We start from the raw sequence: 106,189 nt of genomic DNA, 5'->3' as shown, positions 1-106,189 counted from the left end.
ACATGGCGAAAGCCACGGCCTCGGTTGATGAAGGCCTGGATGGCGGACAGCTTGAACTGCTTGGAATACGTGGTCATGCAAAACACCCCGGTGTTGGATGGGTGTCCAACTTCCGGGGCGCAGTTCAACGGCGGGGGTGTCCTGTAGGAGCGAGCTTGCTCGCGAGGCGATGCCAGATCAGTTCAACGCGTCAAGCAACGCCTGATTCTGCTCTTCAGTACCGATGGTGATACGCAGGAACTGGCTGATCCGCGGCAGCTTGAAGTGACGCACGATCACCCCTTGCTCACGCAGTTTGCCCGCCAGTTCACCGGCATCCTGCTGCGGATGGCGAGTGAAGATGAAGTTGGCCGCCGACGGCAGCACGTCGAAACCACGGACAGCCAGTTCGCCCACCAGCTTCTCGCGGCTGGCGATGACCTTGTTGCAGGTTTCTTCGAAATACTCGCGGTCGTCGAAGGCCGCCGCCGCGCCAACAATGGCCAGGCGGTCCAGCGGGTAGGAGTTGAAGCTGTTCTTGATCCGCTCCAGCGCCTCGATCAGGTCGGGATGGCCCACCGCCAGGCCAACCCGCAGTCCCGCCAGGGAACGCGACTTGGAGAGGGTCTGGGTCACCAGCAGGTTCGGGTAGCGATCTACCAGGCTGATGGCGGTCTCGCCACCGAAGTCGATGTAGGCCTCATCCACCACCACCACCGACTCGGTGTTGGCCTGAAGCAACTGTTCGATGGCGTCCAGCGCCAGCAGGCAGCCGGTCGGCGCATTGGGGTTGGGGAAGATGATCCCGGCATTGGGCTTGCGGTAGTCCGCGACGCGGATCTGGAACTGCTCGTCCAGCGCCACCGGCTCGAAGGGAATGCCGTACAGGCCGCAGTAGACCGGATAGAAGCTGTAGCTGATATCCGGGAACAGCAGCGGCGCGTCGTGCTGGAACAGGCCGTGGAAGATATGCGCCAGCACTTCGTCCGAGCCGTTACCGAGAAACACCTGGCTTGGCTGCACGTCGTAGTAACGGGCAACGGCCTGCTTGAGCAGGTCGCTGTTCGGGTCCGGGTACAGGCGCAGGTTGTCGTTCAGCTCGGCGCGCATGGCGTCGAGCGCCTTCGGCGACGGGCCATAGGGGTTCTCGTTGGTGTTGAGCTTGACCAGTTTGGTCAGCTTCGGCTGCTCACCCGGGACGTAAGGCACCAGGTCCTTGACGAAGGGGCTCCAGAATTTACTCATGTTCAGTTGCCCTCTTGGTCGGCAAGGATGCGGTATTCGGCACTGCGCGCGTGGGCGCTGAGGGATTCGCCGCGGGCCAGGACCGAAGCGGTCTTGCCCAACTCGGAAGCGCCCTGTTCGGAGCAGAAGATGATCGACGAGCGCTTCTGGAAGTCATACACCCCCAGCGGCGAGGAGAAACGCGCGGTGCCGGAGGTCGGCAGCACGTGGTTCGGCCCGGCGCAGTAGTCGCCCAGCGCTTCGCTGGTGTGGCGGCCCATGAAGATCGCACCGGCGTGGCGAATCTGCGGCAGCCAGGCTTGCGGATCGGCGACCGACAACTCCAGGTGTTCCGGAGCGATACGGTTGGCGACTTCGATCGCCTGCTCCATGTCACGGACATGGATCAGCGCGCCACGGCCGTTGATCGAGGTACGGATGATCTCGGCACGGTCCATGGTCGGCAGCAGCTTGTCGATGCTGGCAGCCACGCGGTCGAGGAACTCGGCGTCCGGGCTGACCAGGATCGACTGGGCGTCCTCGTCGTGCTCGGCCTGGGAGAACAGGTCCATGGCGATCCAGTCCGGATCGGTCTGGCCATCACAGACCACAAGGATTTCCGAAGGGCCGGCGATCATGTCGATACCCACCTGGCCAAATACATGGCGCTTGGCGGTGGCGACATAGATGTTGCCCGGGCCGACCACTTTGTCCACCTGCGGCACGCTCTCGGTGCCGTAAGCCAGGGCCGCCACCGCTTGGGCGCCGCCGATGGTGAAGACCCGGTCGACGCCGGCGATGCACGCCGCCGCCAGCACCAGCTCATTGATCTCGCCACGCGGAGTCGGCACCACCATCACCACTTCCTTGACGCCAGCGACCTTGGCCGGAATGGCGTTCATCAATACCGACGACGGGTACGATGCCTTGCCGCCCGGTACGTACAGGCCAGCGCGGTCCAGAGGGGTGACTTTCTGGCCGAGGACGGTGCCGTCGGCTTCGGTGTAGGTCCAGGAATCCTGCTTCTGCCGCTCGTGGTAGATACGCACGCGCTCGGCAGCCTTTTCCAGGGCCTGGCGCTGTTCCGGGGTAATCCGGGTCAGGGCCAGTTCCAGACGCTCGCGACCGAGAATCAGGTCATCGATGGATTTGGCGTCGACGCCGTCGAAACGCTGGGTGAACTCCACCAGCGCCGCATCGCCGCGCTCGCGCACGGCCTTGATGATGTCGAGGACCCGCTGGTTGACCGCGTCGTCGGACACGCTTTCCCAGCTCAGCAGATGATCCAGATGTCGGGCGAAATCCGGGTCAGCGGCATTGAGTCGGCGAATTGCAGTGGACGTGGTCATAGCTAAGGCCTCGGTAATTGGCGAATGCTCAGGCGCCCTTAAGCTACCAGTCCATACGCGCGGGCACCCGAGATAATTGGCTATGACGCGGATAGACGGGCGCGACCGAACGTCGCGCGCAGAGGTCAGTCGCGGTGTCGCGATTCCACCGCCTGACGCAGGGTGTCGATCAGGCTCTGGATGCGGGCGTGCTGCATCTTCATGGATGCTTTGTTGACCACCAGGCGGGAGCTGATGGTAGCGATGACTTCCTGGGGTTCCAGGCCGTTGGCGCGCAGGGTGTTGCCGGTGTCGACCACGTCGATGATCTTGTCGGCGAGGTTGACCAGCGGTGCCAGCTCCATCGAACCGTAGAGCTTGATGATATCGACCTGACGGCCCTGTTCGGCGTAGTAGCGCTTGGCAACGTTGACGAACTTGGTCGCCACGCGCAGGCGGCCCTTCGGCTCCGGCGCGCCGATGGCACCCGCAGTCATCAGCTTGCAGCAGGCGATCTTCAGGTCCAGCGGCTCATACATGCCCTGGCCGCCGTATTCCATCAGCACGTCCTTGCCGGCCACACCCAGATCGGCGGCACCATGCTCGACATAGGTCGGCACGTCGGTGGCCCGCACGATCAGCAGGCGTACATCGTCCTGGGTCGTGGGGATGATCAGTTTGCGGCTTTTATCCGGATTCTCGGTCGGGACGATGCCCGCTTCCGCCAGCAGCGGCAGGGTATCGTCGAGAATGCGGCCCTTGGACAGCGCGATGGTCAACATGGGAAACGTCGGTCCTTATGCGGCTTAAAGCCGCCGGCCCATGCAGGCAACCGGCGGCGTTCAATTCAATTCGTGGCGCGTCCTTGCGCCGCAGGTAGACTAGCCCGGTACGCGGCGGATCTTCGCGCCCAGCATCTGCAGTTTTTCCTCGATGCACTCGTAACCACGGTCTATGTGGTAGATGCGATCGATCAGGGTGTCGCCTTCGGCGACCAGCGCCGACAGCACCAGGCTGGCGGAAGCCCGCAGGTCGGTGGCCATTACTGGCGCGCCCTTGAGGGTCTTGGTCCCGGTGACGATGGCGGTGTTGCCCTCTACCTGGATCTGCGCGCCCATGCGGTGCATCTCGTAGACGTGCATGAAGCGGTTTTCGAAGATCGTCTCGATCACCGCGCCAGTGCCTTCGGCAATGGCGTTGAGCGAGATGAACTGCGCTTGCATGTCGGTCGGGAACGCCGGGTACGGAGCGGTACGCAGGTTGACGGCTTTCGGCCGCTTGCCGTGCATGTTCAGCTCGATCCAGTCTTCACCGGTGGTGATCTCGGCGCCGGCTTCCTTGAGTTTTTCAAGGACGGCTTCGAGGATGGTCGGATCGGTGTCCTTGACCTTGACGCGACCGCCAGTAACGGCAGCAGCAACCAGGTAGGTACCGGTCTCGATACGGTCGGGCATTACGCGGTAGGTCGCAGAACCCAGGCGCTCGACGCCATCGATGGTGATGGTGTCGGTGCCAGCGCCCTGGATCTTGGCGCCCATGGCGATCAGGAAGTTGGCCAGGTCGACCACTTCCGGCTCGCGCGCGGCGTTCTGCAGCACGCTGCGGCCTTTGGCCAGTGCAGCGGCCATCATGATGTTCTCGGTACCGGTCACGCTGACGGTATCGAAGAAGAAGTGCGCACCGCGCAGGCCACCTTCAGGCGCCTTGGCCTTGATGTAGCCGCCTTCGACCTCGATCTTCGCGCCCATGGCTTCCAGGCCGCGAATGTGCAGGTCAACCGGACGCGAGCCGATGGCGCAACCGCCAGGCAGGGCGACTTCGGCTTCGCCGAAACGGGCAACCATCGGGCCCAGCACCAGGATCGAGGCGCGCATGGTTTTCACCAGCTCGTACGGCGCGACCAGGGTCTTGATGGTGCGTGGATCGATTTCCACCGCCAGCTTCTCGTCGATCACAGGCTCGATGCCCATGCGACCGAACAGCTCGATCATGGTGGTGATGTCGTGCAGGTGCGGCAGGTTGCCCACGGTAACCGGGCCGTCGCACAGCAAGGTCCCGGCCAGAATCGGCAGGGCCGCGTTCTTGGCACCGGAGATGCGGATCTCGCCGTCAAGACGAGCGCCGCCAGTAATAATCAGTTTGTCCATTTGGATTCTCGCCGCCACAGGTGGCTCAGGTGCGCTCAGCCCAGGCTGCGCTGCTGAAAAATTTCATGGTGACCGCGTGGATGCTGCCATCGGTGATCCACGGGTTAAGGTGAGCATAGATCTGCTGCTGACGCTTGACCGGGCTCAATGCCGCCAGCTCGTCGCTGATTACGTTCAATTGGAAGTTGCAGCCTTCGCCTTCAACTTCGACCCGGGTGTCCGGCAACTTTTCTTCAAGGAAGTTCTTAACTTCTACGGCCTGCATGCTCAACCTCGATCGGCGCCCTGTGCGCGCGGGTCGGCCATCATACAAAAAAGCCCCTCGCCTGCGAACCCCGTAAGCGAGGACTCTGACAGAGGGGCCACGATTCGCGTGGTCGTCACTGCAGCGTCAGCAGCTCGTCCAGACCGTAGACTTCAGCGATTTCCCGCATGCCGTGGGGCATGCCGCGGACTTCAAACTGCTTTCCGGTCGCCTGGGCATCACGCATGAAGCCCAGCAACAACGACAGTCCGACACTGCTGGAGCGCTCGACACCGGTGCAATCGAGCACCAACTGGCTGGACGGGCTCGATGCAATCAGCGCCTTGCCCTGCTCGCGCAGGACCGGGCCGGACCGGTAATCGAGGGTGCCGGCCAGGCTCAATACGCCCGGCTCGGCCAATTGCACCGTGCCGCCACTCATTGCGCCTGCTTCTCCGCCGCGTCCGCAGTGGCTTCCTTGGCCTTGGCAACTTCGCCAGCCCAGCCGTCGATGGTCTTGTCCAGGTCGTTGCCATTGCGGCTCATGGCATCGGCGAACTGATCGCGGAACAGCTTGCCGATGTTGATGCCGTTGACGATGACGTTACGCACTTTCCATTCGCCGTTGAGCAGGGTCAGGGTGTAGGACACCGGATAGACGGCGCCATTGTTGCCCTTGACCGTCATATCGACGCTGGCGCGCCCGTCGCCGTCGTTTTTCTCGTTGCCGACGGTGATGCCCTGGTTGTTGTACTCCAGCAAGGCATTGCCATAGAACTGCATCAGGCTGCGCTTGAAGTTTTCCTGGAAGCGCTGCATCTGCTCCGGGGTCGCCTTGCGCGAGTACTTGACGGTCATGATGCTTTTCGAGATGCCGTCGGCATCCACCACCGGACCCAGGTTGGCATTCAGTGCCTCGTAGAACGCACCAGGATTGGTCTTGTACTGCTCCTTGTTGGCCTTGAGGTCGGACAACAATTGCGTGGTGGTGGTCTGGATCACTTCTTTGGGCGACTGGGTCGCCGCAACGGCCAGCAGTGGCATGGCCGCCAGCAACACCAGCAAGCCGCGTCGCAGGATGGAAATCATGGAAACTCCTTATTTAGCTTCTTTGCCTACGGTATTGAGCAGGAACTTGCCAATCAGATCTTCCAGTACCAGCGCCGACTGAGTGTCATGAATGACACCGCCGTCCTTGAGCACGGCTTCTTCCCCGCCGACGCTGATGCCAATGTACTTCTCGCCGAGCAGCCCGGCGGTCAGGATCGATGCAGTGGAGTCGGTAGGCAGGTTGTCTACGCTTTTTTCCAGTTGCAGGGTCACCCGACCGGTATAGGTATCGCGGTCCAGATCGATGGCCGTGACCTTGCCGATGGTCACACCGGCCATGGTCACTTTTGCTCTGACAGTCAAACCGGCGATATTGTCGAAATTTGCATAAAGTTTATACGTATCGCTGCTGGGGCTGGCGGACAGGCCGCTGACACGCAGGGCCAGCAGGAGCAGCGCCAGGATCCCGGCCAGGAGGAACAGGCCGACACCGATTTCCAGGGTGCGGTTTTGCATCAGAAATCTCCAAACATCAAGGCGGTCAGAATAAAGTCCAGTCCCAGGACTGCCAACGAGGCATAGACCACGGTTCTGGTGGTGGCTCGACTGATCCCCTCTGAAGTGGGCTCACAGTCATAGCCTTGGAATACGGCAATCCAGGTAACGACGAAGGCAAATACGACGCTCTTGATAACGCCATTGAGCACGTCGTCGGTGAAGGACACGCTGTTCTGCATATTCGACCAGAACGAGCCTTCATAAACGCCCAGCCAGTCCACCGCGACCCACGAACCGCCCCAGATCCCGACGACGCTGAAGATCATCGCCAGCAGCGGCAGGGAAATGAAACCGGCCCACAAGCGTGGCGCGACGATGTACTTGAGCGGGTCCACGCCGATCATTTCCAGGCTGGAAAGCTGCTCGGTGGACTTCATGTTGCCAATTTCGGCAGTCAGCGCCGAACCGGCACGTCCGGCAAACAGCAAGGCAGTCACCACCGGCCCGAGTTCACGCAGCAGCGTGAGGGCGACCATCTGCCCCACGGCCTGCTCCGAGCCGTACTTGGCCAGGATGCTGAAGCCTTGCAGCGACAGCACCATGCCAATGAACACACCGGAAACCACGATGATCGCCAGCGACATCACGCCAACGGAGTACAACTGGCGAACCAGCAACTGGAAACCACCGCCGATACCGCCGCGCCCCACGAGGGCGTGCAGCAGGAACAGACAGGAACGCCCCATGACCGCGACCACGTCGATGGCCGAACGGCCAAAACGGCGGATACGTTCGAGTAAGGATTTTCTGCGCATCTAACGCTTCCCCAGGAGATCGGCGCGGTAGTCTGGCGCAGGAAAATGGAAAGGCACCGGCCCGTCGGGGTCACCTTTCATGAATTGGCGAATGCGCGGGTTGTCCGAGTTCATCAGTTCCTCGGGCGTGCCCTGGCCAAGTACCTGACCATCACCCACGACATAAATGTAGTCGGCGATGCTCGCGGTTTCCGCCAGATCGTGGGAGACCACGATGCTGGTGATACCCAGGGCGTCGTTGAGCAGGCGGATCAGGCGCACCAGCACGCCCATGGCGATCGGGTCCTGACCGACGAATGGCTCGTCATACATGAGGATCTGCGGATCCAGCGCAATCGCCCGCGCCAGCGCGACACGGCGCTTCATGCCACCAGACAGCTCGTCCGGCATCAGCTCGATGGCGCCGCGCAGCCCCACAGCCTGAAGTTTCATCAGGACGATGTCGCGGATCATTTCCTCGGACAGCTTGGTATGCACGCGCAGCGGGAATGCGACGTTCTCGAACACGTCGAGGTCGGTGAACAGCGCGCCACTCTGGAACAGCACGCCCATGTGCTTGCGGGCGTCGAACAGGTCACTGCGCGACAGGGTCGGCAGGTTCTGCCCCGCGACCCAGACTTCGCCGCTGGCGGGCCGCAGTTGCGCGCCCATCAGACGCAGCAGCGTGGTCTTGCCACACCCCGAAGGCCCCATGATTCCGGTGACCTTGCCCTTGGGAATGCGTATGTCGACATTATTGAAGATGCTGCGCGAGCCGCGTTTGAAGGTCACACCCTTCAACTCGACCGCGTAGGCGTTATCAACGCTCATCTAGACTCCTTGCGATGCAGCCACGTCACTCAGACGCACGCCTCCTTCATGGAGGCACGCAAGTATCGAGCGGGCCGAACTGGTGGCGAACTATAGCATCGCTGGCAGGCCCTTCCCAAGGCCATCGCGATGCCTGTTCAGGCCCTGTACAGGCCATCACGCGCCATTCTGGTGTGGAACCTGCACGCGACAAATCGCTCAAACAGGCGTACGCCGGGTAATCCGCAGGTGAGGCTTTCGTGCATTCCCGCTATAATCCCGGCCTTTTCATCAGGCAACCCGATTTCCGACATGAGCCAATCCACCGACCTGATCCAATCCGCACAGCGCACCATCCGCTACGAAATCGAAGCGGTAGAAGGCCTGCTGGCCCATATCGACGCCGACTTCGTGAAGGCTTGCGAACTGATCCTGGGGAGCAAGGGCCGCGTTGTGGTGGTGGGCATGGGCAAATCCGGCCACATCGGCAACAAGATTGCCGCGACCCTGGCCAGTACCGGGACCACCGCATTTTTCGTCCACCCCGCCGAGGCGAGCCACGGCGACATGGGCATGATCACCCGGGACGACATCATCCTGGCGCTGTCCAATTCCGGCTCCACCGCCGAAATCGTTACCCTGTTGCCGTTGATCAAGCGCCTGGGCATCAAGCTCATCAGCCTCACCGGCAACCCTGAATCGCCATTGGCCAAGGCCGCCGAGGTCAACCTCGACGCCCGCGTCGCCCAGGAAGCCTGCCCACTCAACCTGGCGCCAACCTCCTCGACCACCGCGGCGCTGGTGCTGGGCGACGCCCTGGCCATCGCCCTGCTCGAGGCCCGCGGTTTCACCGCCGAAGACTTCGCCTTCTCCCATCCGGGTGGCGCGCTGGGTCGCCGCCTACTGCTCAAGGTCGAGAACGTGATGCACGCCGGCGACGAACTGCCTGAGGTTCAACGCGGCACGCTGCTCAAGGACGCGCTCCTTGAAATGTCCCGCAAAGGTTTGGGCATGACCGTCGTGACCGAAGCGGATGGCAGCCTGGCCGGAATCTTCACTGACGGCGACCTGCGCCGCAGCCTGGATCGCAATATAGACGTACACAAGACCCTGATCGAAGAGGTCATGACCGTCCACGGCAAGACCGCCCGCGCCGACATGCTCGCCGCCGAGGCCCTGAAGATCATGGAAGACCACAAGATCAGCGCGCTGGTAGTGGTCGACAAGGCCGACCGTCCGGTCGGAGCCCTGAACATGCACGACCTGCTGCGCGCCGGAGTGATGTGATGAATACCCTGTTGCAACGTGGCAAGGCCATCAAGCTGGCCGTTTTCGACGTGGACGGCGTACTGACTGATGGTCGCCTGTACTTCCTCGAGGACGGCAGCGAATTCAAGACCTTCAACACCCTCGACGGCCAAGGCATAAAGATGCTGATGAACTCGGGCGTGACCACCGCGATCATCAGCGGCCGCAAGACCCCGGTGGTCGAACGCCGCGCGAAGAACCTCGGCATCCCGCACCTGTATCAGGGCCGCGAGGACAAACTGGTGGTGCTGGACGAACTTCTCGGCCAGCTCGGCCTAAGCTATGAAGAGGTCGCCTACCTGGGCGACGACCTGCCCGACCTGCCGGTGATTCGCCGCGTCGGCCTGGGCATGGCGGTCGCCAATGCCGCCGCATTCGTGCGCGAACACGCCCACGGCGTTACCCAGGCCCGCGGCGGTGAAGGTGCGGCTCGCGAATTCTGCGAACTGATCCTGCAAGCCCAGGGCAACCTGGAAGCGGCAAACGCCCATTACCTGTAGAGCCAGCCATGTTCAGCAAGAAAATCCGCAATATCGCGCTGTTCAGCGTGATGGCCGCGCTGCTCGCAGCGGTCGGCTACTGGAATATCGGCCCGGAGAGCTTCCTCGACCAGCCCGTTGCCCAGGTCGACGAAAGCGCTATCGACTACTATGCGATCAACGCCCACAGCGTGCAGTACCTGCCTGACGGCAAGCTGCAATACGAAATGACCGCAGACAAGGTCGAGCACCTCAAGGCCAGCGAAGTCACGTTGCTGACTACGCCAGACCTGCAGATGTATCGCGGCACGGCCTACCCATGGCATGTGCAGAGTGCTCGTGGCGAGGTCAACCCGGACGGCACCGAAGTTGAATTGATCGACTCGGTCCGGGTTGCCCGCACCGACGACCAGAACCGCACAACCATCATTACCTCCAGCCGCATGACGGTATTCCCGCAGAAGCAATATGCGCAAACCGAGCAAGACGTTAGAATCGACGGCGCCGGTGGCGTGACTACGGGCAAGGGAATGAAAGCGTATTTGAAAGACGGCAGGATGGACCTGCTGTCCAACGTAAGAGGACAGTATGAGGCTCGTTAAAACCCTCCCCTTTTTGCTCAGCCTGAGCGCAGCACTGGGAAGCGCGAGTGTCTGGGCCCTGCCTAACGACCGCGATCAACCCATTCGCATCCAGGCCGACGACGCCCAACTGGACGACAAGCAAGGTATCGCCACCTACCGTGGTGACGTGATCATCACTCAAGGTTCGATGATGATCAAAGGCAACACCGTGACCCTGACTCGTGCGCCAAACGGCGACATCGATGTGGTGACGTCGGTGGGCACCCTGGCCTATTTCGAACAGCAGCAGGACGCCGCCAAGCCGGACAAGATGCAAGGCTACGCCAAGCAGATCCAGTACCAGGCACAAAAAGACCTGGTAGTGCTGACTGACCAGGCCAAGGTCGTCAACGCAGGCAACACGACCGAAGGCGAGAAGATCGTCTACAACACCAAGACCCAGGTCGCCACCGCCGGTCGCGGCGGCAAGGTTTCGACGCCACGTCCGCGTATCGACATGGTGATCCAGCCGAAGAAGAAGGCCGAGTAATGGCAACCCTTAAAGCCCAGCACCTGGCCAAGAGCTACAAGAGCCGACAAGTCGTGCGTGACGTCAGCCTGTCGATCGACAGCGGACAGATCGTCGGCCTGCTCGGCCCTAACGGCGCCGGCAAGACCACCTGTTTCTACATGATCGTCGGCCTGGTCCAGGCCGATCAGGGCCGCGTGCTGATCGACGATCTGGACGTCAGCCACCAGCCAATGCACGGCCGCGCACGCGCCGGCATCGGCTACCTGCCCCAGGAAGCCTCGATCTTCCGCAAGCTGTCGGTGGCCGACAACATCATGGCGATCCTGGAGACCCGCAAGGAACTGGATCGTGAAGGGCGCCGCAAGGAGCTGGAAAGCCTGCTGCAGGAATTCCACATCAGCCACATCCGCGACAACCTCGGCATGAGCCTGTCCGGCGGCGAGCGTCGTCGCGTGGAAATCGCCCGCGCCCTGGCTACCGCACCGAAGTTCATCCTGCTCGATGAACCCTTCGCCGGTGTCGACCCGATCTCGGTCGGCGACATCAAGCAGATCATCCACCACCTGAAAGCCAAGGGCATTGGCGTTCTGATCACTGACCACAACGTCCGTGAAACGCTGGATATCTGTGAAACCGCTTACATCGTCAACGATGGCCAACTGATCGCCGAAGGCGACTCGGAAACCATCCTGGCCAACCAGCTCGTCAAAGAGGTGTACCTGGGCCACGAGTTCCGTCTGTAGGCTCGCGTATCGGAGTGGTCCGAGCGCTGCGATTCAGCCACGATTGCGGCTTAATTGTTACAGCGCTCTAGGCAAACGCTACAGTTTCAGGCATATATCTTGCTTAGAATTGGCGCCCGCGCGCCCCTGTAGTTGATGGCGCATGCGCGCCGGCGAATAAGGTGTTAAGCCCCAGCCATGAAACCATCGCTCGTCCTAAGAATGGGCCAGCAACTGACGATGACCCCGCAGTTGCAACAGGCTATCCGTTTGCTCCAGCTCTCCACACTGGATCTGCAGCAGGAAATCCAGGAAGCCCTGGAGTCCAACCCGATGCTCGAGCGCCAGGAAGAAGGCGAAGACTTCGACAACAGCGACCCGATGGCCGACAACGCCGAGTCCAAGCCTGTTGCCGAGTCCCAGGAGAGCAGCTTCGAGCAATCCGCGCCGACTGTGGAAAACCTCGAAGAAGGCGAATGGAACGAGCGCATCCCCAACGAACTTCCGGTCGATACCGCCTGGGAAGACATCTACCAGACCAGCGCCAGCAGCCTACCCAGCAACGACGATGACGAGTGGGACTTCACCACCCGCACATCGGCCGGCGAGAGCCTGCAAAGCCACCTGCTCTGGCAGTTGAACCTGGCACCGATGTCGGACACCGACCGACTGATCGCTGTAACCCTGATCGACTGCATCAACAACCAGGGCTACCTCGACGAGACGCTGGAAGAAGTCTGCGAATCCTTCGACCCTGAACTGGATATCGAACTGGACGAGATCGAAGCCGTCCTGCACCGCATCCAGCAGTTCGAACCCGCCGGTATCGGCGCACGCAACCTGGGCGAATGCCTGTTGCTGCAATTGCGCCAACTGCCCGCCAACACACCGTGGATGGCCGAGGCCAAGCGGCTGGTCAGCGATTACATCGACCTGCTCGGCAGCCGCGACTACAGCCAGTTGATGCGCCGCATGAAGCTCAAGGAAGACGAGCTGCGCCAGGTGATCGAACTGGTCCAGAGCCTGAATCCACGCCCTGGCTCGCAGATCGAGTCGAGCGAACCCGAATACGTGGTTCCCGACGTGATCGTGCGCAAGGACAGCGATCGCTGGCTGGTGGAGCTGAACCAGGAAGCGGTACCGCGCCTGAGGGTCAACCCGCAATATGCCGGCTTCGTACGCCGCGCCGACACCAGCGCCGACAACACCTTCATGCGCAACCAGCTGCAAGAAGCCCGCTGGTTCATCAAAAGCCTGCAAAGCCGCAACGAGACGCTGATGAAGGTGGCGACCCAGATCGTCGAACACCAGCGCGGCTTCCTCGACCATGGCGACGAGGCGATGAAACCGCTGGTACTGCACGACATCGCTGAAGCAGTGGGCATGCACGAATCGACGATTTCCCGGGTCACCACGCAGAAATACATGCACACGCCCCGCGGAATCTATGAGCTGAAGTACTTTTTCTCCAGCCACGTAAGCACCTCCGAAGGCGGTGAATGCTCGTCCACAGCGATCCGCGCAATCATCAAAAAACTGGTTGCCGCGGAAAATCAGAAAAAGCCATTGAGTGACAGCAAGATCGCTGGTTTACTGGAGGCACAAGGCATCCAGGTAGCACGTCGCACCGTCGCCAAGTACCGCGAATCCCTCGGCATCGCACCGTCGAGTGAGCGCAAGCGATTGATGTGACCTTCCCTGAGGTGTGCCATCGCAATTCAGTGGCAGGCGCAACACCTGCCTCTTTATGCACGGCAACAAAGGAGAAGCAGTATGCAAGTCAACATCAGTGGACATCATGTAGAAGTCACTCCGCCGCTGCGCGACTATGTCGAGCAGAAGCTCAAGCGTGTAGCAAGTCATTTCGACAAGATCACCAATGTGCAGGTGATCATGAAGGTCGAGAAACTCCAGCAGAAAGTGGAGGCCACCCTGCAGATTCCCGGTGGTGAAGTGGTAGCAAACGCCGAAGATGCAGACATGTATGCCGCGATCGACTCCTTGGCCGACAAGCTCGACCGTCAACTGAAAAAACACAAGGAAAAACAGCAAAGCCTGCTGCAAGGTACGGCTGCACGCTGATCCCCCTCATCCATGATCCGACTTGAATCCATCCTGACCCCCGGCCGTTCCCTCGTGAACGTGCCGGGTGGCAGTAAAAAGCGCGCACTTGAACAGATCGGCAACCTGATCGGGAAAGAAGTTCCTGATCTGGACGGCCAGACCGTTTATGAAGCCCTGATTGCCCGAGAAAAACTCGGGTCGACAGGATTTGGCAATGGCATCGCCATTCCCCATTGCCGCCTCAAGGGCTGTGCAAGCCCTGTCAGCGCATTGCTTCACCTGGATGCCCCCATAGATTTCGACGCCATCGATGGCGCCCCGGTAGACCTGCTGTTCGTTCTGCTGGTGCCCGAGGCTGCCACCGACGCCCACCTTGAACTGTTGCGCCAGATTGCCAGCATGCTCGATCGCAAGGATGTCCGCGACCGGCTTCGTGCGGCCAACAGCAGTACCGCCCTGTACCAGGTCGTCCTGGACGTGCAGAACGAGCCCTGAGCATGCGCCTCGTCATCGTCAGCGGCCGATCCGGCTCGGGCAAGAGCACCGCCCTCGACGTTCTTGAGGACAACGGCTTCTACTGCATCGACAACCTCCCCGCCGGCCTGCTCCCGCAGTTGGCGGAAAGCGCCCTGATCAATACCGAATTGCTGCAGCCGCGGGTCGCGGTGTCCATCGACGCGCGCAACCTGCCGAGCCACCTGACACGCTTTCCGGAACTGCTGGACGACGCGCGTGCGCGCCATATCCAGTGCGATGTGCTGTATCTCGACGCCGATGAAGAAACCCTGCTCAAGCGTTTTTCGGAGACCCGTCGACGCCACCCGCTGACCAACCAGGACCGCTCGCTGGCCGAGGCAATCCGGGTCGAAAGCGAGTTGCTGAGCCCGATTGCCGATCTCGCCGACCTGAAGATCGACACCACCAGCCTCAACCTCTATCAACTGCGTGACTCGATCAAGCTTCGCCTGCTCAACCAACCTGAGCCGGGCACCGCGTTCCTGATCGAGTCCTTTGGCTTCAAGCGCGGCATGCCGGTCGATGCCGACGTGGTGTTCGACGTTCGCTGCCTGCCGAACCCTTATTGGAAACCCGAACTGCGCGAGCACTCCGGGCAGGATCAGCCGGTCATCGACTATCTGGCTGCGCAGCCGGATGTGGAGGAAATGTTCCAGGACATCTCCTCCTACCTGCTCAAATGGCTGCCCCGCTTCGCCGCCAGCAATCGCGCCTATGTCACCATTGCCATTGGCTGCACTGGCGGCCACCATCGCTCGGTCTACCTGACCGAACGACTGGGGCAGTTGCTGCAACCCATATTGAAGAACGTTCAGGTCCGCCACCGCGACCTCTAGTCCACAGGATCCCTCCCGCGATGCCCGCAACCGAAATCGAGATCATCAACAAGCTGGGGCTGCATGCCCGTGCAGCAGCCAAGTTCGTTGGCGTGGCGGGCAAGTATTCCTCAACCGTGAAGATTGGGCGCGCCCCCGACAAGCTGGTCGATGGCAAGAGCATCATGGCGGTCATGATGCTGGCGGCGGGCAAAGGCACCAAGGTGCATTTGCTCACCGAAGGGGAAGATGGCGAAACGGCGCTAGGCGCGCTGATCGAGTTGATCAACAACCGGTTCGACGAAGGCGAGTAAACCGCGCTGTCAGGACAGCGCGGTATCCATCACCATCATCAGGCAGAAGCCGATACACAACCCCAGACTGGCCAGGCGATGATGCCCGTTGGCCCGTGACTCGGGAATGATCTCCTGGGTCACTACCAACAACATGGCCCCGGCCGCAAAGGCCAGGCCCAGCGGTAGCAGCAGTTCAGCCACTTTCACCAGCCAGGCGCACAACAGTGCCGCCGCCGGCTCCACCAGCCCGGATGCCGCACCGATCAGGAACGCCTTGAATCGCGCCATCCCGGCTCCCGCCAGCACCAACGCAATCACCAGGCCTTCCGGCACGTCCTGCAGGGCAATGCCCATCGCCAGGCTGTCCGCATCCGGCATGCCGCCGCCAGCAGAAACGCCGATGGCCATGCCTTCCGGAATGTTGTGGGCAATGATCGCGATCACGAACACCCAGATCCGCGCAGGCACCACCGGCTGAGTACTCGACGCTACCAGCGCATCAGGCGAGACCCCGGAAACCTTGAGATCAACGAGGTACAGGCACAACGCGCCGAACAGCAGCCCGAAACTGATCAGACCACCCGCGCCCCACTTGCCGAAGCCTACCGCCTGAGCAGCGTCGAGCCCCGGAATGATCAGCGAGAACGCTGTGGCAGCCAGCATGACGCCAGCACCGAACCCCAGAAGGGTATCGGCCAGCGCCACGGGCATATTGCGAATCACCAGCACCGGTACCGCGCCAAGCGCCGTGCCCAATGCACACAGCGCTCCGCCTTCCAGTGCCCGCAACATGCGCGGCTCCAGATCGAGCCAGGCAATGCCTTTGACGACCAGCAACGCCGTGCCGACCAACAGCAGCAAGGTACCCAGTGCCAGACGGAACAAGCGCACACTGCCTATGGACAAGACATCCGAACGCATCCGTCTGTCACTCACGCCAGGGCAGCAACGTAACGCCGCTCTACTTCGGCCCAGTCGACCACGTTGTAGAAGGCGTTGATGTATTCCGGACGACGGTTCTGGTACAGCAGGTAGTAGGCGTGCTCCCAGACGTCCAGGCCGAGGATCGGCGTATTGCCGTTCATCAGCGGGCTGTCCTGGTTGCCGCTGCTTTCCACGACCAGTTTCTTCTCGGGGGTCACGCTCAACCACGCCCAGCCGCTGCCGAAGCGGGTCAGCGCCGCCTTGGTGAACGCATCCTTGAAGGCATCAAAACCACCTAGCTGCTCATCGATGGCCTTGGCCACGCTGTCTTGTGGCACGCCGCCACCGGTCGGCGACATCACGGTCCAGAACAGCGAATGGTTGGCATGCCCGCCACCCTGGTTGATGACCGCCGCCTGCAGGTTTTGCGGCAGTTGCTTGACCGCAGCCACCAGTTTTTCCACCGGCCACTCAGCCCACTCCGTGCCATCAACCGCGGCGTTGAGGTTGTTGATGTAGGTCTGATGGTGCTTGGTGTGGTGGATCTGCATGGTCTGGGTGTCGATGTGCGGTTCCAGCGCATCGTAGGCGTAAGGCAATGCAGGCAAGGTGTAAGGCATTTAGTGAATTCCTTGTTGGAAGGCTCGTGGGGTCACGGGGTCCTGACCAGCCAGCACGCCGGGCTGCGGTTCCTGCCGATAAAGCAGGCGCTCGGTGCGCGGATACTGGCCGTATTCGCTGATGAAACTCAGCAGTTCGGTGTAGGTCTTTCCGCTCTGGCGCAGGGCAGCTTCGCGCAGGCTCTGCGACAGGCGCATGTCCTGGCTGGCGCCCAGCAGCCGCTGATGGATCGCACAGAGATACTCGGCGCTTTCCTGCGGCTGTTTCAGACGCAGATGAAGGTCTGCCAGGTTGTGATGCGAGATCACACAGGCGGCCACTGCTTCGTCGGCGTCATGCCAGCGTTCGAAGAGCACCTGGGCCAGGGCCAGGGCCTGCAAGTACAGCTCGCGGGCATCGACCAGATCGCCCTGATTGAACAGGCGGTTGGCGATTTCCGTGGTGCGTTTCCAATGCTGCATGGCAAACCTCCAAAGCAGTGAACGGCGTCAGATGCCGCCGGCGGTGAGCTTTTCCGGATCCAGCAGGACTTCCAGCTGGGTACGCGACAGCTCGGTATGTTCCAGCGCGACGTCAATGACCGGACGCCCTTGTTTGTAAGCGGTCTTGGCGATTTCGGCGGCCTTCTGGTAGCCGATGATCGGGTTCAGCGCGGTGACCAGGATCGGGTTGCGCGACAGCGCTTCCTTGAGCTTGGGCTCGTTGACCTTGAAGGTGGCGATCGCCTTGTCAGCCAGCAGGCGGCTGGCATTGGCCATCAGCTCGATGCTGCTGAGCAGGTTCAGGGCAATGACCGGCAGCATCACGTTCAGCTCGAAGTTGCCGGACTGACCGGCAACAGCGATGGTGGCGTCGTTGCCGATGACCTGGGCGGCGACCATCGCCGTGGCTTCCGGAATCACCGGATTGACCTTGCCCGGCATGATCGAAGAGCCCGGCTGCAGACCTTCCAGCTCGATCTCGCCGAGGCCGGCCAGCGGACCGGAGTTCATCCAGCGCAGGTCGTTGGCGATCTTCATCAGCGCCACGGCAGTGACCTTGAGCTGACCGGACGCCGCCACCGCGGTGTCCTGGGAGCCGATCAGGGCGAACAGGTTTTCACCTGGCACGAACTCGACCTGGGTCAAGCCGCTCAGTTGCTTGGCGAACAGGCCGGAGAACTCGGGGTGCGCGTTGATCCCGGTGCCGACAGCCGTACCGCCTTGCGCCAGGGCCTGCAGGCTCGGCAAAACATCCTGCAGATGGTCGATGCTGGCCTTGATCTGCTGCGCCCAGCCGCCGAGCACCTGGCTCATGCGCACCGGCATGGCGTCCATCAGGTGAGTACGGCCGGTCTTGACGAACGGATGAACCTGCTCGGCCTTGGCCTCGATTACCTTGACCAAATGGTTCAGCGCCGGCAGCAGTTGCTCGTGCAACGCCAGCGCGGCACTGACGTGGATGGTGGTCGGGATGATGTCGTTGCTGCTCTGGCCGCAGTTGACGTGATCGTTCGGGTTGACCGTGTCGCCCAGCACGCGGCTGGCGATGGTCGCGATCACTTCGTTGGCGTTCATGTTGGAGCTGGTGCCGGAACCGGTCTGGAACACATCCACCGGGAAGTGCTGCATGAAGTCGCCGGCGAGCAGTTGCTCGACCGCCGCGACGATCGCCTCGCCCTGCTCCCGGCTCACTTGCTCGAGCTGGATGTTGGCCTTGGCTGCCGCGGCCTTGGCCAGCAGCAGTGCGCGAATGAACTGCGCCGGCATGCGTTGCTGGCTGATCGGGAAGTTGTTGACCGCGCGCTGGGTCTGGGCGCCGTACAGGGCCTCGGCCGGCACCTGCAGTTCACCCATGCTGTCACGCTCGATACGGGTATTACTCATCATCAAGTCCTTGCATCAGTTCAGCGGAAGAAATCGAAGGCAACAGCGTGCAATTCGCCAGTTGCAGGGCCAGCGGCTGCCAACGCTGGCCGTGCTCGCCGCCATCGAGCTTGCGCAGTTGCAGCAACGGTCGCCAGGCCTGGTCGAGACACAGGCAGCGCCAATGCCACGGCAACATGCGGTCGCAGGCGGTATCGAGCAGAAGACGGAAAGAAGTGAGGGCCACGGTCCAGGCCGAGGTATCGGTACAACAGACCAGATAGCGACCTTCAGCCAGATAGTGTTCGATCACGCGCGGCTCGTCGGGCTCGAGCGCACAGCGGATACGCCGGCTCAGCCAGCGCCAGTTTTCGAGGTAGGGCAATTCGTGGAGGACGGATTTCATGAATATCATCACCATCGTAATGATATTCATTATTAATTGATAAATAGAATCAGTTCAAGCGCGTTTCTGCAGAAACAAAAAACCCGGCGCAGAGGCCGGGCTTTCAGAATCACCGTTGGTGAACAGAGCGTGTGAGTAAAATCAGCTTCCCGCGACGGTCATGCGCTCGATCAGAATCGAGCCGGTGTGGATGTTGCTACGGGTTTCAAGATCACTGCCGATGGCGACAATCTGCTGGAACATGTCTTTCATATTGCCGGCGATCGTCACTTCTTGAACGGCGAACTGAATCTCGCCGTTTTCCACCCAGTAACCCGCTGCACCACGGGAATAATCACCGGTCACCATGTTCAGGCCATGCCCCATCAACTCGGTTACCAGCAACCCGCGACCCATGCGGCGGATCAGGGCGGCCTGGTCCTCGACGCCGTGGGTGACGAACAGGTTGTGCACGCCGCCCGCGTTGGCGGTGCTGGGCAGGCCCAGTTTGCGACCTGAGTAGGTGCCGAGCACGTAGGACACCAACTGGCCATTTTCGACGAACGGCTTGGCGTAGGTCGCCAGACCGTCACCGTCGAACGCGGCGCTGCCCAGTGCGCGAGGCAGGTGCGGACGCTCGTCGAGGGTCAACCAGCTCGGGAACAACTGCTGGCCGAGGGTACCTTCGAGGAACGATGACTTGCGGTAAAGGTTGCCGCCAGAAATCGCCGAGAGGAAGCTGCCGAACAGACCACCGGCCAGTTCTGCGGAGAACAGCACCGGCACCTCGCAAGTCGGTACCGGTCGCGCACCCAGGCGGCTGGCCGCGCGCTGGGCCGCACGCTGACCGATGCTGCGTGGATCGGCGAGCAATTCGCCCTGGCGATTGACGTCGTACCAGTAGTCACGCTGCATCTGCCCGTCGCCTTCGGCGATCATCACGCAACTCAGGCTGTGGCGGGTCGAGGCGTAACCGCCGATGAAACCGTGGCTGTTGCCGTAGACCCGGCAACCCTGATGGGTATTGAGGGTGGTGCCATCAGCGTTCTTGATTCGCGCATCGGCGTCGAAGGCGGCGGCCTCGCAGGCCAGCGCCTTTTCGATGGCCTGCTCGGGGGTGATATCCCAGGCGTGATAGAGGTCGAAGTCCTGGAGATCGCGGGCCATCAGCGCCGGATCGGCCAGCCCAGAGCAATCATCTTCAGAAGTGTGTTTGGCGATGGCCAAGGCTGCGGCGACCGTCTCGCGAATCGCCTCGCTGCCGCTGGCCGAGGTGCTGGCCGAGCCTTTGCGCTGGCCGACGTAGAGGGTGATGCCGAAACCCTGGTCACGGTTGAATTCCACCGTTTCCACTTCACGCTGACGTACCGAGGTCGATAGCCCCTGCTCCAGCGATACCGCCACCTCACAGGCACTGGCGCCCTGGCGCTTCGCTTCGGCGATGATCTGCTCGACCTGCTCCTGCAAGGCCGGCAGGGCTTGCGGACCTACGCTCTGGACTGCACTCATGGTTTTCTCCACTCAAATACGGCGTTCGGCGAGGGTCATCGAGCGACCGGGCCGGACAAGCGGCCCCCGACTGGTTATCATGGCGGCGTTTCTCAGCGGACTGCCCCCCATGGTTGATTCTTACGATGCCTTCGACGAAGGCGAAAAAAGCAAAACCCAGATCAAGCGCGAGATGCAGGCGCTGGTCGATATGGGCGAGCGCCTCACCACGCTCAAGCCCGACACCCTGGCCAAACTGCCTCTGACCGATGAATTGCGCAGGGCTCTCGAAGAGCACAAGAAGCACACGGCAAACGAGGCCAAGAGGCGCCACCGGTCGTTCATCGGCAAGCTGATGCGTGACCAGGACATCGATGCCATCAACGCACTGCTTGAGCAGCTCGACGCCTCCACCCGCCAGTACAACGAGCGCTTCCACAACCTCGAGCGCTGGCGTGACCGGCTGATCGAGGGCACCGACGAGGTCCTGGAAAAATTCGTCCAGGAGTTCCCGGAAGCCGATCGCCAGCAACTGCGTTCGTTCATCCGCCAGGCCCAGCACGAGCAGAAGACGAACAAGGCGCCATCCGCCTCGCGCAAGATCTTCAAGTACATTCGCGAACTCGACGAAGTTCAGCGCGGCCTGCGCTGAGTTCCGCCACCGGGCAGGCGCCCTGCCCGCCCGGTTTCATCTTTATGCCCCCGTGCCACCCACGGTGATCGCATCGATCTTCAGGGTCGGCTGGCCCACGCCAACCGGCACCGACTGACCATCTTTCCCACACGTTCCTACGCCACTGTCCAACGACAGGTCGGTGCCGACCATCGACACCCGGCTCATCGCTTCCGGCCCGTTGCCGATCAGCGTCGCGCCCTTGACCGGCGTGGTGATCTTGCCGTCTTCGATCAGGTAGGCCTCGCTGGTGGAGAACACGAACTTGCCACTGGTGATATCCACCTGGCCACCGCCGAGGTTGGCGCAGTACAGGCCGCGCTTGACCGAAGCGATGATCTCCGCCGGGTCACTCTCGCCGGCGCGCATGTAGGTGTTGGTCATGCGCGGCATCGGCAGATGGGCGTAGGATTCGCGCCGGCCGTTGCCGGTCACTGCCATGCCCATCAGACGGGCGTTGAGCTTGTCCTGCATGTAGCCGACCAGCTTGCCGTTCTCGATCAGCGTGGTGCATTCGGTCGGAACGCCTTCGTCATCGACGCTCAGCGAACCGCGGCGCCCTTCCAGGGTGCCGTCGTCGACGATGGTGCACAGGCTCGACGCAACCATCTCGCCCAGCCGGCCGCTATAGGCCGAACTGCCCTTGCGGTTGAAGTCGCCTTCCAGGCCATGGCCGACCGCTTCGTGCAGCAGCACGCCGGACCAGCCCGAGCCCAGCACCACAGGCAAGGTGCCTGCTGGCGCCGGGACGGCTTCCAGATTGACCAGCGCCTGGCGCAGCGCTTCGCGGGCGAAGCCCATGACCCGATCGTCGGTGAAATAGCGGTAATCGGTGCGACCGCCACCACCGTGGCCACCGCGCTCGCGACGACCATTCTGTTCGACGATGACGCTGACGTTGAAACGCACCAACGGGCGAATGTCCGCAGCGAGGCTGCCATCGGCGGCGGCGATCAGGATGCGCTCCCAGACCCCGGCCATACTCACGCTGACCTGTTGAATACGCGGGTCCAGCGCACGCGTGGCGGCGTCGACGCGCTTGAGCAGCTCGACTTTCTCTGCCCGGCTCAGTACTTCGAGCGGATTGTCCGGCGCATAGAGCGCGGTGACGTCTTGGCTCTTGAAGGCCTGGACCGTGCCATTCTGCCCGGCGCGGGAAATCGAGCGAGCGGCGCGGGCGGCGGAGGTCAGGGCTTCGAGATTGATTGCGTTGCTGTAGGCAAAACCGGTTTTCTCCCCGGACTGAGCACGTACGCCCACACCCTGGTCGAGGTTGAAGCTGCCTTCCTTGACGATGCCGTCTTCCAGCGCCCAGGACTCCGAAATCTGGCCCTGGAAGTACAGGTCGGCGGCGTCGATACCCGGCCCGGCCAACTCGCCCAGCACCGATTGCAGGCTGTCGAGGGTCAGGTCGCCGGGGGCCAGCAGTTGCTCGCTGACGCGTGTTAACAACTCGCTCATAGTCACTCCGAGAGGTACGCGGGCCGCACTGCGTCCCGCGAGAAAAAGCGCCGGTGCGAGGCCACCGGCATCCGCGCCCTGATGGACGCTTGTTCAATACTGTCGCGTGTCGCCAGCAGCACCGCTTCACCGCGGGCCTGTTCGGCGAGGATTCGCCCCCAAGGATCGACGATCGCCGCCTGTCCGTGGGTTTCACGCGGGCCTGGATGGACGCCTCCCTGGGCGGCGGCCAGCACATAACACTGGGTTTCGATCGCTCGCGCCCGGATCAGCACTTCCCAGTGCGCCGCGCCGGTCACCGCGGTGAACGCCGCCGGCGCAGTAATCAGTTCCGCACCCGCCTCGCGCAGCGCGCTGTAAAGCTCGGGAAAACGCAGGTCGTAACAAACGCTCAGGCCCACTTTGCCGACCGGCGTATCTGCCACCACCACGTGCGCGCCATGGGCGTAGTCGTCCGACTCACGATAGCGGCCACGGTTGTCAGCCACATCCACATCGAACAGATGAAGCTTGTCGTAGCGGGCAACCAGCTCGCCGTGCTCGTCCACCAGCAGGGAGCAGGCATGGGCTTTGGCCTCGGGCTGGTCGACGGGCGGCAGCGGCAAGGTGCCCGCCACAATCCATAACCTGAGGTCGCGGGCGGTCTGTTTCAACCACGGCAGGATCGGTCCTTCGCCCCTCGCTTCGGCCCGGCCGATCGCCGCGCTGTCGCGGCGGCCCATGGCGGCGAAGTTTTCCGGCAGCACCGCGAGCCGCGCACCACCGGCAGCGGCCTGTTCCAACAGAGCGCGAGCGCGGGCCAGGTTGGCGGCGATATCGTCCTGACTGATCATCTGAATGACGGCGAAGGTCATGTCCGGGCCTTAATTGGATTTTTCAAAGGGTTTGACGAAGGTCATTTTAGGCTCTTTCACCGGACCTTCGACCCGATAGTGGACGCTGGCATAACGCGCGACCCGGTCACCCAGCAACCGGTCCACCAGAAACAGCGCGCCACCAATGGCCGGCGCCCCGACGATCAACGCGGCCAGCGGCAGATTGTTGGTCACCGGCAGGGTCACCATGAGGTTGGCATCAATGCGGTCGCGAACCATATCCAGCGTGCCCTCCAGCTCGAAGTTGCTGGACGGGCCGGTCATGGCAATGGGGCTGCGGGTGACGTACACGCCTTCGCTGGCCACCAGCACACCCTTGACCCGGTCATAGCTCAGCCCCTTGCCGAGCAGGTCGGAGAAGTCCAGGCGCAAACGCCGGCCGATCGAGTTGAAGTTGAGCAAACCAAACACCCGCAGCGCCTGGGCACTGGCATCGACTTCGACGAACTGGCCGTTACGCAGGCTCGCATCCATGCTGCCGGAGAACCGCTTGAGGCTGACCCAGGCCGGCGAACCTTGCCAGCGCCCGTCGACATCCATATGGAAGTCGCGGCTGGTGACCGTTGGGGCAAAGTCCCAGGCCTTGAGCACATCGCCCAGGTCGGCACCTTCCAGGCGGCCTTTGTACCAACTGCTGCTGGCGCCCGGGACGCCTTCCCAGCCCGCAGAACCATCGACCATCAGGCCCTTGAGGTTCAGATCGAGATCGTTGATTGCCACGCCTTTGCTGGTGGGGCGCAGCTTGAGCGACCAACTGCCCAGCAGATCGTCACCCCGGAACAGCTTGGCGATGCTCAGATCCAGGGCCGGGATCTTGCGCGGGTCCACTGTTGCCAGCGGGTCCGGGGCATCCGGCGCGGTCTCTTCGGCCGGGTCGGCGGCAGGCAAGTGCAGGGTTTGCAGGTTGACGGCGATCGGCGCGGCCTTGGCATCGGGAACCCGCGCATTGCCGATGACTTCCTTGCTGTCCAGGCGCAGCGCCCAGTTGTCGCTGTTGCGGTCCAGGCGCACCACGGCCTGGTTGAGATCGAAGCTATAGACCTTGAGCTTGCCGATGCTCAGGTCCACACCCCGCAGAAACTGCCGCGCACTGGTGCCCGGATCATCGCCGGCCAGGCTGGCCAGTTGCTTTTGCCAGGCCTCGACATCCACTTCACTGACCGTGCCTTTGATCCGCAGTCCCTGAGCAGTCGGCAACTGGCTGTTACCGGCCCCCAGCGCCAACTCGCCGCGCCCCTGGTCCAGTTTCCCGGCAGGCGCCGCGTAGACCATGTTGGCCAGATCGGTGTAGGTCGCATCAAAGCGCTGCTCCGGGCCTTGCAGGGTCATGCGGAACTGGCTGTCACGCGTGTCGTTGGCGGCCTTGCCGAACGGCGCGGGCAGGTCGATGGTCAGGCCCTTGAGGTTCGAATCGACGCTCAACAGGTTATCGCGACTGCCCAGCGACACCTGCAACTGATAGGGCAACTCACCGGAAAGCGGCAGAGGCTGGCTGAACTTCAGCCAGTCGGTCAGCGACTTCAGGGCAATCTGCCCCTTGGCGGTGATACGGGTCTGCAGTTGCCCGGGCTTGCCCTCGGCGAAAATCTGCGCGGTGATCGGCTTGTCGAACGCCTTGGCGGTGATGTTCTTGCCGCTCAAGCCGGCGTCCAGGTCGAAGCGGAAATCACCCTTGAGCTGGGTCAGTTCAAGGGCTGGCTCGGCAAGTTTCAGGCGGGCTTTATCGGTGCGGAAGTCCACGACCACCTTCGGCGCCACATCGTGGGTCAGCGGAATGTCGAGTTTGACGGAGCCTTTCAGGTCACCCTCGCCTTCCCAGCCGGCGAACGTCGCGCCGGTGCCGATAGGCGCCTCCTGGAGAATCTTCACGCCATCGCCCAGGCCGCCGTCGAAATCGCCATCCAGGTACAGGTGGCTGTGTTCACCCTCCGCCACATGGGGGATGTCGACCACGACATTGCTCACCCGGGTGTCGAGCAGTTGTCCGGCGCTGGCCTTGATCCGCACACCGTGGTCATCGATGAACACATCACCGTCCACCTTGCTGACCTGCGGCCAGCCGGGCTGGAAGTCCAGGGTGGCGTCGCGCACCTTGAAGAACAGGCTGATATTGCGAGAATGGTCAGGCGCACCGTGGCTCAACGAGCCTTGGTACTGGAAATAGCCTTCGTCCACGGCGCCCTTGAGGATCGCCGTGCGCAGCCAGTGGTCCACCGACGGGCTGAGGACTTCCGGCAGGTATTTGGGCGTGTAGCGACCGTCGCCATCGACCAGACCGACCCGCAAGTCCATGTAGTCTTCACTGGCTTCTTCGAAAAACAGCCGAATCAGGAAATCGCCAGCAATCTTGCCTTCTTCGCCGAGCACCTTGAGATAGGGCGCGATCAGGGTGAAGCTTTCCTTGTCGAGCTTCCAGGTCAGCAGGGCATTGGCTTTGAGGTAGTGCCAGGGGTCGGCGAAGATCGGCACCAGATGCAGCATGAATTTATCGGTATCCAGGCGCAGTTCGCCGTGGCCGAGGTCACCACTGATGCTGCCGCTGACATTCCCCGCCGCCGGCGCGCCGTGGTAGGCGTCGAAGCCGACGCGGTCGAGGTTTGCGGCGAAGCTGAAGCGGCGATCGCCCTCGGCTTCAGGGCGGACTTCCAGGCGAACATTGCGCAGGCCACCCGTCACTTTCAGCCCGTCGACCACCGCCATGCCGGCGGTCGGCAACGGGCCGAGGGCCTGAATCACTGGCGTGAGTGGAGTGAGGTCAAGACGGTCGGCCTGGATTTCCCACAACTCACCGTCCGCACCCGCGGCGGTCTGGTTGATTTGCAGATGGGATTCCCAACGCGTCTTGCCGAGGTTCATGGCCAGGGAATCGACGGTCACCTTCACGCCTTGTTCGCTGCGGCGCAGCCAGGCATTGAGTGCCAGGTTTTCCAGGGTGACCGGCTTGCGTTCTGCGTAAGCCGCGCGCACTTGAGGGGCGTTCAGGCGCAGCGTTGCGCTCTGCAACTGCCCTTTGCCCCAGCCGATCCACAGCTCACCACCGGCACGCACTTCGGGCGCCTGCCACTGGCCGAGCAGGCGGGCCGGCAACCACTTGGCCCAGTCGCTCTGCGGCAGGCTCAGGTAGGCATCGACTTCACCTTCGCGCCATTTCGCCGGACGGACGCGGCTATCCAGACGCAGCGCCATCGGCTGACCATCCGGCAAGGTCATGCGGGCATCAAGACGTTGGCGCACACTGCCGGTCTGCAGGCTGAGGCCGACATAGGTCAGGGTCATGGGGTCGTGATCGATGGGTTCCAGCGTTACCTGGCTGTCGAGCACCGAGATTTTCGAGACCATCTGCATGCGCTGCAGCAGTTGCTCGACGTCGAGCGGCGCGTCGTCCTGGACCGGCAGGCCCTTGAGCGACCAGCGACCGTCTTCGTTTTCATGCAGGTTCAGTTGCAGGCCGCCGAGTTCGACACGGGCAAGGCGCAACTCACGCCGGGTCAGGCTGGACCACAGGTCGGGCACCACCTTCACTGCATCCAGACGCAGGGCCGAGTTGCCCTCACCCACTTGGACGTCATGCACCACCAGAATCGGCGCCAGACCACTCCAGCGCCCTTCCAGCGCGCCAATGTGCACGGGCATGCCGAGGGCGGCCTCGGCCTTGCCCTCGGCTTCACTGCGGTATTCGGCAACCAGCGGAATCAGCTCGCGGCCGAGGCTGACATAGAGTGCAACCAGCACCGCCAGCAACGCACAGGCACCCAGGCCCCAGCGGGTCAGTGCAGCAAGAACGCGGATCAGACGCTCCATGCCAGTGGCCCCCCGAGTCGTCCCATAACTATGGCCCGACGTACCGGGTTTGCCAGCACAAAAGAAACCAGCGTGAAATCAGAGCGAGTCAGAGCAGCACCACATCGTATTGTTCCTGGGAATACATGGACTCCACCTGGAAACGAATGGTTCGCCCAATAAAGGCTTCGAGTTCGGCGACATTCCCCGATTCTTCGTCCAGCAGGCGGTCCACCACCTTTTGGTTGGCGAGCACTCTATAGCCTTCGGCCTGGTAGGCCCGCGCCTCGCGAAGAATTTCCCGGAAAATCTCGTAACAGATAGTCTCCGGCGTCTTGAGCTTGCCGCGGCCCTGGCAACTGCTGCACGGCTCGCACAGCACCTGTTCGAGACTTTCACGGGTGCGTTTGCGGGTCATCTGCACCAGGCCCAGCTCGGTGAGGCCGATGATGTTGGTTTTCGCATGGTCGCGTTCGAGCTGCTTTTCCAGGGTGCGTAGCACCTGGCGCTGATGCTCTTCGTCTTCCATGTCGATGAAGTCGATGATGATGATCCCGCCTATATTGCGCAGGCGCAGTTGCCGGGCGATGGCGGTGGCAGCTTCGAGGTTGGTCTTGAAGATGGTTTCTTCGAGATTGCGATGGCCGACGAAGGCGCCGGTGTTCACATCGATGGTGGTCATGGCCTCGGCCGGGTCGATCACCAGATAGCCGCCGGACTTGAGCGGCACCTTGCGCTCAAGGGCGCGCTGGATTTCATCTTCGACGCCGTACAGGTCGAAAATCGGCCGCTCCCCAGGGTAATGCTCCAGACGATCAGCGATTTCCGGCATCAATTCGCCGACGAACTGCGTGGTTTTCTGGAAGGTTTCCCGGGAATCGATGCGGATCTTCTCGATCTTCGGATTCACCAGGTCGCGCAGGGTGCGCAGCGCCAGCCCCAGGTCTTCGTAGATTTCGGTAGGCGCGCCCACGGTCTTGATCTGCGCGCCAATCTGATCCCACAGGCGCCGCAGGTAGCGGATGTCCATGAGAATCTCGTCTGCCCCGGCGCCTTCCGCCGCAGTGCGCAGGATGAAGCCGCCGGAGTCCTGGATGTTTTCCTGGGCGACACAGTCGCTGACCACCTTCTTCAGGCGGTCGCGCTCAGCTTCGTCTTCGATCTTCAGGGAAATGCCGACGTGCTTGGTGCGCGGCATGTAGACCAGATAGCGGGAAGGAATCGATAACTGGGTAGTCAGGCGGGCGCCCTTTGACCCGATGGGGTCCTTGGTCACCTGCACCACCAGGCTTTGCCCCTCATGCACCAGGGCGCTGATGCTTTCGACTGTGGTGCCTTCGCGCAGGGAGATTTCCGAGGCATGGATAAAGGCCGCGCGGTCCAGACCGATATCGACGAAGGCCGCCTGCATGCCCGGCAGCACCCGTACCACCTTGCCCTTGTAGATATTGCCAACGATGCCGCGGCGCTGGGTGCGCTCGACATGCACCTCTTGGAGAACGCCGTTTTCCACCACCGCCACGCGTGATTCCATCGGTGTGATGTTGATCAGAATCTCTTCACTCATGGCAGGCTCTCGTCAAAGTTCTTTGAGGTAATGATGGATTGCCCGACGGAGACTGGCGAGCAATAAACGGTCTCAGTGCTTCCTCATTCTGCTGTCGGCAGGCCCTGCCAGCAGGGAATGCCGAAACGGGCGAGCAATTCGGCGGTTTCGGCGACTGGAAGCCCGACCACACCCGAGTAGCTGCCCTGAAGGTTCTGCACGAATACCGCGCCGAGGCCCTGGATCGCGTAGGCGCCGGCCTTGTCCCGCGGCTCGCCGCTGCTCCAGTAGGCATGCGCCTGCTCTGCGCTGATCGGCCCGAAGGTAACGCGACTGGTGACGCACAGGCTTTCGCTGCGCTGACCATCGCTCACCGCGACGGCAGTCAGCACCTGATGTTCACGTCCGGAAAGCGAGGCCAGGATGGCCAGGGCATCTTCGCGGTCGACGGGCTTGCCAAGAATCCTGCCGTCGAGAACCACCGCGGTATCGGCACCGAGTACGGCCAGAGGCTCGCGGGTGCCGCTGGCGGTCAGCAGGGCCAGGCCGGCAGCCGCCTTGCCGAGGGCCAGGCGCTCGACATAAGCGCTTGCCGACTCATCGGGCAGCGGGGTTTCGTCAATCGAGGCACTGACGACGGTGAAGGGAATGCCGATCTGGGTCAGCAGCTCACGGCGGCGCGGCGAACCGGAGGCCAGGTACAGCGGGGTCATCGTGACGTCTCCCTGTCAGCGTCGAAAAGCAGGATGCTTCAGTAGATGCTCAATCGGCTGCGCAGACCGCGCAGGCCGAAGCTGATCCATGGCCAGAGCAAGGCACTGGTCACTGCCGGCCAGACCAGCGCCAGCGTGGGCTGACGATTGCCGGTCAGGGCGCTGAGCCACAATTGCACTAGCTGGGCGACGCCGAAGATCACCAGGATGGTCAGGCTCTGCTGCCACATGGGGAACATGCGCAAGCGCTGTTGCAGGCTGAGTACCAGGAAGGTGATCAGGGTCAGGACCAGGGCGTTCTGCCCCAGCAGCGTGCCGTACAGCACGTCCTCCGCCAGACCGAGCAAAAACGCGGTGGTCATGCCGACCTTGGTGGGCAGGTTCAACGTCCAGAAGGCCAGCAGCAGGGCCAGCCACAGCGGACGGAAGATATCCATGAACGGCGGCATCGGCCACACGCTGAGCAGCAGGCCAACCAGGAAGGTCAACCAGACCACCCAGCCATTCTTGCTGTGTGTACTGACCATCAATGTCTCTCCCGGGAGGGGGTCGTTGGCGTGCCATGGCTTGCGGGCGCAGCAGCGGCAGCCGGCGTTGGCGCGGCCGCAGGTGTGGCCGCCGGGGCATGGGGCGCAGCCGGGGTCGTGGTGGCGGGTGCGGCAGGTGTTGCAGGCGTGGTGGCCGGCGCAGCATGTGCCGCGTCAGTCGCTGTGTGACCGGCGGCGTCCTGGGCCTGCGCCTGGGCTGCGTCGTTGGCTCGCTCTTCGGGGGTACGGCTGTCGCTGAACACCAGCAGCAGGTAACGGCTGCGGTTCAGGGCGGCGGTCGGCACCGCGCGAACAATGGCGAAGGGTTGCCCAGAGTCGTGGATCACTTCCTTCACCGTCGCCACCGGATAACCGGCCGGGAAACGCTGACCCAGGCCGGAACTCACCAGCAAGTCACCTTCCTTGATGTCGGCGGTATCGGCGACATGACGCAGTTCAAGGCGTTCCGGGTTGCCGGTGCCGCTGGCAATCGCGCGCAGGCCGTTGCGGTTGACCTGCACCGGGATGCTGTGGGTGGTGTCGGTCAGCAGCAGCACCCGCGAGGTGTACGGCATCAACTCGACCACCTGGCCCATGAGGCCGCGGGCGTCGAGCACCGGCTGGCCGAGCACAACACCGTCGCGCTCGCCTTTGTTGATCAGAATTCGATGGGTGAACGGGTTCGGGTCCATGCCGATCAGTTCGGCGACCTCGACCTTTTCATTGAAGAGCGCCGAGGAGTTGAGCAACTCGCGCAGACGCACGTTCTGCTCGGTCAGGGCAGCCAGCTTTTGCAGGCGACCTTGCAGGAGCAGGGCTTCGGTCTTGAGTTTTTCGTTCTCGGCGATCAGTTCGGTGCGGCTGCCAAACTGGCTGGCCACGCCTTGCCACAGACGCTGCGGCAGATCGGTGATGGTGTAGGACTGCATCAGCACCAGCGACATTTGACTGCGCACGGGCTTGAGCACGGGGAAGCGGGCATCGACCACCATCAAGGCGATCGACAGCACGACCAGCACGAGCAGGCGTACGCCCAGCGACGGGCCTTTGGCGAAAAGCGGTTTAATAAGCCGCTCCTCGTTGACGACGGTTCAGGAGGTCATTCATACGGCAACGCACCGGCCTGGATTGCGGATGGATGGAAGCGACGTCCAGACGGACGCCAGCCGGCAATACAGGTAGCACTGCAAGCGCTACCTGTAAACCGGTCGACAGGGTTGCAATCCGGCGAATCACTCGCTGGAGAGCAGGTCCATGGTGTGTTTGTCCATCATTTCCAGGGCGCGACCGCCGCCACGGGCGACACAGGTCAGCGGGTCCTCGGCAACGATCACCGGCAGGCCGGTTTCCTGGGCCAGCAGCTTGTCCAGGTCGCGAAGCAGAGCGCCACCACCGGTCAGCACCAGGCCACGCTCGGCGATGTCGGACGCCAGTTCCGGAGGCGATTGCTCCAGGGCGCTCTTCACGGCCTGAACGATAGTCGCCAGGGATTCCTGCAGCGCTTCGAGCACTTCGTTGGAATTCAGGGTGAAGGCACGTGGTACGCCTTCGGCCAGGTTACGGCCGCGGACGTCGACTTCGCGCACTTCGCCGCCCGGATAGGCGGTACCGATTTCCTGCTTGATACGCTCGGCGGTGGATTCGCCGATCAGGCTGCCGTAGTTGCGGCGCACGTAAGTCACGATGGCTTCGTCGAAGCGGTCGCCACCAACGCGAACGGATTCGGCGTAAACCACACCGTTCAGGGAGATCAGTGCGATTTCAGTGGTACCACCGCCGATATCGACGACCATCGAGCCACGGGCTTCTTCGACCGGCAGGCCGGCACCGATGGCAGCGGCCATTGGCTCTTCGATCAGGAATACTTCACGGGCACCGGCACCGAGGGCCGATTCGCGGATGGCGCGACGCTCGACCTGGGTCGATTTGCACGGCACGCAGATCAACACGCGAGGGCTGGGTTGCAGGAAGCTGTTTTCGTGAACCTTGTTGATGAAGTACTGCAGCATCTTTTCGCAGACGCTGAAGTCGGCGATCACGCCGTCCTTCATCGGACGAATGGCAGCAATGTTGCCGGGAGTACGACCCAGCATGCGCTTTGCTTCGGTGCCGACAGCGACGACACTTTTCTGGTTGCCGTGGGTACGAATGGCCACAACCGAGGGCTCATTCAGGACGATACCGCGCTCACGCACGTAAATAAGGGTGTTGGCAGTGCCCAGGTCGATGGAAAGATCGCTGGAAAACATGCCACGCAGTTTCTTGAACATGGGAAAGGGACCCTGGCAACGCGTGGGTAAAAAAGTGCGGCAAACTCTAACAACGGCGGGGATTTTGGGCAAGGCGCCAATATGTTAAATTGGCAGTTTTTCCGAGCAAGCCAGCACACGATCGGGCCTTATGACCACGTGTGCCCCTACATGTTCCTCATTGCGGACCCATTCCGTTTTCTTTCCCCAGGAGATCCCCATGGCGCTTGAACGCTGCGACGTGGAAAAGATCGCTCACCTGGCCCGACTGGGCCTGAACGAAGCCGATCTGCCACGCACTACCGATGCCCTGAACAGTATTCTGGGACTGGTCGACCAGATGCAGGCCGTCGACACCACCGGTATCGAGCCTTTGGCTCACCCTCTGGAAGCCAGCCAGCGCCTACGCGCCGACGTTGTAACAGAAAGCAACCAGCGAGACAGCTACCAGGCCATCGCCCCAGCGACGGACAGCGGCCTGTACCTGGTTCCGAAAGTCATCGAGTAAGGGAATAGAGCCTGCCATGCACCAACTCACCCTGGCCGAGATCGCTCGCGGACTCGCCGACAAAGCCTTTTCCTCCGAAGAGCTGACCCGCGCGCTGCTGGCCCGCATCCATCAGCTCGACCCACAGATCAACAGTTTCATCAGTGTCACCGACGACCTGGCCATCAGCCAGGCCCGTGCCGCCGACGCCCGTCGCGCCGCCGGCGAGAACGGTGCACTGCTGGGCGCGCCGATCGCCCATAAAGACCTGTTCTGCACCCAGGGCATCCGCACCAGTTGCGGCTCGAAGATGCTCGACTCGTTCAAGGCCCCCTACGACGCCACCGTGGTCAGCAAGCTGGCCGAGGCCGGCACCGTGACCCTGGGCAAGACCAACATGGACGAGTTCGCCATGGGTTCGGCCAACGAATCCAGCCACTACGGCGCGGTGAAGAACCCGTGGAGCCTGGAACACGTGCCTGGCGGTTCCTCCGGTGGTTCGGCCGCGGCCGTGGCTGCCCGCCTGCTGCCGGCCGCCACCGCCACCGACACCGGCGGTTCGATCCGTCAGCCCGCGGCCCTGACCAGCCTGACCGGCCTCAAGCCGACCTACGGCCGCGTCTCGCGCTGGGGCATGATCGCCTACGCGTCGAGCCTCGACCAAGGCGGCCCGCTGGCCCGCACCGCCGAAGACTGCGCCCTGCTGCTGCAAGGCATGGCGGGTTTCGATCCGAAAGACTCCACCAGCATCGATGAGCCGGTCCCGGACTACAGCGCCAGCCTGAACGCCTCGCTGCAGGGCCTGCGCATCGGCCTGCCGAAGGAATACTTCGGCGCCGGCCTCGACCCACGCATCGCCGAACTGGTCCAGGCCAGCGTCAAGGAGCTGGAGAAGCTCGGCGCGGTGGTCAAGGAAATCAGCCTGCCGAATATGCAGCACGCCATCCCGGCGTACTACGTGATCGCCCCGGCCGAGGCGTCCTCGAACCTGTCGCGCTTCGACGGCGTGCGTTTCGGCTACCGCTGCGAGAACCCGAAAGACCTCACCGACCTGTACAAGCGTTCCCGTGGCGAAGGCTTCGGCAGCGAAGTGCAGCGCCGGATCATGGTCGGCACCTACGCCCTGTCGGCCGGCTACTACGATGCCTACTACCTGAAGGCCCAGAAGATCCGTCGCCTGATCAAGAACGACTTCATGGCCGCCTTCGAAGGCGTCGACGTGATCCTCGGCCCGACCACGCCGAACCTGGCCTGGAAGATCGGCGCCAAGAACGCCGATCCGGTCGCCGCGTACCTGGAAGACGTCTACACCATCACCGCCAACCTGGCCGGCCTGCCGGGCCTGTCGATGCCGGCCGGTTTCGTCGACGGCCTGCCGGTGGGCGTGCAACTCCTGGCGCCGTACTTCCAGGAAGGCCGCCTGCTCAACGTCGCGCACCGCTATCAGCAAGTGACTGACTGGCACACTCGCGCACCTAACGGCTTCTGAGGGACAGACACATGCAATGGGAAGTTGTTATCGGGCTGGAGATTCACACCCAGCTCGCCACCCAGTCGAAGATTTTCTCCGGCAGCGCCACCACGTTCGGTTCCGAGCCGAACACCCAGGCCAGCCTGATCGACCTGGGCATGCCCGGCGTACTGCCGGTGCTGAACCAGGAAGCGGTGCGCATGGCCTGCATGTTCGGCCTCGCCATCGACGCCGAGATTGGCCAGCACAACGTGTTCGCGCGCAAGAACTACTTCTACCCTGACCTGCCCAAGGGCTACCAGATCAGCCAGATGGAGTTGCCGATCGTCGGCAAGGGCCACCTGGACATCGCTCTGGAAGACGGCACTGTCAAGCGCATCGGCATCACCCGCGCGCACCTGGAAGAAGACGCCGGCAAAAGCCTGCACGAAGACTTCGCCGGCTCCACCGGCATCGACCTGAACCGTGCCGGCACCCCGCTGCTGGAGATCGTTTCCGAGCCGGAAATGCGCAGCGCCAAGGAAGCCGTGGCCTACGTCAAGGCGATCCACGCGCTGGTGCGCTACCTGGGCATCTGCGACGGCAACATGGCCGAAGGCTCGCTGCGTTGTGACTGCAACGTCTCGATCCGTCCGAAAGGCCAGGTCGAGTTCGGCACCCGCTGCGAGATCAAGAACGTCAACTCGTTCCGCTTCATCGAGCGCGCGATCAACAGCGAAATCCAGCGCCAGATCGACCTGATCGAAGACGGCGGCAAGGTCATCCAGGAAACCCGCCTGTACGACCCGAACAAGGACGAAACCCGCTCCATGCGCAGCAAGGAGGAAGCCAACGACTACCGTTACTTCCCCGATCCGGACCTGCTGCCGGTGGTGATCGAGTCGGCCTTCCTCGAAGGCATTCGCGCCACCCTGCCAGAGCTGCCGCCGCAGAAAGTCGAGCGCTTCCAGAGCCAGTACGGTCTCTCGGCCTACGATGCCAACGTGCTGGCTTCCAGCCGTGAGCAAGCGGACTACTTCGAGAAGGTTGCGGCCATTGGTGGCGACGCCAAGCTGGCGGCCAACTGGGTCATGGTGGAGCTGGGCAGCCTGCTGAACAAGCTGGGTGTCGAGATCGACCAGGCGCCGGTCAGCGCCGAGCAACTGGGTGGCATGCTGCAGCGCATTCGCGACAACACCATCAGCGGCAAGATTGCCAAGACCGTGTTCGAAGCGATGGCCAACGGCGAAGGCGATGCCGACCAGATCATCGAAGCGCGCGGTCTGAAGCAAGTGACGGACAGCGGTGCGATCGAGAAGGTACTGGACGAAGTGCTGGCGGCCAACGCCGAGCAGGTCGAGCAGTACCGGGCGGCGGATGAAGCCAAGCGCGGCAAGATGTTCGGCTTCTTTGTCGGTCAGGCCATGAAGGCCTCGAAAGGCAAGGCAAACCCGCAACAGGTGAACGAATTGCTCAAGAGCAAGCTCGAAGGGTAATCGTCACCGAGCCTTGGTCTCGATATGGCTCGCTCCTCTGGACTCACAATGTCCTGTAGGAGCGAGCTTGCCTGGTCAGGGCCATTAGGGGACCGCTGCGTCCTTCGCGAGCAAGCTCGCTCCTACAGAGAACCACGGAGCACCGTAATACATGTGGCGTCTGCTGAGCGCCTTGGCGCTGTTCACCTTGCTCGCCGGCTGTGCCAGCCACGACATCGACCCGCGCGGCTACGATGAAACCGGCACCGCCTCCTATTATGGTTCTCGCCATCACGGCAAACGCACTGCCAGTGGTGAGCCCTTCGACCAGCACGGCCTGACCGCCGCGCACCGCAGCCTGCCCTTCGGCACCCGGGTGCGGGTCACCAACCTGAAAAACGAACGCTCTGTCGTGGTCCGCATCAATGACCGCGGCCCGCATACCCGTGGCCGACTGATCGATCTGTCCAAGGCCGCCGCGCAGAAGCTGGACATGCTCCGTAGCGGAACGGCGCGCGTCCGGGTACAAAGCCTCAGCGACTGATCCTGTTTTCGGAGCCCGACCATTTTCAACCTGGCCGCTTTACCCACCTTCAGCCTGCTGCAACTGTGCAGCGGCCTTATCCTGCTGGTGCTTGGCGCCGAGCTGCTGGTGCGCGGCGCCCTGCGCCTGGCCGCCAGCCTGCAAGTCCGCCCGCTGATCATCGGCCTGAGCCTGGTGGCGTTCGGTAGCAGCGCGCCGCAACTCACCGTCAGCCTGCAAGCCGCCTACACCGGCGCCCCCGATGTGGCGGTGGGCAGCGTGATCGGCAGCAACATCTTCAACATTCTCGTCACCCTCGGCCTGGCCGCGCTGATCATTCCGCTGCGCGTGTCGCGGCAACTGGTGCGCCTGGATATCCCGTTGATGATCGGCGCCAGCCTGCTGGTGTACCTGCTGGCGCTGAACGAAGCGCTCGATCACTGGGAAGGCGCACTGCTGTTGCTCGGGCTTGTGGCGTACCTGGCGATCCTGTGGCGCCAGTCACGCCACCACACCCGCATCCACCACGCGCCGGGGCATCAGCCGCAACGGGGCGCGGGCTTCTGGGCCGGCACCCTGTTGCTGATGGCCATCGGTCTTGGTCTGCTCAGTCTGGCCGGGCACCTGCTGCTGGAGGCGGCAGTGGAAGTCGCCACGGACCTTGGCCTGTCGGAACGCATCATCGGTCTGACCGTGGTTGCCGTGTGCACCTCGCTGCCGGAACTGGCGACTTCGCTCATCGCCGCCATTCGCGGTGAACGGGAAATCGCCGTGGGCAACGTGATCGGCAGCAACCTGTTCAACCTGCTGGGCGTGCTCGGCCTGACCGCCGTGCTGACCCCGGAACCGCTGTCGATCTCGCCCAATGCCCTGGCCTTCGACCTGCCCGTGATGCTCGGCGTCGCCGCCTTGAGCCTGCCGGTGTTCTATTCCGGGTACCGGGTCACGCGCGCCGAAGGCCTGGTGTTTCTCTGCCTGTATCTGGCCTATGGTCTGCACGTGGTGGCCTTCACCACCGGCATGCCGCTGGCCAACCGCCTGGAGCAACTGATGTTGTTCTATGTCCTGCCAGCGCTGGGGGCCGTGTTGCTCTACACCACCCTGCGCGCCTGGCGCCGCCAACACTAAGGAAAACAAGATGGGCGATACGAAGAAAACCGGCGAACAGGTTCGCCGCCAGGTCATGGGCGACGTCTTCGTTGACCGCGCACTGGGCAACGCCACCGAGTTCAACGCGCCGCTGCAAGAGTTCGTCAACGAACACGCCTGGGGTAGCGTCTGGAGCCGCGAAGGCCTGCCGCTGAAAACCCGCAGCCTGATCACCCTGGCCGCCCTCACTGCGCTCAAGTGCCCGCAGGAACTCAAGGGCCACGTGCGTGGTGCCCTGAACAATGGCTGTACGGTGGAAGAGATTCGCGAAGCATTGCTGCATTGCGCAGTCTATGCGGGTGTGCCGGCGGCGATCGACGCGTTCCGCGCGGCGCAGGAAGTGATCGACACCTGGCAACAGCCAGGCTGATCGACCACTTCCCGAAGACCGTCAGGCCTTGGCGGTCTTGCGGCCGCGGGTCAGCTTGTAAGCACCCCACAGCACCAGCAGCCAGACCGGGATCAACTCGACAGAGATGCGGATCCCTTCGGTCATCCACATCACCACCAGAATGAACGCCAGGAAGGCCAGACACAGGTAGTTGGTCAGTGGATAGCCGAGGCTCTTGTAGAAGGTTTCCTGACCCTGAGCCGCCTTGGCCTGGCGGAATTTCAGGTGGGTGATGCTGATGATCCCCCAGTTGATCACCAGCGACGACACCACCAGCGACATCAGCAGGCCGAAGGCCTCACGCGGGATGTAGTAGTTGATGAGCACACACAGGCCTGTAGCCAGCGCGGAAATGCCCAGCGCCGCCAGCGGAACACCCTTGGCATTGACCTTGAGCAGTTTCTTCGGCGCATCGCCCTGGGTCGCCAGGCCGAACAGCATGCGGCTGTTGCAGTACACGCAACTGTTGTAGACCGACAGCGCGGCGGTCAGCACCACCAGATTGAGCACGGTCGCCACCAGGTTGCTGTCCAGGTCGTGGAAGATCATCACGAACGGGCTGCCGCCACTGACCACTTTCTGCCACGGGTACAGCGCCAGCAGCACGGCCAGGGCGCCGATATAGAACAGCAGGATGCGGTAGATCACCTGATTGGTGGCGCGCGGAATGCTGTGGCGCGGGTTATCGGCCTCGGCAGCGGTGATACCCACCAGTTCCAGGCCGCCGAACGAGAACATGATCACGGCCATGGCCATCATCAGGCCCGTGGCACCGTTGGGGAAGAAGCCGCCGTGCTGCCAGAGGTTGGCGACGCTGGCATCCGGGCCGCCGGTACCGCTGAACAGCATGTAGCCACCAAAACCGATCATGCCGAGGATGGCCACGACCTTGATCAGGGCGAACCAGAACTCCATTTCACCGTAGACCTTCACCTGACTCACGTTCATCAGGTTGATGACGACGAAGAAGATCGCCGCCGTGGCCCAGGTCGGGAAGTCCGGCCACCAGTACTGGACATAGATGCCCACCGCCGTCAGTTCGGCCATGCCGACCAGCACATAGAGCACCCAGTAGTTCCAGCCCGACATGAAGCCGGCGAGCGGGCTCCAGTATTTGTGGGCGAAGTGGCTGAACGTGCCGGACACCGGCTCTTCCACGACCATTTCGCCAAGCTGGCGCATGATGAAGAAGGCGATGATGCCGGCGATCGCGTAACCCAGCAGCACCGACGGGCCGGCCATCTGGATGGTCTGGGCGATGCCGAGGAACAGGCCCGTACCGATCGCCCCGCCCAGGGCGATCAGTTGGATATGACGGTTTTTCAGCCCGCGGTGTAAACGCTCGGGCGTGATCTGGTCTTGCATGAAGTGTCCTCAGACGTAAGAGGCTGTGTTGGAATTGTTGTACCCGGAGAATCTAGATCCATCCTCCCCACTGCAAGAGGAAGATTCCGATATTGGTTGTAAGCGCAGCCGCCAGGGTGGTGATCACAATGATCGACGCCGCCAGCTCATGGTTGCCATTGGCCGCCCTGGCCATTACATAACTGGCCGCCGCGGTCGGGCTGCCAATATAGAGGAACAGGATGCCCAGTTCCGCCCCGCGAAAGCCGCATAGCCAGCCGCCAAAGGTGAATATCAGCGGCAGCCAGACCATTTTCACCAGGCTGGAACTGACCGCCATCCGGCCACTGGCCCGCAACGAGGCCAGCGACAGCGTCCCGCCGATGCAGATCAACGCCAGCGGCAAGGTCATCTGAGCCAGGTAATCCGCCGACGTCAGCAGCCAGTTGGGCAACGGCACCTTGGCATAGGCCATCGGCGTCGCCGCCAGCACACTGATGATCAACGGATTGCGCAGGATGCTCTTGAGGATGCTCCACGGATCGGACTTGACCGTCGGGCTGTACACCGCCAGCACCACCGACGACAGCGAGTTGTAGAGCAGGATCACCAGCCCGGCGAGAATCGCGCCGAGTGAGATGCCGTAGTCGCCATACATGCTGGCCGCCAGCGCCAACCCGACCACACCGTTGTTGCCGCGAAACGCACCCTGCGTGTAGATGCCGCGATCTTCCCGGGGACAGCGCCAGATGGCAATCAGCCAGGCCAAGGCGAAACTGCCTAAGGTGGCGGCGATGAAGTACAGCAGCAGGCCGGGTTTGACCGCGGCCTCGAGGTCGGCGTGGTAAATGCCGAGAAACAGCAGCGCCGGCATGCAGACGTTGAACACCAGGGCCGACGAGGTCTGGATGAAGCCGTCGTTGATCGCATTGATGCGGCGCAGCAGCACGCCCATGAACAGCATCGCGAACACCGGGGCGGTGATGTTCAGCGTCTGGATGAAAAGGGCGAGCATGCGGGAGAGTTCCGTGGCCTGTCGTTAGGTGGCTAATAATACGCCAGCACAGGCGTCAGGGACGGGGGTTTCCGGATGAATTGCAGGAAACAGGCAGATTTTTGGGGCCGCAGAGCAGCCCCAAAAAGGATCAGCGCCGAACCGGCCGCTTCTGCAGCTTGCGCTGCAAGGTGCGCCGATGCATGCCCAGGGCGCGGGCGGTGGCGGAGATATTGCCTTCGTGCTCGGCCAGCACGCGCTGGATGTGCTCCCACTGCAGGCGGTCCACCGACATCGGGTTTTCCGGCACCAGGCTGTCCAGATCAGCGTGCTCGGACAGCAGCGCCGCCAGCACGTCATCGGCGTCCGCCGGCTTGCACAGGTAATTGCAGGCGCCGCGCTTGATGGCCTCCACCGCAGTGGCGATGCTCGAATAACCCGTGAGGATCACCACGCGCATTTCCGGATCAAGCTCCAGCAGCTTGGGCAGCAGCACCAGGCCGGAGTCGCCTTCCATCTTGAGGTCCAGCGTGGCGTAGTCCGGTATGTCCTGCTGGGCCAGCACCAGTCCTTCCTCCGCAGAGCTGGCGGTGCTGACGCGGAAACCGCGGCGGCTCATGGCACGGGCCATCACCCGGGTAAAGGTCGCGTCGTCGTCGACCAGCAGCAGGTGCGGCAGTTCTTCACCTTCAACCTGGATTTCATCACTCATCACACATCTCCTCGCGCGTCACGCGGCAAGCGTAGCTCAGTGAGCGTACCGCCTTCTTCGTGACTATAGAGTTTTACCGAGCCGCCAGCACGGGTCACGCTGGCCTTGCTCAAGAACAGGCCCAGGCCAAAGCCCTTGCCCTTGGTGGTAAAGAAGGGTTTGCCGATCTGTTCGGCGATGGCCACCGGGACACCGGGGCCATGGTCGCGGATGCTGATGACGATGTCGGAAGCGTCCCAATCCAGGTGTACTTCCAGCCCATCGGGACAAGCATCGGCGGCGTTGTTCAGCAAATTCAGCAGGGCCTGGGTCAGGTCAGGTGGCGGCGCCAGGCGCGGCACCTCGCCCTGGCCGAGGCGCTGGAAGCGGTAACTGGCTTCGGGGCGCATCAGGTGCCAGCGGTTGAGCGATTCATCGAGCCAGAAGGTCACCGGCTGGTCTTCCACCACCATGCGCCGGTTGGCTTCGGCGGCGCGCACCAGTTGCTGCAAGGTGTACTTGCACTGCTTGACCTGTTCCTGGAGCACACCGAGGTCTTCCTGCAACAGCGGGTCGGTATGGTCCTGGCGCATCTCGCTGATCAGCACGCTCATGGTCGCCAGCGGCGTGCCCAGTTCGTGGGCGGCGCCCGCAGCCTGGGTGGCCACGGCCAGTAGCTGCTGGTCGCGCAGCCCTTCCTCGCGGCGTTGGGCCTGGAACTGCTGCTGACGGCGCAGTTCCTCGGCCATCTTCGCCGCGAAGAAGGTGATCACCGCTGCGGCCAGGGCGAAACTCAGCCACATGCCGTAGATCTGCATCTTCTCCCGCGCCATGGGGAAGGTTTCCAGCGGATAGAACTGCATCAGCAGCAGGGTGTAGGCCACCAGCGCGATGCCCGAGAGGATCAACGAATAGACCCACGGCAACGTCACCGCGGCAATCGCCAACGGCACCAGGTAATAGGAAACGAAAGGGTTGGTCGATCCGCCGGAGAAATACAGCAAGGCGCTGTGGATCAGCAGGTCGCAGGCCAGTTGCACCGCGTATTCCAGCTCGGTAACCGGCAGCGAGGCGCGCAGGCGCAGGGCGGTGACCAGGCACAGCACCATGGAAAACCCGAGGGTGACACTCAGGGCCAGCCAGGGCAGCGGAAGGAGTTCAGTCCAGTAGGCGACCCCGACCGAACCGGCCTGCGCGGCCAGTACCAGGGTGCGGACAAGCGTCAGACGCCAGAGATTCTGGCGGGTGGCGGACAGCATTTTTTCGGGGGCGAGCATGAGCTCTCCTGATGAGTGCTCCAGGTAAACCGCCGCGAGTATACCCAAGCGACGCCCTGGTCTGCAGCAATGCGGCAACTCGCCACACCGGGGATAAATGATGGCCTTCTGGAACCTTGCTGCTATTTTCAAGGTCAGACAGGGTCTGCGTGGCACAGGATCGTATCGGCCACGCCCATTTTTCAAGGAGTTATCCATGCATACCCCTAGCCGTAGCGCCAAGGTCCTGCTGGCCGCCAGCCTCCTGGCCAGCCTTCCCGTTCTGGCGGACGAGCCGCGTTACAACCAGGTATCGCTGCGCGCCGAAGCCAGCAAGGAAGTGACCCGCGACCTGATGGTCGTGACCCTGTACAGCGAAGCACAGAACACTGATCCGGCGAAACTCGCCGCCGAGATCACCACCACGCTGAACAAGGCGCTGGAAAAGGCCCGTCAGGCCAAGGACGTGAAGATCAGCCAGGGCAGCCGCAATGCCTACCCGATCTACGACGACAAAGGCCAGAAAATCACCGGCTGGCGTGAACGCGCCGAACTGCGCCTGGAAAGCGGCAATTTCCCGGCCCTCTCCGGCCTGACCGGCGAGCTGCTGCAAACCCTGAAAATGGGCGGCATGGACTTCGCCGTTGCGCCCGCAACACGCAAGACCAGCGAAGACGAACTGCTCAAGGACGCGGTCGACGCCTTCAAGGCCCGCGCGCAGATCGCCACCGAGGCGTTGGGCGGCAAGGGCTACAAAGTGGTCAGCCTGAACCTCAACAGCAGCGGCTACCCACAGCCGTACATGCGTGCGCCGATGATGATGAAGGCCAGCATGGATGCCGAAGCCGCGCCGTCGCCGCAGGTCGAAGCCGGCACTGCGCAGGTGAGCATCAGCGCGGATGGCACTATTGAAGTGCAGATGCCTTAAACGGGGTTTCTACGGCCACTGGGCGCATGTCGGGAGTTTTCCAGCGCCCTTGAGATCGAGCGCCGCCCGCGCGGCGCTCGATCTCAAGAGCGCTAAAAACAGTCGGCTAGCGCCTAGCCGCCACGACCCGGTCTCCTGCCTGCCCCCCCGCTTCACTTTCCCACCAAACAGCTATCCTCAATCGTTGGCATAAATATCCGCAGGTCGGCTCACAAGGCCGCCCGCTCAAAAAATGACAACAATGAGGCCACCATGCTGAAAACCGCAGTCATTCCGTTCCTGGTCGGCGCAGGTCTGCTCGCCGCCACTCCGGCCGCGCACGCCGCGAGCAATCTCGTCTACTGCTCCGAAGGCAGCCCCGCCGGCTTCGACCCCGCGCAGTACACCACCGGCACCGACTTCGACGCCTCCTCCGAAACCATGTTCAACCGCCTCGCCCAGTTCGAGCGCGGCGGCACCCAGGTCATTCCCGGCCTGGCAACCCGCTGGGACGTCGCCGATGACGGCCTGAGCTACACCTTCCACCTGCGCGAAGGGGTCAAGTTCCACACCACCGACTACTTCAAGCCGACCCGCGCATTCAACGCCGACGACGTGCTGTTCACCTTCAACCGCATGCTCGACAAGGACATGCCGTTCCGCAAGGCGTACCCCACCGAGTTCCCGTACTTCACCGACATGGGCATGGACGCGAACATCAAGCAGGTGGAGAAGGTCGACGAGCACACCGTGAAGTTCACCCTCGCCGCCGTCGACGCCGCGTTCATCCAGAACATCGCCATGAGCTTCGCCTCGATCCAGTCCGCCGAATACGCCGAGCAGTTGCTCAAGCAGGGCAAGGCCGCGGACATCAACCAGAAGCCCATCGGCACCGGTCCGTTCGTGTTCAGCAAGTACCAGAAAGACGCGCAGATCCGCTTCAAGGGCAACAAGGACTACTGGAGCCCGGACGAGGTGAAGATCGACAACCTGATCTTCGCCATCACCACCGACGCCTCGGTGCGCATGCAGAAGCTGAAGAAAAACGAGTGCCAGGTCACCCTGTTCCCGCGCCCCGCTGACCTCGAGGCCCTGAAGGCCGATCCGAACCTGCAGATGCCGTCCCAGGCCGGCTTCAACCTCGGCTACATCGCCTACAACGTGATGGACAAGATCAAGGGCAGCAACGAGCCCAACCCGATGGCCCAGCTCAAGGTGCGCCAGGCGCTGGACATGGCGGTGAACAAGCAGCAGATCATCGATTCGGTGTACCAGGGCGCGGGGCAATTGGCGGTCAACGCCATGCCGCCGACCCAGTGGTCTTACGACGACACCATCAAGGGCACCGAATACAACCCCGAAAAAGCCCGGCAACTGCTCAAGGAAGCCGGCGTCAAGGAAGGCACCGAGATCACCCTGTGGGCCATGCCGGTGCAGCGCCCTTACAACCCCAACGCCAAGCTGATGGCCGAGATGCTCCAGTCCGACTGGGCGAAGATCGGCATCAAGGCGCGCATCGTCAGCTACGAATGGGGCGAGTACATCAAACGCTCCAAGGACGGCGAGAACGGCGCCATGCTGATCGGCTGGAGCGGCGACAACGGCGACCCGGACAACTGGCTCGGCACCCTGTACGGCTGCGACGCGGTCAACGGCAACAACTTCTCCCACTGGTGCGACACCGGCTACGACAAGCTGGTCAAGGAAGCCAAGACCACCACTGACCAGAACAAGCGCATCGCGCTGTACAAACAGGCCCAGCACATCCTCAAGGACCAGGTGCCGATCACCCCGATCGCCCACTCCACGGTCTACCAGCCGATGCGCAAGACGGTGGAGGATTTCAAGATCAGTCCGTTTGCACTGAATGACTTCTACGGCGTCAGCGTGAAGCCATAAACGCGTTCCAAGGGCCGCCCTGCGGCCCATCGCGACTGTTCAGATGGATAGCCGCCGCGAAAACCACACTCGCCGTGGATAGCTCGCCACCACCCCGCTGAAATTTCGTCAAACCACTCAGAAACGTCTCACCTCAATTTGCCCCTTGTGTAACTCGTCGTCGCCCTCCCCCGCCCTTACCGTGGGACTGGCGCCGCAGCACGTGCGCGAAAGCTCGCCCTGTGCCGCGGAAAACTCCAACGACAACCACAAGACAAGGGGATACCCATGCGTATGACTTCCCTCTTCGCCGCCCTTCTCGGGGCCGGCGTGCTGGCTCATTCGCCCTTCGGAATGGCCGACGACAAGAAGGGCAATCTGGTGTTCTGTTCCGAAGGCAGCCCGTCCGGGTTCGACTCCGCGCAATACCAGAGCGGCACCGACAATGACGTCGCCGAACCGCTGTACAACCGCCTCGTGGAGTTCCAGCGCGGCGCCACCGGCGTGCTGCCCGCGCTCGCGACCGACTGGAGCATCTCTGACGACGGCCTGATCTACACCTTCAACCTGCGCCCCGGAGTGAAATTCCACAGCAACGCCGCCTTCAAACCGAGCCGTGACTTCAACGCCGAAGACGTGCTGTTCACCTTCAACCGCATGCTCAACACGACCCACCCGTTCCGCATGGCCTACGGCACCGAGTTCCCCTACTTCAGCGCCATGGGCCTGGACAAGACCATCGCCAAGGTGGAAAAGACCGGGCCGATGACCGTGGTCTTCACCCTCAACCAGGTCGATGCGTCGCTGATCCAGAATCTGGCGATGAGCTTCGCGTCGATCCTCTCGGCCGAGTACGCCGAACAGCTACTCAGCCGCGGCACGCCGGCGGACATCAGCCACAAACCGATCGGCACCGGGCCTTTCGTGTTCACCCGTTACCAGAAGGACGCGCAGATCCGCTACCGCGGCAACCCGGACTACTGGGCACCGGAGCAGGTGAGGCTCGACAACCTGATTTTCTCGATCAACACCGACCCGTCGGTACGCGTCCAGAAGCTGCGCAAAGGCGAGTGCCAGGTGACCATCCACCCCCGCCCCGCCGACCTCGAGGCCCTGCGCCGCGACGAGACCATCAACCTGATCGAGAAGCCCGCCTACAACCTCGGCTACATCGCCTACAACACCCAGAAAAAACCGTTCGACCAGCTCGAAGTGCGCCAGGCCCTGGACATGGCCGTGGACAAGGAAGCGATCATCAAGACTGTGTTCCAGGGCGCCGGCCAGGTCGCGGTGAACAGCATGCCGCCCACGCAGTGGTCCTATGACGAGAGCATTACCGACCCGCCCCAAGACATCGAAAAAGCGCGCCAGATGCTGCGCGACGCCGGGGTCGAGGAAGGCACCGAAATCACCCTCTGGGCCATGCCGGTTCAGCGCCCCTACAACCCCAACGCCAAGCTGATGGCGCAGATGCTCCAGGACGACTGGGGCAAGCTCGGGCTCAAGGTGAATATCGTCAGCTACGAATGGGGTGAATACCTCAAGCGCGCCAAGGACGGCGAGCACGACACCATCCTGATCGGCTGGACTGGCGACAACGGCGACCCGGACAACTGGCTCGGCACCCTCTATAGCTGCGACGCCATCGGCAGCCACAACCACTCCATGTGGTGCGACCCGCAATACGACGCCCTGGTGAAACAGGCCAAATCGGTCACCGACCGCGAGCAGCGCTCCGAGCTGTATCGCCAGGCCCAGCACTACATCAAGCAGCAAGTGCCCATCACCCCCGTCGCCCACTCCACGGTCAGCCAGCCGGTAAGCACGAAGGTGAAGGATTACCTGGTGAGCCCGTTCGGTCGCACCTCCTTCCTGGATGTTGGCATCGAGTGATGTCGGTCCTCGCCGGATCAAGGCTTACCCGCCCCAATCCCGTGCAATGACCTGTGGGTTCACAAGACCCGCCGGTGCTCTTACAAGAACAAAAGGAAGCATCGCCTTGAAAGCACTCTCTATATCCATCGCCGCACTGACCCTCTGCGGCCTGACCAATCAGGCCCGGGCCGAATCCCTCAGCCACGACTACCTGCCAATCAGCCTCAAGGAGAACAACGCCCAGGCCGAAGCCGGCGGATTCTTCGAAGGGCAGAGCCTGTCCGGCTCGACCCGCAACTGGTATTCACACGAACGCGCCACCAAAGGTCCGCAGTTCCGCTACTACAAGAGCGACGGCACCCGCCACAACAGCCACAGCCGCGATAACTGGGTGCAGGGCACCATCCTCGATTACAGCTCGGGCTTCAGCCAGGGCCCCGTGGGCTTCGGCGTCCAGGTTGCGGGCTACAACGCCATTGCCCTGGAACGAAGCCGCGCCGCGGTGGCCGGACCCAACAACCGCACCCTCACCCACAGTGACGGCGATGTCATCGGCCAGTGGAGCAAGATCGGCCTGGCCAACCTGAAGGCACGCGTCTCCCACACCACCCTGACGGCGGGCCGCCATACGGTGAACACGCCGGTGATCGCCGCCATCGGCAACCGCGCCTTGCCGTCGAGCTTCGACGGCGTCAGCCTGCACAGCGCGGAATTCCACACCCTGTCGTTCGACCTCGGCAGCTTCGAGCGCGTGTCGAGCCGTACCGAACAGGGCAAGAGCAAATTCACCACGGAATACTCGGCCATCGGTGCCCAGGCCGACCGGGTCAGCATGGCCGGCCTCACCTACCAACCGATGAGAAGCCTGACCACCAGCCTGTACTTCGCCAATGTCGAAGACATCTGGAACCAGTACTACCTCGCGGCGTCCCACGACCTCGGCGACACCGCCATGCTCGGCCTGACCACCGGCTTCAACTACTACGGCACCCGCGACCACGGCCGCGGCAAACAGGGGCCGATCGACAACGACACGTTCAGCCTGTCCTTCGCCCTGACGCACAAGGCCCATACCCTCGGCCTGTCGTGGCAGCAAGTGAACGGCAACGAGTACTTCGACTACCTGCACGACACCAACGGCATCTTCCTGGCCAACTCGCTGTACTCCGACTTCAACGGCCCCAACGAGAAATCCGTGCAGCTCAGCTATGTGCTCAACCTGACCCCCTACGGCGTGCCGGGGGTACGCCTGAACCTCTACAACGCCCGCGGCTGGGGCATCGACGGGACTCACTACCGCGGCAGCGGCTACGATGTACAAAAGCTCGATGGCGAGCACCACAAAGAATGGGGCATTGGCGTGAGCTATGCGGTGCAGGACGGCGCACTCAAGGACACCAGCATCCGTGCCACCTACAGCACGCACCGGGCGAGCCGGGCGCAGATTGATGGCAATGTGGACGAAATGCGCGTCGTGACCACCATCCCCTTCGACATTCTCTGAGCACTCCCGCGCCCCGGCCACGACGTTGGCCGGGGCGCAGACGGGAACCGAGAAAAGGAGCCTGCATGAATCCCTCTCCCCTTCAGGCCGCACTGGCGGCCCTGTTGCTGAGCACCTCGGCAAGCCTCTGCGCCAAGCCGCTGGTGGTCTGCACCGAGGCCAGCCCGGAAGGTTTCGACATGGCCCAGTACACCACCGCGGTCACCGGTGACGCCGTCGCCGAAACCCTGTTCAACCGCCTGGTGGATTTCACGCCCGGCACCACCGATATCCAGCCGGCCCTGGCCGAACGCTGGGACATCAGCGACGACGGCCTGACCTACACCTTCCACCTGCGCCGGGGCGTGAAATTCCACCACACCGACTGGTTCACCCCGACCCGCGCGATGAACGCCGACGACGTGCTCTGGAGCTTCCAGCGCCAGCTCGACCCGAACCACCCGTGGCACGACAAAACCAGCATCGGCTTCCCCTATTTCGAAAGCATGGGTTTTCGCGACCTGCTGAAACGCGTGGAAAAGACCGACGACCACACCGTGGTCTTCACCCTGACCCGCCCGGAAGCACCGTTTCTTCGCGACCTCGCCATGGCCTTCACCTCCATCTATTCCGCCGAATACGCCGACCAGTTGCTCAAGACCGGCAACACCGGCGACCTCAACAGCAAGCCGATCGGCACCGGCCCCTTCGTCTTCCAGCGTTACAACAAGGACGCGCAGATCCGCTACAAGGCCCACCCGGACTACTTCCGTGGCGCGCCACCGAGCGAGACGCTGGTGTTCGCCATCGCCAATGACAACAACGTGCGCGTGCAGAAACTGCGCGCCAACGAATGCCAGGTCGCGCTCTATCCGAAGCCCGACGACGTGCCCGCGCTCAAGGCCGACCCGATGCTCAAGGTCGCCGAGCTGGAGGCGCTGGTCACCGGCTATATCGCCCTCAACACCGAGCACCGTTACCTGAGCGATGTGCGGGTGCGCAACGCGATCAATATCGCCTTCGACCGCCAGACCCACATCGATCAACTGTTCGGCAAGGGCAACGCGCTGCTGGCGGTCAACCCGTACCCGCCGACCCTGCTGGGCTACAACCAAGACAACCACAACCCGCCCCGCGACCTCGACAAAGCCCGGGCCCTGCTCAAGGAAGCCGGGGTTCCGCAAGGCACGGCGCTGACCCTGTTCACCCGCAACGGCGGTGGACCGACCAATCCCAATCCGCGACTGAGCGCGGAAATGCTCCAGGACGACCTGGCGAAGATCGGCCTGAAGGTCGATATCCGGGTCATGGAATGGGCGGAAATGCTGCGCCGGGCGAAGAACGGCGAGCACGACATGGTGTCCACCGGTTGGGCCGGCGACAACGGCGATCCGGACAACTTCCTGACCCCGCTGCTCAGTTGCGAGGCAGCCAGAAATGGCGAGAACTATGCTCGGTGGTGCAACGAGAAATTTCAGGCGCTGATCACCCAGGCCCGCCAGGTGACCGATCCGCGACAGCGCGAGGCGCTCTATAAGCAGGCGCTGGCCGTGTACGATGAGGACCGGCCGTGGATAACCATGGCCCATCCGAAGATGTTCACGGCCATGCGCCGGAACGTCGAGGGCTACATCATCAGCCCCCTGACTAATAACAACTTCGCCACCACCTTGGTGAAGTAGAAAAATAATGCTGCCCACAGCCCCACCACGGCAAAGGCAGCCCGCCTGACCGGCTGACGAGGAACACCAGAAGATGTTTAGTTTCATTGCCCGGCGTCTGGGACTGCTGATCCCGACATTTTTCGGCATCACGCTACTGACTTTCGCGCTCATACGACTCATCCCGGGTGACCCGGTGGAAGTGATGATGGGCGAGCGCCGGGTCGACCCGCAAATGCACGCCCAGGCCATGGAGCGGCTGGGCCTGAACAAGCCGTTGCCGGAGCAATACCTGGATTACGTCGGCAAGCTGGCCCAGGGCGATCTGGGCGAATCGCTGCGCACCCGCGAGAGCGTCTGGCACGAGTTTCTCGCCCTGTTCCCCGCCACCCTCGAACTGGCCCTGGCCGCGTTGCTGTTCGCCGGCACCCTCGGCGTACTGGCCGGTGTCATCGCCGCGCTCAAGCGGGGTTCGATCTTCGACCACGGCGTGATGGGGCTATCGCTCACTGGTTATTCGATGCCGATTTTCTGGTGGGGCCTGATTCTCATCATGTTCTTCTCGGTCAACCTCGGCTGGACGCCGGTGTCCGGGCGCATCGACCTGCTTTACGACATCGAACCGAAGACCGGCTTCATGCTCATCGACACCCTGCTCAGCGAGGAAGAAGGCGCATTCAAGGACGCCCTGATGCACCTGATCCTGCCGGCCATCGTGCTGGGCACCATCCCGCTGGCGGTGATCGCGCGGATGACCCGCTCCTCGATGCTCGAAGTGCTGCGCGAAGACTACATTCGCACCGCCCGGGCCAAGGGCCTGTCGCCGGCGCGGGTGGTGTTCGTCCACGGCCTGCGCAACGCGCTGATCCCGGTGCTGACGGTGTTCGGCCTGCAGGTCGGCACGCTGCTGGCCGGCGCGGTCCTTACCGAAACCATCTTTTCCTGGCCGGGCATCGGCAAATGGCTGATCGAGGCCATCGGCGCCCGCGACTACCCCGTGGTGCAGAACGGCATCCTGTTGATCGCCTGCCTGGTCATCCTGGTCAACTTCGTCGTCGACATCCTCTACGGCCTGGTCAATCCACGCATCCGTCACCAGCGCTGAGGCCCTCATCATGAATACTCCCGCGCCAACCCCCGTCAACGCCTCCAGCCCCCTCGACCAGAGCCTGCTCTATCCGTCGCCGTACAAAGAGTTCTGGCACGCCTTCTCGCGCAACAAGGGCGCAGTGGCCGGCCTGCTGTTCATGTGCCTGATCGTCTTCTGTGCGTTGTTCGCGCCCTGGGTCGCGCCGCACAACCCCAGCGAGCAGTACCGCGAATTCCTGCTGACCCCGCCGGTGTGGCTCGAAGGCGGCAACTGGCAGTTCATCCTCGGCACCGACGAGCTCGGCCGCGACTTGCTGTCGCGACTGATCCAGGGCTCGCGGCTGTCGCTGCTGATCGGCCTGTCGTCGGTGGTCATTTCGTTGATCCCGGGGATCATCCTCGGCCTGCTCGCGGGCTTCTTTCCGAAGGCCCTCGGCGCCTCGATCATGCGCCTGATGGACGTGATGCTGGCCCTGCCGTCACTGCTGCTGGCGGTGGCGATCGTCGCCATCCTCGGCCCTGGCCTGGTCAACACGGTGATCGCCATTGCCATCGTCTCGCTGCCGTCCTATGTGCGCCTGACCCGCGCCGCGGTGATGGGCGAACTCAACCGCGACTACGTCACCGCCGCACGCCTGGCCGGCGCCAGCCTGCCGCGCCTGATGTTCATCACCGTGCTGCCCAACTGCATGGCGCCGCTGATCGTGCAGGCGACCCTGAGTTTCTCTTCGGCGATCCTCGATGCCGCCGCCCTCGGTTTCCTCGGCCTCGGCGTGCAACCGCCCACCCCCGAGTGGGGCACGATGCTGGCCTCGGCCCGCGACTACATCGAACGCGCCTGGTGGGTGGTGAGCCTGCCGGGACTGACCATTTTGCTCAGCGTGCTGGCAATCAACCTGATGGGCGACGGACTGCGCGATGCGCTGGACCCGAAACTCAAGAATGCCGCCTGAGGAGAAGCCCATGTCACTTCTGCAAATCCGCAATCTCAACGTGCGCTTCGGTGACGCCGGCGCCGTGCCAGTGGTCGACGGCCTTGACCTGAGCGTGGCCAAGGGCGAAGTCCTGGCCATCGTCGGCGAGTCCGGCTCCGGCAAGTCGGTGACCATGATGGCGCTGATGGGCCTGATCGACGCCCCCGGGCGGATCAGCGCCGACGCCCTCACCTTCGACGGCCACGACATGCTCAAGATCAATGGCCGGCAACGGCGCAAGGTCGTGGGCAAGGACATGGCGATGGTCTTCCAGGACCCGATGACCGCCCTCAACCCCAGCTACACCGTGGGTTTCCAGATCGAGGAAGTGCTGCGCCAGCACCTCGGCCTGCGCGGCAAGGCGGCGCGCCAGCGGGCGCTGGAGTTGCTGAAGAAAGTCGAGATCCCGGCTCCGGAAAGCCGTCTCGATGCTTATCCGCACCAACTCTCCGGCGGCATGAGCCAACGGGTGGCGATCGCCATGGCGATTGCCGGCGAACCCAAGCTGCTGATCGCCGACGAACCCACCACCGCCCTCGACGTGACGATCCAGGCGCAGATCATGGAACTGCTGCTGAACCTGCAGAAAGAGCAGGACATGGCGCTGATCCTGATCACCCACGACCTCGCCGTCGTCGCCGAAACCGCCCGCCGGGTCTGCGTGATGTACGCCGGGCAAGCGGTGGAAATCGGCCAGGTGCCGGAGCTGTTCGAAGTGCCCGCCCACCCTTACAGCGAAGCGCTGCTCAAGGCGATTCCCGAACACAGCCTCGGCGCCGAGCGCCTGGCCACCCTGCCCGGCATCGTCCCCGGCCGGTATGACCGGCCCAGTGGTTGCCTGCTGTCGCCGCGCTGTCCGTATGTGCGCGACAACTGCCGTCAGCAACGCCCCGACCTCGATCCCCAGGCCCACAGCCTGGCCCGCTGCTTCTACCCACTGAACCAGGAGGTAGCGTGATGAGCGAAGTCGTCCTCACTGCCCGTGACCTCACCCGTCACTACGAAGTCTCCCGTGGCCTGTTCAAGGGCTACGCCACGGTCCGCGCGCTGAATGGCGTGTCGTTCGAACTGGAAGCCGGCAAGACCCTGGCCGTGGTCGGCGAGTCCGGCTGCGGCAAGTCCACCCTGGCCCGCGCCCTGACGCTGATCGAAGAGCCGTCTTCCGGCTCGCTGAAAATCGCCGGCCAGGAAGTCACCGGCGCCGGAAAACGCGAGCGCAAGCAGTTGCGGCGCGACGTGCAGATGGTGTTCCAGAGCCCCTACGCCTCGCTCAACCCGCGGCAGAAGATCGGCGACCAATTGGCCGAACCGCTGCTGATCAACACCGCGCTGTCGCGCACCGAACGGCGCGAGAAAGTGCAGGCGATGATGTTGCAGGTGGGGCTGCGTCCCGAGCACTACCAGCGTTACCCGCACATGTTCTCCGGTGGCCAACGCCAGCGCATTGCCCTGGCGCGGGCGATGATGTTGCAACCGAAAGTGCTGGTGGCGGACGAACCGACCTCGGCGCTGGACGTATCGATCCAGGCCCAGGTGCTGAACCTGTTCATGGACCTGCAAAAGGAATTCAACACCGCCTACGTGTTCATCTCGCACAACCTCGCGGTGGTGCGGCATGTCGCTGATCAGGTGTTGGTGATGTACCTGGGGCGGCCGGCGGAGATGGGGCCTAAGGCGGATATCTACGAGAAGCCGCTGCATCCGTATACGCAGGCGTTGTTGTCGGCGACGCCGACGATTCATCCGGACCCGTTGAAGCCGAAGATCAAGATTGCCGGTGAGCTGCCCAACCCGCTGAATCCGCCGGATGGCTGTGCGTTCCATAAGCGCTGCCCGTATGCCACTGAGCGTTGCGGGCGGGAAGTGCCGGCGTTCCGTCAGGTGGGGACGCGGCAGGTGGCGTGTCATTACGCGGAGCAGTTTCTTTAAAGCCCAATCGCGAGCAAGCTCGCTCCTACAGGATTCGTTCGGCGTCATCCTGACGTTAAACCTACCTGTAGGAGCGAGCTTGCTCGCGAAGCGGTTTGAAATAATCAGTGCATAAACAGCGCAATCAGAATGATCACCGGAATCGGCACACCCAACATCCACAGCAGTAATGAACGCATGATTGTTCTCCTTCTAGTTCATTTCAATTAACGAATCGGGGCAGCAGGGTTGTGCGCTACATGCCGGTCGGCATAGCCCACGGTGTCACTTTCGAGCCAGCGCGCCTGATCACGCTGACGACCGCCGAACAGCGCCGCGAAGCTGGCGAAGAACGCGCCACACAGCAGGGCGACGAAGGTCCACAGCGCCGTCCATGCCGCTACCTTGGCCGCGGTGTCAGCCGCTTGTTTGGCCTCGACTTTCGCCTGTTGCACCTGACCGACCACCTGATCCACCCGCGCCTCGGCTTCCGCCTGGGTCAGGCGAGTGCGTTGTGCCACCAGTTGTGCCAGGTAGGCATGGTCTTCCGGCGCCAGGGCGCGGTCTTGGGTCACGGTGCGGGCCAGAATGCGCGCAGCCACGCCATTGGCGGCATCGTCGCTTACCGGCGCGGGGCCTTCGCCACGGAACAGGCTGTCAACGAAGTAGCCCATCGACGCATCGCTGTTGGCTGCCGCGACGGCACCCGCCTGAACACCGGCACCGGCCATGCTGCCGACCGTGCCGACGACCAGCACGGCCGCTACCAGCGTGGCGACTGCCCACGACAGGAAGCCATGCGCGGTGTCGCGGAAGTACACCTCATCGCCATGCAGGTTGGCCCATTTCACCCGCAGCCGACCGGCGAGGTAGCCACCCAGGCCGGACGCGAGGATCTGGGTCAACAGCAACCAGATGATGGTCGAAATCCCCAGCGCCTTGGCACTGGCCCCTTCGCTGGCCCAGGGCGAGGTCGCGGCGAAGCCGAGCCCGGCGCCCAAGACCACCAGAATCAGTGACAAGGCCGCCGCCGCCGCAGCGCCTGCGAATATGGCCGCCCAGGACACACCCGAGCGATTCGGGCCTGCATCGAGCGTGGGTGAGTAATCGTTAGTCGTGATCATGTGCGCCTCTCCGGTGAGCGAAATGTCCCTACGCTCAACAACGGTGCACCCGGCATGCCAAATGTTTCAAATGATGAACCCCAATGAATCCGGGGGTTTGCCGGCAGGTGGGCGTCTTAGGACCGTGCAAAATGCCGGATTGGCGAAGCGCTGGTGGGTTTTATGCAAGATGTTTCCGTTTCACCGCCACGGATCGACCATGAGTCCCCGGGACTTGCACAACACTCAGCCCCCTCGGCACTATTTCCGCCATGACCCAGACCTTCCCCGACGGCCCCGCCCAAACCCCGCTCACCGCCGACACCGTGCTGCGCTATCACCTGTGCTGGAAGCACCGTGACCTGGACGGGGTAATGGCGCTCTACCACCCGGATGTCGAGTACCACGACTTCTTCCAGAACCGCGTGCTCGGCTACCGTGAGCTGCGCGACTACGTGCGCGCCTGCCTGCCCCATGAGGCCGGCGAAGACATCATTCACAGCGACCGCATCCGCGTCGATGGCTGCACCGCCTTCATCCAGTACCAGGTGACGGTGCAGGGTGGCGAGGGCCTGGTCGCGTTCCAGTCCAGCGAAGCCATCACCGTCAGGGACGGGCTGATCTGGCGGGTCAACGAATACGCCACCCTGGTGCGCCGGGACGCCACACGCGCCAGCCGCACCGGCCCGCGCCCCGCCACCAGTCGCCTGGGCCTGTCGCCACGGCAGTTGAGCACCATGGCCCAGGACCTCGAGCACTACTTCCAGCGCCAGCGCCCCTATCTCGATCCTGAACTGGACCTGCAACGCGTCGCCAAAGAGAGCGGCTACAGCCGCAACCAGATTTCCTACCTGCTCAACCAGGTCCTCGGCCAGAGCTTCTACCGCTACGTCAACCAGGCCCGCCTGCACCATCTGCTGGCCGGCCTGGGCGAAGCCAGCGCCAGCGCGCCCGTCGACGAACTGGCTTTCGATGCCGGCTTCAATTCGCTGTCGGCGTTCTACAAGTGCTTCCGCGAGCACACCGGGCTGTCGCCCAAGGCCTATGTGAAGCAGATTTCCCTGCGTGCACGCACGTAAGACAGCACGTCCCGCCCGCCACTAGGATCGGCCCCACACCCTGATGATGTGGAGCGGAACCCGATGCAACCCTGGCGCACGATCAGCCTCTGGATGGACCAACTCGAAGAGCCGCTCTGCGCGCGCCCGGCCCTGCGCCAGGACCTCGACCTCGACGTCTGCATCATCGGCGCCGGCTACACCGGCCTGTGGACCGCCTATTACCTCAAGCGCCAGGCGCCCCACCTGAACATCGCCATCATCGAAGCCAATATCGCCGGCTTCGGCGCCTCCGGGCGCAACGGTGGCTGGCTGATGGGCAACCTGCTCGGCGAAGACCGCCTGCTCGCCACCCTCTCGCCGCAACAACGACGCGAGAGCATCGACCTGCTCCACGGCATCCCTGATGAAGTCCACAGCGTGTTGCAGCGCGAAGGCATCGATTGCGACTACCGCAAAGGCGGCGTGCTCTACTGCGCCGCCCGCTACCCGGAACAGGAACGCAGCCTGCGGGCCTGGCTCGACGACCTGTACCGCCAGGGCATGCGCGAAGACGACTACCGCTGGCTACGCCCCGAAGAACTGGAAGGGCAACTGCGGGTCAGCAACGCCTACGGCGCGATCTTCAGCCCGCACACCGCCACCATTCAGCCGGCGAAACTCGTTCGCGGCCTGGCCCGCGCCGTCGAAAACCTCGGCGTGACGATCTACGAAAACACCCCGGCCATCGACTGGAACCCCGGTCAGGTACGCACGCCACTGGCGTCGATCCGCTGCCAGTGGGCGGTGCCGGCGGTGGAAGGCTACGCGGCCAGCCTGCCGCCGCTGGGCAAGCATCAACTGCCAGTGCAAAGCCTGCTGGTGGCGACCGAGCCGCTGCCCGAATCCGCCTGGGAACAGATCGGCCTTGCCCAAGGCCAGGCGTTCAGCGAAAGCAGCCGTCAGGTCACCTACGGCCAGCGCACCCGCGATGACCGCCTAGTGTTCGGCGCCCGCGGCGGCTACCGCTTCGGCGGTCGCCTGCGTGAAGACTTCAGCCTGACCCACAACGAAATCGAACTGCGCCGCTACCTGTTCGGCGAGCTGTTCCCGCACCTGAAGAGCGCGCGCATCACCCATTCCTGGGGCGGCAACCTGGGCATGGCGCGACGCTTCCGCCCGCACATGCTCTGCGACCGCCAGCGCGGCATCGCCCTCGCCGGCGGTTACGGCGGCGAAGGGGTGGGCGCCACCAACCTCGGTGGGCGCACCCTCGCCGCGCTGATCCTCGACCAGCACAACGCACTCACCGCGCAGCCGTGGGTCCACGACAACCGTCCGCTGTCGAGCCTCGCCAGTTGGCCGCCGGAACCCTGCCGCTGGCTGGGCTACAACGCGATCATCCAGAGTTTCGTGTTCGAGGACCGCACCCTCGCCAGCCCCGCCAGCCCGCCGTGGCGCCGGCGCCTGGCCGGTGGCCTGGCTGATCTCATGCAAGGCTTCATGCACTGACTTTTCACCACAGAGGTTCACCGGCCATGAGCATCACCCAGTTCAAACACACCGAGACTGTCGCGCTTGACAGCTCCAACCCCGTCGCCGTGCCCCTCGGCGAGCCCGTCGCGGTGACGTCGGTCACCTGCGTCGAACGCAGCGACGGCGTCGAAACCGGCATCTGGGAATGCACGCCGGGGCGCTGGCGGCGGCAGATCGTGCAACAGGAGTTCTGCCACTTCGTCAAAGGCCGCTGCACCTTCACCCCCGACGGCGGCGAGCCGCTGTCCATAGAAGCCGGAGACGCACTGATGCTACCGGCCAACAGCACCGGCATCTGGGATATCCAGGAGACCGTGCGCAAAACCTACGTACTGATTTTTTGATCTTTTGATCCGCTGATCGCCTGCCTTCGATAACAACAGACAACGCAAGGTAACCCGGACATGCGCACCCTTCTTCTCGCACCTCTTCTTCTCGCACCCCTGATGCTGAACGCCGGCGTGGCCAACGCCGCCGACTCGGTGAAAATCTACAACTGGTCCAGCTACATCGCGCCCGACACGTTGAAGAACTTCCAGCAGGCCAGCGGCATCGTGCCCACCTACGACGTCTTCGACAGCAACGAAACCCTCGACGGCAAACTGATGACCGGCAACTCCGGTTACGACGTGGTGTTCCCGTCCAACCACTTCATGGCCCGGCAGATCCAGGGCAAGGCCCTGAAGAAACTGGACAAGAGCCAGTTGCCCAACTGGCAGAACCTCAACCCGGTGCTGATGAAGGCGCTGGAGGTGAACGACCCCGGCAACCAGTACGGCTTCCCTTACCTCTGGGGCAGCACCGGCATCGGCTACAACATCGACAAGGTCAAGGCGGTGCTCGGCGACAACGCCCCGGTGGATTCGTGGGACCTGATCTTCAAGCCCGAGTACATCAGCAAGCTGAAAAGCTGCGGCGTCGCGGTGCTGGATAACGGCCCCGAACTGCTGCCGATCGCCCTGCACTACCTCGGCCTGCCGCACCACAGCCAGGACCCGGCGGACTACGAGAAAGCCAAGGCGTTGCTGATGAAGGTGCGGCCGTACATCAGCTACTTCCACTCATCGAAGTACACCGGCGACCTGGCCAATGGCGACGTGTGCGTAGTGGTGGGCTTCTCCGGCGACGTCCTGCAAGCGAAGAACCGTGCGCTGGAAGCGAAGAATGGCGTGAAGGTGGGTTACTCGATTCCGAAGGAAGGGGCGCCGATGTGGTTCGACATGGTTGCCATGCCGGCGGACGCGCCTGACGAAAAAGCCGGTTACGCCTACATGAACTACCTGCTGCAGCCGGACGTGATGGCCAACATCAGCAACTTCGTGCAGTACGCCAACGGCAACCTCAAGGCGGACGGATTGGTAGACCCGCAGCTCAAGGCCAACAACATGATTTATCCGAGCGAAGACATGATGGGCAAGCTGTATGCCCTGGAGGCGATGCCGGCGAAGATCGACCGGATCAGGACGCGGATCTGGACTGGCATAAAGGCAGGTAACTGACCTTCGGCCAGGTGCAAGCTACAAGCTGCAAGCCTCAAGAAAAAGCGGGCCAGTGCATGGACCGCTTCTTCTTGTAGCTTGCAGCTTCAAGCTTGTCGCTGCATCAATGGTGCTCGCGGGTCGCGCGGAATTTCACGTCCGGCCAGCGCTCTTCCATCAGCGCCAGGTTGACCCGGGTCGGCGCCAGGTAGGTCAGGTGACCACCGCCGTCCACCGCCAGGTTTTCCACGGCCTTGACCTTGAATTCTTCGAGCTTCTTCTTGTCATCGCAGGCGATCCAGCGAGCCGACCAGACGGTGATCGGCTCGTAAGCGCATTCGACCTTGTATTCCTCTTTCAGGCGGCTGGCGACCACATCGAACTGCAGCACACCCACGGCGCCGAGGATGATGTCGTTGCTGCGCTCCGGGAAGAACACCTGGGTCGCGCCCTCTTCGGCCAACTGTTGCAGGCCCTGACGCAGTTGCTTGGATTTCAGCGGGTCCTTCAAGCGCACGCGGCGGAACAGTTCCGGGGCGAAGTGCGGGATACCGGTGAAGCCCAGGCTCTCGCCTTCGGTAAAGGTGTCGCCGATCTGGATGGTGCCGTGGTTGTGCAAACCGATGATGTCGCCCGCGAAGGCTTCTTCCAGTTGCTCACGCTCGGAGGAGAAGAAGGTCAACGCGTCGCCGATGCGCACGTCCTTGCCGGTGCGCACGTGGCGCATCTTCATGCCCTTCTCGTACTTGCCCGAGCAGATACGCATGAAGGCGATACGGTCGCGGTGCTTCGGGTCCATGTTCGCCTGGATCTTGAACACGAAGCCGCTGAACTTCTCTTCCACCGGCTCCACGGTGCGTTCGTGGGCAACCCGGGCCAGCGGGCGCGGCGCCCAGTCGACGACGGCGTCGAGCACGTGGTCGACACCGAAGTTGCCCAGCGCGGTACCGAAGAACACCGGGGTCAGTTGGCCGTTGATGAACTCGTCCTGGTTGAACTCGTGGCAGGCGCCCTGCACCAGTTCCAGTTGCTCGATGAAGCGATCGTACTCGTCGCCCAGGTGTGCGCGTGCTTCGTCGGAATCGAGCTTCTCGATGATCTTCACCTCGGTACGCTCGTGGCCGTGGCCCGGGGTGTAAACGATGATGTAGTCATCGGCGAGGTGATAGACGCCTTTGAAATCCTTGTAGCAACCGATCGGCCAGGTGATCGGCGCGGCCTTGATCTTCAGGACCGCCTCGATCTCGTCGAGCAGCTCGATCGGGTCGCGGATATCGCGGTCGAGTTTGTTGATGAAGCTGACGATCGGCGTATCGCGCAGGCGGCAGACATCCATCAGGGCGATGGTCCGCGGCTCGACGCCTTTACCGCCGTCGAGCACCATCAGCGCCGAGTCCACGGCGGTCAGGGTGCGGTAGGTATCTTCCGAGAAGTCTTCGTGGCCCGGGGTGTCGAGCAGGTTGATCATGTGCTCGCGATAGGGGAACTGCATCACCGAGGTGGTGATGGAAATACCACGCTGCTTCTCCATTTCCATCCAGTCGGAAGTGGCATGGCGGTCGGACTTGCGCGACTTCACCGTACCGGCGACAGCGATCGCCTTGCCCATCAGCAGGAGCTTCTCGGTGATGGTGGTCTTACCGGCGTCGGGGTGGGAAATGATTGCGAAAGTGCGGCGCTTCGCGACTTCGGCGGCCTGGTTGGTCATGGGAAATCGCCTGACTGGGGATTGAAAAATGGGGCGGTATCATACCTGAAGTCGGGCGGGGACCAAAATCTGGTCCCTGATTTTGTTATTCCCATACACAGGTTGAGGTGTCACTCAACCGTGCTGGATTTCTCGGTGAACCCCTCCAGCGTCACAGGTGGGCGGCCAGGCATGCGAGCAACCAGGTCCAATTTGCCGCCCATCGCCTCCAGGTAATTGCGCAGGGTGGAAATCAGCATATCGCTGCGGTTCTCAACCTTTGAAACATTGGCCTGCCGAATCGACATTCGCTCTGCGACATATTCCTGGGTGATTTCCAGTTCCTTGCGCAGCGCCTGTAATGTCATTTCCTCGCGAAGCAACTCACGGGTTCGCGACTGAACGCGCGCTCTGCTTTCCGGAGAAAGACTGCCTCGTATTTCATCAAGTGTTATCGACATCTAGACCTCTCCTGACAAGTACCTGCCAAAACGCTCATCCGCTTGAGCAATGAGTTTCTGATAAAAACGCCCCTGACCGACGCCGGCTTTGTCGCCTGCAACAAGCAAAACCGCACAGCGCGAAGGGTCAAAAGCAAAAGCTACGCGCCACACCCCCTCACCGAACCGAAACCGCAACTCCTTCATGTTGCAATACCGGGAGCCATTCAAGGTATCGACCCTCGGACGTCCCAACATTGGCCCCAGGGCTTCCAACACTTCCATCTGGGAAATCAATTCCTCCCTGAACCGTTCGTCGTAGGTTCGAAATTCGGCAGCAAACTCAGGGCACAACCTGACTGACCATTTCAAAAATACCTCCAAAGGAATATTCCCTCAAGCGACTATTTGCTAGAAGTACGGAGGTAAATACTCTCCCTCGCGACTAACGGCCCAACAGCAGGTACTTCAACGCCTCCACGTCAGAATCACGCTGCTTTCTCGTGCGAGATTTCGCACACCCCAGGGATAAACACTGGCCAAATGCCGCCTCAGATGGGAACCTTTAAAGCAATGGAGGCGTCCATTCCCCTGCAATGACCGTTGGTCGGGGTGGGTTTCACCGGCAACACAAGCCTGACGGGGCTTCGCTCATGGCGCGCATTTTTGCCCGCCGCTTTTCGCGCACAGACTGCCCGTCGCCTGGAATGGCGACACACGACGGCGTCTGCGCGCCGACTATAAAAAGGAGTCCGCCTATGGCTGTACGCTATGGCAAGGGGCTGATGGGATGGGCCGCCGCGCTCGTCATCCTGGCCCTGCTGATCCACTGGATCGGCATCGATACGATCGCGCACTACCGCGCCGATCTCTGGTTCTACCTGCAGGCGCACCTGATGCTGGTGTTGCTGTCGATGGTGGCGGCGCTGGCCGTGGGTATCCCCGCCGGCATTGCGCTGAGTCGACCGCACCGGGTCGACCGCGCCGAACGCTTCATGCAGATCTTCAACATTGGCAACACCGTTCCGCCCCTCGCCGTCCTCGCCATTGCCCTGAGTATCCTCGGCATCGGCGCCGGCCCCGCGATCTTCGCGCTGTTCCTCGCCTCGTTGCTGCCCATCGTGCGCAACACCTACGAAGGCCTGAAAAACGTTCCCGCCTCGCTCAAGGAAGCCGCCACCGGCATCGGCATGACCCCGCGTCAGTCGCTGTGGAAGGTCGAGCTGCCGAATGCCGTGCCGATCATCGTCGGCGGTGTGCGGGTGGCCCTGGCGATCAACGTCGGCACCGCACCGCTGTCGTTCCTGATCGGTGCCAATAGCCTGGGCAGCCTGATCTTCCCTGGCATCGCCCTGAACAATCAGCCGCAATTGCTACTCGGCGCGGCCTGTACCGCGGCCCTGGCATTGCTGCTCGACGCGCTGGTCAGCCAGTGCAGCCGCCGCTGGCTGGAACGCGGCCTGACTCACTGACCGAGGGACCCCGATGAAAAGAATCGCCTTGCTGCTGGGCGCGGTCCTGCTGTTCGCAGGATTTGCCCAGGCCGCCGAAAAACCCTTGATCCGCATCGGCGCGCGGGTCTTCACCGAGCAGACCGTGCTCGCCGAACTCACCGCCCGCTACCTGCGCCAGCACGGCTTCGACGTGCGCATCACCGGCGGACTGGGCAGCAATCTGGCGCGCAGTGCCCAGGAAAGCGGCCAACTGGACATGGTCTGGGAATACACCGGCGTGTCGCTGGTGTCGTACAACCACATCGACGAACGCATGCCGAACGCCGAGGCCACCTACGCCCGGGTCAAGGAGCTGGACGCGAAGAAGGGCCTGATCTGGCTCGCGCCGTCGCGCTTCAGCAACACCTACGCCCTGGCCCTGCCGCGCAACATTGCCGAGCAGTACCCGCAGGTGAACAGCATCAGCCAGTTGAACCAGGTGCTGCGCGATGAGCCGAAGCAGACCCACGTGCTGGCGCTCGACACCGAATTCGCCAACCGTCCCGACGGCCTCACCGGCCTGACCGAAACCTACGACCTGCAATTCACCCGCAAGGACATCCGCCAGATGGATGCCGGCCTGGTCTACACCGCCCTGCGCAACGGCCAGGTATTCACCGGCCTGGTCTACACCACCGACGGTCGCCTGAGCGCCTTCGACCTCAAGCTGCTGGAAGACGACCGCCACTACTTCCCCGACTACACCGCCGCGCCCGTGGTGCGCAAAGAACTGCTCGACGCCCACCCGCAACTGGCCGGACTGCTCAAGCCGCTGGCGGAACAACTGGACGACGAGACCATGCGCCAGCTCAACGCCAAGGTCGATGTCGAGCACCAGAGCCCGGGCAAGGTCGCTGACGAGTTCCTCAGCCAGCATCCACTGCAAGGAGGTGCGCAATGAGCCTGCTGGATACCTTCACTCACCTGGACTGGGCGCAAGTGCTGCAACTGACCGGCCAGCACATCACCCTCGTCGGCATCGCCGTCACCCTGGCGATTGTCGTGGGCGTGCCGCTGGGCATTCTGATGACCCGCTTCCCCGCCCTCGCCGGCCCGCTGCAGGCCAGCGCCACGGTGCTGCTGACCGTGCCGTCGATCGCCCTGTTCGGCCTGCTGCTGCCGTTCTACTCGAAGTTCGGCCAGGGCCTCGGCCCGCTGCCGGCGATCACCGCGGTGTTCCTTTATTCGCTGCTGCCCATCATGCGCAACACCTACCTGGCCCTGACCAGCGTCGAGCCGGGCATCCGTGAAGCCGCCCGCGGCATCGGCATGACCTTCGGCCAGCGCCTGCGCATGGTCGAGCTGCCGATCGCGGTGCCGGTGATCCTCGCCGGCGTGCGTACCGCCGTGGTGATGAACATCGGCGTCATGACCATCGCCGCGACCATCGGCGCCGGTGGCCTTGGCGTACTTATCCTGACCTCCATCAGCCGCAGCGACATGTCGATGCTGCTGGTCGGCGCCGTGCTGGTGAGCCTCCTGGCCATCGCCGCCGACCTGCTGCTGCAAGCCCTGCAACGCTCGCTGACTCCAGAAGGACTGCTCAAATGATCGAACTCCAGAACCTCTCGAAAACCTTCCAAAGCAACGGCAAGGAGGTCAAGGCGGTCGACTCGGTCAGCCTGACCGTCAACGAAGGCGAGATCTGCGTCTTCCTCGGCCCTTCCGGTTGCGGCAAGAGCACCACGCTGAAAATGATCAACCGCCTGATCGAGCCCACCTCGGGCAAGGTGCTGATCAACGGCGAAGACACCACCGGCCTCGACGAAGTGACCCTGCGCCGGCGCATCGGCTACGTGATCCAGCAGATCGGTCTGTTCCCCAACATGACCATCGAAGAGAACATCACCGTGGTCCCGCGCCTGCTCGGCTGGGACAAGCAGAAATGCCACGACCGCGCCCGCGAACTGATGAGCATGATCCGCCTGGAGCCCAAGCAGTATTTGCAGCGCTACCCGCGCGAACTGTCCGGCGGCCAGCAACAGCGCATCGGCGTGATCCGCGCGCTGGCGGCCGAGGCACCGCTGCTGCTGATGGACGAGCCGTTCGGCGCGGTCGACCCGATCAACCGCGAGATGATCCAGAACGAATTCTTCGAGATGCAGCGGGCGCTGAACAAGACCGTGATCATGGTCAGCCACGACATCGACGAAGCGATCAAGCTGGGTGACAAGATCGCGATCTTCCGCGCCGGCAAGCTAGTGCAACTGGACCACCCGGACACCCTGCTGGCGCACCCGGCGGACGAGTTCGTCAGCAACTTCGTCGGCCAGGACAGCACCCTCAAGCGCCTGCTGCTGGTGCGCGCCGAAGACGCGGCGGACAACGCCCCGTCGGCCAGCCCGGAAATGGTGGTCGCCGATGCGCTGGAACTGATGGACGAGCATGACCGCAAATATGTGGTGGTCACCGACCAGGAAAACCGTGCGCTGGGCTATGTGCGCCGGCGCGACCTGCATCGCCAGCAAGGAACGTGCGCCGACTTCCTGCGCCCGTTCAACGCCACGGCGGCGCATGACGAGCATTTGCGCATCCTGTTGTCGCGGATGTACGAGTTCAACCGGGCCTGGCTGCCGGTGCTGGATGCCGATCAGGTGTTTTTGGGGGAAGTGACCCAGGAATCGATTGCGGCGTACCTGAGTTCGGGGCGGTCGCGGGGTGGCAAGACCAGCATTGTGTCGCCGGCTGAAGCGGCGGTTTAACGCTTGAGCGCCTCATCGCTGGCAAGCCAGCGCCCACCGCTACTGTGTGGGAGTTGGCTCGCCAGCGATGAGGCCCTCTAGGACAACCTAAAAATCAGAACCCTACACTGGCCTGCACATAGAACGTGCGCGGCTCACCCAGGTAGATGCCTGAGTTGTTGTCGCTGGACCGGGTGTAGTACTGCTTGTCGAAGATGTTTTTCACCCCCGCCCCCAGTTTCAGGTTCGACAGTTCCTTGCCGAAGTCATACCCACCCCGCGCGCTCCAGGTCACGTAACCCGGAATGTTGCCGTACTGGCCATCGGCGCTCGGCTCGGTGATGTAGTTACCGTTGAAGCTGCCGTCGGCGTTCATCCCGGTGCCCGGTGCGCGCTGTTTCGATTGGGCGAAGGCGTCCAGGTTCCAGGTCCAGCGGTCCACCTGGTAACGCAGCCCGGCATTGACCACCTGACGCGAGTAGAACGGCAGGTCACGGCCCTTGAAGCCGGGAATCTCGCCTTCGTAAGTGGCGCGGGTGTAGGTGAACCCGGCATTGGCGCTCAGGCCATCCAGGCGTGGATCGAGCCCGGACAGGTCGTAGTGCATCGACGCCTCGATCCCCTGGTGCTTGGTGGCGCCGAGGTTGGTCCAGCCGATGTCGTTGCTGATGTACTGCAGCTCGTCGTCGAAGTCGATGTAGAACGCCGTCAGCTCACCGCCCCAGTCGCCATTGTCATAGCGGGTGCCGATCTCGTAGGTCTTGGCCTTTTCCGCTTCCAGGCCGTTGGCGGTCTGGTCGCCGTTGCCGCCCTGACCGAGCTGGAAGTACTGCAGGCTGCCGAACGAGGTTTCGTAGTTGGCGAACAGCTTCCAGGCATCGGACAGGTGATACATCACGCTCAGCGCCGGCAACGGTTCGTTGCTGGTCACGCTGCGACTCTTGGCCTGCACCGGCACCCCGTTGGTGCCACGCACGGCGCGGTCGTTCCAGTCGGTATTGATGTGCTCGAAGCGCACGCCCGGAGTGATGGTCCAGTTGCCGATATCGATCTTGTCGTCGATGTAGTAAGCGCTGGCCTCGGTGCCGCCAGTGCGGTCCTGGAACACGTGGCCGTCGGAGGTCGGCGTCACGGTCGGGACGTTGTTGATCAGCGCCAGGCGGCTCGACTGCTCATGCATCGCCTCTTTCAGGTAGCGATAGCCGACGCTGACTTCCTGGGTGGCCGGGCCGCTGAAGAAGATCCGCGAAACCCGTGGCTCGATGGCGAAGGTGCGGTAGCTGCGCGGGTAGGAACTGAGGGTTTTCTGGTCGCGGGCGGCGATGGTGCTGCCGCGGAAGCTGTCGGTGTAGTAGGTCAGCACTTCGAACTGGGTGACGTCGTCGATCTGCCGCAGGTACTTGAGCGAGACGTCTTTGCGCCGGCCGCTGAAGTTGTCGTAGTCGCGGTCGGACTGGTACGGGTCGGCGTCGAACTGGGCCTGAGTCAGGCCGCCAGGCATGTCGGCCTTGCCGTCGTAGTAGTGGAAGTTCAGCGACAGTTCGTCCTGATCGGTCAGGGCCCAGTGGGTCTTGAGCAGCACGTCGTCGATATCGTTGGCGTTGTTGCTGCTGCGGTAGCCATTGCCGTTGACCCCGGAATACAGCAGCGCCGCGCCCAGGCCGTTGTCGGCGGTGCCGCCGATGAACGCCGACTCGATGTGCTTCCAGCCGCCATGGCGGGAGGTTTCCAGGGTGGTGCCGATTTCGCCGGTGGCCTTCTCGGGAATCGCGCGGGTCACGAAGTTGATCACCCCGCCGACGTTCTGCGGCCCGTAGCGCACGGAACCGGCGCCGCGCACCACGTCGATGCTGTCGAGGTTGCCGGAGGAAATCGGCGCCATCGACAGTTGCGGTTGGCCATAGGGCGCGAACGCCGCCGGAATGCCGTCGATCAGCACCGTGGAGCGTGGCGACAGGCGCGAGGTCAGGCCACGCACGCCGACGTTGAGCGACAGGTCGCTGCCGCCGGTGCCGTTGGAGTCCTGCACTTGTACGCCGGGGATGCCCTTGAGCACGTCACGCACGTTCATCGCGCCCTGCTCGACCATCGCTTCGCGGCGCACCACGGTGCGCGCGCCGGGATGGTTCTGCACCACGCTTTCCTGCGCATCGCCGAGCCAGTCGCCGACCATGCTGATGTCGGTGGGCGCCAGTTCCAGCGTGCCGTTGGCGGCCTGGCTGTCACCCTGTGCCGAATGCAGCACCACGGTGCCCTGGGACATCTCGTAGGTCAGCCCGCTGCCTTGCAGCAAAGCTTGCAACGCCTGCTCCGGCGACAGATTGCCGGACACCGCCGGCGCCTGCTTGCCAGCCACCAGCGCGGGGCTGAAGAACAACTGCAGCGACGTCTGCTGGCCCAACTGGTTCAGCGCCGTGGCCAGCGACTGAGCCTGGATCTGGATGCTGGTGGGCGTCGAATCGGCGTAGCTGTTGCCGATACCGGCACTGACCGCCAACGCCAGGGCCAGAGGCAACCAGCGCGAACGGCTGGCGGAGCGCGGAGAAAGCTTGTGGTTGTTCACGTCTTCGAGAAGTCCTGAGGGAGGATCGGGATCGACCGCCGTTGCGAATGGAAATGCTTGGCAGTTACAAGTCGGGCAGGAAGACGAACAACTCGGAAAATACCTGAATCTATTTTGAAATTATTTCGTGGGAGCCATCGGCATGGGCCACCACGGTGACCGGCAGGATGCTCGGCAAGGCCCGTAGCAGAGCATCGGTGTCGTCAATTCGGAAGGTGCTGCTCAGGCGCAGGGCGGCAACTTTCGGTGCCACTTTCAGGGGCTGCTCGCGATAGCGCGAGACTTCTTCGGCCACCTGCGCCAGCGAGGCATCGGTGAACACCAGCTTGCCGGACCGCCAGGCAGTGAGTGCCGCGGCATCCACCTTATAAGGCGCGGCCACCGCGCCAGCGGCATCGATATGCGCGCCGAGCCCGGCGCTGAGCAGCGCCTTCGACTCGCCCTGGCCCTGCACGCGCACCGAGCCCTGCGCCACCGCAACGCGGGTTTGCCCGGGATCGCGGCGCACATCGAAGCGGGTCCCGGTGACGGTGACCGTGCCATTGCCGGCATCGACCACGAAGGGGCGGCCGCTGTCGTGGGCGACGCTGAACATCACCTCGCCCTGCTCCAGGCGGATGTCGCGCTGTCCGGCGCTGAAGCGCACGTCCAGGCGGGTGCGACCGTTGATCTCCAGGTGCGAGCCGTCCGGCAGTTCTACCTGGCGGCGCTCACCGAGACCGGTCTGCAAGTGTTCGTGGTAGTTGAGAGTGTGCTGCTGCCAACCGAACCAGCCGAGGCCCACCGCCGCCGCCAGCACACTGGCGGCCAGCGCCTGCTGGACGAAACGCCGCCGCGGCAAGGTGCTGACCCGATCTTCGACACACAGCGCTTCGAGGCGCGCACGCGGCAACAGGTCAGCCGCCTGCCAGAGCTGGCCGAGCTGGTCATATTCGTCGCGATGAAGGGGGTCCTGCGCCAGCCAGGCGTCGAAACAGGCCTGCTGCTCAGGAGGCAGCGGCGCGTCCTGGACGCGGGCGAACCATTCGGCCGCCTGCTCGCGGGCGGCCTCTTGTGGGCTGTGGCCCTGATTCATGAATACATTCGCCTGACTCATCTCTTCGACACATCCAAGTGCTCGCGCAGATGGCGAAGCGTGCGGATCATATACTTTTCGACCATGTTCTTGGTCAATCCCATGCGCTCGGCGATCTCCGCCTGGGTCAGCCCTTCGAGCTTCTGCCAGACGAAGACCTTGCGGCAGTTCAGCGGCAACTCCGCCAGGGCCCGCTCGACGCTGTCGGCCAGTTGCAGCGCATTCATATACGCCTCCGGGTCGTCCGTCAGCGGCGGGGTCAGGTCCAGAGCCTGCTGTTCGAGGGATTGGCGGCGGTCCTCGCGACGGTAACCGTCCACCGCGATATTGCGCGCCGTCTGGTGCAGATAGGCGCGCGGCTGCGCCACTGCATCCTGTTCGCTTTCCAGCACCCGCACAAATGCATCGTGCGCGAGGTCCTCGGCTTGCTGGCGACTGCGCAACTTGCGCGTCCAGGTGCCGATCAGCTCGTGGTAGTGGTCGAGGAAGCCTTTGTGTCGAGACACGATAGGAAGGTCGTCGTCAGGCAGTTGGAAAGGTGCGCGAATAGTAATGTTTCTTATTAAGGCCGGCAAATCCTGTGTAAGGGCTTCCGACCAAGCGTTTTTGGTCAGTGATTCAGGAATTTTTTTTGTCGGAAATACCCACGGTTCAGGTGGCCATAAATATGAACAGTGCGGCGCTGAATAAACACGATCGAAGCGACACGACAAACGGTCTTTTTTTCATTTAAAGGTGATTTCGAAGCGAAACTCGCCGATCGAAACGCCAGATGACGAAGTTACCGAGAAGTCAGCAAATCGCCACCTATTCCACAATTTTTTACGCAAGGACGATCCAGCGGAACATCTGGCTGTCACCTGAGTCGGTTATGAAGGAAACAAGTCGATAACGAGCGGCTGATCAGTACGAAAACGCGACATTTTTTGTTGATCTTGAACCCCTCAAGTCCTAAAGTTCGCGCCGAACGTCCATGCTGGAAACGATCCATCCGGCTCAAGTACTGACGACGAGACAGCAAGGTCACCCGCAGCAGCTTTCAATCGCGCGGATGACCTTTTTGCTTTCGGCGACATGCCTTGGGAAGTAGGCGAACCAAAGTGGGGATACGGAGGGCGTTCAGTTTGCAGCCACTTATTTTTTCAGTTTGCCCATGGAGTCCCCAAGCATGTCGATCCAAGTCGAAGACTACTTCGCGCGCGAAACCTTCCAGAAAATGAAGGCATTCGCCGACAAGCAAGAAACCCCGTTCGTACTCATCGACACCCAGATGATCAGCCAGGCCTACGACGACCTGCGCGCGGGCTTCGAATTCGCCAAGGTCTACTACGCGGTCAAGGCCAACCCGGCGGTCGAAATCATCGACCTGCTGAAAGAGAAAGGTTCGAGCTTCGACATCGCCTCGATCTACGAACTGGACAAAGTGATGGACCGCGGCGTCAGCGCCGACCGTATCAGCTACGGCAACACCATCAAGAAATCCAAGGACATCCGCTACTTCTACGAGAAGGGCGTGCGTCTGTATGCCACCGACTCCGAAGCCGACCTGCGCAACATCGCCAAGGCCGCGCCGGGCTCGAAAGTCTACGTGCGTATCCTCACCGAAGGCTCCACCACCGCTGACTGGCCGCTGTCGCGCAAATTCGGCTGCCAGACCGACATGGCCATGGACCTTCTGATCCTCGCCCGTGACCTGGGCCTTGTGCCTTACGGCGTGTCGTTCCACGTCGGTTCGCAGCAGCGCGACATCAGCGTCTGGGACGCGGCGATCGCCAAGGTCAAAGTGATCTTCGAGCGTCTGAAAGAAGAAGACGGCATCGAACTGAAACTGATCAACATGGGTGGCGGCTTCCCGGCCAACTACATCACCCGGACCAACAGCCTGGAAACCTACGCCGAGGAAATCATCCGCTTCCTCAAGGAAGACTTCGGCGACGACCTGCCGGAAATCATTCTGGAGCCGGGCCGCTCGCTGATCGCCAACGCCGGCATCCTGGTCAGTGAAGTGGTGCTGGTTGCGCGTAAATCGCGTACCGCCGTCGAGCGTTGGGTTTACACCGACGTGGGCAAATTCTCCGGCCTGATCGAAACCATGGACGAGTCCATCAAGTTCCCGATCTGGACCGAGAAGAAAGGCGAGATGGAAGAAGTGGTCATCGCCGGCCCGACCTGCGACAGCGCCGACATCATGTACGAGCACTACAAGTACGGCCTGCCGCTGAACCTGGCGATCGGTGACCGTCTGTATTGGCTGTCGACCGGTGCCTACACCACCAGCTACAGCGCCGTCGAATTCAACGGCTTCCCGCCGCTGAAAGCGTTCTACCTGTAATGCAAAAAGGGGGCTGAGTGATCAGCCCCCTTTTTTATCTCAAAGCCCTTACACCAGCTCAGCCAAGCGCGCCTTGTAAGCCCCCGCCATCGCCCGAATCTCCGCCTGCGCCGCCTGCTCCAACGCCGGCCCCGCTACCCGCAGGAAATTGGCATTGCCGCCTTCCAGCGCCCGCTGCAACCAGCCCAGCGCTTCATCGAGCAAGCCCTGCCCGGCCAGGATCGCCGCATGGCTGAACTGCCCGCGAAAATCCCCGCCCTCGGCCGAGCGCCGATACCACTCCCGCGCCGCCGACAGGTCCGCCTGACAATGCAGGCCCTCCTCCAGGTAACGCCCCAACAGGTTCATCGACTTGGCATGCCCCAGGTCCGCCGCCCGGCGATAACAGGCCAGCGCCACGCCATGGTCCAGCGCCACACCGCGCCCGGTCGCAAGCAGGTTGGCCAGGTTGTAAAGCCCCCAGTCCAGCCCGCCATTGGCCGCCTCGCGGTAATGTCGCGCGGCTTGCGCCACGTCCACCTCACCACCCCAGCCGTGTTCCAGGCAGCGCCCGAGCATGTTGTGCGCCATCACACTGCCCTGCTGCGCGGCGATGCCGAACCAGCGCCGGGCCAGGACCGCGTCCTGCTCGATGCCGCGCCCGTCCAGCAGGATCTGCCCGAGCAACGCCTGGGCTTCGACCACGCCCTCTGCCGACGCCATCAACAAGGCCTGGGCCGCCTTGGCCGGGCTCTGTTCGAGCATCTGCCCGAACTCGTCAGTGCCGACCACTTCCTCACGGCGCAACTGGAACGCCATGTCAGACCTCGGCCCAGCGGCGCAACAGGTTGTGGTAGGTGCCGGTGAGCTGGATCAGCGACGGGTGATCAGGCACGTCGGCGGTGAGCTGCTGGATGGCGTTGTCCATCTCGAACAACAGGGTCCGCTGGCTGTCCTCGCGAACCATGCTCTGGGTCCAGAAGAACGCCGCGTAACGGGCGCCGCGGGTGACCGGGTTGACCTTGTGCAGGCTGGTGCCGGGATACAAGACCATGTCCCCGGCCGCCAGCTTGACCTGCTGCAGACCGTAAGTGTCCTGGATCTCCAACTCGCCGCCGTCGTAGTCCTCGGGGTCGCTGAAGAACAGCGTCGAGGACAGGTCCGTCCGCACCCGCTCGATGCTGCCGCGGGGCTGGCGCACCGCGTTATCAATGTGGAAACCGAAATTGCCGCCTTCGCGGTAGCAGTTGACCAGCGGCGGAAACACCTTGTGCGGCAATGCGGCCGACATGAAACGCGGGTTTTTCCACAGGCGCTCGATCATCGCGGCGCCGATTTCCTTGGCCAGTGGATGGGACTCGGGCAACTGCAAATTGTGCTTGGCCTTGGCCGACTGATAGCCAGCGGTGATCTTGCCATCCGCCCAATCGGTGCTCTCCAGCGCCTCGCGAATACGCACGACTTCCTCACGGTTGAACAAGCCGGGAATGTGTAAAAGCATGGCGGTTGGCACCTGAGCGGAAAAAGTTGTCAATGGTATTGATTCTTATCTATCCGCCACAAGCCTCATCCGAGGGGCGGACATTGATCCTTGGCAAAATTTCGTGAAAAAGGTGTAAAGAATGTAAATGCCAACGTTTCTCAATTGTGAGTAGCAATCACTTGCTCTTATATTCCGCCCCCTCGAAACCTTGGGAGGGGGTCCACCTGATGTCGCGTCAATTCGTACCAACCGCTGTCAGCTCACCGCGCTTGCTCGCATCCGCCATTGGTGTAGCCATCACCGCAACGTCCGCCGCACACATGGCGTACGCCGACGAGCCGGCCCCTGCCCGCAAGGAAGGTTCGATCGCCCTGGATGCCACCAGCATCAACGCCGAAGGCAACCAGGCCAGCACCGACTACAAGGTGGAGAAAGCTTCTTCGCCGAAATACACCGCGCCGCTGATCGACACCCCGCGCTCGGTGACGGTGATTCCGCAACAAGTCCTCAAGGACACCAACGCCCTGACCATGCAGGACGCCCTGCGCACCGTTCCGGGGATTACCTTCGGCGCCGGTGAAGGCGGCAACCCGCAAGGCGACCGTCCGTTCATCCGCGGCTTCGACTCGCAGAGCGACACCTACCTCGACGGCGTGCGCGACACCGGCGCGCAGACCCGCGAAATCTTCGCCGTGGAATCCATCGAAGTCAGCAAGGGCCCGAACTCCGCCGTTGGCGGTCGTGGCGCGGCGGGCGGCAGCATCAACCTGGTGAGCAAAAAAGCGCACCTGGGCAATTCCTTCGACGGCGGCTTCACCTGGGGCTCCGACCAGACCCAGCGCTACACCCTCGACGGCAACTATCAGTTCAGCGACACCGTTGCCGGCCGCCTGAACCTGATGAGCCACGAAAGCAACGTCGCCGGCCGCGACAAAGTCGATTTCGACCGCTGGGGCATCGCCCCGTCCCTGGCCTTCGGCCTGGGCACCGACACCCGCGTCAACCTCGATTACTACCACATGGAAAGCGACGACCTGCCGGACTCGGGCGTTCCTTACACCTACAGCGGTGCCAACCGGACGTCGGCCAACCCGGACAAACCCTACGCCGGTGGTGACGACAGCAACTTCTACGGCCTGACCGACCGCGATTTCCGCAAGACCCGCACCGACATCGCGACCATCGCCGTCGAGCACGACCTGACCGAAGCGCTGACCATCAAGAACACCCTGCGCCACGGCAACTCGATGCAGGACTACATCCTGACCCAGCCGGACGACAGCAAGGGCAACGTCAACACCGGCAGCGTCTGGCGTCGGCCCAACAGCCGCGTAGGCAACACCGCCACCACCACCAACCAGACCGACCTGTTCGGCGACTTCTACGTGGCCGGCTTCAAGAACAGCTTCTCCACCGGTATCGAACTGAGCCGCGAAGAAAGCGACCGCACCAGCTACACCGTCAACAGCGACACCACCCCGGCGTCGCCGGGGGCGTCCAGCACCAACTGCACCCCGGCGATGATCGTCTCCAGCGGCTACAACTGCACCTCGCTGAGCAACCCGAACCCGGATGATCCGTGGAACGGTTCGATCACCCGCAACTACGCCGGCACCGACACCGAGAGCAAGACCCGCGCGATCTACGTGTTCGACACCCTTGAGCTGAGCCCGCAATGGCTGCTCAACATGGGCCTGCGCTACGACCACTTCGAGACCGACTACCGCACCTACAGCGCCGCGGGCGCCACCACCGCCAAGGGCAGCGACACCAGCGAATTCTTCACCGGCCAACTGGGCCTGGTGTGGAAGCCGGCCGAGAACGGCAGCGTCTACGTGTCCTACGCCACCTCGGCCACTCCACCGGGTGCGCAACTCGGCGAAGGTATGGAAGGCAACCCACTGCCGGGTTCGACCGACCGTAGCGGCAACCTGCTGACCAGCGACCTCGAACCTGAAGAAACCACCAACTACGAAATCGGCACCAAGTGGGACTTCCTCGACAGCCGCCTGTCGCTGACCGGTGCGATCTTCCGCACCGAGAAAGACAACGCCCGCGTCCAGGTCAACACCACCGCCTACGAAAACGTCGGCACCACCCGCGTCGACGGTATCGAGTTGGGCGCCAGCGGCAAGCTCACCGATAAATGGCAGGTCTTCGCCGGCTACACCTACATGGAAGGTCGCCAGATCGACGGCGGTCCGCTGGGCAAGGCCAACGACGGCAACCAGTTGCCGAACCTGCCGAACAACGCGGCCAGCCTGTGGACCACCTACCAGGTGACCCCGAAGCTGACCATCGGTGGCGGCGCGTTCTACACCGACGACGTCTTCGGCAGCGTGGCCAACACCACCATGGTCGACAGCTACGTGCGCTACGACGCCATGGCCGCCTACAAGCTGACCAAGAACGTCGACCTGCAACTGAACGTGCAGAACCTGACCAACGAGGTCTACTACGACAAGGCGTTCTCCACGCACTTCGCCAACCAGGCCGCCGGGCGTACCGCCCTGCTGAGCACCAGCGTCCACTTCTAAGGTCGCGGGTTGGCAAAGCCCCGTTCATTTCGATGAACGGGGCTTTTGTGTATCAAGGCATAATGCGCGAGTAATTCGCATTCCCGGCAAGACAAGGTGGTTGATGTGCTGAAAAAGACGCTGTTCCAACTGCACTGGTTCTTCGGCATCACCGCCGGCCTGGTGCTCGCGCTGATGGGCATCACCGGCGCGACGTATTCGTTCCAGGATGAAATCCTCCGGGTAATCAACCCCCAGGTGCTCAAGGTGAAGGTCCGCGAAGAAGGCGTGCTGGCGCCGGCCGAGCTGGTTCGCCGGGTCGAAGCGACCGAGGGCAAAAAAGTCGCCATGCTCTGGGTCGAAACCCATAGCGATGCCGCCGCCCGGGTGTTCTTCACCCCGCCGCCGGGCGAGCGCCGTGGCCAGTTGCGCTACGTCGATCCCTACACCGGAGCGTTCCAGGGCGACGTGGTCGGCCAGGACTTCTTCAACCTGATGCTCAACCTGCACCGCTTCCTCGCCATCGGCGACACCGGCCGGCAGATCACCGGCGCCTGCACCCTGATGCTGGTGTTTTTCTGTCTGTCCGGGCTGTACCTGCGCTGGCCGCGCAAGGCGCTGAACTGGCGTGCGTGGCTGACGCTGGACTGGGCGAAGAAGGGTCGCGCGTTCAACTGGGACCTGCACGCGGTGGCCGGCACCTGGTGCCTGCTGTTCTATTTGCTGTTTGCCCTGACCGGACTGTTCTGGTCCTACGAGTGGTACCGCGAAGGCCTGAACAAACTGCTGGCGGACCCGCCACCGGCCGGTCAGGAACAGAAACGCGGAGAAGGCCGCGGCAACCGCGGCGGTCATGGCGGCCCGCAACAGCCTGATGCCAACGCCCCCGCGCTGGTGGTCGACTACGACGCCATCTGGGCCAGCCTGCAAAAAGCCGCCGGCCCCGGCCTTGCCGCGTATAACCTGCGCCTGCCGCCAGTTGGCGGCCAGCCGGCCACGCTGTTCTACCTGCTCGACGACGCCGCCCATGAGCGCGCCTTCAACACCCTGACCATCGACCCGGCCAGCGGCCAGGTTCGGCGCCAGGAGGTGTACACCGACAAATCGTTCAAGGCGCAACTGCTGACCAGCGTCTACGCCCTGCACGTCGGCAGCTACTTCGGCCTGACCGGGCGCATCCTGGCGATGATCGCCAGCCTGACCATGCCGCTGTTCTTCGTCACCGGCTGGCTGTTGTACCTCGACCGCCGGCGCAAGAAACGCCAGGTCCGCGCCGCACGTAGCGGCCTGACCCCGGGCGACGACCAGAAGAACGGCTGGCTGGTGGGCTTCGCCAGCCAGAGCGGCTTCGCCGAACAACTGGCCTGGCAGAGCGCCGGGCAACTGCAGGCTGCCGGCCTGCCGGTGCGGGTGCAGCCGCTGGCGAGCATCAGCGAAGACGACCTGCGCCAGGCTCAGCGTGCGCTGTTCGTGGTCAGCACCTTCGGTGACGGTGAAGCGCCAGACAGCGCCCGCGGTTTCGAACGCAAGGTGCTTGGCCAGCCGTGGTCCCTTGGTGGCCTGAATTACGCCCTGCTCGCCCTCGGCGATCGCCAGTACCCGCACTTCTGCGGCTTCGCCCGCCGCCTGAATGCCTGGCTGGACGAGCGTGGTGCCAAGGCCCGCTTCGCCCCGGTGGAAGTCGACAGCGCCGACCCACTGGCGCTGCAACATTGGCAGCAGCAACTCGCGCAGATGAGCGGCAGCAGTACTGTTCCGGTCTGGCAGGCGCCGGAGTTCGCGCCTTGGACCCTGACTCAGCGCACGCTGCTCAATCCCGGCAGCCAGGGCTTGCCGGTATTCCTGCTGGGCTTGAACCCACCGGCACCCGCGCAATGGGACGCTGGCGACCTGGTGGAAATTCTGCCGCGCCTCGCCCCTGCCGCCATCGAGCGCTTCCTGCAAGGGCTCGGCCTGGACGCCAACACGCCCGTGCAGATCGACGGTTTGCAAGAGCCGCTGTCCGTGGCCCTCGCCAGCCGGCAACTGCCGGTGAGCCGCGAGCATCTGGTGGGCTTGCACGCGCAGGCACTGGTGGATGCGCTGATCCCCATCGACGCACGGGAATATTCCATCGCCTCCATCGCCAGCGACGGCGTGCTGGAACTGATCGTGCGCCAGGAGCGCCACGCGGACGGCAGCCTCGGTCTGGGTTCTGGCTGGCTGACCGAGCATATGGCCCTGGGCGACAGCGTCAGCCTGCGCCTGCGCCGCAACAGCGGCTTCCACCTGCCGGGCGCCCCGGCGCCGATGATCCTGATCGGCAACGGCACCGGCCTGGCCGGTTTGCGCAGCCTGCTCAAGGCGCGCATCGCCAGCGGCGAGCAACGCAACTGGCTGCTGTTCGGCGAACGCAACCGGGCGCACGACTTCCATTGCCGTGAAGAACTGCAGGGTTGGGTGGAAAGCGGCGACCTGACGCGACTTGACCTGGCCTTCTCCCGGGATCAGGCGGAAAAGATCTATGTGCAGGACCTGTTACTGCAGAGCGGTGAAGAGCTGAAGCGCTGGCTGGATGACGGCGCAGCGATCTATATCTGCGGCAGCCTGCACGGCATGGCTGGCGGAGTGGATGCGGCGTTGAACGGGTTGCTGGGTGAGTCGGCGGTGGAAGAGCTGATCGAACTGGGGCGGTATCGCCGGGACGTTTATTGAGGATGATTCTGGGGCCGCTTTGCGGCCCCAGAATTTTCAATGAAGCTCGAAGGTATCGGCATCCAGATTCGCCGGGAATCGTGTGCGGTACGCCGCCAAATCAGCCGCGCTCAACACCGCCGTAAACACCCCGTCCGCCTCGCCAGCGCTGAGCAGGCTCTCGCCCTGGAAGTCCAGCACCTGGCTGTCGCCGGTATAAGCGAAGCCCTTGCCATCCGTCCCAACCCGATTCACCGCGGCCACATAGCACAGGTTCTCGATCCCCCGCGCCGGCAGCAACCGGTTCCAATGCAGGCGTCGCGCCGCCGGCCAATTGGCGGTGTACAGCAGCAGGTCCGTGTCCTGAGCATCGCGGCTCCACACCGGGAAGCGCAGGTCGTAACAGATCAGCGGACGCACCCGCCAGCCCTTGAGTTCGAACTGCACCTGACGCTCGCCGGGGGTGTAGTGCTTGTGCTCGCCAGCCATGCGGAACAGATGGCGCTTGTCGTAGTGCAGGATCTCGCCGTCCGGCCGCGCCCAGAGCAAGCGGTTGCGGTGGCTGCCGTCGGCGGCCTGGATGATCACGCTGCCAGTGATCACCGCATCGATACGTGCTGCCTGGGCCTTGAGCCACTTGTAGGTCGGGCCGTTTTCCGGCTCGGCCAGGCGCTCGGATTCCATGGAGAAGCCGGTGGTGAACATTTCCGGCAGGATCACCAGATCAGCGCCACGGGCCTGATCCAGCAGGGTTTCGAAATGGGCGTAGTTTCCCTGGCGGTCCTGCCACAGCAGGCTGGTCTGGATCAGGGCAACGGTCAGGTTGGGCAGGCTGCTCAGATCGCGCATAGTTTTTCCGCTGCCTCGCGCAGCGTCTCCTCGCGTTTGGCGAAACACAGGCGCACAAGGCGCTGCTGCGCGATGGGCTGCTGGTAGAACACCGACACCGGAATGGTCGCCACACCGTGTTCACGGGTCAGCCACAGGGCCATGTCGACATCGTTGAGGTCGGGGCGAATCTGCGAGTAATCGACCAACTGGAAGTAGGTGCCCGCAGCACGTCGGAAGCTGAACCGCGACGGCGTCAGCAGGTCGCAGAACAGGTCGCGCTTGGCCTGGTAGAAGGCCGGCAGCTCGTCTACATGCTCCGGGTGCTCGGCCATGAAATCCGCCAGCGCCCACTGCAGCGGGGTCACGCCACAGAAATTGACGTACTGATGGACCTTGCGCAGTTCCGCGCTCAAGGCGGGAGGAGAGACCACATAGCCGGTCTTCCAGCCAGTAACGTGGTAGGTCTTGCCGAACGAACTGACCACGAACGCGCGCTGATACAGCGCTTCATGGGCCAGCACGCTGGCGTGGGCGACACCGTCGAACACCAGATGCTCGTACACCTCGTCGCTGATCAGGTAGATGTCGCGGTCAGCGATCAACGCCGCCAACTGGTCCAGGTCCGCCCGGGTAATCAGCGCGCCACTGGGGTTGTGCGGCGAGTTGATGATGACCATGCGCGTGCGCGGGCTCAGGGCATCGCTGAATTTCTGCCAGTCGATGGAGAAGTCCGTGGCGTCCAGTTGCACATGCACGCAGCGACCGCCGGCCAGTTCGACGGCGGGCTCGTAGCTGTCGTAGCTCGGGTCGAAGACGATGACTTCATCACCGGCGCGGATCACCGCATGAATGGCGCAGAAGATCCCTTCCGTGGCACCCGGAACGATGGTGATCTCGTGGTCGGCATCGACGTTGACGCCGTAGTGCCGTGCAACCTTGGCCGCCACCTGCTGGCGCAACGCGGGCAGGCCGGTCATCGGCGAATACTGGTTGTGTCCGGCACTGACATGCCGCCCGACGGCGTCGAGCAAGGCCTGCGGGCCATTGAAATCGGGGAAACCCTGGGACAGGTTCAACGCGCCGGTCTGCACGGCGAGCTGGGACATGGTGGTGAAGATGGTCGTGCCGACATTCGGCAGCTTGCTGCTGATCATGGAGCCCTCTTTCCTGCGGACCCGCCCCCGGGAGGCGCGGACAGGCCCCGAGCATAGCGGATTGGATGGTCAGGAAAAAGGTTGAAACAAACTCCCGGCGCGAGGCGCTGATCCGGGTCAAAAACGCGTGCGGCGCGCCGCGGGCGAATAGCCCTCGGTGCGCCGCAGCGGTTTTACTTGCGCTTGTCCTTGCGCTTCTTCTCGGCTTTCTTGTGGTGCGTCATCAGCCGGCGCTTCTTGTTGACCTGGCGGTCGGTGAGGGTGTTCTTGTTGCCCTCATAAGGGTTGTCGCTGCCCTTGTACTCGATGCGAATCGGCGTACCGACCAGCTTCAGCACGCGGCGATAGGTGTTTTCCAGGTAACGCGAGTACGAACGCGGGACCTTCTCCACCTGGTTGCCGTGGATCACGATGATCGGCGGGTTGGCGCCACCCAGGTGGGCATAACGCAGCTTGATCCGGCGGCTGTTGACCATCGGCGGCTGGTGCTCGCTGACCGCGTCTTCGAGGATCTGGGTCAGGCGGCTGGTCGGCCAGCGGGTGACCGCCGACTTGAACGAGTTCTGCACCGACTGGTACAGGTTGCCGACGCCAGTGCCATGCAGTGCCGAGATGAAGTGAATGTCGGCGAAGTCGACGAAGAACAGCCGGCGCTCCAGCTCGGTTTTCACGTAGTCGCGCTCGCCCGGCTGCATGCCATCCCACTTGTTCAGGGCGATGACGATGGCGCGGCCGGCTTCCAGGGCGAAGCCCAGCAGGTTCAGGTCATGGTCCACCACGCCTTCGCGGGCATCCATGACGAAGATCACCACGTTGGCGTCCTTGATCGCCTGCAGGGTCTTCACCACCGAGAACTTTTCAACTTCCTCGTGGATCTTGCCGCGCTTGCGCACACCGGCCGTGTCGATCAGGGTGTACTTCTCTTCGTTGCGCTCGAAGGGAATGTAGATACTGTCGCGGGTCGTGCCCGGCTCGTCGTAGACCACCACGCGCTCTTCGCCGAGCATGCGGTTGACCAGGGTCGACTTGCCGACGTTGGGACGACCGATGATGGCGATCTTGATGCCATCTTTCTCGCTCGGGCCGGGAATCCGTACGGCTTCCTGGCCTTCGGCGACGTCTTCAGCCAGTGCGTCTTCTTCTTCCTCGCGCGGCGTATCGCCCAGCACGAGTTCCATCAACGTATTGATGCCACGGCCCTGGGAGCCGGCGACCGGAATCGCGTTGCCCATGCCCATCGGCGCGAACTCGGCGACGGCGGTGTCAGGATCGATGTGGTCGATCTTGTTGGCCACCAGGTACGAGCGCTTGTTCCGCTTGCGCAGGTGCTCGGCGATCATCTGGTCGGCGGCGGTCATGCCGGCGCGGGCGTCGACCAGGAACAGCACGTGATCGGCTTCTTCGATGGCCATCAGCGATTGCTCGGCCATCTTTTCGTCCATGCCTGCTTCGTCGCCGGTAATACCACCGGTGTCGATCAGGATGTAGCTGCGTCCCTGCCAGCGCGCTTCGCCGTACTGGCGGTCGCGGGTCAGACCCGAGAGGTCGCCGACGATGGCGTCGCGGGTCTTGGTCAGGCGGTTGAACATGGTGGATTTGCCGACGTTCGGCCGACCTACCAGGGCGATTACGGGAACCATGCGGCTCTCCATTTGCGTAAATTCAAAAAATACAAAGGCCGCTGCGAGGCAGCGGCCGGAGTTTCGGGCAACGTCTCGCGACGTCGCGGCCCGGGGCACTCAGGCCCCAAGCATAGACTCAGCGTATGCTCAGCGCCTCAAGGGTGCCGCTGTTGCCATACACATAAATCGTGTCGCCCACCACCAGCGGACGTGCGCGCAGGCCGTCGCTGTCGATGCGCTCACGGCCGACGAAACGGCCGTCCACCTGGCTCAGCAGGTGCAGGTAACCTTCCAGGTCACCGACTGCCACGTAGCTGGAGAACACTTCCGGCGCCGACAGCTGGCGACGAGCCAGTTGGTCGTTGCTCCACAAGGCCGACGAAGAACGCTCGTCGATACCTTCGACAGTGCCCGACGCTTCGCTCACGTAAACGTTGCCGAAGCCCTGAGCCACACCGGTGTAGCTGGAAGCATCACGCTGCCAGAGCACACGGCCGGACTCCAGGTCCAGGCCCGCGACGCGGCCCTGATAGCTGGCGACGTACAGGGTGCCACCCGACAGCAGCAGGCCGCCGTCGATGTCCACCACGCGCTCCAGTTCCGACCGACCTTGCGGAACGGCGACCCGTTGTTCCCACACCGGCACGCCGTTGCGGGTATCCAGGGCAACAACCTTGCCACTGGACAGGCCGGCGACTGCCAGGCTGTTGGTAACGATCGGAGCACCGGTACCGCGCAGGGTCAGCACCGCTGGAGTACTTTCGTAGATCCAGCGACGATCACCCGTGTTGGCATCAAGGCCGATCACGCGGTCGTCCTGAGTCTGGACGACAACGATGTCACCGTTGTTCGCAGGCGGAGCCAGCACTTCGCTGGTCACCCGGGAACGCCACTTCTCTTCGCCGGTGCTGGAGTCCAGGGCAATCACTTCACCCTTGAGGGTACCGAGCGTGACCAGGCCATAACCAACGCCGACAGCGCCGGAGACCGGCAGGTCGAGGTCTTTCTTCCAGACCACGTCGCCGTTCAGACGGTCCAGGGCCATCACCACACCGGTGACGTCCGAGGCGTAGATGCGGTCATTCTCGATCGCCGGCACCAGCATGTTGAAGCTGTCGCCCTGGCCATCGCCGATCGAACGGCTCCACTGCTTCTTGAGTACCACCTCTTCGGTGAACTTGGTCAGTTCGGCCGGAGGCAATTCCTTCTTGCTGTTGCTGCTGCAACCCGCGGCCAGAATGGCCAGGCTCAGCACTGCTGCATGTTTCCAACCAATCACGTCAGGCATCCCCTTTGGCCAGGTCGTCGAGCTTGAGTTGCAGACCACCTACCGCATCGTCGTCAGACAGTGCGGCCTTGGCCTTTTCGTATGCAGCATGTGCGTCATCGCTACGGCCCAGTTGCACCAGCAGGTCGCCCTTGAGCTCTTCGCGGGTGGCAACGAACGCCTTGTCGGTGTCGCCGTCGAGCAGTTTCAGTGCCTCATCGGCCTTGTTCTGTGCAGCCAGCACGCGGGCCAGACGCTGACGGGCGATTTCACCCAGGGTCGCGTCGGCAGGCTTGTCGGTAACGCTTTTCAGCTCGGCGGCGGCGTCGTCCAGCTTGCCGCTTTCCACCGCAACCTTGGCGACGAACAGGCTGGCGTACTGGGCGTAGGCCGAACCCGGGAACTCGTTTTTGAGTTTCCCGGAAAGCTCCGCGACCTTGGCCTTGTCCGGCTCACCGGTCGGCGTCAGCGTGGTTTCCAGCAGGGCCTGATAGAGGTTCGAGGCGCCTTGCGACTGGTTGTTCTGGTACTTGTGCCAGGCTTGCCAGCCGAACACCACAACCAGTGCGAGCAGACCGCCAGTTACCAGTGGCTTGCCGTTGCGCTCCCACCAGTCCTTGAATGCGGCCAGTTGTTCATCATCGGTACTCGACACCCCAATACTCCTTTTCACCAAATCCGCTGATGGGCGCTTCACGCCTGCGCGAGGGAAGCTTCCAGGTGCTCAGCCAGAGCATCCCAGGCAATGTTTTGTTGTTCGCCCTGACCACGCAGGGGTTTGAAACCTACCACTTGTTGGGCCAGTTCGTCGTCCCCGAGGATCAGCGCATACAGCGCCGCGCTCTTGTCGGCCTTCTTGAACTGGCTCTTGAAGCTGCCGCCACCAGCGTTGACCTGCAGGCGCAGATTCGGCAGACGGTCACGCAGACGCTCGCTCAGTTGCAGGCCAGCCAGTTCGGCTTGCTCGCCGAAGGCGCAGAGGTAGACGTCGACCTGACGGGAAATCGACTCAGGCACCAGCTCCAGGGTTTCCAGCAGCAGGATCAGACGCTCGATGCCCATGGCGAAACCGACGCCCGGGGTCGGCTTGCCGCCCATCTGCTCGACCAGACCGTCGTAACGGCCGCCGGCACAGACGGTGCCCTGGGAACCGAGCTTGTCGGTGACCCACTCGAACACGGTCTTGCTGTAGTAGTCGAGACCACGCACCAGCTTGGTGTTGATCACGTAAGGAATGCCGGCGGCATCCAGGCGCGACTTCAGGCCTTCGAAGTGAATCCGCGACTCTTCGTCCAGATACTCTTCCAGCTTCGGTGCGCCGACCAGGGCCGCCTGGGTATTGGCGTCCTTGCTGTCGAGAATGCGCAGCGGGTTGGTCTTCAGGCGGCGCTGGCTGTCTTCGTCCAGTTGCTCGAGGCGGGCGGACAGGAATTCCACCAGCGCATCACGGTAGCGGGCACGCGCTTCGCTGGTGCCCAGGCTGTTGAGCTCCAGTTTCACCGCATCGCGCAGGCCCAGCAGGCCCCACAGGCGCCAGGTCAGGACAATCAGCTCGGCGTCGATGTCCGGGCCGTCGAGGTTGAAGACCTCGATACCGATCTGGTTGAACTGGCGATAACGGCCTTTCTGCGGACGCTCGTGACGGAACATCTGGCCGATGTACCAGAGTTTCTGCACCTGGCCGCCGCCGCTGATGCCGTGCTCCAGCACCGCACGCACGCAGGACGCGGTGCCTTCGGGGCGCAGGGTCAGGGAGTCACCGTTGCGGTCGTTGAAGGTGTACATCTCTTTTTCGACGATGTCGGTCACTTCACCGATGGAGCGCTTGAACAGCTCGGTGAACTCGACGATCGGCATGCGGATCTGGCGATAGCCGTAGGTATCCAGCAGACCTGCAACGGTGCTCTCGAAGTAGCGCCACAGCGGCGTCTGCTCGGGCAGGATGTCGTTCATGCCACGGATGGCTTGCAGCGATTTGCTCACGGAAAATCCTTAACGAAATCTGTAGCGGTCAACCGCGGGCAATCACTGCCGCGTCGGCCTCGGCCTTCTCGGCCGCTTTCTGGCGAATGAGCTTTTCAAGCTCCTCGACCAGGTTGTCATTGGTCAGCTTCTGCGCCGGCTTGCCGTCGATGTAGATCAGGTTCGGCGTGCCACCGGTCAGCCCGACATGGGCTTCCTTGGCTTCGCCGGGTCCGTTGACCACACAACCGATCACCGCGACGTCCATCGGCACCAGCAGGTCTTCCAGACGGCCTTCAAGCTCGTTCATGGTCTTGACCACATCGAAGTTCTGCCGCGAGCAGCTCGGGCAGGCGATGAAGTTGATGCCACGGGAACGCAGGTGCAGCGATTTGAGGATGTCGTAGCCGACTTTCACTTCTTCGACCGGGTCGGCCGCAAGCGAAATGCGAATAGTATCGCCAATCCCGTCGGCGAGCAGCATACCGAGGCCGACCGCCGATTTCACCGTGCCCGAACGCAGGCCACCGGCTTCGGTGATGCCCAGGTGCAGCGGCTGGACGATCTGCTTGGCCAGCAGACGGTAGGCTTCAACGGCCATGAACACGTCGGAAGCCTTCACGCTGACCTTGAAGTCCTGAAAATTCAGGCGATCGAGGTGCTCGACATGGCGCAACGCCGACTCGACCAGCGCGGCCGGGGTCGGCTCGCCGTACTTCTTCTGCAGGTCCTTTTCCAGGGAACCTGCGTTGACGCCGATGCGGATCGGGATGCCCCGGTCGCGAGCGGCATCGACCACGGCACGCACACGGTCTTCGCGACCGATGTTGCCCGGGTTGATACGCAGGCAGTCAACGCCCAGCTCGGCGACGCGCAGGGCAATGCGGTAATCGAAATGGATATCCGCGACCAGCGGCACGCTGACCAGTTGCTTGATGCGACCGAAGGCTTCGGCGGCATCCATGTCCGGGACGGAAACCCGGACGATGTCGACGCCGGCGTCTACCAGACGGTTGATCTGCGCCACGGTGGCAGCAACGTCGTTGGTGTCGGTGTTGGTCATGCTCTGGACAGCGATGGGAGCATCGCCGCCAACAGCCACGTTACCGACCCAGATCTTTCTGGATTCGCGACGTTTGATAGGAGATTCGCCGTGCATGACTTATTGCCCCAACTTCAGGCGAGCGGTTTCGCCACTGGTGAACGGAGCGACATCGACAGCCTGACCGTTGTAGGTGATCTGCGCGCCGCGGGCAAAGCCCAGGCGTACCGAGAAAGGTGGTTTGCCGGTCAGTTCCAGGGTATCGCCCTTGCGCTTGACCGCGCTGAACAGCACCTTGCCATTACCGTCGGTCACCGAGGTCCAGCAATCGGCAACGAACAGCATGTGCACTTGGCCACTGCCCGCGGAGACCGCGGCAGGCTGAGCGGCGGGCGCTGGCGTCGCGGCCGCGACAGCCGGGGCGCTGGCCACTGGTGCTGCGGGCACTGCCGGTGCAGGTGCAGCGGCAGCCGGAGCAGCCGGCGTCACTGGCGCAGCAGGATGTGTTGCCGCAGCAGCGGGAGCCTGGACCGGGGCCGGCGCTTCGGCGGTAGCCGCAGGGGCCTGCTCGGTGGCGGGCGGGGTGGCTTCCGGTTCCTGGCCAGCGGTCACGGCCTGATCTTCAGGTTCGTCCAGCTGATGAATCTGCGTGGTGCCGTCGGCGCTTTCGACTTCGACATGTTCCAGGGCAATGTTTGCCTGGTCCTTGCCGCGCAGGCTGCTCTGGTCTTGCCACCAGACGAAGCCGCCACCGACCACCAGGACCAGCAGCAGCAGGCTGACGATGCGCATGATGTTGTGCGAAAGACGAACCGGCTCTTCGATACGACCCAGCGCGTGTACGTCACTGCCCTGGGCATGCGTACCGGTGTAATGGTCGAAGGCCTGGACCAGTGCGGCCTGGTCCATCTCGAACAGCTTGGCGTAGGCGCGGATATAGCCGCGGGCGAAGGTGTGCCCCGGCAGCTTGTCGAACGCGCCGGATTCGAGGTTGTTCAGGGAACTCACGGTCAGGTTGAGCTTGCGGGCCACGTCGGCCTGCGACCAGTCCCGGCTCTCACGAGCCTGACGCAGAATCTCACCGGGATTTTCGCGAGTCGCTGGTGCTACTTCGGGATGCGCCGCTTTCATCATTGCTCCGACAGGTATTGCTGATATTCCGGCGTACCGGGATAAAGTCGTTGTAATTGCAGGCCCAGTTCGGCGGCCGCGGTCCGTTCTTCGAAGACGGTCGCCAGGCGGTTGCCCAGCAACAGGCTGCGTGCACTCGGTTCACTCAAGCGGCTGTGCCGGTCGTAGAACGCGCGAGCTGGCACATAATGCCTGTCTTCGTAAGACATCTCAGCCATTTCCAGCAAGGCCCGAGGCTGCTGCTGGTTAAGACGCAAAGCTTTTTCCAGGTATTCCCGCGCCTGGTCGCGCTGACCCAGCCTGATGGCCGTCAATCCGAGGTTCTCGAACACCCGGGACCGCTCAGGATACAGGGTATCGGCCGACGCTTGGCGAAACATCTGCTGCGCCTCGGCATATTGCCCCTGGCTGTAGAGAAAACCACCGTAGTTGTTGCGAATGCGTGGGTCATGGGGCTGGGCAGACAAGGCCTTCTGGAAGTGCATCCGGGCCAGTGCCGGCTCGTCCTCGCGCTGGAAAACCAGTGCCAGCGCCGCGTTGACCTCGGCATCATCGGCGCCGAGCGCCAGGGCCTTCTTCAAGGGAATCTTCGCCCTTTCGCTCTGGCCTTGTTGCAGATACCCCAGACCCAATTGCACATAAGCCTTGCGGGACTCGTCGCGCGCCTTGCCACCGGGCGTGGCGCAGCCGTAAAGCAGCGTCAGCAGGAGAAGCGGCAGCGCGACGCGCAAGGTCATGGCGGTCCTCGTCTCAGTTGCCCGCCGCGCCGCTGGAATCGGCGTCGGCGTTCAATTGCCGCACAGCGATATAGCGCTCACTGCGACGGGTACGGTCCATGACCTGGCCGACCAGTTGCCCGCACGCGGCATCGATGTCTTCACCACGCGTGGTGCGCACGGTGACGTTGTAACCGGCGTGGTGCAGGCAGTCCTGGAAACGGCGGATCGCGTTGTTGCTCGGACGCTCGTAGCCGGAGTGCGGGAACGGGTTGAACGGGATCAGGTTGATCTTGCACGGCACGTTCTTCAGCAGCTCGGCCATTTCCTGGGCGTGTTCGAGCTTGTCGTTGACGTCCTTGAGCAGGGTGTACTCGATGGTCAGTACGCGCTTCTCGCCCAGTTCGGACATGTAGCGCATGCAAGACTCGAGCAGAACCTTGAGCGGGTACTTCTTGTTGATCGGCACCAGTTCGTTGCGCAGCGCGTCGTTCGGCGCGTGCAGCGACAGGGCCAGGGAGACGTCGATGTGCTTGGCCAACTCATCGATCATCGGCACCACGCCGGAGGTGGACAGGGTCACCCGGCGCTTGGAAATGCCATAGCCGAGGTCGTCCATCATCAGGTGCATGGCGGCGACCACGTTGTCGAAGTTCAGCAGTGGCTCACCCATGCCCATCATCACCACGTTGGTGATGGCGCGGTCGATGGTGGCCGGCACGCTGCCGAACGACTTGTTGGCAATCCACACCTGGCCGATGACTTCGGCGGCGGTGAGGTTGCTGTTGAATCCTTGCTTGCCGGTGGAGCAGAAACTGCAGTCCAGAGCACAACCGGCCTGGGACGATACGCACAACGTACCGCGCTTGCCCTGGGGGATGTAGACGGTTTCGACGCAACTGCCAGAGGCCACGCGCACCACCCATTTACGGGTGCCGTCGCTGGAGATGTCCTCGCTGACCACTTCCGGGCCGCGAATCTCGGCGCACGATTTGAGCTTTTCGCGCAGCGCCTTGCCGACGTTGGTCATGGCGTCGAAATCATCGACGCCAAAGTGGTGAATCCATTTCATTACCTGACCGGCACGGAAGCGCTTCTCCCCTATCGAGTCGAAGAATTTTTCCATTTCCGGCTGGGTAAGTCCCAACAGGTTAGTTTTGCCAGTCGATGTAGTCATGGATTCACCCTCACTCGAAAGCCGTGGCTTAGCGAGTGGTTACCTCGGTAGCTGCGAAGAAGTAAGCGATTTCGCGAGCGGCAGCGGCTTCGGAGTCCGAACCGTGAACGGCGTTGGCGTCGATGGACTCGGCGAAGTCAGCACGGATGGTGCCGGCAGCAGCTTCTTTAGGGTTGGTAGCGCCCATCAGCTCACGGTTGCGAGCGATGGCGTTTTCGCCTTCCAGAACCTGAACGACAACTGGACCGGAGGTCATGAAGGCAACCAGGTCACCGAAGAAACCGCGCTCTGCGTGCTCGGCGTAGAAGCCTTCGGCTTCGGCCTTGGACAGTTGCTTGATTTTCGACGCAACGATTTTCAGGCCGGCGTCTTCGAAACGGGTGGTGATTTTGCCGATGACGTTCTTGGCAACGGCGTCAGGCTTGATGATGGAGAAAGTACGTTGAACAGCCATGGTGTAACTCCAGAAACAGTAAGTGATGCGAAAAATTAAACCCGCGAATTATACGCGGGTTCCGGGGGATTGCCTAACCTGCCGAGTGCGCTCAGTCGGCTTCTTCGATCCAGGCGCCCTGAATGGCTTCCAGGACCTTCTCGCCGCCGCGGGCCGGATCGTCGCTGAAGTCTGGCAATGCCAGCACCCAGCGATGCAGATCGACGAAATTCACGTAGCGAGGATCGACTTCCGGCTTGCTTTCGGCAAGCTGGATAGCAATTTCAAGTACATCAACCCATTTCAGGCTCATGTCGGCTCCAGGATCAATGCGGCGCTTCGGCGGCGTGGTTGAGCGAGTACTTCGGAATCTCGATGGTCAGGTCTTCTTCACCAACAACCACCTGGCACGCCAGACGAGACTGCGCTTCCAGGCCCCAGGCCTTGTCCAGCATGTCTTCTTCCAGCTCGTCCGCTTCCTCGACCGAGTCGAAACCCTGGCGGACGATGCAGTGACACGTGGTGCAGGCACACACGCCGCCACAGGCGCTTTCGATCTCGATGTGATGGTCATGGGCCAGTTCGAGAATGGAAGTCCCCGGTGCTGCCTCGACGGTCAAGCCGTCCGGACAGAACTTCTCGTGGGGCAGAAATGTAACCTGCGGCATCAGTTGTCCTCGATCTCATTCAGGTTGCGCCCGGCCAGTGCGGCTTTGACCGTCGAATCAAGGCGTCGGGCAGCAAAGGCATCGGTCACCTGCGACAGACGCTTGGTCTGCTGCTCGATGGCCGAGCCATCGGTGCCGCTCATCAAATCACGCAAATCTTGCATCTGTTGCTCGATCGCCAGGCGCTCTTCGGCGTCCAGCAGACGCTCGCCGTCGGCATCCAGCGCGCCCTGCACTGCTTCAAGCAGGCGCTCGGCGTCGACCTGGTGTTCGCGCAACTGGCGCGCCGCCTTGTCATTGCCGGCGTGCTCGAAGGAGTCCTTGAGCATGCGGGCGATTTCGCCGTCGGTCAGGCCGTAGGACGGCTTGACCTGAATGCTCGATTCGACGCCCGAACCCAGCTCCCGAGCGGAAACGCTGAGCAGGCCGTCAGCATCGACCTGGAAGGTCACGCGGATCTTCGCGGCGCCGGCCACCATGGCGGGAATGCCACGCAGCTCGAAACGGGCGAGGGAACGGCAATCGCTGATCAACTCGCGCTCACCCTGGAGCACGTGGATCATCATGGCCGTCTGGCCATCCTTGTAGGTGGTGAACTCCTGGGCTCGGGCGACCGGAATGGTAGTGTTGCGCGGAATCACCTTCTCCATCAGCCCGCCCATGGTCTCCAGCCCCAGGGACAGCGGAATCACGTCAAGCAGCAGCAATTCGCCACCTTCGCGGCGGTTGCCGGCCAGGGTATCGGCCTGGATCGCAGCACCAATGGCCACCACCTGATCCGGGTCGATATCGGTCAACGGCTGACGCCCGAACAACTCGCCCACGGCACTGCGCACGCGAGGAACACGGGTCGAGCCGCCGACCATGACCACCGCCTCGACTTCTTCCAGCTCGATACCGCTGTCACGCACGGCGCGACGGCAGGCTTTCAGGCTGCGGGCGATCATCGGTTCGATCAGCGCGTCGAAGGCGTCACGGGTCAGCTCGGCTTGCCAGCCGTCGTAGCGCACGGCCACGGAATCGGCGTCGGTCAGGGCTTCCTTGGCGGCGCAGGCAGTTTCCAGCAGGCGACGCTGCGCGCCGGGATCGAGGTCGGAAGACAAGCCGGCGGACTGTACGATCCAACTGGCAATGGCGTGGTCGAAATCATCGCCGCCCAGGGCGGTATCGCCACCGGTGGCCAGCACTTCGAAGACACCGCCGGTCAGGCGCAGGATGGAAATATCGAAGGTACCGCCGCCCAGGTCGTAGATAGCCACGACGCCTTCGGCGTTCTGGTCCAGGCCGTAGGCGACAGCCGCCGCGGTCGGCTCGTTGAGCAGGCGCAGCACGTTGAGGCCGGCCAGACGCGCGGCGTCCTTGGTGGCCTGGCGCTGAGCATCGTCGAAATAGGCCGGCACGGTGATCACCGCGCCAACCAGCTCGCCACCGAGGGTTTCTTCAGCGCGCTGGCGCAGCACCTTGAGGATATCGGCGGAAACTTCCACCGGACTCTTCGGCCCCTGGATCGTCTCGATGAACGGCATGTGCGACTCGCCGCCGACGAAGCGGTAAGGCAGTTGCTCCCCCAGTTGCTTGACGTCCGCGAGGCCACGCCCCATCAGGCGCTTGACCGAGAGGATGGTGTTCAGCGGATCGGCAGAGGCCGACTCGCGCGCAACGTGACCGACATCGATGTGGTCAGCGTGATAGCGCACCGCGGACGGCAGGATGACCCGGCCTTCGGCATCGGGCAACGGAGCGGAAAGACCACTGCGCAGGGCAGCGACCAGCGAATTGGTAGTACCCAGGTCGATACCCACGGCCAGTCGGCGCTGGTGGGGTTGAGGAGTCTGACCGGGTTCGGCGATCTGCAGTAGGGCCATGCTTATCTGAATACCAGGGGTGTCGCCAGGGGCGGCACCGGGTTAATCGTCGAGGCGCTCTTCCAGCTGGCGCACTTCGTAGGCGAGCTTGTCGAGGAACTGCATGCGGCGCATCAGGCGTTCGGCCTGTTCACGCTGCGCGGCGTCGTTCCAGCAAGCGGCGAACTCCTCGTTGAGGGCTTCGGAGGCGGCTTTCAGGCGGCGCTTGAACGCGGCCACGCCATCGAGGTCGGCACTGTCCTGAAGGTCTTCGAGCTCTTCGCGCCACTGCATCTGCTGGAAGAGAAACTCGGGATCGTGGACGGTGACTTCCTGCGGCACTTCATGGCCGCCGAGCGCCAACAGGTAACGCGCCCGACGGGGCGCGCTCTTGAGGGTCTGATAGGCATCGTTGAGACCAGCGGACCGTTCCAGCGCCAGGCGCTGTTCGCGCTCGGACGCATCGGCGAACCGGTCTGGATGCACGGCACGGGCCAGCTCGCGGTAGCGGGCGGCCAGTTGCTCGAGGTCCAGACGGAAGTCCGGCTGCAGTTCAAACAGGGCGAAATGACAAGGAGTACCCACGCGCAGCCTCAGACGTTGAAGCTTTCGCCGCAGCCACACTCACCGCGCACGTTGGGGTTGTTGAACTTGAAGCCTTCGTTCAACCCTTCCTTGACGAAGTCCAGCTCGGTACCGTCGAGGTACACCAGACTTTTCGGGTCGATGATCACTTTCACACCGTGACTTTCGAACACTTCGTCTTCGCCGTTCGGCTCGTCAACGAACTCCAGCACGTAGGCCAGACCGGAGCAGCCGGTAGTACGGACACCCAGGCGAACACCGTCACCCTTGCCACGTCCTTCGAGGGAGCGCCGCACGTGGTTGGCGGCGGCTTCTGTCATGCTGATAGCCATCGAGACTCCTTAAACCTGCTGAAGGTGGTTCAGATCAGACCTTTCTTCTGCTTGTAGTCGCGAACGGCCGCCTTGATGGCGTCTTCGGCGAGTACCGAGCAGTGGATCTTGACCGGCGGCAGGGCCAGTTCTTCGGCCAGCTGCGTGTTCTTGATGGTCTCGGCTTCGTCCAGGGTCTTGCCCTTCATCCACTCGGTGGCGAGGGAGCTGGAAGCGATGGCCGAACCACAGCCGTAGGTCTTGAACTTGGCGTCTTCGATGACGCCCTGCTCGTTGACCTTGATCTGCAGGCGCATCACGTCGCCGCACGCCGGAGCGCCGACCATGCCGGTGCCAACATCCGGGTCTTCGGCATTCATCTTGCCGACGTTGCGCGGGTTTTCGTAGTGGTCGATGACCTTTTCACTGTATGCCATGGTGCAATTCCTTCCTCATCAGAGAGCCGCTCTTGCTGGCGACTACTTAGTGCGCAGCCCACTCGATCTTGGAGATGTCGACGCCGTCTTTGTACATATCCCACAGCGGCGACAATTCGCGCAGCTTGGTAACGGCCTCGCAGACCTTCTGCGCGGCGTAGTCGATTTCTTCTTCGGTGGTGAAGCGGCCGAAGGTGAAGCGGATCGAGCTGTGCGCCAGTTCGTCGTTGCGGCCCAGGGCGCGCAGGACATAGGACGGCTCGAGGGATGCCGAAGTGCATGCAGAACCGGACGATACGGCCAGGTCCTTGAGCGCCATGATCAGCGACTCGCCTTCGACGTAGTTGAAGCTCAGGTTCAGGTTGTGCGGAATACGTGCGGTCAGGCTGCCGTTGACGTACAGCTCTTCCAGGCCTTCGACCTGTTTGAAGAAGCGATCGCTCAGGGCCTTGATACGCACGTTCTCGCTGGCCATCAGCTCTTTGGCGACGGCGAAGGCTTCGCCCATGCCGACGATCTGGTGGGTCGCCAGGGTGCCCGAACGCATGCCGCGTTCATGACCACCGCCGTGCATGGCAGCTTCCAGGCGAACCCGCGGCTTGCGGCTGACGTACAGCGCGCCAATGCCTTTCGGGCCGTAGGTTTTGTGAGCGGAGAAGGACATCAGGTCGACTTTCAGCTTCTGCAGGTCGATCTCGACCTTGCCAGTGGACTGAGCCGCATCGACGTGGAACATCACACCGCGGGAGCGGGTCAGTTCACCGATGGCGGCGATGTCGTTGATGGTGCCGATCTCGTTGTTCACATGCATGATCGACACGAGGATGGTGTCGTCGCGCAGGGCCGCTTCGATCATGGCCGGAGTGATCAGGCCGTCGCTGCCAGGCTCGAGGTAGGTGACTTCGAAGCCTTCGCGCTCGAGTTGGCGAGTGCTGTCCAGGACCGCTTTGTGCTCGATCTTGGAGGTGATGATGTGCTTGCCCTTGGTGCTGTAGAAGTGCGCGACACCTTTCAACGCCAGGTTGTCGGACTCGGTGGCACCGCTGGTCCAGACGATTTCGCGTGGGTCGGCATTGACCAGGTCAGCGACCTGGCGGCGGGCGTTTTCGACCGACTCTTCAGCTTTCCAGCCGAAGACGTGGGAGCGCGACGCCGGGTTACCGAAGTTCCCGTCGACCAGCAGGCATTCGCTCATCTTCTGGGCGACACGTGGGTCGACCGGAGTGGTCGCGGAGTAATCGAGGTAGATCGGCAACTTCATTGAATCTCTCCTATCAGGCAGGCGCGTCGCTCGTTCGAAACGGTCATTCGACGGCGGACGTTTCAATCTTGTCCAGATGCGGGGCTCGGCCGGCAATGCGGCGAAGGTCCTGGCGCTGGGCCACTTCCTGGACCTCTCGGCGGGTCACTAGGTCGGCCAGGCTGATTCCGCTGAGGAATTCGTGGATTCGTGCACTGAGGTCGCACCACAGGTGGTGGGTCAGGCAGGTGTCACCGGCATGGCAATCGCCGAGGCCTTGGCAACGGGTTGCGTCGACCGATTCATTGACCGCATCGATAACCTGGGCCACCTGGATGCTTTCCATGACTCGCGAGAGCTGATAGCCACCGCCTGGACCACGCACACTGGAAACCAGGTTGGCGCGGCGCAGTTTGGCGAACAACTGCTCCAGATAAGAGAGGGAAATGCCTTGGCGCTCAGAGATGTCGGCCAGGGACACCGGCCCATTTTGCGCGTGCAGTGCCAGGTCGAGCATGGCAGTCACGGCGTATCGGCCTTTAGTAGTCAGTCGCATGGCTATTTGATACCACGGGAGTTACAGGATGTGTGCGAGTATGCGATTCCCGAGCATTTAAGTCAACTATAAGACCTACTGCTTTAGTCGGGATTGCGCCTGAACGGCGGGCGCGATGATAGCAAGATCAGGGCGTGAGCACACGCCCCTTGTAACGAACGGCCTGTCAATGCGTCGGCGCGTCACTGCGAACCTCGCCTTTGACGCAGGCGAAATCTTCTTCATGCAAGGCCGGAAGCTCCTTGGCGCAGTAGTCGCTGCCGAGGTTTTTCAGCGCACCGCACATGTCTTCCAAGCGCCCGTCCACCGCTTGCAGGTGATCGAGCAACTGACCAATGGCGCGGGCCACCGGGTCGGGCATGTCTTCGCTGACGCCGTAGGCATCAAAGCCGATCTTCTCAGCCATGGCCTTGCGCCGGGCTTCCTGCTCGACATCGGACTTGACGATGATCCGCCCCGGAATTCCCACCGCCGTGGCGCCGGCCGGCACGGCCTTGGTGACCACTGCGTTGGAGCCGATCTTGGCACCGGCACCCACCGTGAACGGACCGAGCACCTTGGCCCCGGCGCCGACCACCACGCCATCTTCCAGGGTCGGATGGCGCTTGCCCTTGTTCCAGCTGGTGCCGCCGAGGGTCACGCCCTGGTACAGGGTGACATCGTCGCCGATCTCCGCAGTCTCACCGATCACGATGCCCATGCCATGGTCGATGAAGAAGCGCCGGCCCACCTTGGCACCCGGGTGGATCTCGATCCCGGTCATCCAGCGGCCGAAGTTCGACACCAGCCGGGCCAGCCACTTCCAGTCCTTCTTCCACAGACAATGCGCCGCGCGGTGCAGCCAGATCGCGTGCATACCCGGATAGCAGGTCAGCACCTCAAAGGCATTGCGTGCCGCCGGGTCACGGTGGAATACGCTTTGGATATCTTCACGCAGACGCTCGAACATTATTGATCCTTCCGCTTGTGTGCATCGCCCCGGGCCGCTTTCTGGGTTTCGGTGAGGATGCCGCGCAAAATACTCATTTCCGAACGATTCACCGCGCTGCGCCCGAACAGGCGACGCAAACGCGGCATCAGGTGCTTGGGCCGGGACGGATCGAGGAAACCGATCTGCACCAGCGTGTCTTCCAGGTGCCCGTAGAACCGCTCCATTTCGTCCATGGTGGCCAGCTCTTCGACCGGCTCATCCTTTTCCGTTTTTTCAGGCTGCGACGCCTGCGCCAGCCAGGCCGTGCGGACCTCGTAGCTCAGCACCTGCACCGCCGCCGCCAGGTTCAGCGAGCTGAAATCCGGATTGGACGGGATGTGCACGTGGTAATGGCAGCGCTGCAGCTCTTCATTGGTCAGGCCGGCGTGCTCACGACCAAAGACCAGGGCGACCTGCTCGCCCTGCGCCGCTCGCCCGGTAACTTCGGTGCCGCACTCGCGCGGCTCGAGCATCGGCCAGGGCAGGCTGCGACTGCGCGCGCTGGTGCCGATCACCAGAGTGCAGCCGACCAGCGCGTCTTCAAGGGTGGAAACCACCTGGGCACCCGCCAGCACATCGTCGGCGCCGGAAGCGCGCGCGCTGGCCTCTGGAGACGGGAAATCCGCAGGACTCACCAGCACCAGCCGCGACAGGCCCATGTTCTTCATGGCACGCGCAGCGCCTCCGATATTGCCGGGGTGGCTGGTACAAACCAGAACGACACGTATATTTTCCAGCACGGCAGGCGCTCTCAGACACTAAAAAGAGGGGAGCAAATCTTACAGAAGCGACCGCCATTAAGCTACGTAAGCAAATGTTGCCCTTCTGCCCGGAAAGTTTTCTGATAGAATGTGCGGCTTTCTTTAACACTCAGGTGAAACGTCCATGCAGCCCATGCTGAATATCGCGCTGCGCGCCGCCCGCAGCGCCAGCGAACTGATTTTCCGCTCAATCGAGCGCCTGGATACCATCAAGGTTGATGAGAAGGACGCCAAGGATTACGTGTCCGAAGTTGATCGCGCCGCCGAGAAAGTCATCATCGACGCGCTGCGCAAAGCCTACCCGACCCACGCCATCCAAGGCGAAGAGACCGGCCTGCACGCCGGCAGCGGTGAAGGCGAAGACTACCTGTGGATCATCGATCCGCTGGATGGCACTACCAACTTCCTGCGTGGCGTTCCTCACTTTGCTGTCAGCATCGCCTGCAAATACCGCGGCCGCCTCGAGCACGCCGTCGTACTGGACCCGGTTCGCCAAGAAGAATTCACCGCTAGCCGTGGCCGTGGCGCCCAGCTGAACGGCCGTCGCCTGCGCGTCAGCTCGCGCACCAGCCTGGAAGGCGCCCTGCTCGGCACCGGCTTCCCGTTCCGCGACAACCAGATGGAATATCTGGACAACTACCTGGGCATGTTCCGCGCCCTGGTCGGCCAGACCGCCGGCATCCGCCGCGCCGGTTCCGCCAGCCTGGACCTGGCCTACGTTGCCGCTGGTCGTTTCGACGCCTTCTGGGAGTCGGGCCTGTCCGAATGGGACATGGCCGCGGGCGCGCTGCTGATCCAGGAAGCGGGCGGCCTGGTGAGCGACTTCACCGGCGGTCACGACTTCCTTGAGAAAGGCCACGTCGTTGCCGGCAACATCAAGTGCTTCAAGGCTGTGCTGACGGCTATCCAGCCGCACCTGCCGCCTTCGGTAAAGCGCTGAGTTTTTAGCCGGGCATGAAAAAAGCACCTTTCGAGGTGCTTTTTTTTGGTCGAATTTCAGGGCCTCATTACTGAGCCGGCTGCGCCTGCCCCAAAACCAGATTGCCCTGCTTATCCAGCGGAATCTGCGACCCAGGATCACGGTCCATGCGCACCTGACCGACCTTCTCGCCGACCGAATACTTCACGTCATAGCCAATCACCTTCTCGCTTACGTCATTGACCGTGTTGCAACGGGTCTGTGTCGTGGAGTAGGTGTCGTTGTTCTGCATGTTTTCCTGAACCTTGTTGCCGGCATAACCGCCGCCGACCGCACCGGCCACCGTGGCGATCTTCTTGCCGGTGCCGCCACCGATCTGATTGCCGAGCAGCCCACCCGCCACCGCACCGAGCACGGTACCGGCGATCTGGTGCTGATCCTGCACGGGCTTCTGCCGCGTAACGGTCACATCCTTACAGACTTCCCGTGGCGTCTTCACAGTCTGCTTGACCGGCTGCACACCCAGCACCTGGGCGTATTCCGGCCCGCTGTTGACCAGGCTGTAGGTCGCGACAGCACCTCCGGCAGTCACACCGACAGCACCCAGTACCGCACCCACCAGCATCGACTTATTCACGTGAACCTCCTGATTTACCTGCGGGTTTGACCCGCGCTTCTCCCAGCCTTGGAGCAAAAAAAAAGGCGCGAGTTCAATACTCGCGCCTTCCTCTTCCGCCTGAGGCGTAGGAAAAAGCCTTATGGACGGTCGTCCACACCCTCGGTTTTAACCGGAGGAATCAGGTCTTCGCTGTTCAGGTTCAGCCAGATCAGCACCACGTTGGCGATGTAGATCGACGAGTAGGTACCCGCCAGAACACCCACCAGCAGCGCCAGGGAGAAGCCGTACAGGTTGTCGCCACCGAAGAACAGCAGCGCGGCGATGGCCAGCAAGGTCGACACCGAAGTCGCCACGGTACGCAGCAGGGTCTGGGTGGTCGAGATGTTGATGTTCTCGATCAGCGAGGCCTTGCGCAGTACGCGGAAGTTCTCGCGAACCCGGTCGAACACGACGATGGTGTCGTTGAGCGAGTAACCGATGATCGCCAGCACCGCCGCCAGCACCGTCAGGTCGAAGGTGATCTGGAAGAACGACAGGATACCCATGGTCACGACCACGTCGTGGATCAGCGAGATGATCGCGCCGACCGCGAACTTCCACTGAAAGCGGAAGGCCAGGTAGATCATGATCCCGCCCAGCGCCAGGAGCATGCCGAGGCCGCCCTGGTCACGCAGTTCTTCGCCGACCTGCGGACCGACGAACTCGACGCGCTTGACGGTCGCCGGGTTGTCGCCGCCAGCCTTCTGCAGCGCCTCGGAAACGCGGTTGCCCAGCAGCGGATCATCGCCCGGCATACGCACCAGCAGGTCGGTGGTCGCACCGAAGCTCTGCACCACGGCGTCGTGGAAGCCGGACTTGACCAGCTCTTCGCGGACCTGGGTCAGATCAGCCGGACGCTCGTAGGTCAGCTCGATGAGCGTACCGCCGGTGAAGTCCAGGCCGAAGTTCAGCCCTTTGTGGAACCAGCTGAACAACGCCAGAACGGTAAGGAGCATGGTGACGGCGAACGCAACATTGCGCACGCCCATGAAGTTGATCGTACGTAGCATGGCAGCCCCTTAAATCCACAGCTTCTTGAAGTCACGCCCGCCATAGATCCCGTTGACGATCGCACGGGTAACCATGATGGCAGTGAACATCGAGGTGAAGATACCCAGCGACATGGTGACCGCGAAGCCCTTGACCGGGCCGGTGCCCATTGCGAAAAGGATGCCGCCGACCAGCAGAGTCGTGAGGTTGGCGTCGAGAATCGCCGTGTAGGCACGGTCGAAACCTTCGTTGATGGCGCGCTGCACGGACATCCCGTTGGCCAGTTCCTCGCGGATACGCGAGAAGATCAGCACGTTGGCGTCCACCGCCATACCCATGGTCAACACGATACCGGCGATACCAGGCAGGGTCAGGGTCGCGCCAAGCACCGACATCAGTGCCAGCAGCAGGACCATGTTGCCCGCCAGGGCGACGGTGGCGATCAGACCGAAGAAGCGGTAGATGGCCATGATGAACAGCGAGACGAACAGCATGCCCCACAGCGACGCATCGATACCCTTGGTGATGTTGTCAGCACCCAGGCTCGGACCAATGGTGCGTTCTTCAGCGAAGTACATCGGCGCGGCCAGGCCACCGGCACGCAGCAGCAGGGCCAGCTCGGACGACTCACCCTGGCCGTTCAGGCCGGTGATGCGGAACTGACTGCCGAGCGGCGACTGGATGGTCGCCAGGCTGATGATCTTCTTCTCTTCCTTGAAGGTCTGGATCGCTACGTCTTTCTCGACGCCGTCGACCACCTGCTTCTCGTAGCGGGTCATCGGACGCTGCTCGATGAAGATCACCGCCATGCTGCGACCGACGTTGCTGCGGGTCGCGCGGCTCATCAGCTCGCCGCCATGGCCATCGAGACGGATGTTCACCTGCGGACGGCCGTGCTCGTCATAGCTGGCCTGGGCATCGGTGACCTGGTCACCGGTGATGATCAGACCACGCTCGACCGGCGCGGAACGACCGCCTTCACGGAACTCGAAGACCTCGGTCGTGGCTTTCGACGCACCAGGCTCGGCGCCCAGGCGGAATTCCAGGTTGGCGGTCTTGCCGAGGATACGCTTGGCTTCGGCGGTGTCCTGCACGCCCGGCAGCTCGACCACGATGCGGTTGGCACCCTGGCGCTGAACCAGCGGCTCGGCGACGCCCAGCTCGTTGACGCGGTTACGTACCGTGGTCAAGTTCTGCTTGATCGAGTATTCACGGATTTCCGTGACCTTCGCCGGCGTGATCGCCAGGCGCAGCACGAACAGGTCGTTACGCTCGTTGGTGGTCAGGTCGAAATCGTTGAAATTCTTGCGGATCAGGCTGCGAGCCTGTTCGCGGGAGGCATCGTCGGAGAAGCCCAACTGGATGCCACCATCCTGTTGCGGCAGGCTGCGGTAGCGCACACGCTCCTTGCGCAGCAGGCTCTTCACTTCACCTTCGTAGACTTTCAGGCGCGCTTGCATGGCCTTTTCCATGTCCACTTCGAGAAGGAAGTGCACACCACCGGAAAGGTCCAGGCCCAGTTTCATCGGATGAGCACCGACGCTGCGCAGCCATTTTGGCGTGGTCGGGGCCAGGTTCAGCGCCACCACGTAATCATCGCCCAGTGCCTTGCGCACGACATCCTTGGCGGGAAGTTGGTCTTCCTGTTTGGTCAGACGCAGCAGTGCGCCACGGCCACTTTCACCCAAACTTGCGCCCTTGACCGCGATCCCGGCATCGACCAGCGCCTTGCTGACACGGTCCAGATCGGCCTGATTGACCTGCAGCGCAGTGCTGGCGCCGCTGACTTGGATAGCCGGATCGTCAGGGTAGAGATTGGGAGCGGAATAAATAAAACCGATCACCAGTACCACCAGGATCAGTGCGCATTTCCATAGAGGAGTTTTGTTCAGCATCACGCCGCCCGTTCAAGACGCGGGGCGCCTTGCGCGCCCCGTCGATTGGTAAAAAACTTAACTTAGATCGCTTTGAGCGTACCCTTCGGCAGGGTTGCCGCTACAGCGCCTTTCTGGAACTTCAGTTCAACCGTGTCGGACACTTCCAGAACGATGAAGTCATCACTGACTTTGACGATCTTGCCGGCGATACCGCCGTTGGTGACAACTTCATCACCCTTTTGCAGATTGCCCAGCAGGTTCTTCTGCTCTTTTGCACGTTTGGCCTGTGGACGCCAGATCATCAGATAGAAGATGACCAGGAAACCGACCAGGAAAATCCATTCGAAACCGGTACCGGCCGGGCCGGCGACAGCAGGGGCTGCGGCGTCCGCGTAAGCGGCAGGAATCAGAAAGCTCATGAGGCACTCCAAGTTGCAAAATTGTATTTGTCAGGATCGACGGAACATCAGTCCAAGGGCGGCACAGGCAGCCCGCGCTTGGCGTAAAAGGCATCGACAAAGGCGGCCAATGTACCTTGTTGAATAGCCTCGCGCAAACCAGCCATCAGGCGCTGGTAATGACGCAAGTTATGGATCGTATTCAACATGCTGCCCAACATTTCGCCGCATTTATCCAAGTGATGCAGATAAGCGCGGGAGAAGTTCTGGCAGGTATAGCAATCGCAGGTCGGGTCCAGCGGCGAATCATCATGACGATGGAACGCGTTGCGGATTTTCAGGACGCCGGTATCGATGAACAGATGACCATTTCGCGCATTGCGGGTGGGCATCACGCAATCGAACATGTCGACACCGCGGCGCACACCCTCAACAAGATCTTCCGGCTTGCCAACCCCCATAAGGTAACGAGGTTTGTCAGCGGGCATCAGGCCCGGCAGATAGTCCAGCACCTTGATCATTTCGTGCTTCGGCTCGCCCACCGACAGGCCGCCGATGGCCAGGCCGTCGAAGCCGATCTTGTCCAGGCCTTCCAGCGAGCGCATGCGCAGGTTCTGGTGCATGCCGCCCTGGACGATGCCGAACAGCGCCGCGGTGTTGTCGCCGTGGGCGTTCTTCGAGCGCTGGGCCCAGCGCAGCGACAGCTCCATCGACACCCGCGCCACGTCTTCGTCGGCCGGGTACGGGGTGCATTCGTCGAAAATCATCACCACGTCAGAGCCCAGGTCGCGCTGGACCTGCATCGACTCTTCCGGGCCCATGAACACCTTGGAGCCGTCCACCGGCGAGGCGAAGGTCACGCCCTCCTCCTTGATCTTGCGCATCGCGCCCAGGCTGAACACCTGGAAACCACCGGAGTCGGTGAGGATCGGGCCTTTCCACTGCATGAAGTCGTGCAGGTCGCCGTGGGCCTTGATCACCTCGGTGCCCGGGCGCAACCACAGGTGGAAGGTGTTGCCGAGGATCATCTCGGCGCCGATGGCCTCGATGTCCCGCGGCAGCATGCCCTTGACCGTGCCATAGGTGCCCACCGGCATGAACGCCGGGGTTTCCACGGTGCCACGGGGGAAAGTCAGGCGGCCGCGACGGGCCTTGCCGTCGGTGGCCAGCAACTCGAAGGACATACGACAGGTGCGACTCATGCTTGATCCTCGGGCCCGCGTGGCGCCGGATTGCGGGTGATGAACATCGCATCACCGTAACTGAAGAAGCGGTAGCCGTTTTCCACCGCCGCCGCGTAGGCCGCCATGGTTTCCGGGTAACCGGCGAAGGCCGAAACCAGCATCAGCAGCGTGGACTCGGGCAAATGGAAGTTGGTGACCAGGGCGTCGACCACATGGAACGGCCGGCCCGGGAAGATAAAGATATCGGTGTCGCCACTGAACGGCTTGAGCACGCCATCGCGCGCCGCGCTTTCCAGCGACCGCACGCTGGTGGTGCCCACCGCCACCACCCGCCCACCGCGTGCGCGGCAGGCGGCCACGGCATCGACCACATCCTGGCCGACTTCCAGCCACTCTTTATGCATGTGGTGGTCTTCGATGCGCTCGACCCGCACCGGCTGGAAGGTGCCAGCGCCGACATGCAAAGTGACGAAGGCCGTGTCGACGCCCTTCTCGGCAATCTTCGCCAGCAGCTCTTCATCGAAATGCAGGCCCGCCGTCGGCGCGGCCACCGCACCGGCGCGTTCGGCGTAGACCGTCTGATAGCGCTCGCGGTCGGCGCCCTCGTCGGGGCGGTCTATATAAGGAGGCAACGGCATGTGCCCGACCCGGTCGAGCAGCGGCAGCACCTCCTCGGCGAAGCGCAGCTCGAACAGCGTATCGTGGCGCGCCACCATCTCGGCTTCGCCGCCGCCGTCCACCAGAATCTGCGTGCCCGGCTTGGGCGACTTGCTCGACCGCACGTGGGCCAGCACGCGGTGGCTGTCCAGCACCCGCTCCACCAGAATCTCCAGCTTGCCGCCGGACGCCTTCTGCCCGAACAGCCGCGCCGGGATCACCCGGGTGTTGTTGAACACCATCAGGTCGCCGGGGCGCAAATAATCGAGCAGATCGGTGAACTGCTTGTGCGCCAGCGCGCCGCTCGGCCCATCGAGGACCAGCAGCCGGCTACCGCGCCGTTCGGCCAGGGGATGGCGGGCGATCAGGGAATCGGGGAGTTCGAAGGAAAAATCGGCAACGCGCATGGCAGTGGGGGTACGGGATCGACAGGGCCGGGAAGTTTAGCCGAAAGCGGAAAAATTGACCATGAAACGTGATTGACCAACGGTAGGCCCATCTCTATACTTCGCCGCCACAAGCCCTGATGGCGGAATTGGTAGACGCGGCGGATTCAAAATCCGTTTTCGAAAGGAGTGGGAGTTCGAGTCTCCCTCGGGGCACCATCATTTTCCTTGTAAATCAAGGACTTAGAGAAGGGGTAGAAAGAAATTTCTACCCCTTTTTCTATCCAAAAAATCTACCCTTCTCAAACCCATTTCCCTCGGAAAATGCGGCTCCAAGCATCACACCACGCGAAACCAAGATCATACAACCCCAAAAAAGTCAATAGATTTTATGGGTACTCAAAAAACCTTCGCCTCTCCGGCAAGGTCGATTTTTGTGGTTGAACTTGTTCAAGCATGAAAATTGAGCATATATAAATCTTATATAAAAGCACCGACTAAGGTCTAACCCTAACTTTTAATTTTTGAAAGTTACTATCCAACCATAAATATATTTTCAACTTACTATTGACACGATATTTCGTTGAGTTTAAGCCATTATTTGACTGCCATTAAAATTAAAACATCAAAAAAATCAATGGAAAACTTAAAATAGCGTCGAACTCAATTTTCAACAAACTAACGCAACACCACAAAATACTAGACGTTTATATTAGTGGTATTACTATACACGAAATAAGTTTTAGGCTCTAAAAAGGGCTGTTTTGTGAGTGTTGTATTTTGGAAAAATTACTGGCCTTCTACGCCTTCCGCCTTATTGGCGAACTTGGTTCGCAATATCCAGATGGTTTTATACGTTCGCAAATAGGCATTTCAACGTGGGCATGGGATTTTAGGTCTATGACTATCAACCTTTAACACATCGCTTGAATTTGACCCATTTAAATTATCGCAGCAGAAAATTTGAAGGGGTTAGGTCATGCGTATGTGGGTGTGGGGGTGGGGGTGGGTGTGGGGGTGTACGTGTACGTGTACGTGTACGTGTACGTGTACGTGTACGTGTACGTGTCTTGAAAACCCTAAGGGGTTTCCGCTTTTAAAGCTTTACCAGCTAAGCTCTTTCAGGCATAGCTGGTCTTCCTTGTTTAAGAGTTAAAAACAAGTTTCGCTCGCCTGAAATTTTCAGGGTCTAAATCAGTAATACTCAGTTTAGACTTTGAACACTTAATGGTTGTATTAGCACCACACCGGAACCCTGTTCAACATATATCTCTATATGGCTGGCGGGTTGAGAAATTTCCAGTATCCCCGTTTTATTTCTCTTCGCTTGAACAACGAAACAATCACCTGTATTTCCTACATTGCTCAAGGCGTGAATACTGAATTTCTTATAGTTATGGAATTTTTAAGGCAGGAGAGACTTGAAGAGTTAAAATTATATGTTATAACTTTAAGAACAAGTTGAAACTGCCGTCATCAGTATCAACGCCGAAGCCTTAATGCTAATCACATTAGGGCTTCACCTTTTCTTATCGTATCATTTCAATATGGAAAGTCAAATATAGCCCTTATTGGCTTTATTTTTACATTTTCAATTTGAATTTTCTTTTGGTTGTCTGTTTCAACTCTCCATCAATTGGAGCACCTGAGCCGTCATCATCAATTAATTTTTGAACATAGGCTGAACATATATCACGCTCATCGTCATCCAACTGGTCAATCTTTTCAGCAATATCAAAGTAAAGAGCTGCGTCAGCTATCACATTTCCACTTTCCTCTAACGCATCTCGGACATACTTCAATATTTCAATTTCTTTGTAGCTGTCATGCTTGTTACGCATTTCATCAATAAATATATGAAAATCAGTTTCTACATTTTTAACATGTGCGGCGATAAGTTCCTCTTGATGCTCAGGAGTTTGTGCGACTGGGATAGCTATGGCTGGCCCGAACATATCGTGCAAGTCATCAATCAAGCCTTCATTGGCTGACGTAACCTTTTCTTGCTCAATCTGCTTTGTCGGCTCTGCTGGCTTCTCTGGTGCGTTTTGAGCGGGTGTAGGCATGACAGGTTCGACTGGTTTAGGCTCTTCTACGGCTTTCTTGGCCTTCCATTGCTCAGCTCGTAATTCATAGTCCGCTTTTCGTTGTTCAAGCTCTTTCAAGTCTTGTTGAGTAGGTTCATAGCCCGACAATGTGAATCCCTTTGCTTCAAGGTTCTGAATCGCCCCTAGTTTCGTAGACACCTCCAAGCCTCATAATGAGGCCCAAATAGGAGGAGCCATGAGTCGTCAGCGTTACCCCGAAGAATTCAAGATCGAAGCGGTCAAGCAAGTGACCGAGAAAG

103 protein-coding genes and 1 tRNA gene are annotated in these 106,189 nt (G+C 62.3%); 39 read left to right on the top strand and 65 right to left on the bottom strand.

The annotated features are described in order from the left end of the window. Positions 1–177: 177 nt before the first annotated feature. The 10 genes from hisC to CKW37_RS29385 all read right to left on the bottom strand — a co-directional run bounded on the left by hisC (position 178) and on the right by CKW37_RS29385 (position 8,095). On the bottom strand, positions 178–1,224 hold the full coding sequence (gene hisC / locus CKW37_RS29430) for a histidinol-phosphate transaminase (RefSeq protein WP_095159623.1): 1,047 nt from the start codon (positions 1,222–1,224) through the stop codon (positions 178–180). A 2-nt stretch (positions 1,225–1,226) separates the two neighbouring features. Further along, on the bottom strand, positions 1,227–2,552 hold the full coding sequence (gene hisD / locus CKW37_RS29425) for a histidinol dehydrogenase (protein ID WP_095159622.1): 1,326 nt from the start codon (positions 2,550–2,552) through the stop codon (positions 1,227–1,229). 125 nt (positions 2,553–2,677) lie between these two features. Beyond that, positions 2,678–3,313, bottom strand: a complete 636-nt coding sequence (gene hisG / locus CKW37_RS29420) for an ATP phosphoribosyltransferase (protein ID WP_095159621.1) — start codon at positions 3,311–3,313, stop codon at positions 2,678–2,680. 99 nt (positions 3,314–3,412) lie between these two features. Next, the gene (gene murA / locus CKW37_RS29415; RefSeq protein ID WP_095159620.1) at positions 3,413–4,678 is read right to left on the bottom strand and encodes a UDP-N-acetylglucosamine 1-carboxyvinyltransferase; all 1,266 of its coding nucleotides are present in this window, start codon (positions 4,676–4,678) and stop codon (positions 3,413–3,415) included. A gap of 25 nt (positions 4,679–4,703) precedes the next feature. Then, positions 4,704–4,943, bottom strand: a complete 240-nt coding sequence (locus CKW37_RS29410) for a BolA family protein (RefSeq protein ID WP_095159619.1) — start codon at positions 4,941–4,943, stop codon at positions 4,704–4,706. A gap of 115 nt (positions 4,944–5,058) precedes the next feature. Beyond that, positions 5,059–5,364 carry a lipid asymmetry maintenance protein MlaB gene (locus tag CKW37_RS29405; RefSeq protein WP_095159618.1) on the bottom strand — a complete coding sequence of 102 codons (306 nt, stop codon included), beginning with the start codon at positions 5,362–5,364 and terminating at the stop codon, positions 5,059–5,061. After that, a complete protein-coding gene (locus tag CKW37_RS29400; protein WP_095159617.1) occupies positions 5,361–6,011 on the bottom strand; it encodes a phospholipid-binding protein MlaC in 651 nt (216 codons plus the stop codon). Before CKW37_RS29400 ends, CKW37_RS29405 begins: the two co-directional genes overlap by 4 nt. Positions 6,012–6,020: 9 nt before the next feature. Further along, on the bottom strand, positions 6,021–6,488 hold the full coding sequence (mlaD, locus tag CKW37_RS29395; RefSeq protein ID WP_095159616.1) for an outer membrane lipid asymmetry maintenance protein MlaD: 468 nt from the start codon (positions 6,486–6,488) through the stop codon (positions 6,021–6,023). After that, positions 6,488–7,285: a lipid asymmetry maintenance ABC transporter permease subunit MlaE gene (mlaE, locus tag CKW37_RS29390; RefSeq protein WP_095159615.1), complete on the bottom strand. Its 798-nt coding sequence runs from the start codon at positions 7,283–7,285 to the stop codon at positions 6,488–6,490. Before mlaE ends, mlaD begins: the two co-directional genes overlap by 1 nt. Next, positions 7,286–8,095, bottom strand: a complete 810-nt coding sequence (locus CKW37_RS29385) for an ATP-binding cassette domain-containing protein (protein ID WP_095159614.1) — start codon at positions 8,093–8,095, stop codon at positions 7,286–7,288. It abuts the gene before it with no gap. A gap of 291 nt (positions 8,096–8,386) precedes the next feature. Here CKW37_RS29385 and CKW37_RS29380 point away from each other — a divergent pair, with 291 nt between their 5' ends. The 10 genes from CKW37_RS29380 (at position 8,387) to CKW37_RS29335 (ending at position 15,387) form a co-directional block, all read left to right on the top strand. Continuing rightward, entirely contained in the window at positions 8,387–9,361 is a 975-nt protein-coding gene (locus CKW37_RS29380) for a KpsF/GutQ family sugar-phosphate isomerase (RefSeq protein ID WP_095159613.1), read from the top strand. Continuing rightward, positions 9,361–9,882, top strand: a complete 522-nt coding sequence (locus tag CKW37_RS29375; RefSeq protein WP_177454494.1) for an HAD family hydrolase — start codon at positions 9,361–9,363, stop codon at positions 9,880–9,882. The genes CKW37_RS29380 and CKW37_RS29375 overlap by 1 nt, the downstream gene beginning before the upstream one ends. Before the next feature lie 8 nt (positions 9,883–9,890). Then, a complete protein-coding gene (gene lptC / locus CKW37_RS29370) occupies positions 9,891–10,463 on the top strand; it encodes an LPS export ABC transporter periplasmic protein LptC (RefSeq protein WP_095159611.1) in 573 nt (190 codons plus the stop codon). Further along, entirely contained in the window at positions 10,450–10,974 is a 525-nt protein-coding gene (lptA, locus tag CKW37_RS29365; protein ID WP_095159610.1) for a lipopolysaccharide transport periplasmic protein LptA, read from the top strand. Before lptC ends, lptA begins: the two co-directional genes overlap by 14 nt. Next, the gene (lptB, locus tag CKW37_RS29360; RefSeq protein WP_095159609.1) at positions 10,974–11,699 is read left to right on the top strand and encodes an LPS export ABC transporter ATP-binding protein; all 726 of its coding nucleotides are present in this window, start codon (positions 10,974–10,976) and stop codon (positions 11,697–11,699) included. Before lptA ends, lptB begins: the two co-directional genes overlap by 1 nt. 177 nt (positions 11,700–11,876) lie before the next feature. Further along, on the top strand, positions 11,877–13,370 hold the full coding sequence (locus CKW37_RS29355; RefSeq protein ID WP_095159608.1) for an RNA polymerase factor sigma-54: 1,494 nt from the start codon (positions 11,877–11,879) through the stop codon (positions 13,368–13,370). Between the two features lie 81 nt (positions 13,371–13,451). Next, a complete protein-coding gene (gene hpf / locus CKW37_RS29350) occupies positions 13,452–13,760 on the top strand; it encodes a ribosome hibernation-promoting factor, HPF/YfiA family (RefSeq protein ID WP_095159607.1) in 309 nt (102 codons plus the stop codon). Positions 13,761–13,772: 12 nt separating this feature from the next. Continuing rightward, positions 13,773–14,237 carry a PTS IIA-like nitrogen regulatory protein PtsN gene (gene ptsN / locus CKW37_RS29345; protein ID WP_095159606.1) on the top strand — a complete coding sequence of 155 codons (465 nt, stop codon included), beginning with the start codon at positions 13,773–13,775 and terminating at the stop codon, positions 14,235–14,237. Positions 14,238–14,239: 2 nt separating this feature from the next. Next, positions 14,240–15,094 carry an RNase adapter RapZ gene (gene rapZ / locus CKW37_RS29340; protein ID WP_095159605.1) on the top strand — a complete coding sequence of 285 codons (855 nt, stop codon included), beginning with the start codon at positions 14,240–14,242 and terminating at the stop codon, positions 15,092–15,094. 20 nt (positions 15,095–15,114) lie between these two features. Next, positions 15,115–15,387 carry an HPr family phosphocarrier protein gene (locus CKW37_RS29335; protein WP_095159604.1) on the top strand — a complete coding sequence of 91 codons (273 nt, stop codon included), beginning with the start codon at positions 15,115–15,117 and terminating at the stop codon, positions 15,385–15,387. 9 nt (positions 15,388–15,396) lie between these two features. On the opposite strand, the gene CKW37_RS29330 is transcribed toward CKW37_RS29335, so the two are convergent. The 6 genes from CKW37_RS29330 to pmbA form a co-directional block, all read right to left on the bottom strand. Beyond that, positions 15,397–16,290 (bottom strand): ZIP family metal transporter, encoded by an 894-nt coding sequence (locus CKW37_RS29330; protein ID WP_095159603.1) that lies wholly within the window; start codon positions 16,288–16,290, stop codon positions 15,397–15,399. A gap of 11 nt (positions 16,291–16,301) precedes the next feature. After that, positions 16,302–16,913, bottom strand: coding sequence for a superoxide dismutase (locus tag CKW37_RS29325; RefSeq protein ID WP_095159602.1), 612 nt, complete (start codon positions 16,911–16,913; stop codon positions 16,302–16,304). Further along, positions 16,914–17,375 carry a tetratricopeptide repeat protein gene (locus tag CKW37_RS29320; RefSeq protein ID WP_095159601.1) on the bottom strand — a complete coding sequence of 154 codons (462 nt, stop codon included), beginning with the start codon at positions 17,373–17,375 and terminating at the stop codon, positions 16,914–16,916. 27 nt (positions 17,376–17,402) lie between these two features. Continuing rightward, complete coding sequence (locus tag CKW37_RS29315; protein ID WP_095159600.1) at positions 17,403–18,779, bottom strand: lyase family protein; 1,377 nt, start codon at positions 18,777–18,779, stop codon at positions 17,403–17,405. Continuing rightward, a complete protein-coding gene (locus CKW37_RS29310) occupies positions 18,772–19,173 on the bottom strand; it encodes a FagA protein (protein WP_095159625.1) in 402 nt (133 codons plus the stop codon). Before CKW37_RS29310 ends, CKW37_RS29315 begins: the two co-directional genes overlap by 8 nt. A gap of 132 nt (positions 19,174–19,305) precedes the next feature. Beyond that, complete coding sequence (gene pmbA, locus CKW37_RS29305; protein WP_095159599.1) at positions 19,306–20,652, bottom strand: metalloprotease PmbA; 1,347 nt, start codon at positions 20,650–20,652, stop codon at positions 19,306–19,308. 109 nt (positions 20,653–20,761) lie between these two features. On the opposite strand from pmbA, the gene yjgA reads away from it, so the two are divergent. Then, on the top strand, positions 20,762–21,283 hold the full coding sequence (yjgA, locus tag CKW37_RS29300) for a ribosome biogenesis factor YjgA (RefSeq protein WP_095159598.1): 522 nt from the start codon (positions 20,762–20,764) through the stop codon (positions 21,281–21,283). A 42-nt stretch (positions 21,284–21,325) separates the two neighbouring features. Here the strand turns inward: yjgA and tldD are convergent, their stop codons facing one another. The 8 genes from tldD to mreB all read right to left on the bottom strand — a co-directional run bounded on the left by tldD (position 21,326) and on the right by mreB (position 32,476). Further along, the gene (tldD, locus tag CKW37_RS29295; protein ID WP_095159597.1) at positions 21,326–22,765 is read right to left on the bottom strand and encodes a metalloprotease TldD; all 1,440 of its coding nucleotides are present in this window, start codon (positions 22,763–22,765) and stop codon (positions 21,326–21,328) included. Positions 22,766–22,767: 2 nt separating this feature from the next. Continuing rightward, positions 22,768–23,619 carry a carbon-nitrogen hydrolase family protein gene (locus CKW37_RS29290; protein ID WP_095159596.1) on the bottom strand — a complete coding sequence of 284 codons (852 nt, stop codon included), beginning with the start codon at positions 23,617–23,619 and terminating at the stop codon, positions 22,768–22,770. Positions 23,620–23,628: 9 nt separating this feature from the next. Continuing rightward, positions 23,629–27,441, bottom strand: a complete 3,813-nt coding sequence (locus CKW37_RS29285; RefSeq protein WP_095159595.1) for a YhdP family protein — start codon at positions 27,439–27,441, stop codon at positions 23,629–23,631. A gap of 88 nt (positions 27,442–27,529) precedes the next feature. Then, entirely contained in the window at positions 27,530–28,987 is a 1,458-nt protein-coding gene (rng, locus tag CKW37_RS29280) for a ribonuclease G (protein WP_095159594.1), read from the bottom strand. A gap of 83 nt (positions 28,988–29,070) precedes the next feature. Then, positions 29,071–29,679 carry a nucleoside triphosphate pyrophosphatase gene (locus CKW37_RS29275; RefSeq protein WP_095159593.1) on the bottom strand — a complete coding sequence of 203 codons (609 nt, stop codon included), beginning with the start codon at positions 29,677–29,679 and terminating at the stop codon, positions 29,071–29,073. Between the two features lie 38 nt (positions 29,680–29,717). Beyond that, a complete protein-coding gene (gene mreD / locus CKW37_RS29270) occupies positions 29,718–30,206 on the bottom strand; it encodes a rod shape-determining protein MreD (RefSeq protein ID WP_095159592.1) in 489 nt (162 codons plus the stop codon). Then, positions 30,206–31,273, bottom strand: coding sequence for a rod shape-determining protein MreC (gene mreC / locus CKW37_RS29265; RefSeq protein WP_095159591.1), 1,068 nt, complete (start codon positions 31,271–31,273; stop codon positions 30,206–30,208). The genes mreD and mreC overlap by 1 nt, the downstream gene beginning before the upstream one ends. Before the next feature lie 165 nt (positions 31,274–31,438). Then, entirely contained in the window at positions 31,439–32,476 is a 1,038-nt protein-coding gene (mreB, locus tag CKW37_RS29260) for a rod shape-determining protein MreB (RefSeq protein WP_008371426.1), read from the bottom strand. A gap of 199 nt (positions 32,477–32,675) precedes the next feature. Here mreB and gatC point away from each other — a divergent pair, with 199 nt between their 5' ends. The 6 genes from gatC (at position 32,676) to CKW37_RS29230 (ending at position 37,909) form a co-directional block, all read left to right on the top strand. Beyond that, complete coding sequence (gene gatC / locus CKW37_RS29255) at positions 32,676–32,963, top strand: Asp-tRNA(Asn)/Glu-tRNA(Gln) amidotransferase subunit GatC (protein WP_095159590.1); 288 nt, start codon at positions 32,676–32,678, stop codon at positions 32,961–32,963. 16 nt (positions 32,964–32,979) lie between these two features. Next, the gene (gene gatA, locus CKW37_RS29250) at positions 32,980–34,431 is read left to right on the top strand and encodes an Asp-tRNA(Asn)/Glu-tRNA(Gln) amidotransferase subunit GatA (RefSeq protein WP_095159589.1); all 1,452 of its coding nucleotides are present in this window, start codon (positions 32,980–32,982) and stop codon (positions 34,429–34,431) included. A gap of 11 nt (positions 34,432–34,442) precedes the next feature. Then, positions 34,443–35,888, top strand: a complete 1,446-nt coding sequence (gene gatB, locus CKW37_RS29245) for an Asp-tRNA(Asn)/Glu-tRNA(Gln) amidotransferase subunit GatB (RefSeq protein ID WP_095159588.1) — start codon at positions 34,443–34,445, stop codon at positions 35,886–35,888. A gap of 151 nt (positions 35,889–36,039) precedes the next feature. After that, positions 36,040–36,411, top strand: a complete 372-nt coding sequence (locus CKW37_RS29240) for a septal ring lytic transglycosylase RlpA family protein (protein ID WP_095159587.1) — start codon at positions 36,040–36,042, stop codon at positions 36,409–36,411. A gap of 81 nt (positions 36,412–36,492) precedes the next feature. Next, positions 36,493–37,518 carry a calcium/sodium antiporter gene (locus CKW37_RS29235; RefSeq protein ID WP_371864348.1) on the top strand — a complete coding sequence of 342 codons (1,026 nt, stop codon included), beginning with the start codon at positions 36,493–36,495 and terminating at the stop codon, positions 37,516–37,518. Between the two features lie 10 nt (positions 37,519–37,528). Then, complete coding sequence (locus tag CKW37_RS29230; RefSeq protein WP_095159585.1) at positions 37,529–37,909, top strand: carboxymuconolactone decarboxylase family protein; 381 nt, start codon at positions 37,529–37,531, stop codon at positions 37,907–37,909. A gap of 21 nt (positions 37,910–37,930) precedes the next feature. Here the strand turns inward: CKW37_RS29230 and CKW37_RS29225 are convergent, their stop codons facing one another. The 4 genes from CKW37_RS29225 to CKW37_RS29210 form a co-directional block, all read right to left on the bottom strand. Continuing rightward, entirely contained in the window at positions 37,931–39,295 is a 1,365-nt protein-coding gene (locus CKW37_RS29225) for an amino acid permease (protein ID WP_095159584.1), read from the bottom strand. A 52-nt stretch (positions 39,296–39,347) separates the two neighbouring features. After that, entirely contained in the window at positions 39,348–40,289 is a 942-nt protein-coding gene (locus CKW37_RS29220; RefSeq protein WP_095159583.1) for an AEC family transporter, read from the bottom strand. A 130-nt stretch (positions 40,290–40,419) separates the two neighbouring features. Further along, positions 40,420–40,980: a response regulator transcription factor gene (locus CKW37_RS29215; protein ID WP_095159582.1), complete on the bottom strand. Its 561-nt coding sequence runs from the start codon at positions 40,978–40,980 to the stop codon at positions 40,420–40,422. Continuing rightward, positions 40,980–42,236, bottom strand: a complete 1,257-nt coding sequence (locus CKW37_RS29210) for an ATP-binding protein (RefSeq protein ID WP_095159581.1) — start codon at positions 42,234–42,236, stop codon at positions 40,980–40,982. The genes CKW37_RS29215 and CKW37_RS29210 overlap by 1 nt, the downstream gene beginning before the upstream one ends. A gap of 196 nt (positions 42,237–42,432) precedes the next feature. Between CKW37_RS29210 and CKW37_RS29205 the strand changes: the two genes are divergently transcribed. The 9 genes from CKW37_RS29205 (at position 42,433) to CKW37_RS29165 (ending at position 54,011) form a co-directional block, all read left to right on the top strand. Continuing rightward, positions 42,433–43,143, top strand: a complete 711-nt coding sequence (locus tag CKW37_RS29205) for an SIMPL domain-containing protein (RefSeq protein ID WP_095159580.1) — start codon at positions 42,433–42,435, stop codon at positions 43,141–43,143. 252 nt (positions 43,144–43,395) lie between these two features. Then, positions 43,396–45,021 carry an ABC transporter substrate-binding protein gene (locus CKW37_RS29200; RefSeq protein WP_095159579.1) on the top strand — a complete coding sequence of 542 codons (1,626 nt, stop codon included), beginning with the start codon at positions 43,396–43,398 and terminating at the stop codon, positions 45,019–45,021. A gap of 267 nt (positions 45,022–45,288) precedes the next feature. Then, the gene (locus CKW37_RS29195) at positions 45,289–46,893 is read left to right on the top strand and encodes an ABC transporter substrate-binding protein (protein WP_095159578.1); all 1,605 of its coding nucleotides are present in this window, start codon (positions 45,289–45,291) and stop codon (positions 46,891–46,893) included. 106 nt (positions 46,894–46,999) lie between these two features. Continuing rightward, a complete protein-coding gene (locus CKW37_RS29190; protein WP_095159577.1) occupies positions 47,000–48,379 on the top strand; it encodes an OprD family outer membrane porin in 1,380 nt (459 codons plus the stop codon). A gap of 65 nt (positions 48,380–48,444) precedes the next feature. After that, positions 48,445–50,040, top strand: a complete 1,596-nt coding sequence (locus tag CKW37_RS29185) for an ABC transporter substrate-binding protein (RefSeq protein ID WP_095159576.1) — start codon at positions 48,445–48,447, stop codon at positions 50,038–50,040. Positions 50,041–50,113: 73 nt separating this feature from the next. Then, positions 50,114–51,124: an ABC transporter permease subunit gene (locus tag CKW37_RS29180; protein ID WP_095159575.1), complete on the top strand. Its 1,011-nt coding sequence runs from the start codon at positions 50,114–50,116 to the stop codon at positions 51,122–51,124. A gap of 10 nt (positions 51,125–51,134) precedes the next feature. Next, positions 51,135–52,061: an ABC transporter permease subunit gene (locus CKW37_RS29175; protein WP_095159574.1), complete on the top strand. Its 927-nt coding sequence runs from the start codon at positions 51,135–51,137 to the stop codon at positions 52,059–52,061. A gap of 10 nt (positions 52,062–52,071) precedes the next feature. Beyond that, a complete protein-coding gene (locus tag CKW37_RS29170) occupies positions 52,072–53,040 on the top strand; it encodes an ABC transporter ATP-binding protein (protein WP_095159573.1) in 969 nt (322 codons plus the stop codon). Next, the gene (locus CKW37_RS29165; protein WP_095159572.1) at positions 53,040–54,011 is read left to right on the top strand and encodes a peptide ABC transporter ATP-binding protein; all 972 of its coding nucleotides are present in this window, start codon (positions 53,040–53,042) and stop codon (positions 54,009–54,011) included. The genes CKW37_RS29170 and CKW37_RS29165 overlap by 1 nt, the downstream gene beginning before the upstream one ends. 206 nt (positions 54,012–54,217) lie before the next feature. Here CKW37_RS29165 and CKW37_RS29160 read toward each other — a convergent pair whose 3' ends face one another. After that, the gene (locus tag CKW37_RS29160) at positions 54,218–55,114 is read right to left on the bottom strand and encodes a hypothetical protein (RefSeq protein WP_095159571.1); all 897 of its coding nucleotides are present in this window, start codon (positions 55,112–55,114) and stop codon (positions 54,218–54,220) included. 251 nt (positions 55,115–55,365) lie between these two features. Here CKW37_RS29160 and CKW37_RS29155 point away from each other — a divergent pair, with 251 nt between their 5' ends. The 4 genes from CKW37_RS29155 (at position 55,366) to CKW37_RS29140 (ending at position 59,165) form a co-directional block, all read left to right on the top strand. Continuing rightward, positions 55,366–56,172: a nuclear transport factor 2 family protein gene (locus CKW37_RS29155; RefSeq protein WP_095159570.1), complete on the top strand. Its 807-nt coding sequence runs from the start codon at positions 55,366–55,368 to the stop codon at positions 56,170–56,172. Between the two features lie 63 nt (positions 56,173–56,235). After that, on the top strand, positions 56,236–57,642 hold the full coding sequence (locus tag CKW37_RS29150) for an FAD-binding oxidoreductase (protein WP_095159569.1): 1,407 nt from the start codon (positions 56,236–56,238) through the stop codon (positions 57,640–57,642). Positions 57,643–57,668: 26 nt separating this feature from the next. Then, positions 57,669–58,010 (top strand): cupin domain-containing protein, encoded by a 342-nt coding sequence (locus CKW37_RS29145; RefSeq protein WP_095159568.1) that lies wholly within the window; start codon positions 57,669–57,671, stop codon positions 58,008–58,010. 60 nt (positions 58,011–58,070) lie between these two features. Continuing rightward, on the top strand, positions 58,071–59,165 hold the full coding sequence (locus CKW37_RS29140) for a polyamine ABC transporter substrate-binding protein (protein ID WP_095159567.1): 1,095 nt from the start codon (positions 58,071–58,073) through the stop codon (positions 59,163–59,165). Between the two features lie 103 nt (positions 59,166–59,268). Here the strand turns inward: CKW37_RS29140 and CKW37_RS29135 are convergent, their stop codons facing one another. The 3 genes from CKW37_RS29135 to CKW37_RS29125 form a co-directional block, all read right to left on the bottom strand. Next, positions 59,269–60,852, bottom strand: a complete 1,584-nt coding sequence (locus CKW37_RS29135; protein ID WP_095159566.1) for a peptide chain release factor 3 — start codon at positions 60,850–60,852, stop codon at positions 59,269–59,271. A gap of 110 nt (positions 60,853–60,962) precedes the next feature. After that, positions 60,963–61,292, bottom strand: a complete 330-nt coding sequence (locus CKW37_RS29130; protein ID WP_095159565.1) for a helix-turn-helix domain-containing protein — start codon at positions 61,290–61,292, stop codon at positions 60,963–60,965. Continuing rightward, positions 61,293–61,655: a type II toxin-antitoxin system RelE/ParE family toxin gene (locus tag CKW37_RS29125; protein ID WP_256587888.1), complete on the bottom strand. Its 363-nt coding sequence runs from the start codon at positions 61,653–61,655 to the stop codon at positions 61,293–61,295. Between the two features lie 374 nt (positions 61,656–62,029). Here CKW37_RS29125 and CKW37_RS29120 point away from each other — a divergent pair, with 374 nt between their 5' ends. The 4 genes from CKW37_RS29120 to CKW37_RS29105 are packed head-to-tail and all read left to right on the top strand — an operon-like array spanning position 62,030 to position 65,466. Then, on the top strand, positions 62,030–62,743 hold the full coding sequence (locus tag CKW37_RS29120; protein WP_095159564.1) for an ABC transporter permease: 714 nt from the start codon (positions 62,030–62,032) through the stop codon (positions 62,741–62,743). A gap of 13 nt (positions 62,744–62,756) precedes the next feature. Continuing rightward, positions 62,757–63,665: a glycine betaine ABC transporter substrate-binding protein gene (locus CKW37_RS29115; protein WP_095159563.1), complete on the top strand. Its 909-nt coding sequence runs from the start codon at positions 62,757–62,759 to the stop codon at positions 63,663–63,665. Beyond that, entirely contained in the window at positions 63,662–64,315 is a 654-nt protein-coding gene (locus CKW37_RS29110; RefSeq protein ID WP_095159562.1) for an ABC transporter permease, read from the top strand. Before CKW37_RS29115 ends, CKW37_RS29110 begins: the two co-directional genes overlap by 4 nt. After that, on the top strand, positions 64,312–65,466 hold the full coding sequence (locus CKW37_RS29105) for a betaine/proline/choline family ABC transporter ATP-binding protein (RefSeq protein WP_095159561.1): 1,155 nt from the start codon (positions 64,312–64,314) through the stop codon (positions 65,464–65,466). Before CKW37_RS29110 ends, CKW37_RS29105 begins: the two co-directional genes overlap by 4 nt. Before the next feature lie 94 nt (positions 65,467–65,560). On the opposite strand, the gene CKW37_RS29100 is transcribed toward CKW37_RS29105, so the two are convergent. The 3 genes from CKW37_RS29100 to CKW37_RS29090 form a co-directional block, all read right to left on the bottom strand. Continuing rightward, complete coding sequence (locus CKW37_RS29100; protein WP_095159560.1) at positions 65,561–68,008, bottom strand: TonB-dependent receptor; 2,448 nt, start codon at positions 68,006–68,008, stop codon at positions 65,561–65,563. Positions 68,009–68,117: 109 nt separating this feature from the next. Then, complete coding sequence (locus CKW37_RS29095) at positions 68,118–69,104, bottom strand: FecR domain-containing protein (protein ID WP_371864347.1); 987 nt, start codon at positions 69,102–69,104, stop codon at positions 68,118–68,120. Then, positions 69,101–69,589, bottom strand: a complete 489-nt coding sequence (locus CKW37_RS29090; RefSeq protein ID WP_095159558.1) for a sigma-70 family RNA polymerase sigma factor — start codon at positions 69,587–69,589, stop codon at positions 69,101–69,103. The genes CKW37_RS29095 and CKW37_RS29090 overlap by 4 nt, the downstream gene beginning before the upstream one ends. Positions 69,590–70,251: 662 nt before the next feature. Here CKW37_RS29090 and CKW37_RS29085 point away from each other — a divergent pair. Next, positions 70,252–71,415 carry a type III PLP-dependent enzyme gene (locus tag CKW37_RS29085; protein WP_095159557.1) on the top strand — a complete coding sequence of 388 codons (1,164 nt, stop codon included), beginning with the start codon at positions 70,252–70,254 and terminating at the stop codon, positions 71,413–71,415. A 48-nt stretch (positions 71,416–71,463) separates the two neighbouring features. Here the strand turns inward: CKW37_RS29085 and CKW37_RS29080 are convergent, their stop codons facing one another. Further along, positions 71,464–72,213, bottom strand: coding sequence for a tetratricopeptide repeat protein (locus CKW37_RS29080; RefSeq protein WP_095159556.1), 750 nt, complete (start codon positions 72,211–72,213; stop codon positions 71,464–71,466). Position 72,214: 1 nt separating this feature from the next. Next, positions 72,215–72,895 carry a Fe2+-dependent dioxygenase gene (locus CKW37_RS29075; protein ID WP_095159555.1) on the bottom strand — a complete coding sequence of 227 codons (681 nt, stop codon included), beginning with the start codon at positions 72,893–72,895 and terminating at the stop codon, positions 72,215–72,217. Between the two features lie 209 nt (positions 72,896–73,104). Here CKW37_RS29075 and CKW37_RS29070 point away from each other — a divergent pair, with 209 nt between their 5' ends. Next, on the top strand, positions 73,105–75,414 hold the full coding sequence (locus CKW37_RS29070; protein ID WP_095159554.1) for a TonB-dependent siderophore receptor: 2,310 nt from the start codon (positions 73,105–73,107) through the stop codon (positions 75,412–75,414). A 105-nt stretch (positions 75,415–75,519) separates the two neighbouring features. Then, positions 75,520–78,087: a sulfite reductase flavoprotein subunit alpha gene (locus CKW37_RS29065; protein ID WP_095159553.1), complete on the top strand. Its 2,568-nt coding sequence runs from the start codon at positions 75,520–75,522 to the stop codon at positions 78,085–78,087. A gap of 36 nt (positions 78,088–78,123) precedes the next feature. On the opposite strand, the gene CKW37_RS29060 is transcribed toward CKW37_RS29065, so the two are convergent. From CKW37_RS29060 to trmJ, 21 genes are all read right to left on the bottom strand, one after another. Continuing rightward, on the bottom strand, positions 78,124–78,915 hold the full coding sequence (locus CKW37_RS29060) for an amidohydrolase (RefSeq protein ID WP_095159552.1): 792 nt from the start codon (positions 78,913–78,915) through the stop codon (positions 78,124–78,126). Then, positions 78,903–80,051, bottom strand: coding sequence for a pyridoxal phosphate-dependent aminotransferase (locus CKW37_RS29055; protein WP_095159551.1), 1,149 nt, complete (start codon positions 80,049–80,051; stop codon positions 78,903–78,905). The genes CKW37_RS29060 and CKW37_RS29055 overlap by 13 nt, the downstream gene beginning before the upstream one ends. Before the next feature lie 173 nt (positions 80,052–80,224). Then, positions 80,225–81,691: a ribosome biogenesis GTPase Der gene (gene der / locus CKW37_RS29050; RefSeq protein ID WP_095159550.1), complete on the bottom strand. Its 1,467-nt coding sequence runs from the start codon at positions 81,689–81,691 to the stop codon at positions 80,225–80,227. A 118-nt stretch (positions 81,692–81,809) separates the two neighbouring features. Then, a complete protein-coding gene (gene bamB, locus CKW37_RS29045; RefSeq protein WP_095159549.1) occupies positions 81,810–82,961 on the bottom strand; it encodes an outer membrane protein assembly factor BamB in 1,152 nt (383 codons plus the stop codon). Beyond that, entirely contained in the window at positions 82,954–83,595 is a 642-nt protein-coding gene (locus tag CKW37_RS29040; RefSeq protein ID WP_095159548.1) for a YfgM family protein, read from the bottom strand. The genes bamB and CKW37_RS29040 overlap by 8 nt, the downstream gene beginning before the upstream one ends. 38 nt (positions 83,596–83,633) lie before the next feature. Continuing rightward, complete coding sequence (gene hisS / locus CKW37_RS29035) at positions 83,634–84,923, bottom strand: histidine--tRNA ligase (RefSeq protein ID WP_095159547.1); 1,290 nt, start codon at positions 84,921–84,923, stop codon at positions 83,634–83,636. A 28-nt stretch (positions 84,924–84,951) separates the two neighbouring features. Further along, positions 84,952–86,061 carry a flavodoxin-dependent (E)-4-hydroxy-3-methylbut-2-enyl-diphosphate synthase gene (gene ispG, locus CKW37_RS29030; RefSeq protein ID WP_095159546.1) on the bottom strand — a complete coding sequence of 370 codons (1,110 nt, stop codon included), beginning with the start codon at positions 86,059–86,061 and terminating at the stop codon, positions 84,952–84,954. Between the two features lie 3 nt (positions 86,062–86,064). Next, positions 86,065–87,075: a RodZ family helix-turn-helix domain-containing protein gene (locus CKW37_RS29025; RefSeq protein ID WP_095159545.1), complete on the bottom strand. Its 1,011-nt coding sequence runs from the start codon at positions 87,073–87,075 to the stop codon at positions 86,065–86,067. Continuing rightward, entirely contained in the window at positions 87,075–87,812 is a 738-nt protein-coding gene (gene pilW / locus CKW37_RS29020) for a type IV pilus biogenesis/stability protein PilW (RefSeq protein WP_095159544.1), read from the bottom strand. The genes CKW37_RS29025 and pilW overlap by 1 nt, the downstream gene beginning before the upstream one ends. 13 nt (positions 87,813–87,825) lie before the next feature. Next, on the bottom strand, positions 87,826–88,968 hold the full coding sequence (gene rlmN / locus CKW37_RS29015) for a 23S rRNA (adenine(2503)-C(2))-methyltransferase RlmN (protein WP_095159543.1): 1,143 nt from the start codon (positions 88,966–88,968) through the stop codon (positions 87,826–87,828). A gap of 28 nt (positions 88,969–88,996) precedes the next feature. Further along, positions 88,997–89,422, bottom strand: a complete 426-nt coding sequence (gene ndk / locus CKW37_RS29010; protein WP_095159542.1) for a nucleoside-diphosphate kinase — start codon at positions 89,420–89,422, stop codon at positions 88,997–88,999. 91 nt (positions 89,423–89,513) lie between these two features. Beyond that, a complete protein-coding gene (iscX, locus tag CKW37_RS29005) occupies positions 89,514–89,714 on the bottom strand; it encodes a Fe-S cluster assembly protein IscX (RefSeq protein WP_095159541.1) in 201 nt (66 codons plus the stop codon). Positions 89,715–89,727: 13 nt separating this feature from the next. Further along, positions 89,728–90,069, bottom strand: a complete 342-nt coding sequence (gene fdx, locus CKW37_RS29000; RefSeq protein WP_095159540.1) for an ISC system 2Fe-2S type ferredoxin — start codon at positions 90,067–90,069, stop codon at positions 89,728–89,730. Continuing rightward, a complete protein-coding gene (gene hscA / locus CKW37_RS28995) occupies positions 90,069–91,934 on the bottom strand; it encodes a Fe-S protein assembly chaperone HscA (RefSeq protein WP_095159539.1) in 1,866 nt (621 codons plus the stop codon). The genes fdx and hscA overlap by 1 nt, the downstream gene beginning before the upstream one ends. A gap of 42 nt (positions 91,935–91,976) precedes the next feature. Beyond that, a complete protein-coding gene (gene hscB, locus CKW37_RS28990; RefSeq protein ID WP_095159538.1) occupies positions 91,977–92,498 on the bottom strand; it encodes a co-chaperone HscB in 522 nt (173 codons plus the stop codon). A gap of 8 nt (positions 92,499–92,506) precedes the next feature. Further along, positions 92,507–92,830, bottom strand: a complete 324-nt coding sequence (iscA, locus tag CKW37_RS28985) for an iron-sulfur cluster assembly protein IscA (RefSeq protein ID WP_095159537.1) — start codon at positions 92,828–92,830, stop codon at positions 92,507–92,509. Between the two features lie 29 nt (positions 92,831–92,859). Next, positions 92,860–93,246: a Fe-S cluster assembly scaffold IscU gene (gene iscU / locus CKW37_RS28980; RefSeq protein ID WP_003248539.1), complete on the bottom strand. Its 387-nt coding sequence runs from the start codon at positions 93,244–93,246 to the stop codon at positions 92,860–92,862. Between the two features lie 46 nt (positions 93,247–93,292). Further along, positions 93,293–94,507, bottom strand: a complete 1,215-nt coding sequence (locus tag CKW37_RS28975; protein ID WP_095159536.1) for an IscS subfamily cysteine desulfurase — start codon at positions 94,505–94,507, stop codon at positions 93,293–93,295. 43 nt (positions 94,508–94,550) lie between these two features. Further along, the gene (gene iscR, locus CKW37_RS28970) at positions 94,551–95,042 is read right to left on the bottom strand and encodes a Fe-S cluster assembly transcriptional regulator IscR (protein WP_095159535.1); all 492 of its coding nucleotides are present in this window, start codon (positions 95,040–95,042) and stop codon (positions 94,551–94,553) included. Positions 95,043–95,208: 166 nt separating this feature from the next. After that, positions 95,209–95,991 (bottom strand): serine O-acetyltransferase, encoded by a 783-nt coding sequence (gene cysE / locus CKW37_RS28965; RefSeq protein ID WP_095159534.1) that lies wholly within the window; start codon positions 95,989–95,991, stop codon positions 95,209–95,211. Continuing rightward, positions 95,991–96,752: a tRNA (cytosine(32)/uridine(32)-2'-O)-methyltransferase TrmJ gene (gene trmJ, locus CKW37_RS28960; protein ID WP_095159533.1), complete on the bottom strand. Its 762-nt coding sequence runs from the start codon at positions 96,750–96,752 to the stop codon at positions 95,991–95,993. The genes cysE and trmJ overlap by 1 nt, the downstream gene beginning before the upstream one ends. A gap of 145 nt (positions 96,753–96,897) precedes the next feature. Here trmJ and suhB point away from each other — a divergent pair, with 145 nt between their 5' ends. Beyond that, a complete protein-coding gene (suhB, locus tag CKW37_RS28955) occupies positions 96,898–97,713 on the top strand; it encodes an inositol-phosphate phosphatase (protein ID WP_042120846.1) in 816 nt (271 codons plus the stop codon). Positions 97,714–97,780: 67 nt separating this feature from the next. On the opposite strand, the gene CKW37_RS28950 is transcribed toward suhB, so the two are convergent. The 6 genes from CKW37_RS28950 to queA form a co-directional block, all read right to left on the bottom strand. Further along, the gene (locus CKW37_RS28950) at positions 97,781–98,329 is read right to left on the bottom strand and encodes a glycine zipper 2TM domain-containing protein (RefSeq protein WP_095159532.1); all 549 of its coding nucleotides are present in this window, start codon (positions 98,327–98,329) and stop codon (positions 97,781–97,783) included. A gap of 119 nt (positions 98,330–98,448) precedes the next feature. After that, complete coding sequence (gene secF / locus CKW37_RS28945) at positions 98,449–99,360, bottom strand: protein translocase subunit SecF (protein WP_095159531.1); 912 nt, start codon at positions 99,358–99,360, stop codon at positions 98,449–98,451. A 9-nt stretch (positions 99,361–99,369) separates the two neighbouring features. Further along, positions 99,370–101,235, bottom strand: coding sequence for a protein translocase subunit SecD (secD, locus tag CKW37_RS28940; protein ID WP_095159530.1), 1,866 nt, complete (start codon positions 101,233–101,235; stop codon positions 99,370–99,372). 62 nt (positions 101,236–101,297) lie between these two features. After that, on the bottom strand, positions 101,298–101,636 hold the full coding sequence (gene yajC, locus CKW37_RS28935; protein WP_095159529.1) for a preprotein translocase subunit YajC: 339 nt from the start codon (positions 101,634–101,636) through the stop codon (positions 101,298–101,300). A gap of 47 nt (positions 101,637–101,683) precedes the next feature. Continuing rightward, on the bottom strand, positions 101,684–102,799 hold the full coding sequence (tgt, locus tag CKW37_RS28930) for a tRNA guanosine(34) transglycosylase Tgt (RefSeq protein ID WP_175651912.1): 1,116 nt from the start codon (positions 102,797–102,799) through the stop codon (positions 101,684–101,686). Positions 102,800–102,813: 14 nt separating this feature from the next. Next, positions 102,814–103,863: a tRNA preQ1(34) S-adenosylmethionine ribosyltransferase-isomerase QueA gene (queA, locus tag CKW37_RS28925; protein WP_095159527.1), complete on the bottom strand. Its 1,050-nt coding sequence runs from the start codon at positions 103,861–103,863 to the stop codon at positions 102,814–102,816. 113 nt (positions 103,864–103,976) lie between these two features. Here queA and CKW37_RS28920 point away from each other — a divergent pair. Next, positions 103,977–104,061: transfer RNA gene (locus CKW37_RS28920), tRNA-Leu, on the top strand. A 1,364-nt stretch (positions 104,062–105,425) separates the two neighbouring features. Here CKW37_RS28920 and CKW37_RS28915 read toward each other — a convergent pair. After that, complete coding sequence (locus CKW37_RS28915; RefSeq protein WP_143502165.1) at positions 105,426–106,088, bottom strand: hypothetical protein; 663 nt, start codon at positions 106,086–106,088, stop codon at positions 105,426–105,428. Positions 106,089–106,189: the final 101 nt, after the last annotated feature.

The sequence above is a fragment of the Pseudomonas sp. Irchel 3E13 genome (genome assembly GCF_900187455.1).
Classification (GTDB): Bacteria; Pseudomonadota; Gammaproteobacteria; order Pseudomonadales; family Pseudomonadaceae; genus Aquipseudomonas.
Note: the sequence above shows the minus strand (reverse complement) of the source record. Positions and strands in the feature narration are given on the sequence as shown.

Bases quoted from the DNA above. Each gene is read 5' to 3' on its own strand.
- hisC (WP_095159623.1), bottom strand. From the start codon at position 1,224: ATGAGTAAATTCTGGAGCCCCTTCGTCAAGGACCTGGTGCCTTACGTC.
- hisD (WP_095159622.1), bottom strand. From the start codon at position 2,552: ATGACCACGTCCACTGCAATTCGCCGACTCAATGCCGCTGACCCGGAT.
- hisG (WP_095159621.1), bottom strand. From the start codon at position 3,313: ATGTTGACCATCGCGCTGTCCAAGGGCCGCATTCTCGACGATACCCTG.
- murA (WP_095159620.1), bottom strand. From the start codon at position 4,678: ATGGACAAACTGATTATTACTGGCGGCGCTCGTCTTGACGGCGAGATC.
- CKW37_RS29410 (WP_095159619.1), bottom strand. From the start codon at position 4,943: ATGCAGGCCGTAGAAGTTAAGAACTTCCTTGAAGAAAAGTTGCCGGAC.
- CKW37_RS29405 (WP_095159618.1), bottom strand. From the start codon at position 5,364: ATGAGTGGCGGCACGGTGCAATTGGCCGAGCCGGGCGTATTGAGCCTG.
- CKW37_RS29400 (WP_095159617.1), bottom strand. From the start codon at position 6,011: ATGATTTCCATCCTGCGACGCGGCTTGCTGGTGTTGCTGGCGGCCATG.
- mlaD (WP_095159616.1), bottom strand. From the start codon at position 6,488: ATGCAAAACCGCACCCTGGAAATCGGTGTCGGCCTGTTCCTCCTGGCC.
- mlaE (WP_095159615.1), bottom strand. From the start codon at position 7,285: ATGCGCAGAAAATCCTTACTCGAACGTATCCGCCGTTTTGGCCGTTCG.
- CKW37_RS29385 (WP_095159614.1), bottom strand. From the start codon at position 8,095: ATGAGCGTTGATAACGCCTACGCGGTCGAGTTGAAGGGTGTGACCTTC.
- CKW37_RS29380 (WP_095159613.1), top strand. From the start codon at position 8,387: ATGAGCCAATCCACCGACCTGATCCAATCCGCACAGCGCACCATCCGC.
- CKW37_RS29375 (WP_177454494.1), top strand. From the start codon at position 9,361: ATGAATACCCTGTTGCAACGTGGCAAGGCCATCAAGCTGGCCGTTTTC.
- lptC (WP_095159611.1), top strand. From the start codon at position 9,891: ATGTTCAGCAAGAAAATCCGCAATATCGCGCTGTTCAGCGTGATGGCC.
- lptA (WP_095159610.1), top strand. From the start codon at position 10,450: ATGAGGCTCGTTAAAACCCTCCCCTTTTTGCTCAGCCTGAGCGCAGCA.
- lptB (WP_095159609.1), top strand. From the start codon at position 10,974: ATGGCAACCCTTAAAGCCCAGCACCTGGCCAAGAGCTACAAGAGCCGA.
- CKW37_RS29355 (WP_095159608.1), top strand. From the start codon at position 11,877: ATGAAACCATCGCTCGTCCTAAGAATGGGCCAGCAACTGACGATGACC.
- hpf (WP_095159607.1), top strand. From the start codon at position 13,452: ATGCAAGTCAACATCAGTGGACATCATGTAGAAGTCACTCCGCCGCTG.
- ptsN (WP_095159606.1), top strand. From the start codon at position 13,773: ATGATCCGACTTGAATCCATCCTGACCCCCGGCCGTTCCCTCGTGAAC.
- rapZ (WP_095159605.1), top strand. From the start codon at position 14,240: ATGCGCCTCGTCATCGTCAGCGGCCGATCCGGCTCGGGCAAGAGCACC.
- CKW37_RS29335 (WP_095159604.1), top strand. From the start codon at position 15,115: ATGCCCGCAACCGAAATCGAGATCATCAACAAGCTGGGGCTGCATGCC.
- CKW37_RS29330 (WP_095159603.1), bottom strand. From the start codon at position 16,290: ATGCGTTCGGATGTCTTGTCCATAGGCAGTGTGCGCTTGTTCCGTCTG.
- CKW37_RS29325 (WP_095159602.1), bottom strand. From the start codon at position 16,913: ATGCCTTACACCTTGCCTGCATTGCCTTACGCCTACGATGCGCTGGAA.
- CKW37_RS29320 (WP_095159601.1), bottom strand. From the start codon at position 17,375: ATGCAGCATTGGAAACGCACCACGGAAATCGCCAACCGCCTGTTCAAT.
- CKW37_RS29315 (WP_095159600.1), bottom strand. From the start codon at position 18,779: ATGAGTAATACCCGTATCGAGCGTGACAGCATGGGTGAACTGCAGGTG.
- CKW37_RS29310 (WP_095159625.1), bottom strand. From the start codon at position 19,173: ATGATATTCATGAAATCCGTCCTCCACGAATTGCCCTACCTCGAAAAC.
- pmbA (WP_095159599.1), bottom strand. From the start codon at position 20,652: ATGAGTGCAGTCCAGAGCGTAGGTCCGCAAGCCCTGCCGGCCTTGCAG.
- yjgA (WP_095159598.1), top strand. From the start codon at position 20,762: ATGGTTGATTCTTACGATGCCTTCGACGAAGGCGAAAAAAGCAAAACC.
- tldD (WP_095159597.1), bottom strand. From the start codon at position 22,765: ATGAGCGAGTTGTTAACACGCGTCAGCGAGCAACTGCTGGCCCCCGGC.
- CKW37_RS29290 (WP_095159596.1), bottom strand. From the start codon at position 23,619: ATGACCTTCGCCGTCATTCAGATGATCAGTCAGGACGATATCGCCGCC.
- CKW37_RS29285 (WP_095159595.1), bottom strand. From the start codon at position 27,441: ATGGAGCGTCTGATCCGCGTTCTTGCTGCACTGACCCGCTGGGGCCTG.
- rng (WP_095159594.1), bottom strand. From the start codon at position 28,987: ATGAGTGAAGAGATTCTGATCAACATCACACCGATGGAATCACGCGTG.
- CKW37_RS29275 (WP_095159593.1), bottom strand. From the start codon at position 29,679: ATGACCCCGCTGTACCTGGCCTCCGGTTCGCCGCGCCGCCGTGAGCTG.
- mreD (WP_095159592.1), bottom strand. From the start codon at position 30,206: ATGGTCAGTACACACAGCAAGAATGGCTGGGTGGTCTGGTTGACCTTC.
- mreB (WP_008371426.1), bottom strand. From the start codon at position 32,476: ATGTTCAAGAAACTGCGTGGCATGTTTTCCAGCGATCTTTCCATCGAC.
- gatC (WP_095159590.1), top strand. From the start codon at position 32,676: ATGGCGCTTGAACGCTGCGACGTGGAAAAGATCGCTCACCTGGCCCGA.
- gatA (WP_095159589.1), top strand. From the start codon at position 32,980: ATGCACCAACTCACCCTGGCCGAGATCGCTCGCGGACTCGCCGACAAA.
- gatB (WP_095159588.1), top strand. From the start codon at position 34,443: ATGCAATGGGAAGTTGTTATCGGGCTGGAGATTCACACCCAGCTCGCC.
- CKW37_RS29240 (WP_095159587.1), top strand. From the start codon at position 36,040: ATGTGGCGTCTGCTGAGCGCCTTGGCGCTGTTCACCTTGCTCGCCGGC.
- CKW37_RS29230 (WP_095159585.1), top strand. From the start codon at position 37,529: ATGGGCGATACGAAGAAAACCGGCGAACAGGTTCGCCGCCAGGTCATG.
- CKW37_RS29225 (WP_095159584.1), bottom strand. From the start codon at position 39,295: ATGCAAGACCAGATCACGCCCGAGCGTTTACACCGCGGGCTGAAAAAC.
- CKW37_RS29220 (WP_095159583.1), bottom strand. From the start codon at position 40,289: ATGCTCGCCCTTTTCATCCAGACGCTGAACATCACCGCCCCGGTGTTC.
- CKW37_RS29215 (WP_095159582.1), bottom strand. From the start codon at position 40,980: ATGAGTGATGAAATCCAGGTTGAAGGTGAAGAACTGCCGCACCTGCTG.
- CKW37_RS29210 (WP_095159581.1), bottom strand. From the start codon at position 42,236: ATGCTCGCCCCCGAAAAAATGCTGTCCGCCACCCGCCAGAATCTCTGG.
- CKW37_RS29205 (WP_095159580.1), top strand. From the start codon at position 42,433: ATGCATACCCCTAGCCGTAGCGCCAAGGTCCTGCTGGCCGCCAGCCTC.
- CKW37_RS29200 (WP_095159579.1), top strand. From the start codon at position 43,396: ATGCTGAAAACCGCAGTCATTCCGTTCCTGGTCGGCGCAGGTCTGCTC.
- CKW37_RS29195 (WP_095159578.1), top strand. From the start codon at position 45,289: ATGCGTATGACTTCCCTCTTCGCCGCCCTTCTCGGGGCCGGCGTGCTG.
- CKW37_RS29185 (WP_095159576.1), top strand. From the start codon at position 48,445: ATGAATCCCTCTCCCCTTCAGGCCGCACTGGCGGCCCTGTTGCTGAGC.
- CKW37_RS29180 (WP_095159575.1), top strand. From the start codon at position 50,114: ATGTTTAGTTTCATTGCCCGGCGTCTGGGACTGCTGATCCCGACATTT.
- CKW37_RS29175 (WP_095159574.1), top strand. From the start codon at position 51,135: ATGAATACTCCCGCGCCAACCCCCGTCAACGCCTCCAGCCCCCTCGAC.
- CKW37_RS29170 (WP_095159573.1), top strand. From the start codon at position 52,072: ATGTCACTTCTGCAAATCCGCAATCTCAACGTGCGCTTCGGTGACGCC.
- CKW37_RS29165 (WP_095159572.1), top strand. From the start codon at position 53,040: ATGAGCGAAGTCGTCCTCACTGCCCGTGACCTCACCCGTCACTACGAA.
- CKW37_RS29160 (WP_095159571.1), bottom strand. From the start codon at position 55,114: ATGATCACGACTAACGATTACTCACCCACGCTCGATGCAGGCCCGAAT.
- CKW37_RS29155 (WP_095159570.1), top strand. From the start codon at position 55,366: ATGACCCAGACCTTCCCCGACGGCCCCGCCCAAACCCCGCTCACCGCC.
- CKW37_RS29150 (WP_095159569.1), top strand. From the start codon at position 56,236: ATGCAACCCTGGCGCACGATCAGCCTCTGGATGGACCAACTCGAAGAG.
- CKW37_RS29145 (WP_095159568.1), top strand. From the start codon at position 57,669: ATGAGCATCACCCAGTTCAAACACACCGAGACTGTCGCGCTTGACAGC.
- CKW37_RS29140 (WP_095159567.1), top strand. From the start codon at position 58,071: ATGCGCACCCTTCTTCTCGCACCTCTTCTTCTCGCACCCCTGATGCTG.
- CKW37_RS29135 (WP_095159566.1), bottom strand. From the start codon at position 60,852: ATGACCAACCAGGCCGCCGAAGTCGCGAAGCGCCGCACTTTCGCAATC.
- CKW37_RS29130 (WP_095159565.1), bottom strand. From the start codon at position 61,292: ATGTCGATAACACTTGATGAAATACGAGGCAGTCTTTCTCCGGAAAGC.
- CKW37_RS29120 (WP_095159564.1), top strand. From the start codon at position 62,030: ATGGCTGTACGCTATGGCAAGGGGCTGATGGGATGGGCCGCCGCGCTC.
- CKW37_RS29115 (WP_095159563.1), top strand. From the start codon at position 62,757: ATGAAAAGAATCGCCTTGCTGCTGGGCGCGGTCCTGCTGTTCGCAGGA.
- CKW37_RS29110 (WP_095159562.1), top strand. From the start codon at position 63,662: ATGAGCCTGCTGGATACCTTCACTCACCTGGACTGGGCGCAAGTGCTG.
- CKW37_RS29105 (WP_095159561.1), top strand. From the start codon at position 64,312: ATGATCGAACTCCAGAACCTCTCGAAAACCTTCCAAAGCAACGGCAAG.
- CKW37_RS29095 (WP_371864347.1), bottom strand. From the start codon at position 69,104: ATGAGTCAGGCGAATGTATTCATGAATCAGGGCCACAGCCCACAAGAG.
- CKW37_RS29085 (WP_095159557.1), top strand. From the start codon at position 70,252: ATGTCGATCCAAGTCGAAGACTACTTCGCGCGCGAAACCTTCCAGAAA.
- CKW37_RS29080 (WP_095159556.1), bottom strand. From the start codon at position 72,213: ATGGCGTTCCAGTTGCGCCGTGAGGAAGTGGTCGGCACTGACGAGTTC.
- CKW37_RS29075 (WP_095159555.1), bottom strand. From the start codon at position 72,895: ATGCTTTTACACATTCCCGGCTTGTTCAACCGTGAGGAAGTCGTGCGT.
- CKW37_RS29070 (WP_095159554.1), top strand. From the start codon at position 73,105: ATGTCGCGTCAATTCGTACCAACCGCTGTCAGCTCACCGCGCTTGCTC.
- CKW37_RS29060 (WP_095159552.1), bottom strand. From the start codon at position 78,915: ATGCGCGATCTGAGCAGCCTGCCCAACCTGACCGTTGCCCTGATCCAG.
- CKW37_RS29055 (WP_095159551.1), bottom strand. From the start codon at position 80,051: ATGATCAGCAGCAAGCTGCCGAATGTCGGCACGACCATCTTCACCACC.
- der (WP_095159550.1), bottom strand. From the start codon at position 81,691: ATGGTTCCCGTAATCGCCCTGGTAGGTCGGCCGAACGTCGGCAAATCC.
- bamB (WP_095159549.1), bottom strand. From the start codon at position 82,961: ATGCCTGACGTGATTGGTTGGAAACATGCAGCAGTGCTGAGCCTGGCC.
- ispG (WP_095159546.1), bottom strand. From the start codon at position 86,061: ATGCACGGCGAATCTCCTATCAAACGTCGCGAATCCAGAAAGATCTGG.
- CKW37_RS29025 (WP_095159545.1), bottom strand. From the start codon at position 87,075: ATGAAAGCGGCGCATCCCGAAGTAGCACCAGCGACTCGCGAAAATCCC.
- pilW (WP_095159544.1), bottom strand. From the start codon at position 87,812: ATGACCTTGCGCGTCGCGCTGCCGCTTCTCCTGCTGACGCTGCTTTAC.
- rlmN (WP_095159543.1), bottom strand. From the start codon at position 88,968: ATGACTACATCGACTGGCAAAACTAACCTGTTGGGACTTACCCAGCCG.
- ndk (WP_095159542.1), bottom strand. From the start codon at position 89,422: ATGGCTGTTCAACGTACTTTCTCCATCATCAAGCCTGACGCCGTTGCC.
- iscX (WP_095159541.1), bottom strand. From the start codon at position 89,714: ATGAGCCTGAAATGGGTTGATGTACTTGAAATTGCTATCCAGCTTGCC.
- fdx (WP_095159540.1), bottom strand. From the start codon at position 90,069: ATGCCGCAGGTTACATTTCTGCCCCACGAGAAGTTCTGTCCGGACGGC.
- hscA (WP_095159539.1), bottom strand. From the start codon at position 91,934: ATGGCCCTACTGCAGATCGCCGAACCCGGTCAGACTCCTCAACCCCAC.
- iscA (WP_095159537.1), bottom strand. From the start codon at position 92,830: ATGGCTATCAGCATGACAGAAGCCGCCGCCAACCACGTGCGGCGCTCC.
- iscU (WP_003248539.1), bottom strand. From the start codon at position 93,246: ATGGCATACAGTGAAAAGGTCATCGACCACTACGAAAACCCGCGCAAC.
- CKW37_RS28975 (WP_095159536.1), bottom strand. From the start codon at position 94,507: ATGAAGTTGCCGATCTACCTCGATTACTCCGCGACCACTCCGGTCGAC.
- iscR (WP_095159535.1), bottom strand. From the start codon at position 95,042: ATGCGACTGACTACTAAAGGCCGATACGCCGTGACTGCCATGCTCGAC.
- cysE (WP_095159534.1), bottom strand. From the start codon at position 95,991: ATGTTCGAGCGTCTGCGTGAAGATATCCAAAGCGTATTCCACCGTGAC.
- suhB (WP_042120846.1), top strand. From the start codon at position 96,898: ATGCAGCCCATGCTGAATATCGCGCTGCGCGCCGCCCGCAGCGCCAGC.
- secF (WP_095159531.1), bottom strand. From the start codon at position 99,360: ATGCTACGTACGATCAACTTCATGGGCGTGCGCAATGTTGCGTTCGCC.
- secD (WP_095159530.1), bottom strand. From the start codon at position 101,235: ATGCTGAACAAAACTCCTCTATGGAAATGCGCACTGATCCTGGTGGTA.
- yajC (WP_095159529.1), bottom strand. From the start codon at position 101,636: ATGAGCTTTCTGATTCCTGCCGCTTACGCGGACGCCGCAGCCCCTGCT.
- tgt (WP_175651912.1), bottom strand. From the start codon at position 102,799: ATGTCCTTCGAGTTGCTGGCCACCGACGGCAAGGCCCGTCGCGGCCGC.
- queA (WP_095159527.1), bottom strand. From the start codon at position 103,863: ATGCGCGTTGCCGATTTTTCCTTCGAACTCCCCGATTCCCTGATCGCC.